At 42.1% G+C, this 115343-nt stretch carries 104 protein-coding genes and 1 pseudogene (2 of these 105 cut by a window edge); 59 read left to right on the forward strand and 46 right to left on the reverse strand.

From position 1 onward, the window contains the following. Positions 1–767, reverse strand: the start of a protein-coding gene (locus tag G5B43_RS05050; RefSeq protein WP_165293627.1) for a glutamine--tRNA ligase/YqeY domain fusion protein. Its footprint begins 904 nt before the window's first position; 767 of the gene's 1671 nt are visible here — the first part of the coding sequence; the start codon lies at positions 765–767; the stop codon falls past the left edge of the window. 402 nt (positions 768–1169) lie between these two features. On the opposite strand from G5B43_RS05050, the gene G5B43_RS05055 reads away from it, so the two are divergent. Then, complete coding sequence (locus G5B43_RS05055) at positions 1170–2447, forward strand: FAD-dependent oxidoreductase (protein ID WP_165293628.1); 1278 nt, start codon at positions 1170–1172, stop codon at positions 2445–2447. A 432-nt stretch (positions 2448–2879) separates the two neighbouring features. Here G5B43_RS05055 and G5B43_RS05060 read toward each other — a convergent pair whose 3' ends face one another. From G5B43_RS05060 to G5B43_RS05135, 16 genes are all read right to left on the reverse strand, one after another. Beyond that, positions 2880–3926, reverse strand: a complete 1047-nt coding sequence (locus tag G5B43_RS05060) for a TerC family protein (protein WP_165293629.1) — start codon at positions 3924–3926, stop codon at positions 2880–2882. Positions 3927–3935: 9 nt separating this feature from the next. After that, on the reverse strand, positions 3936–4907 hold the full coding sequence (locus G5B43_RS05065) for a polyprenyl synthetase family protein (RefSeq protein ID WP_165293630.1): 972 nt from the start codon (positions 4905–4907) through the stop codon (positions 3936–3938). Between the two features lie 151 nt (positions 4908–5058). Next, entirely contained in the window at positions 5059–5622 is a 564-nt protein-coding gene (locus G5B43_RS05070) for a DUF3109 family protein (protein WP_165293631.1), read from the reverse strand. 5 nt (positions 5623–5627) lie between these two features. After that, positions 5628–6416 (reverse strand): DUF3108 domain-containing protein, encoded by a 789-nt coding sequence (locus tag G5B43_RS05075; RefSeq protein ID WP_165293632.1) that lies wholly within the window; start codon positions 6414–6416, stop codon positions 5628–5630. A gap of 31 nt (positions 6417–6447) precedes the next feature. Beyond that, positions 6448–6963, reverse strand: a complete 516-nt coding sequence (locus tag G5B43_RS05080) for a DUF2480 family protein (RefSeq protein ID WP_165293633.1) — start codon at positions 6961–6963, stop codon at positions 6448–6450. A 61-nt stretch (positions 6964–7024) separates the two neighbouring features. Beyond that, positions 7025–9133 carry a SurA N-terminal domain-containing protein gene (locus G5B43_RS05085; protein WP_165293634.1) on the reverse strand — a complete coding sequence of 703 codons (2109 nt, stop codon included), beginning with the start codon at positions 9131–9133 and terminating at the stop codon, positions 7025–7027. 104 nt (positions 9134–9237) lie between these two features. Then, complete coding sequence (lptC, locus tag G5B43_RS05090; protein ID WP_165293635.1) at positions 9238–9843, reverse strand: LPS export ABC transporter periplasmic protein LptC; 606 nt, start codon at positions 9841–9843, stop codon at positions 9238–9240. A gap of 2 nt (positions 9844–9845) precedes the next feature. Beyond that, the gene (locus tag G5B43_RS05095) at positions 9846–11168 is read right to left on the reverse strand and encodes a hypothetical protein (protein WP_165293636.1); all 1323 of its coding nucleotides are present in this window, start codon (positions 11166–11168) and stop codon (positions 9846–9848) included. A 130-nt stretch (positions 11169–11298) separates the two neighbouring features. Further along, positions 11299–12282 carry a DUF6427 family protein gene (locus tag G5B43_RS05100; RefSeq protein ID WP_165293637.1) on the reverse strand — a complete coding sequence of 328 codons (984 nt, stop codon included), beginning with the start codon at positions 12280–12282 and terminating at the stop codon, positions 11299–11301. 7 nt (positions 12283–12289) lie between these two features. Then, the gene (locus G5B43_RS05105) at positions 12290–12487 is read right to left on the reverse strand and encodes a CcmD family protein (RefSeq protein ID WP_206367246.1); all 198 of its coding nucleotides are present in this window, start codon (positions 12485–12487) and stop codon (positions 12290–12292) included. A 23-nt stretch (positions 12488–12510) separates the two neighbouring features. Further along, a complete protein-coding gene (gene ccsA, locus G5B43_RS05110) occupies positions 12511–13176 on the reverse strand; it encodes a cytochrome c biogenesis protein (RefSeq protein WP_165293638.1) in 666 nt (221 codons plus the stop codon). A 12-nt stretch (positions 13177–13188) separates the two neighbouring features. Beyond that, the gene (locus G5B43_RS05115) at positions 13189–13848 is read right to left on the reverse strand and encodes a heme exporter protein CcmB (protein WP_165293639.1); all 660 of its coding nucleotides are present in this window, start codon (positions 13846–13848) and stop codon (positions 13189–13191) included. Between the two features lie 58 nt (positions 13849–13906). After that, positions 13907–14281, reverse strand: coding sequence for a YtxH domain-containing protein (locus G5B43_RS05120; protein WP_165293640.1), 375 nt, complete (start codon positions 14279–14281; stop codon positions 13907–13909). Between the two features lie 113 nt (positions 14282–14394). Then, on the reverse strand, positions 14395–16233 hold the full coding sequence (locus tag G5B43_RS05125; RefSeq protein WP_165293641.1) for an ABC transporter ATP-binding protein: 1839 nt from the start codon (positions 16231–16233) through the stop codon (positions 14395–14397). 54 nt (positions 16234–16287) lie between these two features. After that, a complete protein-coding gene (locus G5B43_RS05130; RefSeq protein WP_165293642.1) occupies positions 16288–16836 on the reverse strand; it encodes a hypothetical protein in 549 nt (182 codons plus the stop codon). A 1-nt stretch (position 16837) separates the two neighbouring features. Continuing rightward, a complete protein-coding gene (locus G5B43_RS05135; RefSeq protein ID WP_165293643.1) occupies positions 16838–17623 on the reverse strand; it encodes an S-adenosyl-l-methionine hydroxide adenosyltransferase family protein in 786 nt (261 codons plus the stop codon). A 223-nt stretch (positions 17624–17846) separates the two neighbouring features. Here G5B43_RS05135 and G5B43_RS05140 point away from each other — a divergent pair, with 223 nt between their 5' ends. The 11 genes from G5B43_RS05140 to G5B43_RS05190 all read left to right on the forward strand — a co-directional run bounded on the left by G5B43_RS05140 (position 17847) and on the right by G5B43_RS05190 (position 27074). Continuing rightward, positions 17847–18809, forward strand: coding sequence for a PhoH family protein (locus G5B43_RS05140; protein ID WP_165293644.1), 963 nt, complete (start codon positions 17847–17849; stop codon positions 18807–18809). Between the two features lie 11 nt (positions 18810–18820). Next, complete coding sequence (locus G5B43_RS05145; protein ID WP_165293645.1) at positions 18821–19768, forward strand: phosphoribosylaminoimidazolesuccinocarboxamide synthase; 948 nt, start codon at positions 18821–18823, stop codon at positions 19766–19768. 9 nt (positions 19769–19777) lie between these two features. Then, positions 19778–20164 (forward strand): STAS domain-containing protein, encoded by a 387-nt coding sequence (locus tag G5B43_RS05150; RefSeq protein WP_165293646.1) that lies wholly within the window; start codon positions 19778–19780, stop codon positions 20162–20164. After that, complete coding sequence (locus G5B43_RS05155) at positions 20151–21065, forward strand: ribonuclease Z (RefSeq protein ID WP_165293647.1); 915 nt, start codon at positions 20151–20153, stop codon at positions 21063–21065. Before G5B43_RS05150 ends, G5B43_RS05155 begins: the two co-directional genes overlap by 14 nt. A 47-nt stretch (positions 21066–21112) precedes the next feature. Further along, the gene (gene hisC / locus G5B43_RS05160; RefSeq protein WP_165293648.1) at positions 21113–22180 is read left to right on the forward strand and encodes a histidinol-phosphate transaminase; all 1068 of its coding nucleotides are present in this window, start codon (positions 21113–21115) and stop codon (positions 22178–22180) included. A 49-nt stretch (positions 22181–22229) separates the two neighbouring features. Continuing rightward, positions 22230–23357 carry a bifunctional histidinol-phosphatase/imidazoleglycerol-phosphate dehydratase HisB gene (gene hisB / locus G5B43_RS05165; protein WP_165294071.1) on the forward strand — a complete coding sequence of 376 codons (1128 nt, stop codon included), beginning with the start codon at positions 22230–22232 and terminating at the stop codon, positions 23355–23357. 10 nt (positions 23358–23367) lie between these two features. Next, positions 23368–23958, forward strand: coding sequence for an imidazole glycerol phosphate synthase subunit HisH (gene hisH, locus G5B43_RS05170; RefSeq protein WP_165293649.1), 591 nt, complete (start codon positions 23368–23370; stop codon positions 23956–23958). 74 nt (positions 23959–24032) lie between these two features. Beyond that, entirely contained in the window at positions 24033–24785 is a 753-nt protein-coding gene (locus G5B43_RS05175; RefSeq protein WP_165293650.1) for a HisA/HisF-related TIM barrel protein, read from the forward strand. A 1-nt stretch (position 24786) separates the two neighbouring features. After that, positions 24787–25539 carry an imidazole glycerol phosphate synthase subunit HisF gene (gene hisF / locus G5B43_RS05180; protein ID WP_165293651.1) on the forward strand — a complete coding sequence of 251 codons (753 nt, stop codon included), beginning with the start codon at positions 24787–24789 and terminating at the stop codon, positions 25537–25539. An 18-nt stretch (positions 25540–25557) separates the two neighbouring features. Next, positions 25558–26142, forward strand: a complete 585-nt coding sequence (hisIE, locus tag G5B43_RS05185) for a bifunctional phosphoribosyl-AMP cyclohydrolase/phosphoribosyl-ATP diphosphatase HisIE (RefSeq protein WP_165293652.1) — start codon at positions 25558–25560, stop codon at positions 26140–26142. A 14-nt stretch (positions 26143–26156) separates the two neighbouring features. Further along, a complete protein-coding gene (locus G5B43_RS05190; protein WP_165293653.1) occupies positions 26157–27074 on the forward strand; it encodes a WD40 repeat domain-containing protein in 918 nt (305 codons plus the stop codon). A 7-nt stretch (positions 27075–27081) separates the two neighbouring features. On the opposite strand, the gene G5B43_RS05195 is transcribed toward G5B43_RS05190, so the two are convergent. The 4 genes from G5B43_RS05195 to dacB form a co-directional block, all read right to left on the reverse strand. After that, on the reverse strand, positions 27082–27555 hold the full coding sequence (locus tag G5B43_RS05195) for a GAF domain-containing protein (protein WP_165293654.1): 474 nt from the start codon (positions 27553–27555) through the stop codon (positions 27082–27084). 12 nt (positions 27556–27567) lie between these two features. Beyond that, positions 27568–28152: a Holliday junction branch migration protein RuvA gene (gene ruvA, locus G5B43_RS05200; protein ID WP_165293655.1), complete on the reverse strand. Its 585-nt coding sequence runs from the start codon at positions 28150–28152 to the stop codon at positions 27568–27570. Positions 28153–28154: 2 nt separating this feature from the next. Continuing rightward, complete coding sequence (locus tag G5B43_RS05205; RefSeq protein WP_165293656.1) at positions 28155–30431, reverse strand: NADP-dependent malic enzyme; 2277 nt, start codon at positions 30429–30431, stop codon at positions 28155–28157. Positions 30432–30588: 157 nt separating this feature from the next. After that, a complete protein-coding gene (dacB, locus tag G5B43_RS05210; RefSeq protein ID WP_240904764.1) occupies positions 30589–32016 on the reverse strand; it encodes a D-alanyl-D-alanine carboxypeptidase/D-alanyl-D-alanine-endopeptidase in 1428 nt (475 codons plus the stop codon). A gap of 106 nt (positions 32017–32122) precedes the next feature. Between dacB and G5B43_RS05215 the strand changes: the two genes are divergently transcribed. Beyond that, positions 32123–33901 carry an aminopeptidase P family protein gene (locus tag G5B43_RS05215; RefSeq protein ID WP_165293657.1) on the forward strand — a complete coding sequence of 593 codons (1779 nt, stop codon included), beginning with the start codon at positions 32123–32125 and terminating at the stop codon, positions 33899–33901. Positions 33902–33964: 63 nt separating this feature from the next. Here G5B43_RS05215 and G5B43_RS05220 read toward each other — a convergent pair whose 3' ends face one another. Both G5B43_RS05220 and G5B43_RS05225 read right to left on the reverse strand, forming a co-directional pair. Further along, a complete protein-coding gene (locus G5B43_RS05220) occupies positions 33965–34231 on the reverse strand; it encodes a hypothetical protein (protein ID WP_165293658.1) in 267 nt (88 codons plus the stop codon). A 146-nt stretch (positions 34232–34377) separates the two neighbouring features. Next, positions 34378–34701: a hypothetical protein gene (locus G5B43_RS05225; protein ID WP_165293659.1), complete on the reverse strand. Its 324-nt coding sequence runs from the start codon at positions 34699–34701 to the stop codon at positions 34378–34380. Between the two features lie 568 nt (positions 34702–35269). On the opposite strand from G5B43_RS05225, the gene G5B43_RS05230 reads away from it, so the two are divergent. From G5B43_RS05230 to G5B43_RS05245, 4 genes are all read left to right on the forward strand, one after another. Continuing rightward, a complete protein-coding gene (locus G5B43_RS05230) occupies positions 35270–35515 on the forward strand; it encodes a hypothetical protein (protein WP_165293660.1) in 246 nt (81 codons plus the stop codon). Continuing rightward, a complete protein-coding gene (locus G5B43_RS05235) occupies positions 35493–36158 on the forward strand; it encodes a hypothetical protein (RefSeq protein WP_165293661.1) in 666 nt (221 codons plus the stop codon). Before G5B43_RS05230 ends, G5B43_RS05235 begins: the two co-directional genes overlap by 23 nt. Then, positions 36124–36843: a hypothetical protein gene (locus G5B43_RS05240; protein WP_165293662.1), complete on the forward strand. Its 720-nt coding sequence runs from the start codon at positions 36124–36126 to the stop codon at positions 36841–36843. Before G5B43_RS05235 ends, G5B43_RS05240 begins: the two co-directional genes overlap by 35 nt. A gap of 83 nt (positions 36844–36926) precedes the next feature. Then, positions 36927–37568, forward strand: coding sequence for a hypothetical protein (locus G5B43_RS05245; protein WP_165293663.1), 642 nt, complete (start codon positions 36927–36929; stop codon positions 37566–37568). Between the two features lie 194 nt (positions 37569–37762). Here the strand turns inward: G5B43_RS05245 and bla are convergent, their stop codons facing one another. Both bla and G5B43_RS19685 read right to left on the reverse strand, forming a co-directional pair. After that, on the reverse strand, positions 37763–38476 hold the full coding sequence (bla, locus tag G5B43_RS19680; RefSeq protein WP_410528479.1) for a BlaB/IND/MUS family subclass B1 metallo-beta-lactamase: 714 nt from the start codon (positions 38474–38476) through the stop codon (positions 37763–37765). Between the two features lie 723 nt (positions 38477–39199). Further along, positions 39200–40237, reverse strand: a pseudogene (locus G5B43_RS19685) (alpha-L-fucosidase); the annotation flags it as partial. A 183-nt stretch (positions 40238–40420) separates the two neighbouring features. Between G5B43_RS19685 and G5B43_RS05255 the strand changes: the two are divergent. Together G5B43_RS05255 and G5B43_RS05260 are read left to right on the forward strand one after the other, a co-directional pair. Continuing rightward, positions 40421–42709, forward strand: a complete 2289-nt coding sequence (locus G5B43_RS05255; protein WP_165293664.1) for a GH92 family glycosyl hydrolase — start codon at positions 40421–40423, stop codon at positions 42707–42709. Between the two features lie 22 nt (positions 42710–42731). Further along, positions 42732–45104, forward strand: coding sequence for a glycoside hydrolase family 3 N-terminal domain-containing protein (locus G5B43_RS05260; protein WP_165293665.1), 2373 nt, complete (start codon positions 42732–42734; stop codon positions 45102–45104). Positions 45105–45184: 80 nt separating this feature from the next. Here G5B43_RS05260 and G5B43_RS05265 read toward each other — a convergent pair whose 3' ends face one another. The 4 genes from G5B43_RS05265 to G5B43_RS05280 all read right to left on the reverse strand — a co-directional run bounded on the left by G5B43_RS05265 (position 45185) and on the right by G5B43_RS05280 (position 52771). Next, positions 45185–46618, reverse strand: coding sequence for an alpha-L-fucosidase (locus G5B43_RS05265; protein ID WP_165293666.1), 1434 nt, complete (start codon positions 46616–46618; stop codon positions 45185–45187). A gap of 65 nt (positions 46619–46683) precedes the next feature. Continuing rightward, positions 46684–48294 carry a SusD/RagB family nutrient-binding outer membrane lipoprotein gene (locus G5B43_RS05270; protein ID WP_165293667.1) on the reverse strand — a complete coding sequence of 537 codons (1611 nt, stop codon included), beginning with the start codon at positions 48292–48294 and terminating at the stop codon, positions 46684–46686. An 11-nt stretch (positions 48295–48305) separates the two neighbouring features. Then, the gene (locus G5B43_RS05275; protein WP_165293668.1) at positions 48306–51578 is read right to left on the reverse strand and encodes a SusC/RagA family TonB-linked outer membrane protein; all 3273 of its coding nucleotides are present in this window, start codon (positions 51576–51578) and stop codon (positions 48306–48308) included. Beyond that, complete coding sequence (locus tag G5B43_RS05280; RefSeq protein WP_165293669.1) at positions 51575–52771, reverse strand: ROK family transcriptional regulator; 1197 nt, start codon at positions 52769–52771, stop codon at positions 51575–51577. The genes G5B43_RS05275 and G5B43_RS05280 overlap by 4 nt, the downstream gene beginning before the upstream one ends. 224 nt (positions 52772–52995) lie before the next feature. Here G5B43_RS05280 and G5B43_RS05285 point away from each other — a divergent pair, with 224 nt between their 5' ends. The 3 genes from G5B43_RS05285 to pnp all read left to right on the forward strand — a co-directional run bounded on the left by G5B43_RS05285 (position 52996) and on the right by pnp (position 57112). After that, complete coding sequence (locus G5B43_RS05285) at positions 52996–54210, forward strand: acyltransferase family protein (RefSeq protein WP_165293670.1); 1215 nt, start codon at positions 52996–52998, stop codon at positions 54208–54210. Positions 54211–54291: 81 nt separating this feature from the next. Next, positions 54292–54573 carry a 30S ribosomal protein S15 gene (gene rpsO, locus G5B43_RS05290; protein ID WP_105714973.1) on the forward strand — a complete coding sequence of 94 codons (282 nt, stop codon included), beginning with the start codon at positions 54292–54294 and terminating at the stop codon, positions 54571–54573. Positions 54574–54937: 364 nt separating this feature from the next. Next, positions 54938–57112, forward strand: a complete 2175-nt coding sequence (pnp, locus tag G5B43_RS05295) for a polyribonucleotide nucleotidyltransferase (RefSeq protein ID WP_165293671.1) — start codon at positions 54938–54940, stop codon at positions 57110–57112. Between the two features lie 70 nt (positions 57113–57182). On the opposite strand, the gene G5B43_RS05300 is transcribed toward pnp, so the two are convergent. After that, positions 57183–57515 carry a DUF493 domain-containing protein gene (locus G5B43_RS05300; RefSeq protein WP_165293672.1) on the reverse strand — a complete coding sequence of 111 codons (333 nt, stop codon included), beginning with the start codon at positions 57513–57515 and terminating at the stop codon, positions 57183–57185. A 79-nt stretch (positions 57516–57594) separates the two neighbouring features. On the opposite strand from G5B43_RS05300, the gene G5B43_RS05305 reads away from it, so the two are divergent. Then, positions 57595–58593 carry a LacI family DNA-binding transcriptional regulator gene (locus tag G5B43_RS05305; protein WP_165293673.1) on the forward strand — a complete coding sequence of 333 codons (999 nt, stop codon included), beginning with the start codon at positions 57595–57597 and terminating at the stop codon, positions 58591–58593. Here the strand turns inward: G5B43_RS05305 and G5B43_RS05310 are convergent. Continuing rightward, positions 58583–59068, reverse strand: coding sequence for a methionine-R-sulfoxide reductase (locus tag G5B43_RS05310; RefSeq protein ID WP_165293674.1), 486 nt, complete (start codon positions 59066–59068; stop codon positions 58583–58585). The genes G5B43_RS05305 and G5B43_RS05310 overlap by 11 nt on opposite strands. Before the next feature lie 292 nt (positions 59069–59360). On the opposite strand from G5B43_RS05310, the gene G5B43_RS05315 reads away from it, so the two are divergent. The 16 genes from G5B43_RS05315 (at position 59361) to G5B43_RS05390 (ending at position 76646) form a co-directional block, all read left to right on the forward strand. Beyond that, positions 59361–60644, forward strand: coding sequence for a cytochrome c3 family protein (locus G5B43_RS05315; RefSeq protein ID WP_165293675.1), 1284 nt, complete (start codon positions 59361–59363; stop codon positions 60642–60644). Between the two features lie 39 nt (positions 60645–60683). Further along, positions 60684–63698, forward strand: coding sequence for a TAT-variant-translocated molybdopterin oxidoreductase (locus G5B43_RS05320; RefSeq protein WP_165293676.1), 3015 nt, complete (start codon positions 60684–60686; stop codon positions 63696–63698). Positions 63699–63726: 28 nt separating this feature from the next. Then, positions 63727–65211, forward strand: coding sequence for an NrfD/PsrC family molybdoenzyme membrane anchor subunit (nrfD, locus tag G5B43_RS05325; RefSeq protein WP_165293677.1), 1485 nt, complete (start codon positions 63727–63729; stop codon positions 65209–65211). Positions 65212–65217: 6 nt separating this feature from the next. Then, the gene (locus G5B43_RS05330) at positions 65218–65754 is read left to right on the forward strand and encodes a DUF3341 domain-containing protein (protein ID WP_165293678.1); all 537 of its coding nucleotides are present in this window, start codon (positions 65218–65220) and stop codon (positions 65752–65754) included. Continuing rightward, on the forward strand, positions 65747–66376 hold the full coding sequence (locus tag G5B43_RS05335; RefSeq protein WP_317167470.1) for a cytochrome c: 630 nt from the start codon (positions 65747–65749) through the stop codon (positions 66374–66376). The genes G5B43_RS05330 and G5B43_RS05335 overlap by 8 nt, the downstream gene beginning before the upstream one ends. Before the next feature lie 19 nt (positions 66377–66395). After that, complete coding sequence (locus G5B43_RS05340; RefSeq protein WP_165293680.1) at positions 66396–67631, forward strand: quinol:cytochrome C oxidoreductase; 1236 nt, start codon at positions 66396–66398, stop codon at positions 67629–67631. A gap of 45 nt (positions 67632–67676) precedes the next feature. Next, on the forward strand, positions 67677–69026 hold the full coding sequence (locus G5B43_RS05345) for a cytochrome c oxidase subunit II (RefSeq protein WP_240904766.1): 1350 nt from the start codon (positions 67677–67679) through the stop codon (positions 69024–69026). Between the two features lie 60 nt (positions 69027–69086). Beyond that, positions 69087–70964 (forward strand): cbb3-type cytochrome c oxidase subunit I, encoded by a 1878-nt coding sequence (locus G5B43_RS05350; protein WP_206367249.1) that lies wholly within the window; start codon positions 69087–69089, stop codon positions 70962–70964. Between the two features lie 31 nt (positions 70965–70995). Then, on the forward strand, positions 70996–72039 hold the full coding sequence (locus tag G5B43_RS05355; protein WP_165293681.1) for a COX15/CtaA family protein: 1044 nt from the start codon (positions 70996–70998) through the stop codon (positions 72037–72039). A 72-nt stretch (positions 72040–72111) separates the two neighbouring features. Continuing rightward, positions 72112–73020, forward strand: a complete 909-nt coding sequence (cyoE, locus tag G5B43_RS05360) for a heme o synthase (RefSeq protein WP_165293682.1) — start codon at positions 72112–72114, stop codon at positions 73018–73020. Then, a complete protein-coding gene (locus G5B43_RS05365; protein ID WP_165293683.1) occupies positions 73021–73608 on the forward strand; it encodes a heme-copper oxidase subunit III in 588 nt (195 codons plus the stop codon). Between the two features lie 9 nt (positions 73609–73617). After that, the gene (locus G5B43_RS05370) at positions 73618–74355 is read left to right on the forward strand and encodes a cytochrome c oxidase subunit 3 (protein ID WP_165293684.1); all 738 of its coding nucleotides are present in this window, start codon (positions 73618–73620) and stop codon (positions 74353–74355) included. A gap of 38 nt (positions 74356–74393) precedes the next feature. Next, on the forward strand, positions 74394–74774 hold the full coding sequence (locus G5B43_RS05375; protein WP_165293685.1) for a cytochrome C oxidase subunit IV family protein: 381 nt from the start codon (positions 74394–74396) through the stop codon (positions 74772–74774). 20 nt (positions 74775–74794) lie between these two features. Continuing rightward, positions 74795–75520: a photosynthetic protein synthase I gene (locus G5B43_RS05380; RefSeq protein ID WP_165293686.1), complete on the forward strand. Its 726-nt coding sequence runs from the start codon at positions 74795–74797 to the stop codon at positions 75518–75520. A 93-nt stretch (positions 75521–75613) separates the two neighbouring features. After that, entirely contained in the window at positions 75614–76150 is a 537-nt protein-coding gene (locus G5B43_RS05385) for a DUF420 domain-containing protein (RefSeq protein WP_240904768.1), read from the forward strand. 31 nt (positions 76151–76181) lie between these two features. After that, positions 76182–76646 (forward strand): ABC transporter ATPase, encoded by a 465-nt coding sequence (locus tag G5B43_RS05390; protein ID WP_165293687.1) that lies wholly within the window; start codon positions 76182–76184, stop codon positions 76644–76646. A gap of 11 nt (positions 76647–76657) precedes the next feature. On the opposite strand, the gene G5B43_RS05395 is transcribed toward G5B43_RS05390, so the two are convergent. After that, positions 76658–77560 (reverse strand): LD-carboxypeptidase, encoded by a 903-nt coding sequence (locus G5B43_RS05395; protein WP_165293688.1) that lies wholly within the window; start codon positions 77558–77560, stop codon positions 76658–76660. A gap of 104 nt (positions 77561–77664) precedes the next feature. Here G5B43_RS05395 and metG point away from each other — a divergent pair, with 104 nt between their 5' ends. After that, positions 77665–79734 (forward strand): methionine--tRNA ligase, encoded by a 2070-nt coding sequence (gene metG / locus G5B43_RS05400; protein WP_165293689.1) that lies wholly within the window; start codon positions 77665–77667, stop codon positions 79732–79734. On the opposite strand, the gene brnQ is transcribed toward metG, so the two are convergent. From brnQ to G5B43_RS05420, 4 genes are all read right to left on the reverse strand, one after another. Then, on the reverse strand, positions 79709–81022 hold the full coding sequence (gene brnQ, locus G5B43_RS05405; RefSeq protein ID WP_206367250.1) for a branched-chain amino acid transport system II carrier protein: 1314 nt from the start codon (positions 81020–81022) through the stop codon (positions 79709–79711). The two genes, metG and brnQ, sit on opposite strands and share 26 nt — an antisense overlap. Before the next feature lie 8 nt (positions 81023–81030). Then, the gene (gene folP / locus G5B43_RS05410; RefSeq protein ID WP_410528478.1) at positions 81031–81792 is read right to left on the reverse strand and encodes a dihydropteroate synthase; all 762 of its coding nucleotides are present in this window, start codon (positions 81790–81792) and stop codon (positions 81031–81033) included. A gap of 96 nt (positions 81793–81888) precedes the next feature. Beyond that, on the reverse strand, positions 81889–82470 hold the full coding sequence (locus G5B43_RS05415; RefSeq protein WP_165293691.1) for an L-threonylcarbamoyladenylate synthase: 582 nt from the start codon (positions 82468–82470) through the stop codon (positions 81889–81891). Then, a complete protein-coding gene (locus tag G5B43_RS05420; protein WP_165293692.1) occupies positions 82470–83291 on the reverse strand; it encodes a 2,3,4,5-tetrahydropyridine-2,6-dicarboxylate N-succinyltransferase in 822 nt (273 codons plus the stop codon). The genes G5B43_RS05415 and G5B43_RS05420 overlap by 1 nt, the downstream gene beginning before the upstream one ends. A 203-nt stretch (positions 83292–83494) precedes the next feature. Here G5B43_RS05420 and G5B43_RS05425 point away from each other — a divergent pair, with 203 nt between their 5' ends. Next, positions 83495–83890, forward strand: a complete 396-nt coding sequence (locus G5B43_RS05425) for an RNA-binding S4 domain-containing protein (protein WP_165293693.1) — start codon at positions 83495–83497, stop codon at positions 83888–83890. On the opposite strand, the gene mtgA is transcribed toward G5B43_RS05425, so the two are convergent. Then, a complete protein-coding gene (gene mtgA / locus G5B43_RS05430; protein WP_165293694.1) occupies positions 83887–84621 on the reverse strand; it encodes a monofunctional biosynthetic peptidoglycan transglycosylase in 735 nt (244 codons plus the stop codon). The two genes, G5B43_RS05425 and mtgA, sit on opposite strands and share 4 nt — an antisense overlap. A gap of 141 nt (positions 84622–84762) precedes the next feature. Here mtgA and mutS point away from each other — a divergent pair, with 141 nt between their 5' ends. Beyond that, on the forward strand, positions 84763–87339 hold the full coding sequence (mutS, locus tag G5B43_RS05435; RefSeq protein ID WP_240904769.1) for a DNA mismatch repair protein MutS: 2577 nt from the start codon (positions 84763–84765) through the stop codon (positions 87337–87339). Positions 87340–87566: 227 nt separating this feature from the next. Here mutS and G5B43_RS05440 read toward each other — a convergent pair whose 3' ends face one another. Then, complete coding sequence (locus G5B43_RS05440) at positions 87567–88733, reverse strand: hypothetical protein (RefSeq protein WP_165293696.1); 1167 nt, start codon at positions 88731–88733, stop codon at positions 87567–87569. Positions 88734–89110: 377 nt separating this feature from the next. Here G5B43_RS05440 and G5B43_RS05445 point away from each other — a divergent pair, with 377 nt between their 5' ends. Further along, the gene (locus G5B43_RS05445; RefSeq protein WP_165293697.1) at positions 89111–89818 is read left to right on the forward strand and encodes a tRNA1(Val) (adenine(37)-N6)-methyltransferase; all 708 of its coding nucleotides are present in this window, start codon (positions 89111–89113) and stop codon (positions 89816–89818) included. 1 nt (position 89819) lies between these two features. After that, positions 89820–90314: a metallophosphoesterase family protein gene (locus tag G5B43_RS05450; RefSeq protein ID WP_165293698.1), complete on the forward strand. Its 495-nt coding sequence runs from the start codon at positions 89820–89822 to the stop codon at positions 90312–90314. Between the two features lie 10 nt (positions 90315–90324). Here G5B43_RS05450 and G5B43_RS05455 read toward each other — a convergent pair whose 3' ends face one another. From G5B43_RS05455 to G5B43_RS05465, 3 genes are read right to left on the reverse strand one after another with little or no spacing between them, the layout of a single operon-like run. Next, a complete protein-coding gene (locus tag G5B43_RS05455; RefSeq protein WP_165293699.1) occupies positions 90325–90660 on the reverse strand; it encodes a MerR family transcriptional regulator in 336 nt (111 codons plus the stop codon). A 41-nt stretch (positions 90661–90701) separates the two neighbouring features. Next, positions 90702–91319, reverse strand: a complete 618-nt coding sequence (locus tag G5B43_RS05460; protein WP_165293700.1) for a hypothetical protein — start codon at positions 91317–91319, stop codon at positions 90702–90704. A gap of 23 nt (positions 91320–91342) precedes the next feature. Further along, entirely contained in the window at positions 91343–92221 is an 879-nt protein-coding gene (locus tag G5B43_RS05465; RefSeq protein WP_165293701.1) for a hypothetical protein, read from the reverse strand. A gap of 303 nt (positions 92222–92524) precedes the next feature. On the opposite strand from G5B43_RS05465, the gene G5B43_RS05470 reads away from it, so the two are divergent. The 6 genes from G5B43_RS05470 to G5B43_RS05495 all read left to right on the forward strand — a co-directional run bounded on the left by G5B43_RS05470 (position 92525) and on the right by G5B43_RS05495 (position 101875). Then, positions 92525–93496: a hypothetical protein gene (locus tag G5B43_RS05470; RefSeq protein ID WP_165293702.1), complete on the forward strand. Its 972-nt coding sequence runs from the start codon at positions 92525–92527 to the stop codon at positions 93494–93496. A 12-nt stretch (positions 93497–93508) separates the two neighbouring features. Beyond that, on the forward strand, positions 93509–95551 hold the full coding sequence (locus G5B43_RS05475) for a caspase family protein (RefSeq protein WP_165293703.1): 2043 nt from the start codon (positions 93509–93511) through the stop codon (positions 95549–95551). Further along, a complete protein-coding gene (locus G5B43_RS05480) occupies positions 95548–99420 on the forward strand; it encodes a caspase family protein (RefSeq protein WP_165293704.1) in 3873 nt (1290 codons plus the stop codon). The genes G5B43_RS05475 and G5B43_RS05480 overlap by 4 nt, the downstream gene beginning before the upstream one ends. Before the next feature lie 326 nt (positions 99421–99746). Next, the gene (locus G5B43_RS05485) at positions 99747–100727 is read left to right on the forward strand and encodes a deoxyhypusine synthase family protein (protein WP_165293705.1); all 981 of its coding nucleotides are present in this window, start codon (positions 99747–99749) and stop codon (positions 100725–100727) included. A 22-nt stretch (positions 100728–100749) separates the two neighbouring features. Then, on the forward strand, positions 100750–101280 hold the full coding sequence (locus tag G5B43_RS05490) for a hypothetical protein (protein WP_165293706.1): 531 nt from the start codon (positions 100750–100752) through the stop codon (positions 101278–101280). Positions 101281–101296: 16 nt separating this feature from the next. Further along, positions 101297–101875 (forward strand): non-canonical purine NTP diphosphatase, encoded by a 579-nt coding sequence (locus G5B43_RS05495; RefSeq protein WP_165293707.1) that lies wholly within the window; start codon positions 101297–101299, stop codon positions 101873–101875. 91 nt (positions 101876–101966) lie between these two features. Here G5B43_RS05495 and G5B43_RS05500 read toward each other — a convergent pair whose 3' ends face one another. Continuing rightward, positions 101967–104462: an OstA-like protein gene (locus G5B43_RS05500; RefSeq protein WP_317167471.1), complete on the reverse strand. Its 2496-nt coding sequence runs from the start codon at positions 104460–104462 to the stop codon at positions 101967–101969. Between the two features lie 357 nt (positions 104463–104819). On the opposite strand from G5B43_RS05500, the gene tilS reads away from it, so the two are divergent. The 5 genes from tilS (at position 104820) to G5B43_RS05525 (ending at position 108472) form a co-directional block, all read left to right on the forward strand. After that, entirely contained in the window at positions 104820–106154 is a 1335-nt protein-coding gene (gene tilS / locus G5B43_RS05505) for a tRNA lysidine(34) synthetase TilS (RefSeq protein ID WP_165293708.1), read from the forward strand. Between the two features lie 5 nt (positions 106155–106159). After that, positions 106160–106651, forward strand: a complete 492-nt coding sequence (locus G5B43_RS05510; protein WP_165293709.1) for a hypothetical protein — start codon at positions 106160–106162, stop codon at positions 106649–106651. Positions 106652–106735: 84 nt separating this feature from the next. Beyond that, entirely contained in the window at positions 106736–107056 is a 321-nt protein-coding gene (locus tag G5B43_RS05515) for a DUF4834 family protein (RefSeq protein ID WP_165293710.1), read from the forward strand. 5 nt (positions 107057–107061) lie between these two features. After that, a complete protein-coding gene (gene recF / locus G5B43_RS05520; RefSeq protein WP_165293711.1) occupies positions 107062–108165 on the forward strand; it encodes a DNA replication/repair protein RecF in 1104 nt (367 codons plus the stop codon). Beyond that, positions 108158–108472, forward strand: a complete 315-nt coding sequence (locus G5B43_RS05525) for a DUF721 domain-containing protein (protein ID WP_165293712.1) — start codon at positions 108158–108160, stop codon at positions 108470–108472. Before recF ends, G5B43_RS05525 begins: the two co-directional genes overlap by 8 nt. On the opposite strand, the gene G5B43_RS05530 is transcribed toward G5B43_RS05525, so the two are convergent. The 3 genes from G5B43_RS05530 to sucC form a co-directional block, all read right to left on the reverse strand. Then, a complete protein-coding gene (locus G5B43_RS05530) occupies positions 108467–109087 on the reverse strand; it encodes an L-threonylcarbamoyladenylate synthase (RefSeq protein WP_165293713.1) in 621 nt (206 codons plus the stop codon). The two genes, G5B43_RS05525 and G5B43_RS05530, sit on opposite strands and share 6 nt — an antisense overlap. 73 nt (positions 109088–109160) lie before the next feature. Continuing rightward, on the reverse strand, positions 109161–110606 hold the full coding sequence (gene asnS / locus G5B43_RS05535; protein WP_206367252.1) for an asparagine--tRNA ligase: 1446 nt from the start codon (positions 110604–110606) through the stop codon (positions 109161–109163). Between the two features lie 473 nt (positions 110607–111079). Continuing rightward, entirely contained in the window at positions 111080–112273 is a 1194-nt protein-coding gene (gene sucC / locus G5B43_RS05540; protein ID WP_165293714.1) for an ADP-forming succinate--CoA ligase subunit beta, read from the reverse strand. Between the two features lie 81 nt (positions 112274–112354). Here sucC and G5B43_RS05545 point away from each other — a divergent pair, with 81 nt between their 5' ends. Genes G5B43_RS05545 through G5B43_RS05560 form a run of 4 tightly spaced genes read left to right on the forward strand, consistent with a single transcriptional unit; the run spans position 112355 to position 115074 of the window. Next, complete coding sequence (locus G5B43_RS05545) at positions 112355–113005, forward strand: ABC transporter ATP-binding protein (protein WP_410528480.1); 651 nt, start codon at positions 112355–112357, stop codon at positions 113003–113005. A 5-nt stretch (positions 113006–113010) separates the two neighbouring features. Continuing rightward, positions 113011–113478 carry a hypothetical protein gene (locus G5B43_RS05550; protein WP_165293716.1) on the forward strand — a complete coding sequence of 156 codons (468 nt, stop codon included), beginning with the start codon at positions 113011–113013 and terminating at the stop codon, positions 113476–113478. Continuing rightward, complete coding sequence (locus tag G5B43_RS05555; protein ID WP_165293717.1) at positions 113475–114035, forward strand: HAD hydrolase-like protein; 561 nt, start codon at positions 113475–113477, stop codon at positions 114033–114035. The genes G5B43_RS05550 and G5B43_RS05555 overlap by 4 nt, the downstream gene beginning before the upstream one ends. Before the next feature lie 31 nt (positions 114036–114066). After that, positions 114067–115074 carry a LacI family DNA-binding transcriptional regulator gene (locus tag G5B43_RS05560; protein ID WP_165293718.1) on the forward strand — a complete coding sequence of 336 codons (1008 nt, stop codon included), beginning with the start codon at positions 114067–114069 and terminating at the stop codon, positions 115072–115074. A gap of 32 nt (positions 115075–115106) precedes the next feature. On the opposite strand, the gene lpdA is transcribed toward G5B43_RS05560, so the two are convergent. Then, positions 115107–115343 carry the 3' portion of a dihydrolipoyl dehydrogenase gene (lpdA, locus tag G5B43_RS05565; RefSeq protein WP_165293719.1) on the reverse strand. 1152 nt of this gene lie beyond the right edge of the window, so only the last 237 of its 1389 coding nucleotides appear in the window; its start codon lies off the right edge, out of view; the stop codon is at positions 115107–115109.

Below are 115343 nucleotides of genomic sequence, written 5' to 3' on the forward strand. Positions count from 1 at the left end.
TCATATTGTTTAGATGGGAATATTTCCAGTTTCTCAATAAGCCAATCGTATAACGGACGGTGTGGAATAAACTCTAATGTGCAAATAGAATGTGTGATTTTTTCAATAGAATCTGATTGACCATGTGCAAAATCATACATAGGGTAGATGCACCATTTATCCCCCGTACGGTGATGATGAACGTGCTTTATACGATATAGCAAGGGGTCGCGTAAATGCATGTTTGGACTTGCCAAATCTATCTTTGCACGGACTACCTTTTCACCGTCTTTATATTTACCATCACGCATTTCCTGGAAAAGCTGTAAGTTTTCTTCGACGCTACGGTCGCGATATGGTGTAGGTATACCTGGTTCGGTCGGGGTACCTTTTGAGGCAGCGATCTGTTCGGAAGTGCTATCGTCTACATAAGCAAGTCCTTTTTTTATCAGGTCAACAGCATATGTATACAATGTTTCAAAATAATCGGAAGTGTATAGCTCTTCAGCCCATTTAAAACCTAACCACTGTATATCCTGTTTGATACTGTCCACGTATTCCGTTTCTTCCGTTACGGGGTTGGTGTCATCAAAACGCAGATTGGTTTTTCCATTATATTTTTCCGCAATTCCAAAATTTAGACAGATAGACTTTGCATGGCCGATATGGAGATAACCATTTGGCTCGGGCGGAAAACGTGTAAGAACACGTCCGTCATGTTTGCCTTTGAAGAGATCCTCTTCGACAATCTCCTCTATGAAATTCAGTGGTTTTTCTTCGTTTAACATAACTACAAAGTTAACTTTTTTAAGTTCTTTTTTCCCTCAAAAAAGAACCAAAAAAATCTTCGCTTCGGATATTTGAGATAATGGATAGTACTAAGAATGAATTTCTACATACCTCAAACATCCGGATGCGACATTAAGAGTTAAGGAGGGGATAGGGCAATGCGTAAATAAAAGTGGAGAATTAATGAATAGCCGTAACGCGGATTAAAACGGCCTTATATTGTTTTGCGGTTATTTTTCTGAAGGTTATTCCGTTCAAAACAAAATAATGTTTGAGCGAAGCGAGTTTTATTTTGTTTAGGAATAAACAAAGGAAAATAGCAAAACAATATTAAGCCTTGACTTTTTTGTTTCTTTTTTTGTCAAGAAAAAAAGAAAGACAAAAATTCTTTATTTTCGAATATGAAATATCTCATAAGCACTATCTTTCTTTTACTATTTGTTATTGTACAGCCTTGTTTTGGACAAAAAGCAAAGAAACCTCAAGTTATTGTATATGGATCAGATCTTTTAGCATTCTCCGTGGCTGTACAGAGCGCCAAATCGGACGTTCCAACAATGTGGCTAATAGAAGGGGAACAACTGCTGCCCGGGTTTTCCACGGAGGAAGTACAAATAGAAACCATGCCGCACACAGATGGCGGGATCTGGATGGAACTATTGATGGAAATGGCGCTTGCAAAGTCTCCAGACGATTCGTTGGCGAAGGTTGTCAAACGGGAAATGAATCCTCGTCTATTTCAGAATGCTATAGAGAAAGTATTGCGAAAGCTGCCGCAATTAACAGTATTGAGAGGAGAAGACGTGTTATCTATTAAACGGAGGAAACGAGACTGGGAAGTTCAATTGTCCAGTAAACACAGATATGTTGTAAGATGTGTGGTCGATGCATCCCAAAATCAAAAGCTGTCAGGCTTAGTGGATATAACATGGCCAGACGATACCGAACCGATGCAGCCGCTTCGTGCATTGTCTTTGGCACAGGTGCGTACATTAGTGGCGGCGGGCCAAATCGGTGAAGCGTTGTATGGGGCGCGACTGGCGAATATTCTAGAGGGAGAAAAAGATGGCTTTTTTAATTTTCGAGGGATATCAGCATTACTGGATGAGAATATAGCATTAAGTCCTTTTCGGGCTGCGGTTGGACAAGCTGTCGGTGCAACGGCAGCTTATTTGGCATTTTTCAAGACTTCTGTTGATAAGGTGGACGTGCGAAAATTGCAGACAGAGTTAATGACATACGGCGCCCGTATTTTACCCTATCAAGATATTGCAATCGATGACGCTCACTTTTATGCTTTACAACGATTCGGGTTGGCTAGTGTCTTACCAAACCTACATAAAGATGATGGTTTTCGTTTCCAAAAAGATGAACGCGTAAGTTTTGATGAAGTGGAACCCATTTTTGACCGGTTGTATTCCAGAAGTCAATTGTGGTTTTTAGATAATAAGGGTGATGATTTCCAATGGAAAGATTTCCTGTCCCTAATTAAATTTGTAGGACTACGTGGGGATGAAGTGGATCAACAGATAGCGAAAGAGTGGTCGTCGAAGTTAAGATTTGAAGGTGGCTTTGACGAAGAAGCTTTTGTTAGCCGTTATCAATTTGCTGTCATTATGGATAGATACGCTAACCCTTACGTTAAAGCTGTGGACCAACAAGGAGATTTTATTAATTAAATTTCATTGTTCTTTTTCTCCGCGAAAAAGAACCAAAAAGCTCGTCGCTTCAAATCTTTGAGGAAAGGGATAGTACTAAGGATGGGTTTTCTGCAACCTCAAAAATTTGGATGCGACCTTTTGAGGTTAATGTGGGACATTACACTACCTGTATACTGTGTCAAAAACCTATATAGCAGCTTCTAAGTAAAATTTCAGATTAGCTAAGACCATGCGTAAATGAAAGCGATCGATAATAGGCAGCTTTTATGCGGACTAAATCGACCTAGCATTGTTCCGCGGGCAGCTTTACGCAGGCTATTCCGTTAAAAACAGAATGCTGTCTGAGCGACAGTGAGTTCCATTCTGTTTAGGAATAGACCAGTAAAGGTAGTGGAACAATGCAAGTCTTGACTTTTTTGTTTCTTTTTTTGTTAAGAAAAAAAGAAAAAGTTAAACCTCTTTTTCCTTCGGAAACACCAGTGATGCCACGATACTAATCGCCAAAATGGATATGATAATAATCAAGGAGTGAACCGTTTGGAAACCGAATTCTTCCAACCAACTATGCAGCAGCATTTTCGCCCCGATAAAAATCAATAGAAATGCCAAACCGACTTTCAGGTAGTGGAATTTGTCGATAATATTCACCAAAAGAAAGAACATAGAGCGCAATCCCAAAATGGCGAAGATATTGGAAAAGAAAACGATATAAGGATCCTTTGTTACCGAAAAGATAGCAGGAATAGAGTCTACGGCAAAAATCAAATCCGTAAATTCGATAACTAATAATACTAAAAACAAGGGTGTAACGTATCTTACGCCGTTTTCTACGTGAAAGAAACGACCACCGTCCAATCGAGGTGTAACCTTAAAATATTTGGATGCAAACTTTACTACGGGATGGTTTTGGGGGTCAACCTCTTCCTCTTTGTTGCGGTTAATGTACATGGTAATCCCTGTATATACCAAAAAGGCTCCAAAAACATAGAGTATCCACCCGAACTTTGCAATCAATGCTGCTCCAACGAAGATGAATATACAACGAAGGACGATGGCACCAATAATTCCCCATACCAACACTTTATGATAGTATTTCTCTGGAATACCAAAGGAAGAAAACAGAAGCACCATAACGAAGATGTTATCTACCGATAAGGCATATTCCACGACATAACCTGTGAGGTATTCTATAGTCAATGTCTTGTTATACAGCTGTATACTTGCTGCTAAGTCATTATCGTTGATGCGGATATTATGATAATGCTTTGCAATGACTTCTTTAAGCGTGGCAAAATCATGGACATTGTGGAGCTCATTCCCCCAGACGTACAATACCAAACCAAATGCCAACGCAAAGAAAACCCAGATTGCACTCATGATAGCCGCGGCTTTGAATGACACAGGCTTGTCACTCTTTGAAAACAACCCCAAGTCAATGGCGAGCATAAGGACAATGAATATAATAAATCCCCCAAAAAATAACAGTTCGTGGCTCATATGTAGATTCTATTTATTTCTTTCTGTTGTAAATCTGACTAATTGTTCTAATGCAACCTTATAGGTATTATCAGGAAAAGCTGTTAATATATCAAAGGCTTCCTGTTGGTACTGCAACATTTTATTTCTTGCGTAATCCATGCCTCCGCTGCTTCGTACAAAAGTAATAACTTCCGCAACCTTATCTTTGTTTTCACTATGGTTTTTTACCAAGTTAATAATGCGTCTCTTCTCGGTGCGGTCGGTATTTCTAAGGGCATAGATGAGCGGCAGTGTCATCTTTTTTTCTTTGATATCATTCCCTATAGGTTTTCCGATATCATCCAAGCCGAAGTCGAAAAGATCATCTTTTATTTGAAAAGCTATTCCCACTTTTTCTCCAAACAGGTGCAGACGATCGATGGTCTCTTGCGGAGCTTTGGCAGAAGAAGCACCACAAGCACAACAGGCGGCGATAAGGGAAGCTGTTTTCTTACGGATCACCTCAAAATACACATCTTCCTGAATGTCAAGTTTACGCGCTTTTTCTATTTGCAGTAATTCGCCCTCGCTCATTTCTTCTACTGCGTCAGACATGACTTTTAGAAGATCGAGTTCGTTATGCTTAACAGAAAGCGACATACCCTTTGAAAGCAGGAAATCACCTAATAACACCGCTATTTTATTCTTCCATAAAGCATTGACTGAGAAGAACCCACGGCGTTCATAAGCATTGTCCACTACATCGTCATGTATAAGGGATGCTGTATGTAGTAACTCGACCAATGAAGCTGCCCTATAACTAGAATTATTGATGTTTCCACACAATCCGGCGGAAAGAAAAACGAACATAGGGCGCATTTGTTTTCCTTTCTGTTTCAAGATATATTGTGTAATGCGGTTTAACAAAGGTACAGAGCTATGCATCGATTCTTTAAACCGACTTTCAAATTCTTTTAGCTCTTGTGCTATTGGGGTTTGTATATCTTTTAATTTCAGCATGTAAAATGGCTAAATCACCATGGCTTTTAAAGCAGTTAAAATTGCAATAAATATAATAAATATCCATGGAGCATAAGCACAAAAGCGGATGAAAATGATTTGGATATTCCATACGGCCATAAAAAAACAATTTAAGTACATATGAAATAGATTATAACGCGGCGACAGCTAATTCTAATTCGTTATACCATTCTTCACCATATTCACGAATAAGGGGTTCTTTGACAAATTTATATACCGGGATGCCCAATTCCTTGCCAAATGTACAGGCATCGTTACAAATATGCCAACGATCGTAATGTAGAACATCAAACGCAGGATAACGTGTCGTGCGGATAGGGTAGAGGTGGCACGATATAGGTTTTTTCCAATCGACTAATCCTAGTTCGTAGGCTTTTTCAATTGCACATTTCGTAATACCGTTATCCCAGGTTACATAAGCACATTCTTTATTGCCATCCACGCAAGTCGTTGTTAGATCGCCATCCATATCGACGACATGTGTTCCCTGCTCTTCAATGGCCTGAATGCCCTTTTCGGTCATATAAGGTTTGACTTTTGGGTAGATTTCTCGGAGAATATCGGTTTCTTTTTCATTTAGAGGTGCTCCTGAATCACCTTCTACACAGCAAATACCCTTACATTTGTTTAAATTACAAACAAAGTCATTCCTGATGATATCCTCATGCACTAATACGTTGCCTACTTCAATCATGTTGTTTATTTTGAATAACTAACGCGCTTTCCAAGCGTGTGCTTTAAACCTTTTGCATTGATCAACTCCATGGTTACGGTACCCACCAAAATGTCTACTTGGGCTTTTACGGGGATACGATTGCCGTCGTTGGTAACCCATAGGAAGAGTTGGCTATCTTTTCTGAATATCCTACCGGGTGTAATCTCTGGACTGAACTTAATGCACTCCAATTCTCCCAACGATGTTTTGATTTTTTCGATACCAATATATTTGATGCCCAGCTGAGCCACTTCATCATTCAAGAAATACGTAAGTTTAAACGAATCTCCTTTCTTTAAAGAAGATAGATCCAGATTACGAGAAAAATAATAGGCTGATAGTAGATCGAAAAATTGGGATGTAGGACTGGTAAATGTACCCTTCTTTCCCGAAACTTTTTTATTCCCATGGTCAAAAGTGGCATATTCCTCACGGGTATAGCTACCTTCATGTATATCTTCGATATAAAGATATGGAAGATACGTATTGCCATCAATATAGGAGTCATACTTGTTCCTTACTTTATAAACTGCGAATATCCCAGAAGTTTGGCCAAAAGCAGATAGATGGAAGGCATTGGGATTGCTAAAGCGAAGCTTCGACTTTTCTACTTTTAACGTACCTGTAGCAACGGACAAAATCCCGTACTTTAATTTATATGTTAAGTTTTCACCGGCCTGATACGTAGGCTGCGGTAAGTATGGTAAAGTCTGTCCGGTGGTAAACCCGATGCTACAAATGAAAAACGCGATAAACGTGTAAATTTTCTTCATATAGTAATGGACAAAGATAGTTGGCAATAGTTTAACTTTTACGCTTATATACCGGCACAGTAGAGCAAGGCTCTCCATACATGATGCTCTTGACAACTTTGCTTAATCCAAGGGTAAATTTAATAAACGCTGATTCCGGCACATAGATTTCTCCACATCCCTTTACCACAACTCGTTCATCTTGATAGGCGCTAAAGTCAATCTGGTCTAATGTCTGTGTAAACAAATTGTCTAATACGGTTTCTTCATTACCAAAATGTACCGAAATCGCATACGGTTCAAGTCTATTCGCAAGAAGCATATAGGCCCAGGTAGGAACGATCGCGTCTGTTGAGCAAATAATGCCGATGTGTTTATTCTGATATTGACTCCAATCGTGTTCCTTAATAAATGTTCGAAAATCTTTCTCCTTTAATATAAGCCCGTGAAATAAATTGTCTTTGATGTCATACACTACAATTTCTTCTTTTGGCGCATAATTCGCCAAATCAATGGTAATTAGACCACTTTGGGCTACTTTATTGACGATATTTTCCTGAATGTCCATACGATATTAAAACAAAAAGCCGGACACCAATATGTCCGGCTATAAAGTTACTTATTATATCCTAATAGAATCTAATGCGATTGTCATGAATATCAGCTTTGTGTTGAAGAGCTTGATAAATCGCCCCCCAAGAGCGCTGCGCTTTTGCTGTCTGCATTTGTTGCTTTTGATTATTGATATCGCTAGCCACAAGTTTAGTAGGATTGACAAAGCCGGTCACCTGCACGGCATATACGCCTTGCTCGCCTTTCACAGCTTTGGACAGTTTGTTGGGTTGCAAGCCAAATGCCGCTCCTACAACGGCAGGTTCCATCGCGACGCCCGGAAGTACTGGATTTGCCATAACAATATTCTCGATATCGACAGCTGCTTTATCTAATTTTTGTGCCACTTGATCTATCGATGACGCACCGCTCAACGCATTGTTGAGCTTTTCGGTAAGCATTTTTGCTTTTACTTCATTGCGTACACGAGCTTCGATTTGTGGTTTTACCGCTTCTAAGGAAAGCGTGCCTTTAGGTTGCACGTCCACGACGCGGGCAACAACAAAATGATCTTCGGTATCAAATATCCGTTCTGAAACTTCTCCTTTTTCAGCTTCAAACGCCCAACGAACAAGGTCTCTGGGTACTTCAACACCATTGAACGTATTATCCATTGGCACGACGCGTTCTGCTTTATGTACTGTAGTACTTTGTTTATTCGCAACTTCTGCAAAGTTTTTGCTATTTGCCTCACCAAAGAAGTTATTTGCTTGGGTATATGCAGCATCTGTCGTAGCTTTGCCGCTGTTGATAACCTTATCTATAATAGCCGCTTTAACAATTTTCGAATTACCAATCTGTTTCTCGATCCGAATAATGTGCGTTCCGAAACGGCTATTAACGATAGCCACCTCACCAACCTTGCCGGAAAATACAGCTTCGTCGAATTCTGGAACCATTTGGCCACGTGGGAAAGTACCTAAGTCACCACCATTTACTTTGCTGCCTTGATCCGTACTGAACTGGATAGCAAGAGCGGAGAAGCTCTCTCCTTGCTGGATCAACTGTTTGATGGAATCTGCTTTCGCCTGTGCTTTATCGATACCGCCTTCTGCTGTTGTGTTCAATAAAATATGCGAAGCTTTGACGGAGTCTGGACTAAATTTGGCATCTACGACCTTGGCTATTTCAAATCTGTCGTTAGATAAGAAAGGCCCCACTGTTGTGCCAACAGGTGCATTGAAGATCACAGAATCCAATGCTGGACTAACCTGTCCTTTGCGTAGATAAGTATATGGATATTTCGTGTCAGAGTTTACAGTCGAAAATAGCGAGTCTGTAGTCGAATTCACAAGTTCTGACTTCAATTGCTCAATGACAGACTTTGTGGCTGCTGTATCGTTAGCAGTAGGCCTGGCGTCAAACAATACATACTCTATCGTTCTGGTTTCCTCTTGATTTTCGAATGCATTTTGGTGTGCATCGTAGTATGCTTTGTAATCCGAATCGGTTAATTTGATTTCTGAATCTTTCACCGAGGAATAATCAAGCATTAAATATTTAAAGTTTGCCAATTTACTACGTTGGTTATACTCTTCCTCAGCTTCCAACGATGTAACATACACGCTGTTGGTCAATAGGTTCGAATACTTTTCGTTCAAACGTTCGTTGCGGATATTTTCTAGAAGCATCTCCCACTGCTGGCGCATTTCCGGTGTTCCTTGACTATTAATTTGTGAAAGGAATGTGTTCAACTGGTTTTTATCGAATACGCCCGTTTCAGGATTGGTAAATGCTTGAATAATTTGTGGGGAAGGATTAGCACCCGATACCAAGCTATTTAGCTCATCCCGTCCTACAGAAAGACCTATTTTCTCAATCTCCTGCTTCAAAAGCTCTTGCGAGATAAATTGATTCCAAACTTGCTGTACCGCATAATTACGCATCTGAGGGGATGTTGTTCCTCCCATTTGCTGTTGGTACATCGCCGTGGTTTGGTCAACCTGTGCGTTAAATACTTGGTAATCGATGGATTCTCCATTTACACTACCCACTTGATTTTGATTCTTCATCCAAAAAGGAGTTCCATAGCTGATGATATCTCCCAATAAAAACGCAATAATTGCTAAACCAATGACAGTTACTACCAACCCCGCTCGGTTCCGCAAATAGCTCATTAATCCCATAGTCTATATACTCTGTTTATTCAGTTACTTAATTGACCTTTATTAAAAACAAGGCGCAAGATACGACTTTTATGAAAAAAAAATAAAAAATTGTTTGCCACATCTTAATTACCGAAAGAAGGAAGCTGCTGGTCACCCGAAGGGATATAGAAACCAGTCATATTTTGCCCGTCAATTTTTTTGAAATCGGTGTCCGAAATGAAGGAAGTAGCTTGTAAACTCCCGCGTTGATCTTTGAAGTCGAAGGTGATAGGAACCGAATTATAATAGATGTTCTTTTTTTGGTCGAGGAAAAGCTCCTCGGTTTTAATTATTGATCCGTCTACCATATTGACCACCACATTTTTGCGAAATTCAATTAATTCCTCTTTTACTTTTTGAACAGCATAATCGGAGCGTATGCGCTGAGATTCTTCGCCATGTTCGTCGAAAAAGCGTATCAATACACCTTGTTGAAATTCGTACATTCCTATGCTGTCTGGGTATTCGCGCAGTTCGGGGGCTGTCAGCTCCGCTTTTACTTTTGCAGAATCACTGTAGGTCACTGTTACATCTTTGGAAACGTTTACGTTCTCTTCCTGTTGTATATTCGCAATCTTTTCGACATCCCTCAGATCATTCTCACAGGCCATAAATACAATTGTCCCTAACAACATGTATATCGCTAAGGACAGTTTTTTGTAAATATTATGGATAGGGAAAAGATGCATCGCTAGTCCAGACTTCGGCGAATAAACCAAGAGTCGTTAATCGTGAAACCAAAATTAATATTGATATACCGCTCTCGTACCAAATTGTGATGGAGTGAACCCTGTTGTCCGAACTCGGCTGAAATATTGATTTGAGAGAACGTACGACCGAAATTTGTTTCTGGTAGAGGTAAGCCAAGTCCTACGCTAACAGCCATGTCATTAATCCGTTGGTTCCTGTATACTATCGGCGTTTGGTTATAACGGAATCCTAAACGGTAATCTACCTGATTCCAATAACGTACCGAAGTGGGATCAGGTTTGATTTGTCCACCTATGGCAAAACCATAGCTTTTTTCCAGTTTACTTTGGCCTTCCAAAACTTCGAACTTCGACCAATCTGCGTAATTAAAATCAGCACCTATCAACCAATTGTATCCTTTTGACAAGGTGAAGCCAACATTATGCTTTAAAGGAAGCTGAAGCTTTTTGGTAGCAAAAGTTCCCGTACTAATGGTGTCTAGTGGAGGGGCAATATAATCTTCGTCAAAATTATTTTCGAAGATCGTAATAATCCGACTTGGTTTTGCATTGATCTTATTGTTTAAGGTTCCCGTATAACCTAATGTCAGATTATACTTCTTGCTGATGGATTTGCTGTACTGAATCCCGTAATCAACAGTTACCCCCCGGATGTTACGGGTCTCTTTTAGTTCTGCCGGATAGGCAGAAAGATCGCTTAGAAACTTGACTTGGGTAATATCGTAAAGATTTCCAAAAAGAAAACCCGCGTTGGCACCTATACTCAGTCCTTTAATCGGTGATACACCGTAACCTAAATAAGCTTTATTTATTCCTCCTTCTCCGAATATCTGCTTTTCGTAAACTAGATCACCTATAGATTCTACATTTCTTGACGAATAACCTACGTCCGAAAATGGGAGTAATCCGAAAGAAAATCCGCCGTACTTTTGTAGGGGTATGCCTATAGCAATATGCCCAAAAGCAAAATCGGCCGTGTTGTCGCTCATATTATCTCTTGATAATTGAGTGAAATTGCCATACATGCCTGCTTCTAAGACCGTACGGTTCAGACCCGAATAGGAGGCAGGGTTGGCAATGTTCAACGTAGGAAGTCCAGTGAGATACCTTACCCCGGTGGAGATACCGCCCATAGCACGTGTTTGTGGCAATAAGTCGTTTCGCATTTGTCCCAAACCAAATTGTGAATAAGGAGAATGGGAGGTAGATCTTTGCGCATATGCCTGTTGAATGCTAAATAAGCTTAATCCTAACAACAGCCGCATTGCTATTTTGGTAAAACTTCCTATTGAATTTCTGTGCATGGTCAAAATTTGCTACAAAACTATCTAATTTTTAACTATTCCGTTAGTTCTATTTGTTAAAAAAGGTTAATCGGTTGGCGCTTAGTGATTTGTGCGTCACGACTAGATGGTACCTACAAACTTTTCTACATTAAACAAACTGGAAATAGATAATGGCGGCTACGATAACAAGGTATAATGTTTCGTACACCCATTTTGACTTTGAATTAGTGAAGTAGAATGCAAGATAAATGGCAATTGGAGGGGCGCAAAGCAAAAAATGGTTGATGGTAATATGATTGTTAAGATAAAAAGAACCTAAGGTCAACAATACCATAAAAAATAGCAGTTGGAAAGATTTGCGTAAATGAACTACACTCCTGAAGAAATGCTCTTTCAGCACGACAAGAAAAAACAGCAAAGCGATGGCGATCGGAATAATAACGAGGTAGTCATACATGTTAAGGGATAACTCGGTGGGAAAAGCGTAACCAAGCGGTTTAAAAATGGCAAAGAATTCTTGTAGGCGTCCGATCCAATAGTAAATAACGCCCAAAAGAAAATATATAGTAGAAAAACCTAATAACGGCGTTGTCCACTCTCGCCAGCTAAACGGACGGAAGATCAGCAAACTTATCCATAAGAGCAACATCATCACCATAAATGGGAAATAAATCAAGCTTCCGATGGCAACAATCATCCCCAGTTCAAACATCAACCCTTTTATATCATGTTGCTTATAGATGTTAAACAGCTTGCCAAGCATCCATATCGTAATAAAATTACAAATAAGCGGGGGGGAGAGTACCAAAAATGGCGTAAACAAGCTGACCAGCGTCATATACATTAATGCTGGGGTGAAATTAGGTTTGCCCAGAAGGTTAAAGTTGTTGACTACCCTGTTTAGGAAAAATGCTTGGAGTAGTGTCAGGATTAAGGTAATCATTACATTCTCTCCAGGAGCCAGTCCAGAGCCTATGCGTATCCCGATGAGGTTGTTAATTGCAGGCTCAAATAATATAGGTGTGATGTGATCCGGAAGACTAAGGAAAATGCCTAAACATAGAACCAAACCGATAGCTGATACCAAAACAATATTGATTGGCGTAAATTTTCGATGTTGGTTTATGATCATTATCCGACTACTTCTCTAGTTTCTTGATACGTCTATCTAGCATAAATAGGAATATACCCAAAACGATAAAAATAGTTAGCAACACGAGCACTACAACGTATATCTTTCCGGAACTACGAAGGTCCGTCGCCATTTCTATTTGGTTTTGAGCAAATGTATAGCTACTTGTTAGGAAAAGCAGTAAAATTGTAATTATCTTTTTCATGATGATCAGGGGGGGCTATAAGATTAATCGATGAAGTTTCTTTTGTTTTCTAGAAGGCGCACACGGTACCGTAGGGTACATATCCAAACACCGATGAGTATCCAACCGATAATTGCCATATAAAATACAGGACGCATTTGATTGTCCATATCCAGGTCGCCAAATGTTCCGTTACCACCGCTTCCGGGATGCAAGGAGTCCGTCATTTTGGGCATGATGTACATCAATACAATCATGATAGGGAATGCAAAAATATTATATATTGCGGATATCTTGCCTCTTTTCTGTTCTTCTTCCAATGCATTCCGTAAAACAAGATAAGCTAGATACATCAGCGTCGCGATTGCCGAACCGTTCGTTTTAGCGTCGTTAGGCCATGCCATCCCCCACGTGATATTGGCCCATTGCATGCCCGTTAGTAGACCGATGATACAGAAAACAATACCCGTATTGACGGCCTCAACAGCAATTAAATCGTCGTTCATACGTCCACTGTTCAGATAACGTATACTATAAATAACAGATATAAGGTAAAGGGCGAACATAGCGAACCACATGGGTACATGGAAATACACATTGCGGATGGTCTCGTGCAAAAGGAACAAAGCGGGAACGGGGCCGAGGAAGCCTACGACAATACTAGCAGCCACCATAACTAGTCCCAAAATTTTCCACCAAGATTGTCTCATGATTCGAAAGAATTAATCACGCCAAAGATAAGGAAATAACAATAAAGAAATGGTAATCGTAATTACATTAATTGCCAGCAGGACGAGTATTTCATTGGTACTTTCGCCCCTTGGTATTCCTGTTAACGCATTTTGAGATAAAGTAATTAAGACGATAAGCAGCGGTATAATAACCGGGAAACTCAATACCGCCATGAGGGTGCTGTTATTGCCCGCCTTGGCACTGATGCCTGACACCATGGTAAATACCGACGCAAAGCTAATGCTGCCTAGTAAAACTGCTGCTATATACAAAAATGGATCGCCGACAGGATTACTAAACGTGATGCTATAAGCCGAGTAAGCAATCACCGACAATAAGACCATTACCAATGTATTGTATATTATTTTGGATAATATGATAGCGTGTGGGCTGATTAAGGTATAATAATAAAGCTGACGGTTTTGACTTTCTTGAACAAAGCTTCGGTTAATAGCGTTGACGCTCGCAAAGAGCATAATTATCCAGAACAAGGCATTCCAAACGAGTGTATCTACAGATTTGAATGCTTGATAACAAACAAATACTGTAGATACAACATATAATAAGATACCATTTATCGCGTATTTAGAACGCCACTCAAGAACGATATCTTTATAAACTAAAGTTTTTACCTGTTGGAGTGTATTCATGTGCGCAGCAAAGATACAAATACTTGTGCTCGAAACCGCGCCGACCCCAAATTAAGTATTAAGCTTTATCTAGTTCCGATTTCGCTTTCTCAATAACGTCTTCGGCGTTGCTTTCTGCTTCATTTACAGCTTTGGAAGCTTTGTCAGCCCATTTTCCAGCCTTCTCGGAAGCCATGTCTGCTACGTGTTTGCCTTTTTCGACAGCCTTGCCCTTTAAGTTCTCTAATTCGTCCTTAGCTGATTTTGCAAATTTAGCTGCACGTTTCGCCTCTTTTTTTGAGAGTTCCTTAATGGACTTTGTAAGGTCTTTAACGCCTTTATTCGCCCGCTCCAATTGTTCTTTACCATCATCTGTTGCTAAGAAATAATAGGCAGCCGCACCAGCAGCTAAACCAACAAGCGCAAATGTGATTAGTCCATTTTTATTTTTCATAATATCCTTTTTTTACTTACTTAATAATACTTTATCCGTAACTCTTTGCTATCTTAACAGATAAAGTTTGAAAATTGTTTTAGTAAGGATGGATTTTTTATAAAAGATTTTCGCTAATTCAATTTTACTTGCTGTATAGATTGTAAAGAGTAAAGATGGTGATAAAGGCCGACACCTTTTGACATGAGCTCCACGTGATTTCCGATATCCGATACTTTTCCGTTTTCGATGACCACAATTTGATCTGCATCCCTAATTGTGCTTAACCGATGTGCAATGATGACCGATGTGCGGTTGCGCATAAGTTCTTCCAAAGCTAATTGCACCAATCGCTCAGATTCAGAATCTAAGGAGGAGGTTGCTTCGTCCAGGATGAGGATGGCAGGGTCTTTCAGTAAAGCACGTGCGATGGCAATACGCTGGCGTTGCCCGCCGGACAGTTTTACACCGCGTTCTCCGACAAGGGTATCGTAGCCTTGAGGGAAAGCCATAATAAACTCGTGCGCATTTGCTCGTTTTGCAGCTTCTATGATATCCTCCGCGTTTGCGTCCAACCGACCATATCCAATGTTCTCACGGATCGTGCCGCCAAATAACAATACATCCTGTGGAACAATGGCCACTTGATTACGGATATCCGTCAAGGAATAGACTGAGCTATCTTTTCCATCGTAATCAATTGACCCTGACGTCGGCTTATAAAATTGTAAAATAAGCGAGGCAATAGTCGATTTTCCAGTACCGCTTGGCCCAACTAACGCCAATTTTTTTCCGGCATCCACATGAAACGAAATATCTTTTAGAATCGGGATATCCGGACGGGAGGGATAAGTGAAGCCCACATGGTTGAAGGTAAGCGCACCTTGCATGGGTATTTCGATATCATTGTTGCTTTCTGATATGTCTATCGACTCTGGTTTTTCGTCTAAAATATCGAGCACGCGTTCACTGGCTCCGATGGAGCGTTGTATATTGGCGTATAGCTCGGGAAAACTTCCCATCGATCCGGCGACAAACATCGAATATAGAATATAGGTTGTGAGATCACCTACAGAAATATCTCCCTGTGAAACGAGTGAGGCGCCGTACCAGATAACCACCACAATAGCGCCAAGAATACAGGAGATGATAAAGGAGGCGAAGATCCCGCGATAGGTTGCTCCTTTAACAGCCAGTTTCACGACAGCATCGAGTTTGTGGGCATAACGGTTGGTCTCATAATATTCATTTACAAACGCCTTGACATTGCTGATGCCTAACAATGTTTCTTGTACAATGGTATTGGAGTCAGCTAGTTGATCTTGTGCCTGTCGAGATAAATTGCGTATAAAGCGGCCAAAGACAATGGCGATGACAATAATAACCGGTAGAATGGAGAGGTTCATCAACGCCATCTTGGGAGAAACAAATACCAAAAGGCATACCCCCGAAGCCAGAATGATCGCCTGTCTCAGTATTTCTGCCAATGTCGTTGTCAGCGTATCTTGAATCTGGGCCAAATCGGTAGAAAGACGGCTGTTTAATTCTCCCACTCGTCTATTGGCAAAGAACTCAATTGGCAAGGTAATGAGCTTATGATAACTGTCTTTACGGATACTGGCTAACGCTTTTTCTGCTATTTCGACAAAAAGCCGTATCCTACCAAAAGATACGATCGATAAAAACAAGAGCAATACCATCGAAATCGCGCCAATACTGAATACGCTGGCGGGCAACCATGGGTAGGTCTGTCGACCTTGGGCTGCATCTACCATGGCGCCGAGAAGAGCGGGAAGAGTCAGCATGGTCAAACTAGACAGGATAAGAAAAAACATACCCAATATAAATTTACCTCTATACGGTTTTAAATAGGTGAAAATTTTTAATGCCTTCTTTAGTAATTCTTTACTAAGCTTGGGTTTGGGTAATTCTTCTGATTGTGTATTACCACTGTTCAAACGCGATCTCGCCATTCTTCAACTCGAATTATTAGAGAGCAAAAATACGGTATTATTTATGTGGCCTTATCACTCTTGCGTCAAATTTTGGGACTTGCGCCGTCTAAAGTTTAGATATAAGGTAAGACCTAACGCCAGAATGATAATAACTAATAAGAGGATGGTTGTGTGTCGGTTTCTTTGCTTAGCTTCCAAATCATTGATTTGGTTGCGTAGCTTCTCATTTTCTGTTTGAAGCTTGGTGATCGTATGCATGTAGCCGGAAACCTGCCTGTCATATTCCGCAGCTAGGTTTTCATTTTTATCACTTTCGTTACCTTTGATGTCTAGTAATTTCTTTGTTTCCAAAAAGATATCGTTGTCCGTCAAAACAATCTCCCGTAGGATATCGATAGACTTTTGCATATCCTTTTTTCTTTTGAAAATGCCAAATACGCCCGTCTTTTGGCGTAAACTATTGTCAAACTCGCCGAAACGCCTACCGCGTTTCTCTAATAAGCGGTTAACACGATCTCGCTGCTGTTCGAAGCTGATAGAATCTGCGTCTATGGTGGTTTGGGCCTTGCCCAAATGGAGCATGCCGACTAAAAGGACAAAAAATATAGAAAGCTGTTTCATCTTAACTGCCTAAAAATTCCACCATAACAACTTCATCTTGTTGCAATCCCAATAACCGGCTAGCGTGGCCTTTATTGATCGCAATTTCCAAGAAGTTGCTGATTCCGAATAAACAGAGTTTTTCCCCTTCTGGTACTTCATTGTAATGCCAGCTCAGTTTATTTATGGTTTCATTCCTTTTGAAATGTAATTTGAAACTTCGACCTTTTTGGACTTCGTTGAAAAGTTCTTTGCTAATATTGCTAATGACGTTTCCGAAAGCATCAATATACGAAACGTGACCTTTTATGGTGTTGGGGCCGACCAATGGCTGCACTAATACTTTTTTAAGGGGCTTGTCGATAGGCTGTCCAATTTCGGACAACGGTTCACCTTTAGCAATATGACAAGCTGCTTTAGATAAGATATCAGCCAAGGGAAAATGTAGGTAACGTAAATCCTGCATAATGTCGATTTCGTACAGCTCCTGTGGGGCACTCTCGCCCAGGATAATGCTAAAAATACCATTGTCGGCTCCGACGAAAAAGTGATCGTCAAATTTCATCATGGCATAATTGGAGTCTTCTTGAAAGACAGTGTCGATCCCGATAAGATGTACAGTGCCCTTCGGGAAGTAACGGAAAGCATTGCGAAGTACGACAGCAGCACGTTGTATATCAAAAGAAGGGATTTCATGCGTAATATCCACCAAACGGACATCAGGCAATTGCGATATGATGCTGCCTTTCAATGCCGCCTGATAAAAATCACGGTGCCCCAAATCTGTTGTAAGCGTTATTACTCCCATACACTATGTATCCTATAAAGATACTAAAAACGTTAAAATACGGTGATGCCCTCTTTGCAAAAGAACTACAAAAGTAATAAAAGAAAGTGCAATATGAATTGTTGCAACGCTAAATTTCCATTTTTTGTCATGTGTGCGAAAATAGATAATTATAGTTTGTATTTTTGGTTTATTAATGCTGTAAAACATCTATCTTTATTACGTAAAAATTAAAACAAACAATTTGAACGAAGTACTTATACCATTAGAGGACGTTAATTTAGTAACGTTATGGGGCCCTCAAAATGAACATTTTGAGTTAATAAGAAAAGGCTTTCCGAAGCTTCGATTAGTAGCGCGAGGGGATGAATTGAAAGTATTGGGGGAGGAGTCGGAACAAAAGCGGTTTAAACGCGTGTTCGAAGGCATATTGCAGCATATTGAACGTTTTCAAAATTTGGATTCCAATGCACTGGAAGACTTGGTCGGGATAAATGGTGCAGCTGAGAAAAGAACAGAAAAGAAAACAGGAGAATCTTCTGCTTTTAAAGGAGAGCCGATTGTATACGGGCCTAACGGCTTGATTGTCCGCGCCCGTACCCCGAACCAACTGAAAATGGTGGATAGTATAAGTAAAAACGATATTCTGTTTGCCATCGGGCCAGCGGGTACCGGTAAGACTTATACAGCGGTCGCGTTAGCGGTTCGAGCATTAAGGAACAAGGAGATAAAGCGTATTATCTTGACGCGTCCGGCCGTCGAAGCAGGAGAAAATCTAGGTTTCCTGCCAGGTGATCTCAAGGAGAAAGTAGATCCGTATTTACGTCCGCTATATGATGCATTGGACGATATGATCCCTTCTGATAAGCTGAAGGATTATTTGGAACGTCGGGTCATAGAGGTAGCGCCATTGGCATTTATGCGCGGGCGCACGTTGGACAATTGTTTCGTCATTTTAGACGAAGCTCAGAACGCTACCGATATGCAGTTAAAAATGTTTCTTACCCGGATGGGGCCAACAGCCAAGTTTATTGTTACTGGCGATCTTACGCAAATCGATTTGCCGAAGAAAACACAATCCGGGCTCGCGACGGCGGTAAAGCTGTTAGAAAATATTAATGGCATCGATATTATCCATTTAAGCGGATCAGATGTCGTTCGACATAAACTGGTAAGACGTATTTTGGAAGCTTACGGGGACATTTAGGATTGAATACAATGAATGCAATAAAAGAAACAACATTTAATTTTAGTAAGCAAACGGGTTTTTATAAGGGTAAAGTACGCGATGTATATTCCATAGCTGATGAATATCTAGTGATGGTGGCTTCGGATAGGATTTCTGCTTTTGACGTCGTGTTGCCACGTCCTATTCCTTATAAAGGACAAGTGTTAAACCAGATTGCGGAAAAATTTCTATCGTCTACGAAAGATATTATTCCAAACTGGGTTATCATGGTGCCCGACCCAAACGCAACGATAGGATATAAGTGCGAACCATTTAAGGTGGAAATGGTAATCAGAGGATATCTGGCAGGACATTTGTGGCGAACTTATCGCGATGGGAAGAGAGTCCTTTGTGGAGTGGCCTTACCGGAGGGTTTGAAAGAAAACGATAAGCTTCCCGAGCCTATTATAACGCCGACGACGAAAGCAGATGTTGGACATGACGAAGATATTTCGCGAGAAGACATTATCGCTAAAGGTATTGTGGGTAAAGAAGACTATATACAGTTGGAAAACTTCGCCCGTGCGTTGTACCGACGAGGCACCGAAATGGCACAAGAGCGCGGGTTAATACTGGTAGATACCAAATATGAATTTGGCAAGAAAAATGGTGAAATATATTTAATGGATGAAATCCATACCCCCGATTCGTCTCGTTATTTTTATGCTGAAGGCTACGAAGAACGACAAACGAATGGCGAACCACAACGGCAATTGTCTAAAGAATTTGTACGGGAGTGGTTAATGGATAATGGTTTCCAAGGAAAAGACGGGCAGACCGTGCCCGAAATGACGGATGATATTGTTCAATCTATATCAGAACGCTATATTGAACTTTACGAACATATTACGGGAGAGAAATTTCAATATCCGACAAACGAAGATAGCGTTCAGAGGGTAGAACAAAATGTGACAGAAGCTTTAAATAAATTGTTATAGATTAGGAATATGAAGTTTACGGTTGACAAGCATGAGCGCTATGTGGTTATTGAGCCACTTAAAGATTTTCTGGATGGAGAAGCGGCAGCGAAATTGAAAGGTGAGTTTATGTTGCGCCATACAGGTGGGCAACGTAATATTGTGTTAAATCTTTGCCACGTATCCGATGCGGATGAAGACGGGTTGCGTATGGGATTACTGGCGCGCCGGTTATGCAAAGCCTCAGGTGGTCTCTTTATCCTTACGGGATTAAATGATAAGCTCTTGAATTTACTTAAGGTGGCTGGTATGGAAGGGTATTTCAAAACTGCGCCGACAGTTTCTGATGCCGAAGACATGATTTTCGGCAACGAGTTACGATTGGATTTAAGGACAAACCAGCATGACAAGGTTTGAGGTTTTGATATTGGGAAATAGCTCGGCGACTCCAATGTATGGTCGCCATCCGACGTCCCAGGTTCTAAACTTTAACGAACAACTGTTCTTAATAGACTGTGGCGAGGGAACGCAGATGCAATTATTCCGTTACGGCATCAAAGGCAGCCGGATAGGCCATATTTTTATCAGCCATTTGCACGGAGATCACTACTTGGGGCTTGTGGGTCTGCTTTCTTCGCAACATCTCGTGGGACGTCAAGGGGAATTACATCTGTATGGGCCACCGGCGTTAAAAGAGATAATAGATTTGCAATTTACGCACTCGGACACACGGTTGCGCTATCCATTGATTTTTCATCCTACGAATGAAAACCGCCAAGAAGTGATATTCGAAAACACCCAGCTTAGCGTGAGCAGTTTCCCTTTGCACCATCGTATTGCCTGCACCGGGTTCCGGTTTGACGAAAAAGTACGTTCTGCTTCGCTGAAAAAAGAGGAGGTAGAACGACTAAATATACCCGTTCCCTACTTACGTTTATTAAAAAAAGGCATCGACTACGTAGCGGATGATGGCGCCGTGCACCGAGCAAAAGATTTAACTTATCCACCACCGAGCCCACGGAGTTATGGTTATTGTTCTGATACAGTGATGAATGAAGATTATTTTGAAGCCATTAACGGAGTAGATTTATTATACCACGAGGCGACATTCCTTCACGACCGTGTAGACCGTGCCAAAGAAACATTTCATACCACCAGTTTGGAAGCAGCACAGATTGCTCAGACTGTCAAAGCAAAGAAACTTCTGCTCGGACATTTCTCTGCCCGTTATAAAGATTTACAACCTCTTTTGCACGAATCTCGAACAGTTTTTCCCCATACAGAGCTGTCTGAAGAAGGTAAGTGGTTTTTAGTATAGGGTTTTTGTAGATTTTTCCCCATCTTTACACGCTCAATAAAAAAAATATGAACACGTCTTTTAGCCTGAACCTTTTGCTGAGGGATAATATAAAGAAATTAATACCTTATTCATCGGCAAGAGATGAATTTAAAGGGGAAGCCTCTGTCTTATTGGATGCCAATGAAAATGCGTTCGGTTCGCCCTATGCTAAAAATTATAATCGCTATCCAGACCCGTTGCAGTATCGTGTAAAAGAAAAATTGCATCGTATTAAAGGCGTTCCGGTAGATAATATCTTTCTAGGCAATGGTAGCGATGAAGCAATTGATATTCTTTTTCGTGCATTTTGTGAACCGGGAAGGGATAATGTTATTCTTGTGCCGCCCACCTATGGCATGTATGAAGTTTCGGCGAATATCAATAATGTAGCCTATAAAAAAGTAAATTTAACAACTGATTATCAGTTGGATTTAGATCGTATAGCGGAAGCGATTGATCCGTTTACGAAAATGATTTTCATCTGTTCGCCCAATAACCCTACTGGCAATAGTATCCATCGTCAAGATATTGAAACCATCTTGGTTAATTTTAATGGAATTGTGGTGGTGGACGAAGCTTATATCAATTTTTCGAGGCAACCATCCTTTACCCAAGATTTGGCCGAGTTTCCGAATTTGGTAATTTTACAGACGCTTTCGAAAGCTTGGGGATTAGCGGCTTTGCGACTAGGCATGGCTTTTGCCAGCAGCGAAATTATCCAGGTATTCAACAAAATCAAACCACCTTATAACATCAATCAAGCCACCCAAGATATTGTATTAGAGGCGCTGGAAGGAGTGGAGATTGTAAATGAATGGATAAAGGAAGTAGTTGAAGAACGGGAGAAGTTATCCGTGGCTTTACAAACGTTGCCTCAAATTGCGCACGTGACGCCATCGGACGCTAATTTTATATTAGTCAAGTTGGAAGAGCCTAGAGCGCTTTACAATTTTTTGGTAGGCAACGGAATTATTGTGCGCGACCGTTCCAAAGTGGAATTATGCGAAGGATGTTTGCGTTTAACTATCGGCACGCCTACAGAAAATATAACATTATTGGAGAATATTCGGAAATTTTACGATCAATCGGTATGACCGAACCATTAACTGACGGAGAGCTCATAGCAGATAATTATATTTAATGATGAAAAGAGTATTGTTTATAGACCGTGACGGCACATTGATATTAGAACCGGAAGACGAACAAATCGATTCTTTTGCCAAGCTCAAATTTTACCCTGGAGCGCTGCAATATCTACCTCGTATTGCAAAGGAACTGGATTTCGAGCTGGTTTTAGTATCCAATCAAGATGGATTGGGCACAGCGTCCCATCCCGAAGAGAACTTTTGGCCCGTGCACCATTTTATTGTCGATACATTTGCAGGGGAAGGCGTGTATTTCGTTAAAGAGCATATCGATCGTACGTTTCCTCATGAAAATGCGCCAACACGTAAGCCCGGTGTCGGTATGTTAAACGAATACTTTGATATCGCGCAATATAATTTAACCGAGTCCTTTGTCATAGGCGACCGTATCAATGACGTAAAGCTAGCCGAAAATTTAGGTGCTAAGGCCATTTGGTTGCGCAATAATGATGAATTGGGCAAAGCCGAAAACCTCCGATTACAAAGCGAATCCATCGCTCTAGAAACGACCGATTGGAAATCCATATATGAGTTTTTGAAACTCGGCACACGTACGGGGGAGCATCATCGTAAAACAAATGAAACGGATATCTTTATTCAGTTGAATCTCGATGGTTCAGGAAAATCGGATATAGATACCGGATTGCCATTCTTCGATCATATGTTAGATCAAATCGCCAGACATGGAGCGATTGACCTTACCGTTAAGGCTACAGGTGATTTACACATTGACGAGCATCACACCATCGAAGATACCGGTATCGCATTGGGCGAAATTTTTCTGAAAGTGTTAGGCGATAAGCGGGGTATCGAACGTTATGCGTATACATTGCCAATGGACGATTGTCTGGCACAAGTGGCTATAGATTTTGGTGGTAGAAATTGGATTGTATGGGATGCGGCCTTCAAACGGGAGAAAATAGGGGATATGCCGACGGAGATGTTTTTCCATTTCTTTAAATCATTCTCCGATGCATCAAAATCGAACTTGAATATTAAAGCCGAAGGCGATAACGAGCATCATAAAATTGAAGCTATCTTTAAAGCCTTTGCGAAATCAATAAAAAAGGCCGTGCGGCGAGATGCAGAGAATATGCAGTTGCCAAGCACGAAAGGGGTTTTGTAGATTGAAAAAAATGATTGGAATAGTAAACTACGGGGCAGGAAATATCTTTTCGTTGACAGCAGCGCTCGATCGGGTCGGGATACAGTATGGGATGGTCAACAATGTCGATGATTTTGACCAGTACGACCGTATTATCATTCCGGGTGTAGGACATGCCGGCGCTGCCATGCAAAAGCTTGAAGAAACAGGGCTGGTACAGTATATCATATCTCTTGAGAAACCTGTGTTGGGAATCTGCGTAGGTATGCAATTGTTAACCTCTTTTTCGGAAGAAGGCGAAGCGGAGCTTTTGGATATTGTACCGTTGAAGACGTTACATTTTGATAAACGTATTGGCGAAAAAGTCCCTCACATGGGGTGGAACAGTATATTGCCGAAAAAGCATTGCTCTCTTTTTGAGAATATTGCAGATAATAGCTATTTTTATTTTGTACATTCCTATTTTATTGAGGCGGACGAGCAATATACATCTGCATTTTGCACGTATGATGTTACATTTTCTGCGGCGATACAAAAAGGAAATTTTTATGGTGTACAATTTCATCCCGAGAAATCTGGAAAAGCTGGCGAACAGATATTGCTTAATTTTTCCCGATTATAAGGGATATTGCTTATAATTGTTGATCACGAACGGTCGACGTTACAATTTTTGACTTTTAACTTATTACTTTAAATATGTATATCATTCCTGCTATTGATGTTTTGGACAAAAAGGTTGTCCGTTTGAGAGAGGGCAATTATAATGACGTCACGACGTATGACATATCATTGGAAGAACAAATAAAAATGTATCACGCCAACGGTACTGAACTCGTACACATCATCGATTTGAATGGTGCAAAGGGTGATTTCAGCAATCAGGACTATCTGTTTGACATTATCCGTAAAACGGATATGAAGGTGCAGTACGGCGGAGGGGTGAGAAGTATTGAGAAAGTAAAGGAACTGGTTGATGCGGGTATCTATCGTGTCATCGTAGGAACACAGGCAATTACCAACCCTACTTTTTTGGAGGAATTGGCCAAGCTGAACGAAGGACGTGTAAAATATGCGAAGCATATTGTTATTGCGATTGACGTATTGGATGAGGTTATCAAATACTCCGGTTGGTTGGAAAGCTCGCCGATTAAACTTATCTCGTATATAGACAAATGTCTTTCTTTAGGTTTCTTCCGTTTTCTTTGTACCGATATTAGTAAAGACGGTAAGTTAGGGGGAGCAGGTGTTGAATTATATCAGAAGCTTTTAGATCATTCTCCGATCATCAAACTGATTGGTTCGGGCGGAATTAGTTCCATGGATGATATCCGTGCCTTAAATGCATTAGGCAGAATGGAATCCTGTGTAGTGGGTAAAGCCATCTACGAGAACAAAATTTCCATCGATGAGATTAAAGATTGGAACCTGAAGACACTCATCAGTATTTAATATGTTGGCGAAGCGTATTATCCCCTGTTTGGACGTAAAAGACGGTCGTACGGTAAAGGGGGTTAATTTTGTCGACCTTCGTGATGCTGGTGACCCCGTGGAACTCGCTTGGCAATATTCGGAGCAAGGAGCAGACGAATTGGTGTTTCTAGACATCACGGCTACACACGAAAAGCGGAAGACGACCATAGAATTGGTCAAAGCAGTCGCACGCCAGGTCAATATCCCTTTTACAATTGGCGGTGGGATCAATGAGTTGAAAGATGCCGAAGTGTTGCTTAACTCGGGTGCCGATAAAATTTCAATTAATTCTGCTGCAGTACGCAACCCGACGTTGATTGATGACCTTGCCCGTTCGTTTGGTCGACAATTTGTTGTTGTGGCGGTAGATACGCGTGTCGTTGATGGAAAGAATTTTGTCTACCTACGTGGCGGACGAGATAAGACGGATATACAAACAGAGGATTGGATTAAAGAAGCGGAGCAACGGGGGGCAGGAGAGATTTTGTTAACATCAATGGATCATGATGGGACAAAGAATGGCTTCGACAATACGTTCTTAAAGAAGATTAACGACACCATAAATATTCCATTGATCGCATCTGGTGGCGCAGGTAAACAACAGCATTTTGTGGATGTGTTTCAGCGGACGAATGTGGATGCGGCGTTGGCGGCTTCGGTATTTCACTATGGAGAAATTCTAATACCGGAACTAAAAGAAACATTGCGGACAGATGGAATCGTGGTGAGGTAAGTACTTAATGATAAAATAATGTTAGATTTCGCAAAAGGAGACGGATTAATCCCCGTTGTTATACAGGATAATCAAACGCTAGAAGTGTTGATGTTGGGGTATATGAATGAGGAAGCGTGGGCGAAAACCCAACAAGAGGGACGGGTAACCTTTTACTCGCGAAGCAAAAATCGATTGTGGACAAAAGGGGAGGAAAGCGGTAATTTTTTGGAAGTAATTTCTTCTCATATCGATTGTGATCAAGATACGTTATTAATAAAAGTTAAACCGGCAGGCCCTACTTGCCATACAGGTGCTCGCAGTTGCTTTCAGACGGAGTACAACCAGAACTTTCTGCTGCAATTGGAACGTATCGTACAACGGCGTTACGACATGCCTACCGAGGAATCTTATGTCAATAAGCTGCGCCAACGCGGGTTGAATAAAATAGCACAAAAGGTAGGCGAAGAAGCTGTAGAAACGGTCATTGCTGCATTGGCAGAAACCGAGTATGATTTTATCAATGAGTCTTCGGATTTGTTTTTCCACCTTCTGGTGTTGCTTAGGGAAAAAGGATTGGATTTACAAACCATTGCCAAGAATCTGGAAAGCCGACATCAATAAGAAGGGAGTGGGGCATGTATACAATCGATGTTACTTTATCTAATACATTATCTGGTCATCAGAACCCGATTTTTGTTGTATCCCCGGGGATAGATTCTAAGACGATTTTTACGGGAGGAAACGATAAAGGCGTGGTGGAGTGGGATTTGATAAATGGTAAGTTCAAGCGTATTTTGTGTGCTGTTCCGGCTTCGGTATATGCTTTGCATCTGCTTAAGGAAGAAGGAATTATAGTCGTCGGTTTGCGGAATGGGGAGGTCTGGTTTGTGGACATCGAAAAGCAGGCTCTTGTCAGCAAGACCCAAACGGAGAAGGGAGCGGTTTTTTCTATAAAAGTGCTTACGGAAAAACGAGAGCTCATCGCTACTGGAGAGGAAGGTGTTGCCTATGTATGGTCATTGGACACCTATGCGCTATTGTATAGATTTCATGTAGCGGACACCACGGTACGTGTCATCGAACCTCATCCGCAAGTGAACCAAGTAGCCTTCGGCGATAAAAACGGCTTTGTACATTTATATGATACAACTGACTTCAGGGAGATAACCAGACAACAGATCCATACGCTACCCGTTACGGCATTGGCCGCCACCGATACGAGTTTGCTTTCGGGCGGAAGGGATGCGAAACTCGTCCGGTTAGCACAAAAAGATTTATCGGTTCTCCAATCTATAACCCCACATATGTTTACGGTATATGGTATACTTCCACACCCTACATTACCCATTATCGCTACTATAAGTCGGGATAAGTCAATAAAAATATGGGATGGACTGACATTGTCGTTGCTTAAAAACATAAGCATAGAACGGGGCTATGACGCCCATCGTTTATCTATCAATACCGCAATCTGGATCGATAATCAACTCGTTACCGCCGGCGATGATAAGTTGGTGAAAGTGTGGGATGTATCCATACAGGAAGTACTATAAGGACGTCTTAAAACGTAATCAATCGGCAGATAATTTCTAAATATTTCTTATCCACATGATCAAAATGGTCGGGATGTTCGCTGTCTACATCCAGTACACCGATACATTGTCCTTCATGGAACAAGGGCACCACAATTTCCGATTTGGATAGGGAGCTACATGCAATATGTCCGGGGAAAGCCTCCACATCTGGAACAACTAAAGTTTCTCCAGCTTTCCAAGCCGAGCCGCAGACACCTTTTCCGTAACCAATACGTGTACACGCCACAGGTCCTTGGAAAGGCCCTAACACGAGCTCCTCATTTTTTACTAAATAGAAACCAACCCACCAAAAGTTAAACTGTTCTTTGAGGGCAGCAGCGATATTTGCGAGGTTAGCAATGATATCCTGCTCACCACTGATGAGCGCCTCTATTTGTTTGCTAAGCAGGCGGTACTGATCTTCTTTCGTTCCGGTTGCGATCTTCAAGTCTTCTGCCATGATGTGCATTTTTTATAAACGTTTCAATGCGGCTTTGATCAATTGTTCCACCGTTTGCTCGGGATCGCTCGCCGCTAAGCTGTTGAGCACTTTCTCTGCCTGGGGTTTTCCGAAACCCAACATAACCAATGCGGTAAGCGCTTCTTCGGGTACGGATTGTTTTGCGAGAGGAAGCGGGATGAGCGCATCTGGTCCTTGCTTTTTTAGCTTGTCTTGCAATTCCAAAATAACACGCTGCGCAGATTTGGGACCTATCCCTTTTATTTTTTGGATGATCTGTACTTGGCCATTGATGATGGCACGCTGGATTTCCTCTGGTGTAATCGAGGAAAGCATCATGCGCCCTGTATTGGGTCCGATACCCGACACCGAAATAAGGTGATTGAACAGTTGACGCTCGCCTTCCGTTGCAAAGCCATAAAGTGTCTGCGAATCTTCCCGAACCTGAAAAGAAATGTATAGCTTACACTGCTCTTGATCTTTGATCTGGCTATAGGTGGTCAGCGAAATATGGATGTGATAGCCAATCCCACCCACGTCAAGGACAACATGGGTGGGGGCTTTGAATACTAATTTCCCATTAAAATAATCGTACATGTCTAATTGTTTTTCTCGTGTTCCTGCACATCCACGACCGCAATAGTTATCATGTTGACAATTTCCCGCACGGAGCTATCCAATTGTAATACGTGTACCGGTTTGTTCATACCTAACAGAATAGGTCCTACAGCCTCAGCATCTCCTGCTTCCTGCAACAGCTTGTACGCAATGTTACCCGATTCTAGATTAGGGAATACTAACGTGTTTGCAGGTTCGCCGTTTAGTGTACTGAATGGGAAATTTGCTTTTAAAAGACTACTATTTAAAGCAAAGTTTGCTTGTATATCGCCATCCGCCGTGATGTGTGGGGCTTTTTCCCGCAGTGCTTTCGCAGCTTCTCGAACTTTATTCGCTGTCCGTCCGTCATTCGATCCGAAATTGGAATACGATAGCAACGCGACACGCGGTGTTATGTTAAAGCGTCTTACCGCTTCGTCCAACAATATAGCAATATCCGCAAGTTCTTCGGGTGTGGGATCAGCATTAACGGTCGTATCACCAAAGAAAAGAGGTCCTTTGGAGGTAAGCATAATATACATACCCGCCACGCGACTGTTCGGTTTCGCACCGATAACTTGTAACGCGGGGCGGATAGTTGTTGCATAGTTACGCGTCAATCCAGAGATCAAGGTATCCGCTTCGCCAAATTGGACCATACTCGCGGCAAAATAGTTCCGATTAGTGGCCATCAATTTGGTTGCTTCGTGCTCTGTCATACCGCGTCGCTGCCTTTTAGTATAAAGATGTTGAACAAATTTGTTAAAGCGCTCGGAACCTTTTTCTTCGGCAGGGTCGATGATCTCTACGTCACCGAAATCGAAGTCGTATTCCTGAATTAAGCCTTCGATTTTTTCCTTACTACCTAACAAGATAGGAAATGCAATTCCCTCTTCTTTGACGATCTGTGCAGCTCGAAGCGTTTTATAGTTGTCCGCTTCTGCAAAGACCACTCGTTTGGGATTTTTCTTGGCCCTGCTTGTCAAATTACGAATAATCCGATCATCCTTACCTAAACGTTTACGCAAGTCCTCTTTATACTGTTCCCAATCCTGAATTTCTATCCGGGAGACTCCCGAAGCCATTGCCGCCTTTGCTACCGCTACGGATACCTCGGTAATTAAACGAGGGTCCGTTGGTTTGGGAATAATATATTCTGCCCCAAACTTCAGATTATTGGTGTCATAAGCTTGATTGACTTCTTCCGGAACAGGTTGTTTTGCTAACGCTGCTATGGCATGAACCGCAGCAATTTTCATGTCCTCGTTAATGGCGGTTGCACGAACGTCTAAAGCTCCTCTAAAAATATACGGAAATCCCAAGACGTTATTAACTTGATTTGGATAATCCGACCGTCCGGTACCCATAATGACATCGGTACGTGTAGCTAGCGCCAAATCGTAGGCAATCTCAGGGTTCGGATTCGCCATAGCCAACACGATCGGTCTAGGCGCCATAGAAAGCAGCATTTCCGGTGTTAATACATCTGCTGCGGATAGTCCGATAAAAACGTCAGCATCTTTTACAGCTTCGGCCAAGGTATTAATATCACGGTCGGTTGCCCACTCTGCCTTTGTGGCATCTAGCGTTTCGCGGTCTTTGCGGATCACTCCTTTACTATCCAACATGACGATGTTCTCCTTCGAAGCCCCTACAGCAACATACATGGCCGTGCAAGAAATGGCGGCCGCACCAGCCCCATTTACGACGATTTTGACTTGACTGATATCTTTGTCTATCAATTCGCAGGCGTTAATTAACGCCGCGCCCGAAATAATGGCCGTACCGTGTTGGTCATCATGCATGACAGGGATGTTCATCTCTGCTTTCAGACGACGCTCTATTTCAAAACACTCGGGCGCTTTAATATCTTCTAAATTCACACCGCCAAAAGTCGGTTCAAGCGCTTTTACGATATTGACAAAGTCATCAACGTTTTTGGTGTCAAGTTCGATGTCAAATACATCAATGTCCGCAAATATCTTGAATAACAAGCCTTTCCCTTCCATTACAGGTTTGCCTGCTTGTGCCCCGATATCACCCAGACCCAATACGGCGGTACCGTTACTGATAACGGCAACCAGATTTCCTTTAGAAGTATATTTATATGCATCTTCACTGTTTTCGGCGATAGCCAAGCAAGGTTCGGCTACACCAGGTGAATAAGCTAATGATAAATCTCGCTGTGAATTGTGAGGCTTTGTCGGAACGACTTCGATTTTGCCGGGTCTTCCCTTGGAATGATAGTCCAAAGCGTCTTTTTTTCTGTTGATACTCATTTGTTTAAGTAAAAGTGAATCACCTAAGTTGAACTAAAACGGAACTAATGGAAGAGTGTCGATCTTCCTAGAAGCCGCGTCTTAATCCGACTACGAATAATAAAGTTTTATGGATACAAAGCTAAAATTTCAAAAGAAGATTAGCGAATTTTTAATGTTATTTAAGACTATTCAATAATTGAAACATTTCTTGCCGCATGGCGGACGTGCTTCCTGTGTAGTTATTAACCAGAAGCGAAAATGTAACCGGAGTACCTGTTTTGCCTGTATGGAAACCGGTATATCCCAGCGTGCCGCCGATAGTGCCGCTTTTCATTGTTAAACCATTGATAGTGGGCAGACTTTTTTGAAAATCGGTAAACCACGGTCTACTTTTCGCATAATGCATGATTTTTGCCATAGCTAGTGTAGTAACACGGTTTTGCGGAGAAAGACCGGAACCATCTTGAATGTTGAGTTCGCTATTCGGTATACGTAGCTTTTGTTCCCAATACTTGCTTAGCAACGACGCTGCTTTCTGGGTAGTAGCTTCGTTGTGGCTGATGATGCCAAAACTTTTGAGCATGGCTTCGCCATACAGATTGATACTTTTTTGATTGAACCAATATACGATGTCTTTCAACGCAGGAGATCGGTGTGTATCAAGCGCCTGTCTTTGATCGCTCAGCTTTATCCCGTGATTTAATAACTGCTTGCCTGTGGTCGGTATGCTATCTACCCTAATACCTGCATCCGATAATGAGGTCGTTAACTGCTGCGCTAATGCCCATGCTGGATCTGGCACGGCTATTTCGATAACCTTTTTTAGATCCCTGCCATAGGTTCCGCGTAAATATATGATATTGGAGTAAGGTGCAGAATAGGCGTAGACATTGTCACCAGAACCATTTGATCCCGTTATCACCTCATTGATTAAGGTCGTTCCGGTCAATGGTGTAGTTGTGGAGGAAATGGTGGCAGGTTGCCCAATAGAATTTGCGGAAAACCGGATGCCAATTTTATTTTCGCGCCAGTTCAATCCCGAAATACCGGCACCGTAGTAGTTGCCCATATCAACCCAGTTCCACGTGGACGGTACATCGTTTCCATTCAGATACAAATCGTCACCTATCACACGCCCGTTAATATGTTGGATGCCGGCATGCTGAATCTTATATACCCATTTGTTCAGTATAGTTTCGGTCTTGGTGTTGTTGAAGCGATCACTGCCTAGCGTAGGATCACCCGATCCGATGACGATGATGTCGCCGTGTAGCACACCCAAGCTGTCGATTTCACCTATATAAGCCAACTTCGTTTGATAGGTATAATCCGGGCCTAAGATATCCAGCGCCGTGATGGAGGTGATCACTTTCATCGTCGAGGCAGTGGGTAACCCGATGGTGGCATTCTGCGTAAATACCGGCTGTCCTGTGTTGCCGTCCAGTACCGTCAGAGACGCAATACCATTTGGGAATTTACCGCTCTTCACAAACTGTTGATAAGCATGATCTATATTATTCTTCAATGACTGCGCATAGCTTGTGTGCATTGATAGCAGCAGTATTGTCGCTATCCAAGTGGGATATATTGTTCTTTTTACCATATTTTTAATATGTAGTAGTACAAACTTAAAAAACCTTCTTTTTCCATTATCTTTTTGCAAAGAAAAAAGAATCAATTAACTTGCCAAACACCAGAAATGAATGAATATGACATATAGAGAACGCTTAGATGCTATCAGGAAAGAGATGAAGTCGCAAGGGATTGATGCTTATATCATTCCGTCTTCAGACCCGCATATCAGCGAGTATTTACCCGATCGCTATAAATGTATCGCTTGGGCTTCCGGTTTCACAGGTTCGGCAGGAACGTTAGCTATTACCGCTGATTTTGCAGGTTTATGGACAGATGCACGATATTTCGTACAGGCGGTTGAACAATTAGAAGGAACAGGTTTCGAACTTGTGAAATTGAAGACACAGGGTGCGGCGGAATATGCGCATTGGTTGGCGGAACAACTCCCTGCCGGTAGCAAAGTCGCGTTCGACGGTAATTTAGCCTCTGTTGCGGTAGCGCAAGCCGTGAAGGATGCTCTTTTACCGTTGGATATCCAAGTAAATGGACATGTAGATATTTTGGAAACCATCTGGGACAACCGACCAGCACTACCGACGTCTCCGGCTTTTCTGTTGGATGAATCCATTACGGGAGAGGGCACGGTAAGTAAATTAAATCGTGTCCGTGAAAAAATGAAATCTAAACGCGTTTCTGTCCATCTCGTTTCTTCTTTAGATGATTTGGCCTGGTTGTTAAATATCCGGGGGAATGACGTGCCATGTAATCCCGTGGTGTTGGGATTCGTGCTGTTAAAGGAGAATGAAACGACCCTGTTTATCGATCCCAATAAATTGGGCGCGGAGGATAAAGCAACATTAGAGCATGCTGGTATACATATAAAACCTTACGCTGAAGCGTTCCAGGCAGTTTCGTCGTTAGACGCTGACGCCATTTTGCTGGATCCCAAACGGACTTGCTTCGCGATGTACGATGCGGTTCCGAAATCAACTAAAATAGTAGAAGACCTTAATCCATCTACGTTAATGAAAGCGGTGAAGAACGAGGTGGAGGTCGCACATACCCGAAATGTCATGGTTAAAGACGGTATAGCCATGACACGTTTTTTCAAATGGGTGGAAGAAGAAGTCCGGCAGGGAGAATTAACGGAGATTTCGATTGCCGATAAGTTGCAGCATATACGTGCCGAGGGAAAAGATTTCGTGGATATTTCGTTTGATACGATTGCCGGTTACCGCGCGCATGGTGCATTACCACATTACAAAGCAACCGAAGAAAGTAACGCAACGTTAAAAGCCGAGGGCTTATTGCTGGTGGATTCGGGTGGACAATACCGGGATGGTACAACAGACATTACGCGGGTTGTATCGTTGGGGAATATCACCGAAGAGGAGAAAAAAGATTATACGTTGGTGTTAAAGGCTCTTATCGAGGGATCGACGGCCGTATTTCCGAAAGGTACTCGCGGGTATCAGATAGACGCGCTTACTCGACGTCCACTCTGGGATGAATTGCGTAACTATGGGCACGGCACCGGACACGGTGTAGGTTTCTTCCTAAATGTACATGAGGGGCCGCATGTGTTGAACCCTACGAATGTCGATATTGCAATAGAAGAGGGGATGATTTCTTCTATTGAACCTGGTTTATACAGAGAAGGGAAGTATGGTATTCGTATTGAGAATTTAGTGCTCAGTAAAGAAATTGCTTCCAATCAGTTTGGTGACTTTATGGATTTTGAGACCATGACCATCTGCTATATTGCGACAGACCTGGTGGATAAATCATTATTAGACGATGTACATGTAACATGGCTCAACGAATATAATGCGTGGGTGTTCGAACAGCTAGCCCCTCATTTAAGCAACGAAGAGACGGCGTGGCTGAAGGATAAGACGAAACGTATTTCGTAACGGGGTATGATAAAATAATAATCAATTAAATACGAGCGAGATTGGCGGAAAGCATGTCTCGCTCTATTGATAATTAAAACCACCTATGATAGCTGCAGGATGGAGATTCTTATTGTTGTAAAGAAAGCTTCGGGATCCGTTTCCATCCAAATACAATATCGTTAAAGCCACTAAAAGGGTGTCGTATGGCTCCAAGGGGGCATCGAAAACCACTGTTTGTTCTTCTACTGTTTTACCTTCCCGGGGTATATCAATTTCGATCTCATGTACACCTTGTCTAAAATAGCTTCGTCTCCTGAATAGAAAGCCAAAGACCTCGATTTGTATCACTATATGTCTGCAATTTTTCGGTAAAAGCAAATGTTCAGTTGGATAAAATTCCGGGAAATGGACATAGAGTTCTTTGTCGTTTAGGTTTACGATCGGGTCAAGATGGAAGTAATCGTGCAAATGACAGTTTTCATTGAACTGAAAGCCTACCAACCGGCTGATATTCCCTTCTCTATGTTATTGTAACCTAATGTTGGTCGAGCTGTGGCGCGCATAACACGCTGTATGTGTTTTATTAAGCGATTATGCATTTTATCGTCGCACAATTGCCGATGGGTTGACACGAAGGCGTTACGGATTAACGCTCCGGCAGCGCTCGCATAGCCGAAGTCAGCGGCTGCGGATTTACTAGATTCCGTTTGTCGGATTTTACGACCTGGTTTGGTCTGCACTATGTTTTTCGTACCTACTTTGCGAGAGACCAAGTTTCCCACCTGTCCTCTCAGATATCCATTTTCATTTACTGCCATACCTCAAAGTTAATTGTTATATGTTGTTGATTAATAACTTTTTTTGATTTTTAGGAGAATCGAAACCAACCTTCGATGGGTATTTTAGAATTTCATAATGTGGCTTCGAGAGGTAATATGAAAATAGCAACAAGGGCTTGTTTAGGTTTTCCTTTGTAGGGCTTTGATATAACAAGGGTCTTACTGGGGCCGACGTTTGGGATGTTCGGATGATGCAAGAAAGATGCAAGCATCGTGTTTTCGAGTTAGACATGGACTCAACACGGACTCACTACGGAGAGGTATCGGATTCATGCAAACGCTAGGGCGAAGGATTGCCGAATAGCTCTCGAAGAGCATTCAAAGTATTCTTCGACGGTTTATTTTTATGTTCAAGCCTATTCTTTTGGCTACCATATTCCCCGATCGCTTTGCTAAAAAAATATCCTAACGCTGTCATATTTTCTGTTCAATAATACAATTAAAGACAACGGACGTATAGAAAAGATATATAAATAGTTTGTGTGTTGTTATTTTATCTGTATATTTGTATGGAAAATCTATATAGTTAACTTTTTGTAAATCGATTATGGCAAACAAACAACTGTTAGTGGAACGGTTGGTACAACGGATGGACCTGGACCGTATCTTTCTTTTCTCCTATTCTTTTTTAAGTAAGGAGCAGCAGCACTTAATTTTAGTGATGAAACCGGCAGGTGGAGGGCTTGCAGCGCCCACTTTTGAGAACAAACGATATGATTGTGTTAGAGAAGCTGCGGGGATTAGGTATAAAAATTTAAAATTAGAGCACTATGGATATAGAATCGAAGAATAACGTCTCGTATTCTGGCATGATGTATACACATGATTTTAAAGCATGGTATACCTGTCTGAAAATGCGATTGGATAATGAGTGGACTGTGGAGGATTTATCTTTCCTTCTCGGAAAACCTCCTTATTACTATGCTGATTTCGAAAAAATGTTTAAAGTGGACCATTTTTTAGTAAAAGAAAATGCATTAATAAGAAGAATATACGGCGAGTTTTGTGCCGACAAAATGGAGTTTCATAAGAATGACTATGAAATAAATGAAGAAAGAATGGTCCGTTTAGTTATTGAAGACATGGGACAGTGGAAAAATTATAACATATCGATTCCTTGGGAGTTTGCAGTTGGTAAAAAGAAACCTCCTAAACCTTCGCTGGTTTTTGAAGAATGGAAAAAAGACGAGGATATTCAAATAGAATCAGACACATTGTTACATGTGCGCATAGAATTGGAGAAATTGCTGAAACTTAACTTTTTTAAAGTCAGGCAGGCAGCCGTCGATATTTTTGAACGTATTAAAAAGACGGAATTATACTATCACCGGATTCGCCCTCAACATGTTAAACAAGGTATCTATCTTTTGATCCAACAAGGTAAAATAGTGGTAAGAAGTGATGGAGATAGGTATTGTTTTTACGAAGATTACTAATTTTTTCGATTATATTAATATGCCATTTGCAAACCCTACCCCTTATGACTATTTCCCGCGCAGGTTACACCCGCAGGAAATAGGAAACCCTTACAACGTAATTAATCTATTTTTTGGCTGGGAGAATTTTCCGACTTGGAGAGAGCATCTGAATCAGTGGAAACAAGCTGCTCTGTTATCGGGATATCAGATGAATAGCGAACAGACGTTGCAAACATTTATTCGATATGAATTTATAGAGACTCTTATCGAAGGTCTTTTTATGATTTGTAGATTGGATAAAAGCTATTGGATGCCGGATACCGTGCTTCGTCATAGTTATGAGACTCACGGTAGTTTCTTTATGCCGGACACAACAGGTTTTAATAAAGCGATTGGTTATTTCAACAACTGCCATATGCCGCAGGAATTTGAACTTGAAGCGTATAAGTTAGTTTATCTCGATGATGAAGAACAAAAGAACCCGATGAAAGTGATTTTTCAGCTGTGGAAAACATACAACCTGCCGCATGTGCGAGATGCGCTCTATTGGTGGCTCGTGGTCAGTATGGATTATACCTGTGCTGATGATAGTCGGGGTGATGATTACTTGATAGAGTTTCATTCGCATCTACAACGAGTAATCGAAGCAGCACACCTCATCTATATCTGGAATATAGATAAGTGGCCGAGGTTGTATCCTTAACCGGGTTTGCGCAAACGTTTTTATTGAAACAGAATAAACCAATTCTCAAGTAGCTAGTCTATCCTTGTAAAGATTTCGTTGATATGAAGCAGCTTTTCATTTGTGTGGCATTGGTATTGTCGTTTTCTGTTCTGTTTGCACAACGAGGTGCTATAGACACGGACATTTTTGGAACACTCCAGTATAAATCGGCTGACGGAGGATATAGGGCCAGTCTCGAAAAAAATATCTTTGATGATTTGATATTTACAGATAGCCGTAATAACAAGCTGCAGTACGAAAAGAAATATCTAGACAAAATAGAACCTGGTTTGAGAGGAAATAAGGATGCTCAGGTTAGACTGCTAAGGAGATTGGTAAGGGAGAATAGTAGACACGCCGACTATAGGGCTACTTTCAAGGTGGATATCTTTGATAAGACTATAATTGAGGATAATAAAGGCTATAAACTGGAGGAAGGAAAGGATATCTTCGGGCATATCAATGTGGAAGAGCGGGTGAATGGCTCCAAAATTCGGCTCAAAAGAAATCTGAGGGGAGGCCTAGAGTACACTCGGGATAGCAATAAGGCTTCTTTCGATAAAGATATATTCGATAGGTGGATTTATAAAGATAGTTTTGGGAATGAGATTCAGTTTGGTAAGGAAACCCGGAAGCGCATCCTGGAGCAATACGGCACGGACGAAGAGTTTTTCTGGGAGCTCCTAGATCGATACTTTTATTGAGTTATAACCTAATAATGATTCGTCTCTATTAACTTTGTAGGTATTCTAAGCGAGGGATTTCTTTTGATCTGCACATTTTAATCCCAAAGTTGCAAAAAATAAGATTGCTCTCAGATTTAAAGCTGTTTAATAATAATGCAAGATAACAAATTTAAGACTGACAGACAAAGGAGCACTAGTCCGTAAAGCCTATTTTAGCGCTCCTCGTCCAAAAGCTTAAAAGTGTTGTCAATATGCTTTTGGGAAACTTTCCAGTCGTCGTGGCCGGGTATCACCAAGTTGATTTCAGGATAGTGGGCTAGTAGTCTTGCCATAGCAGGTTTCCATGCTTTGACATCGCCGTCGCCTGTAAAACCGAGGTTTCTGGCGTCGGCACTCTTGATAAAACAGCCACCATCCAAGATCTTGTATTTGGGAAACCAGACGACAACGTTATCCATGGAATGTCCCGGTCCGAAGAAATCGAATACAAAAGACTCTCCACCTATTGAATAGGTCTTCCCTTCTTCGATCTTACGAGTAGCCAGTGGTTTACCATTGGCACGCAATAATGCATTGGTACGCGATGTGGCATAAGTCGGGATGCCGAGTTTGTTGTAATAACCGAAACCTCCTGCACGATCTTCGTGCCAGTGAGTTGCGTATACCCCGATGACGGGTAGATCATGTTTTTCTTGAATACTGTCTAAAAGTAGTTGGTACTTTGTGGGGTCCCAAGGCGTGTCAAAAAGCAATACACCTTTTTTCGTAATCAGATATAGGGCATTCGCAGACACCCTTGTGCCTTCGTACTCCTGATAAGTGGTGTAGAGATAAAGCTTGTCGTTAATTTTTTCAATGACAAGTGGTTTTGCTTGTGCGACTGCATTCGTTTGATCAGTGTGTTGTTCGACCTTGTCAATCCATATCCGGTTTAGCCATAATTCTTGATTTTCTTTTACTTGAAATTCGACCTTGTATCGACCTGCTTGCTCGACGGTAATTTCGCCAATAGGGGTGTCCACGAATTCATCCGTGTAATTGTCTTCATTGGGCTCTGCAACGACCTTTCCGTTTGGAGTAATAGCGGCCTGCAAATTGTTACCCGCTATGCTTATTGATATCGCAATATTTTTCTTGGTTGGATTGTGCGCCGATAGATCGATGTGGTAAACGCCTGCTTCTGGAAGATACAGTTCCCAGGTTATTTTCCCGCCAGTTGTCTGTACATAAGCCGGACGCGTATCATCTTCCTCAATTAATTGGAGCTTTTCCTTATGCTGCGCATTACGACCGGTTAATGCAAAACCGCCAAAAGTAGACTCTGCAACAATGGATGGAACCGTTTCTATGGAATCATACGTCAGGCGCACGACCGATACGAACGGATCGCTCTGTTGCTGCGGTAGCTGTATATGCGTAAGGGGGCCATATTGTTTGAACGATAAGGGTCGGGTTCCATCGGAGGATAACAATGCTGCTTTTCGAGGTCTGCTGTTTATTCCCGATAGACGAAGCTTTCCGTCCAGCGGCCAATTGAATACATGGAGATAAACCGTATTACTTTTTCTACTTTTTGTGATTTTGCCCCAATCGTGTTGATTGACTTGCAGGTTAAGCCCCGTGTTGTTATAAAGCGCTTCACCGTATTTGTTCAGCCATTTACCGACATCGCGTAGCCGGCTGATACTTTCATAGGGCACCGTCCCATCGGCTCTTGGTCCGATATTTAAGGTAAAGCCGCCATTAAATGCGACGTTGCTGATAAGGGATTCAAAAAGTTGCCCTGTTGATTTCCAGTTTTTTTCTTGCCCGTTGTAGCCCCACGAATGGGCTATCGTGCCTGGTGTTTCCCAGGGGTGGTCGATGTAGCTTGTGCCGAACTGGTTGTCTCCTAAAGTCTCAAAGTCTACATAGTTGGCATCCGTTGGCAATCCCAATCGGGAATTTATCAAACAATTGGGCTGCAATTCGCGGATCAGCGCTACCGCTTGTTCCAGTTGTTCTCTTTTAAATATCGTTTTCTCGTAAGGAATCCACATGTCGAACCACATGATGGCGATATCGCCGTAATTAGTCAGCAGTTCCCGCATCTGCGGAATCGCCTTTTCCTGCCAATACTGGTTGAATTGTTCGTCCGTGACGTGCCCAGTCAGTTCTTGGTTGTGATCCCAGGCATAAGGGTGTTCCCAATCGATCCAATGCGAATAATAGAAACCAAGTTTCATATCATGCTTACGGCAGGCGTCGGCAATTTCCTTGATGACGTCCCTATTTGCACCAGATAATTTGGATAGGGAATAGTTCCCTACTTTCGTGTCCCATAAGGCGACACCGTCGTGATGTTTTGCGGTAATGATGATATATTTCATGCCCGATTCCTTAGCCAGCAAGACCCAGTCTTCAGGGTCAATCTTATCCCAAACAAAGCGTTTGGCCAGCTCGCCGTATTCTTCTTTGGAAATACGGTTACGGTATCGGATCCATTCTGCGTAATTGTTGGCATACCGCAGCGGTTCTCCTTTCCACATTCCCTCGGCAGCGCTATACAGTCCCCAATGGATAAACATGCCGTAACGTGCGTCTTCGAACCATTCAGTGCGGGAAGACTGCGCCTGTGTAGCGGAAATACTTAAAAAATACAATATAATGATAGCGAAATAGCTTTTAAGCTTCCTTTGTTGAAACATATTTAGAAATTTAATACCTCTAAAATAGCAAATATGGGACGATACAATTGCATAAACCCTCCCTTAACTTGTAAAAAAGTGCGTATAGTTGCTTTTGTTGTCTGCTAAAACCTTATTTTAGGGAACCAAACAGTGATGTATGATGTAATTCGCAGAATGCTTCGGGCTGTGGCAAAATTAAAGATGATGAATTTTAACAATATTGTAGCGAAACTAGCTTTTCTTGGAGGGATACTCCAGACTTTGGGATCATGTGGTACAGGTTCGGAATATCAAAAATCGGGTTCACTAACAGCGCACGTCGATCCTTATATCGGTACCGGTGGACATGGACATGTCTTCCTGGGTGCAAATGTTCCTTATGGAGCGGTTCAGCTCGGACCGTCTAACCTTTCGACTGGTTGGGACTGGGTCTCGGGCTATCATATTTCTGATTCGACGATTATTGGATTTGCGCATCAACATTTGAGTGGTACGGGGATTGGTGATTTGGGTGATATTGTGTTATTGCCGTTTACCGGTGATATCCGGTTTGACCGCGGAGAGCATGGTGATGAGCAGACCGGAGCTTATTCACTATTTAATCGAGATACCGAACGCGTCAGAACGGGTTATTATGCTGTGCATCTGGATCGGTTCGATGTCGATGTAGAACTGACGGCCACCTCGCGTGTAGGCTTTCACAAATACAGCTATAAAAAGAATGAAACACCAAAAGTATTGATGAATCTCGATGCGGGTATAGGTTGGGAAGGCGAGAAAGAAGGCCGGATAACCATAGAGAATGATACCGTCGTTTCCGGCTATCGATATTCAAAGGGCTGGGCTAAAAACCAAAAGATTTACTTTACGGCGACCTTTTCGCAACCGATTGTTAGTACGCGATTGGGTGACAGTACGGCTATCCAGGAAGGAAATAGCATTACGGCTTCCCGTGCATATGCGGAGCTTGGTTTTGGGGAAGTAGAAGAATTTCAAGAGGTGATGGTGAAAGTAGCGTTGTCGCCAGTGAGTATAGCGAACGCCAAACTGAATTTGCAAGAAGAACTTCCTGGTTGGGACTTCGCTGCAACGAGAGAAGCGGCAGATGCGGCTTGGAATGAACAGCTGCAGAAAGTAAAAATTGAAACGAAAGACACCGTTGCGCGCAAAATCTTTTATACGGCGCTTTATCATACGATGATCGCGCCTTCGGTATTTAGTGATGTGAATGGCGAATATATGGGAAGCGATTTTAAACCACATAAATTGGCGACAGGCGAAAATTATACGACCTTCTCCCTTTGGGATACCTATAGAGCAGCACATCCATTAATGAGCATTATCCATCGGGACCGTGCACCGGACATGGTGAATTCCATGCTTCGTATCTACCAGGAGCAGGGCAAGCTTCCTGTTTGGCATTTGGTAGGAAATGAGACGGATTGTATGGTTGGTAATCCGGGAATTATTGTCGTAGCGGATGCTTACCTGAAAGGGGTAGAAGGATTTGACAAGGATCTCGCATACGAGGCAATGAAAGTTTCAGCCATGAAGGACGATCGAGGACTTAACTGGCATAAGCAATATGGATATGTCCCTTACGATAAAGAAGAAGTGGAATCGGTGGCTAAGGGATTGGAATTTGCTATTGCAGACTGGAGTTTGGCTCAAGTGGCTAAATTACGGGGGGAGCAGGAGGATTATGATTATTTTATAAAGCGCAGCGACGCCTTTCACCATTACTTTGACCCAGATTTGCAGTTCTTGCGTGGTGTAGACTCGGAGGGGAATTTTAGGCCAGGCACGTTTGACCCCTTTCATTCTGCACATTTGGCCAACGATTACACCGAGGGCAATGCTTGGCAGTATACTTGGCTGGTACCACATAATGTCAATGGATTTATGGATCTTTTCGGCGGAGAGGATAGGTTCATCGCGAAGTTGGACTCCTTGTTTGTAGTGGAAGGGGATTTGGGGGAAGACGCCTCGCCGGACATCAGCGGATTGATCGGTCAATATGCCCATGGAAATGAACCAAGCCACCATGTGATTTATATGTATCCATATGCAGGCCAACCTTGGAAGGCTGCGGAGCGTGTTCGGGAAACCTTAGCAACGATGTATACAGATCAAGTAGACGGCCTTTCCGGTAATGAAGACGTAGGGCAGATGTCAGCCTGGTATGTGCTATCGTCGCTAGGATTTTATCAGGTATCGCCGGCTGGAGGCCCTTTTATTTTTGGAAGCCCGTTGTTTGATAAAGCAACGGTTGCCTTGGGTGAAGGAAAAACCTTGGAACTTGTAGCGCATAGCAATAGTAAAGAAAATAAATATATCCAGGAGGTTCGGCTTAATGGGGAACCATATACAAAATCCTACATATCATACGAAGACTTAATGAAAGGTGGCAAGCTTGAGTTCGATATGGGAAATGCGCCTTCGACCACTTTTGGTGTGACAGCAGAAAGCAGGCCGAAGTCTGCTCGTTAGGGGGAAGTTTTAAATTAGACGGATGAAATTAAAATACATAATATTAGGTGGATTATTGTGCGTTGGAGGCGGGCTTCAAGCGCAGGTTTTACCCTACAAAAATAGTCAATTGCCTATCGAAGACCGGGTTCAGGATCTAATAGGACGGATGACGGTGGAAGAAAAAGTAGGACAGCTTTCGAAGCTACTGGGCTGGGAGATGTATGAGAAAGATGAGGCAGGCATACGTGTTAGCGATAAATTAAAAGACGCAGTTAAAAAACAGCACATCGGACTCCTTTGGGCTACTTTGCGCGCCGACCCGTGGACACAAAAAACGCTGGAAAATGGATTAAATCCAGAGGAGGCCGCGAAAGCGACGAATGCGATACAGCGCTATATGGTAGATAGTACGCGCCTGGGAATTCCGTTACTTTTATCGGAAGAAGCCCCGCACGGTCACATGGCCATCGGTGCTACGGTGTTTCCTACGGCGATCGGACAAGCAAGCACGTGGAACCCGCGGCTAATTGAACGAATGGCATCGGTTATTGCACGGGAGACTTATGCAGTTGGAGGAAAGAATGGTTATGGGCCTGTGCTGGATTTGGCGCAAGACCCGCGTTGGTCGCGAACGGAAGAGTCTTATGGTGAGGATCCTTATCTGGTTGGGCAGATGGGGAAAGCTATGGTAAAGGGATTCCAAGGCGAGATCGCAGGAGACGAGGATAAAATAATAGCTACGCTGAAACACTTTGTCGCTTATGGTGTTCCGGAGGGTGGTCATAATGGAGGTAGTGTAAGTGTCGGCGAAAGGGCTTTGCTTCAGAGCTTTTTACCTCCATTTGAACAGGCGGTAAAAGCCGGTGCGGGATCCGTAATGACAGCTTATAATTCGATTGACGGAGTCCCTTGTTCTTCGAATCCTTGGTTGTTAGATGAAATTCTGAGGAAGCAATGGGGCTTTAAAGGATTCGTGGTATCGGATCTGCTGAGTATTTCCGGTCTGACCGGTAGCCATGCCACCGCAGGGGATGCGGTTGACGCGGCAAAACAAAGCATAGAAGCCGGGTTGGACGTGGATTTGAGTGGTTCGGGTTTCGGAATGAACTTATTGGAAGCGGTGAAATCAGGACAGGTCGATATACAGGACGTGGATAAAGCTGTCTCGCGTTTGTTATACCAGAAATTTGCTTTGGGTCTTTTTGAAAAGCCTTATGTAGATGAAAATCTAGTGAAACAGAAGGTGGGCACTTCGGAACACATCGCTATGGCGAGACAGGTTGCCCGGGAGGCTATTGTCTTGTTAAAGAATGAATCTAATCTTTTACCACTGAGCAAGTCCTTGGATCGGGTCGCGGTAATCGGACCCAATGCGGATAATATATATAACCAACTAGGCGACTACACGGCGCCGCAGGCAACGGAAAAGATAAAAACGGTATTGGAAGGCGTGCGTGCTGCGGTGTCTAAAAATACCTATGTAGATTACGTTAAAGGCTGCGCTATTCGCGATACGAGTGCTACGGATATCGCTTCTGCTGTAAAGGCTGTAAATTCGGCTGATGTTGCGGTTGTGGTATTGGGTGGTTCGAGCGCGCGGGATTTTAAAACTTCTTATCAGGCCACGGGAGCCGCTCACGTCGAAAGTGCGGCACCGTCTGTCAGTGATATGGAAAGTGGGGAGGGGTTTGACCGGGCGACACTGGATTTACTTGGAGATCAGTTACCTTTGCTGCAGGCCATCGTGGCTACGGGTAAACCAGTTGTTTTAGTGACTATCATGGGAAGGCCTTTGAACCTGAATTGGGCGGCAGAACATGTTCCTGCGATTATCAACGCTTGGTATCCGGGACAGGAGGGGGGAATGGCCATTGCAGATGTGCTGTTTGGCGACTATAATCCGGCAGGCAGGTTGCCGATTTCGGTCGCACGTTCTGTTGGGCAGCTGCCCGTATATTACAATCAGCTGAAACCAAAGCACCACGATTATGTGGAGATCGATGCAAAACCGTTATATCCTTTTGGATACGGTTTAAGCTACACTGAGTTTGCCTACGATAACCTACAGGTGGAGATCAAAGAAGGGGATGATGACTTTACATGTTCTATCCGATTCGATGTGAAGAATGTCGGGGATCGCGACGGAGAGGAAGTGGCGCAACTCTATATAGTCGATGAGGTAAGCAGTGTGGTTACGCCCGTCAAACAACTGAAAGGTTTTTCTCGTCAGTCGATAAAAAGGGGAGAAACCCAGCCATTTATTTTTGAACTGACGAAGGCGGATCTGAAGTTGTGGGGAGCTGACCGGAAATGGAAAACGGAGAAGGGAAGGTTTAAGGTACTTGTGGGACCATCCTCGGATAATATGCTGTTGATGGAGAGGTTCGAGTTGGAAAGGGATTATACGTTTTAATGGGGCGCTTGCATTATTTATGAGCAGCAGATAATTGTAGTTGCCCCGAGCGAGACGATGTACGCTTGGGGCAACTTTGCTTATTTTGCGATCAATTGGATCACGCTGGCATAAGTTAACGGAGTTTCAGAAGTTTCAACGACTAGTATACTCCTGTTTTTAGCCCATTTTACTTTTCCTTTATAGCCTAAGATTTTTACATTTTTTACCTCAAAATTGTCTGGTATGGTGAACTGGAATGTTTTCGGTTGCTGATAATCTTTGTCTTCAGAAAGGTGAAATACATTTACCGTTTTATAATCTTTACTGCGCGTGTAATAATAATCTCCTTCATGGTAAGGAGCAACTGCACGGGTAGCATAAATAGCGGATTCATTAATAGTGACCCAAGAAGATAGCTCTTGTAAACGGTCATATGCCGCTTGATCAAAGTCGCCATTAGGTCCCGGAGCAATATTCAACAGATAGTTTCCGCCACGGGATATAATTTTGACCAATGTTTCTATGATTTTCTGGGTGGGTTTGTACTGGTCGTTCGGGACATAGGAAAATGAATTACCCATGGTGATGCAGCTTTCCCACGGGATATCGAGCGGATGTTCTGGTATCGCCTGCTCTGGAGTGACGTAGTTTTCCCATTCGCCAGGCACCGTACGGTCGACAACGATGATTCCCGGCTGGTTATTACGCGCCATATTTCCGATCTTATCCATGTCAATGTCTTGTTCCACTTTAATGGTGCGTTGCCATTCAACACTTTGATCTATTGTCTTGAATGGTCTTACCCATCCGCCATCTAACCAGAGTATATCAACTTTGCCATAATTAGACGTTAACTCGCTTATCTGGTTATAGGTGAATGTTTTGTATTTCTCCCAGCGTTCGGGATACTTTAACGGGTCGTAGTTGACGTTACGGTCTTTTGGTGGGAAATAGGGCCACCAGTAAAATTCGGTGTGCCAGTCGGGCTTAGAAAAATAAGCGCCAATCTTAAAACCTTCATTTCTAAATGTGGAGAAGATTTCCTTGGTGACATCTGCTTTTGGGCTTGTGGAGAACGGTGTATTCGGCGACGTGATTTTGTAATCAGACTCTTTCGTGTCAAACATGGCAAAACCATCGTGATGTTTCGTCGTAAAGACGACGTATTTCATTCCAGCCGCTTTAGCCGCATCCGCCCATTTTCGAGGATTGAAATCAACTGGATTGAACGTTTTTTGTAAATTCTCATAATTCTTCACATATTCAAAATAGGTTTCCCCATGTTCGGGTTTACGCTGGGTCCAGCCCTCGTCTTCTGGACAAAGGCTCCAGCTTTCCACAATACCCCATTGGCTATAGGTCCCCCAATGCATAAAGAGACCAAATTTCAAATCTTGCCAAGTTTTCAAGTTTTCAAGAACAGCGGGGTCGGTAGGCTTTTGGTAGCCTGCGGATACGTTGTGTTCCTGGGCTTGAGAAATAAAGATTGCTCCAGAAAGTAAGATAGTATTGAAAAATATTTTCTTCATCATTATTGTGTATATAGGTATAAAAGAAAAGCCACAAGGCAGTGGCTTTTCTAAAAGTCTATACAAAGTTATTTTACATCCCAGAATATCTTCGTATCGCGGGTATCTTTAGCTCGCACTTCCGAATAATGTGGATTGTACGCTGTTTCTACACTTGGATATACCAAGCGATTGGCAGGCGTTGAAAATCCTTGCAATTTACCTGTAGTAGGGAACGTCAATTGAGGGTATTTTGTCCGACGGTATTCCGACCATGCCTGTGGCGATTGAAGGAAACCAAAATGTGCCCATTTCTGCGTCCAGATTTTCGCTAATTTATCGGTAGCCGATCCCTCATAACGGACATGGGAATCTGCAATAAATGCGTTTACAGCTGTTGCAGATGGATTCGGTTCTTTGGGATACTCCCGGGAGGTATTGGTATTATGTAAATAGTAGTAAAAGGTAACCGACTGTCTCAGTCCAGTTTCGTATGCCGTTTTCGCTTTATCTTCACTTCCCCAACGCTGCTCTGCTTCAGCTTTGAGATAGTTAACCTCTGAGGCTGTCATCAAAATACCAGGTAATTGTGCATTTAATAGAAAAGTAGTTGTATCCCAGGTAGAATACAGTCGCCAATCCCGGTCCTGTACGGCTTGTGTAGTCGTTACAGGCATAGCTTTATACTCTTTGTTGGGAATAAACTTGTTATCCACTAAGTCTCCAAATTTATCAAACAAAATTGGAATCCGCGGATCATTTGCTGGCAGCATGACCGTGTTCAAAAGATAGTCAGGAGCTGAATACTCTCTCCCTTCTGTTAATGCATTGTTCAATGTAAGCACGTTGTCGGTCAACTGATGAATCAAAACATCTGTACTTGCAGGGCTATAGGTTGATGAATTATCTCCGTCGATAAGCGGATAATCTGTTGGATTATTCAACATCTCCATCACCTTTTGTTGTGCTGATGGCTCATCGTAAAAGGACATACGCATCAAAAGGCGCATCTTCAACGAGTTTGCGAATCGTCGCCACCGATCAGTATCGCCTGTCAACATAATATCATAACTGCTAAATGCTTGGGTAGCTTCAGCAGTTGAAAAGTACGCGGCTGCATCGGTCAAATCAGTAATAAAACTTTCGTATAGTTCAACCTGATTATCAAACTTCGCGTTGTTTATAACGTCATTTGTTTGCAAACTTCCCGCCTCTGAATAAGGGATATCTCCCCACATGTCCACCATTTGTGCAGCATGCCATATCAGCACAGTTTTTCCTGCCTGCATAAAACTATCATATTGCTCCATAGACGAGGCATCGTTTTCACGGTATGCTTTTTCCATGAGACGATAAAGGGCCATCGCGCCGTTAAGCGTAATATCTCTATCGTTGTCTCGGTTTGTATGGTAAAACTCTTTCCAGAAGGATCCCAAATATCCGTCGTTGTGTTGGTATGACGTATTGGAATTACTGAAGGTATTTGTTTGACTGAAAATCCCGGGCTGTTGTATCAAAAATGTCCGTACATTATAGTATTGTGGTTTCACTTTTTCATTATTCAACATTGATGCGAAAAATGCAGGAATGCTCGCCTGGTCTGTACGTTCCGGATCATTAAATTTTTCTTCAAGTTGTTTCTGGCAAGAAGAAAAAGCGATGCCTGTTATTAAGGCGATTATTATATAATACTTCTTCATAATCTTCAATATTAAAAACTTGCGTGTAATGATAATCCAAAGCTTCTGGTAGCGGCTACGGAACCTTCATCGATTCCTTGTCTGTACCACATTCCTCCCACAGGAGCTTCCGGATCTAGATTTTCCAATGTCCTCCAGAAGTAGAATAAATTTCTTCCCACTACATTAATACGGAGATTGCTTATTTTCATTCTTTCAGTAACGTTGTTTGGTACTCGATATCCCAAAGACAATTCCCGTAATTTGATATAACTATTATCAAAGATTGCGGCGTCCTTACCGTTCAAGGCGTTTGCACCCCATTGATAGCTGTTGTTATAATATGCGCCGGCGGAGATAATCTTATCATTCGGCTCGCCGGTATTCTGATTAACACCTTCCAGCAAAACCCCATCGTCATACGTTTTCCCATTTTCTTCATAAGTTAATCCGCCATTTGCTGCATCGCGGTATTTCATGGTACTTTCAAACTGCCCAGTCCCTATGCCGTACTTCAATGGTGTCGAAATCATCTGTCCGCCAAAGCGGAAGTCGGTCATGACATCAAGCGAGAAATTTTTATAGCTAAAACTATTCGAGAAACCTCCCACTACCTTCGGAAGTATATTCCCAGCTTTGACATATTGTGAATTATCTATCACATAATAGCCATCATCACTAATGACAAAATTGCCGTTAGCGTCTTTCATGCGATCATAGATGTAAACATTGCCCAATGTCTCGCCTGCTTGTGCAACGAGCTTTATACCGTTCGCTTCTGCATTATAGAAGTTCAACTCATCTAATCCTTCTGTCAACGACTCCAACCGTGATCTATTGAACGCAAAGTTGACGCGGGTATTCCATCGAAAGTTTCCATCTATCGGCGTCCCATCCAAAGCTAATTCGAAACCATAATTACGTAATTCTCCAACGTTCATAATCTGTCTGGCAGCCCCATTGGAAGCAGCGACATCTAACTGCAAAATAACGTCTTTAATCAAGTTGTTATAATAACTTGCGTCGACACCCAATCTTCCATTAAAGAATCGCGATTCCAAACCAAACTCCGCTTCATGCTTCATTTCGGGCTTCAACTCCAAATTGCCATAACTTTCTCCAATGGAAAGCGCAGGTAGCGAACCATTAATTGATTGTAATGATTTTTGCGTATAAAGAACATTTGCCTCATAAAACGGAGGAGCGTTCCCCACAACACCATAAGATGCGCGGAGTTTACCGAAATCCCAAAATGCAGGTTTATTATCCCATAGTTCCGTAAATATAAAACTCGTGTTTACCGACGGGTAAAAATAGTTGTTATTCTTAGGAGGCAAGGACGAAGCATATTCTTGGCGTGCTGTACCTTCTAAATACAAGAGGTTTTTATAACTTAGATTTAAAATTCCTAGAAAACCATATTTCAACAATTCTTTACGTGAGGCGTTGGTGGTTAATGGGCTAAACGAGTTATTTAAGGAAAACCAGTTTTCACTCACCAGGCCTTGGTATGTACTGGACCATTGATCACGGAACATTTCTTGACGGCCTGTAAACCCCCCGCTCACACTAAAATCGAAATCGTTGCCTAATTTATCTTCATAACTTACAAGGGCATCGCCATAAAGAATGTTGTAAACGCCTTTATCCACGCGAAATCCACCCGTACTCACGGCCTCGTTAAATTCAACGGGATACTCGCTGTGTTCTCTATTCTCTATATTTATCACAGATAAGTCGTTTCCCAAGCGCCCTTTAAACTTCAGGTTACCAACGATATCCCAATTTAACGCTGCACTGGTGATAAACCGATTCTCTGTTTCTATATTTCGATTTTTTAATGTACTCCAGAAAAAGTTCAATAAATCTGGGCGCATATTGTATACGAATGCTTCATCTGGATTTCTCTCCGTCCGATCGTAAGGTACCCATTTGAAGCCTTCACTTGTCTGATATTTATTCAACATGGCTGATACGTCTTCAGCACGACTAAAGAAACCGTCATAACCTGCTAGTACCCTATTCATCATAAATGGCCGATTAATTGTTTTGGTATTGACGTAGTTAACGATAATATCCGTATTTAACTTTTCATGAAGTTTCACATTGCTGTTGAGATTAAAGGTGTTTTTTTGCAAATTGGAACCACGTTGAATACCATTATAGTCCAGTCGCGTATAGGACAATCGGTAGTTAATATTGTCTGTTTGATTGGAAATGGACAAGTTTGCATTGGAACTATGTCCGCTTCTAAAGATATCTTTGTAATTGTCCGGGTAGGCGACGAAAGGACGAATGGAGCCATCCCACCAGATTACTTCCTGTCCTTCCATTTTTGGCCCAAAGTTGGAGTATGCTCTGAAGTTTGGACGATATCCCGAAGGTGAATTGCTATCTGGTATCCAACCATCCTCTGTTGCTCCGACAGCAAGGTTAGTCTCTCTGTCGTATCCGGGACCGTAAATGTTCTGGAATTTTGGTGTAAACGCTGCGTTTTCAATTGTTCCTGTATAGTTAAAGTCGATGCCTAAGCCTCTGTCCCGGTTCCCTTTCTTTGTAGTTATCACAATCGCTCCGTTAGCGGCATCCGATCCATATAGGGCTGTCGCGCTAGCTCCTTTTAGTACCGTTAGGTTTTCAATATCTGACGGATTAATATCCAATACACCATTTCCACGAATACGTTGGTCACTCCAGTACCCGTCATTATTCGAGCCTTGAGTACCGTTTTGATTATCATTTCTAATAATGACGCCATCCACGACATATAAAGGTTGGGAACCATAGCTGATCGAGTTGATGCCCCGTATCTGTACATTTACGGCGCTAGACGCACCACCAGGGGCTGTTGTAATTTTAACCCCCGCTGCTTTACCATACATCGCCGACGCAAAGTTGGTCGCTCCAGCTTGTGTAATTTCTTCCGCAGAGATTGTACTTGCGGCATATCCCAAAGCGCGTTGTTCTCTTTTTATGCCGAAAGAAGTAACAACCACTTCATCTATAGCCGTAGCGTCTTTCTCTAGCGTAATGTCGTGCTTAGGGCCTGAAATCGTTACTTCTTTGGTGATGTAGCCGATCGCCGAGAATCTTAATTTGGAACCATTGGCCGCCCGGACAGTATAACTGCCTTCCGTATCGGTTTGTGCCCCTTCCGTAGTCCCCACGACCGCCACCGTAACACCGGCGAGTGCCCCGTTTGCATCCGTTACTCTCCCCGTAACGGTCTGCTGTGCAAATAACGTCGTTACGCTAAGTAGCGTAATCAGCGCTAAACTGCAGCATTGTCTGTAAAGTTTGCTCATAGTTTTGCTTTAGTTAATTGTTTATGTTGTGTGTTGTCCCACCGCATGCGCTGCACTGCTATGCAGGCCGATGCAAGCAATTGGACGTCGTTAATTTCCGATATCTGTATGGTCGTGCATTTTGCCAAGCGCGGTATGCAGTATTCTTGTATGGAAGACTGGATTTGTGGCAATAATACATCGCCAAACATGGCGCCCTTTCCGCTGATCACGATGGTTTCTGGGTTTAGAATATGAATAAGCGTTGCTATCCCTTTCCCCAGCATGTATGCTATTCTTCTGATAGCAATAATAGTTACTTGGTCCCCCTTTATGTAAGCTTCACGAACATCTTCTAAGGTAAGGTTACGGCGCTCGTTATATATTTTTTCAAGTGAAGAACGCTGTCCGTCTTCTATGGCCTCTATGATGTATTCAATGGCACATAATAAAGAGGCTGCTACCTCCAGACAACCCTTTTTACCGCACGAACAAAGCTTGTCTTCATCAGCTAAAGGTATATGACTGAATTCACCAGCGAACCCGCTGTGTCCCTTAAAGAGCTTGCCATCGACGATCATACCCAGCCCAACGCCCCAATTTAAATTCACAACCAGGGCATTTTCAGCTTCTTTTATTAAGCCAAAATTCTTTTCGGCAATCGCAATGCTGGCCGAATCGTTTTCAAGATAAGTAGGGATTCCAAAGTGTGACTGAATATTTTCCCTGAGGTTATACAGTGGAGACTTTGATGGAAAAGAACTGTTAATACCTTTTTTTGAATCCACGAAACCCGGCATGGTAATGCCAATGCTTAAGACTTTATTTTTGGGGAATTCAGAAACGGCGGTGGTTAAGGAATCAACTATTTTGGTATACGTATCTGGATCATCCCATAGATGGCTCGTTACTTTCTTAATGGGCAGAAGTTGCTGGTTAGCGAGATTAACGACAGTGATGTTCGTGGCGTACTGATCCATCGCTACAACAACAATACACCCCTGTTTATCGGCGTTCAAAATAAAATGCATCGCACGTCGTCCGCCGGTGGAGGCTCGAAGTCCGCAACTTACTATCAACTCATCTTCAATAAGTTCATTGATTGCTTTTGTAATAAGTGGAATACTCTTTCCGGTCCAATCGCTCAATTCTGCAATGGACTGATTCGGAGAAAAATATAATGCCCGTAAAATCGCAAGTTTTAGGCTATTCATGGTCTCATAACTATTATGTCGGCTTTTTAACTTAATTATTTATTAATCGTAAATATATAGGTATTTAATATTAAAATCAAAATACTTTTTAAATATTTTTTTAAGTATGTGTTTTAAGCTTGTTTTTTACATAAACATTTGCTGTATTGTAACAAAGTTGTGGTCAGATAAGAGGATATTTGGCTTATTTCATAGCTTAGCTTTCATATAAAATCTAAATGTTGATGACAAAACAACGTTATTATTCCCTTGATGTATTCAGAGGAGCGACCGTGGCCCTCATGATTTTGGTCAATAACCCTGGAACTTGGGCTCACATGTTCGCACCTTTAAAGCATGCGGCTTGGCATGGTTGTACGCCCACGGATTTGGTGTTTCCATTCTTTTTATTTGCTGTTGGAAATGCGATGGCGTTTGTGATTCCCAGATTACAAGATGCGGGACAGACCGTATTTTGGCGGAAAGTGATAAAAAGAACGTTATTGATTTTTGCCATAGGCCTATTTTTAAACTGGTGGCCATTTGTGCAATGGGTAGGGGATGATCTGCGGTTCCGGGAGTGGGTAGATTCAGGTAATGAGCAGCGTGGTGTCCGTATATTCGGTGTTTTGCAACGTATCGCCGTGTCTTATTTTTTTGCGTCTATGTTGGTTTATTTTTTTAAACCAAAAAGTTTAGTTTACCTATCCGCTTTGATATTGTTGGGTTATTGGGGGCTTTGTGCATTTCTAGGAGAGGGAGATCCATATTCGCTGGAAGGATGGTTTGGGACGGCTATCGACAAGCAAGTATTGGGTGTTGCCCATATGTACAAGGGGGAAGGAGTGCCGTTTGATCCCGAGGGCCTAGTAAGCACTATTCCTGCTATCGTGCAAGTGGTTTTTGGTTATTTGGCGGGAGCGTTTATTCGAAAACAGGGGCAAGTCGATTGGCTGTGGGCGAAAGTACCTAAGACAACAGAGGCTCATTTCAAGTTGTTGGCTGGATTTATGGTGACGGGATTTATTCTTTTGGTATTGGGTTGGTGTTGGTCCCTAGGCTTCCCTATTAATAAGAAGATATGGACGAGTCCTTATGTACTTTATACGACGGGGTTGGGCATCCTTTCCTTAGGTGTCATGATTTGGTTTATTGAAGTACAGAACATTAAGAATGCTTTGACTAGATTTTTTGATGTATTTGGAAAAAACCCGCTCTTTATTTTTGTGCTTAGCGGCTTGTTGCCGCGGTTTTTAGGGTTGTTTCGGATTTCTGACGGTGTTTCTGCAGAAGGCGTACCACAGTATTTAACGGCTTTGTCCTGGTTTTACAAATATGTTTGTGCGGAAATTCCAGGGCCGCCAGAATTAGGATCATTTGTTTATTCTCTTTGTTTTTTGGGAGTCATGTGGGGAATCTGCTACATCTTAGATAAGAAAAAAATATACATTAAGGTGTAATGGGTTTTGAGTTTTCCCTTTTTAATTTCTATCTTTGCAGCCGTTTAATAGTTTTTTTAACGCTTTAATATTATTCAAGAAATGTATTTAAGTAAAGAGTACAAAGCTGATATCTTCGCAGAATTTGCGGGCTCAGCAACAAACACTGGTTCTACAGAAGGCCAAGTAGCTTTATTCACTAAAAGAATTGCTCATTTAACGGAGCATTTGAAAAAAAACAGAAAAGATTTTAACACACAACGTTCCCTACAGTTATTAGTAGGTAAGCGTCGTTCATTATTAGCTTATCTGCACAAAAAAGATATCGAACGCTACCGTGCTATTATCAAAGCATTGAGCTTGCGTGATATCATCAAAAAGTAAGCTTTTAGGAAATTAAAGAAAAGCCGTTTGCGATTGCGAACGGCTTTTTTTATTAAAATTATAAAAAGTTTTTTTCTGCACCTTTTTTAGAAAAAAGAGTGCGCAAAAAATCGTCGCTTCATTGTATAGCCCCACCCTTAACCACTAATGCCACATATAAAATTTTGAATTTGTAGAAATATTATTGTCGTACTACCCCGCTATTCAAAATTTTAAAGTGGGCGTTTTTTTGCTTCCTTTTTTTGCGGAAAAAAAAGGAAGAACGAAATTATTATTACCTTTGTAATGATTTTAAAGGTCTATAAATAAGATGACATACGAAGAATAGTAAAAAGATGAACCCGTATGTCGAATTAAATTACAAATGAGTTATAACGAAAAGAAAGTTACGATCGACTTGGGCAATGGATTAGCCCCGATCGAATTGTCTACTGGCAAATTAGCAAAGCAAGCTGATGGTTCAGTAGTGTTGAAGCAAGGAAATACGATGTTGTTGGCAACGGTAGTGTCGGCAAAAGAACCGAAAGAAGGTGTGGATTTTCTTCCACTTTCGGTTGATTACCAAGAAAAATATGCAGCTACAGGTCGTATCCCTGGCGGTTTCTTACGTCGCGAGGCAAAACTATCGGACTATGAAGTCTTGATTTCACGTTTGGTGGATAGAGCGCTACGTCCTTTATTTCCCGAAACATATCATGCAGACACACAAGTCATGATTTCCTTGATTTCCGCTGATAAAGATATTATGCCGGATGCGTTAGCTGGTTTGGCAGCATCGGCTGCCCTAGCAGTTTCCGATATCCCTTTCAATGGCCCTATCTCGGAAGTACGCGTTGCAAAGGTTAATGGCGAATTGATTATTAACCCTGGTTTATCTGCGTTGGAAAATGCCACATTAGAATATATCGTGGCGGGTTCTGCACAAGACATCGTCATGGTGGAAGGAGAATCAAAAGAAATTTCCGAAGCGGAGATGGTGCAAGCTATTGCTTTTGCTCATGAGGCTATAAAAAAGCAAGTCGCTGCGCAAATAGAATTGGCTAATTTGGTTGGCGTTAGTGTAAAACGTGATGGTAACCATGAACCTTCGAACCTTGATTTGCGTGATGCTGTTTTTGCGGCAACTTATGATAAGGTTTATGCGATAGCGAAATCTGGGTCTTCAAAACATGAGCGTTCAGACAGGTTTGCGGAAATAGGTGAAGAGTTTTTTACCACATTGGGCGAGGAGATTGACGAAGAAACAAAATTTTTAGCGAAGAAATACTATCACGATGTCCAGTACGAGGCTGTCCGGAATTTAATATTGGACGAAGGAATCCGTTTGGATGGCCGTGACGCACGTACCGTCCGTCCGATATGGTCTGAAGTAGATTATCTGCCGGCGGCGCACGGATCGGCTGTTTTTACTCGTGGAGAGACACAATCATTGACATCTGTTACACTCGGTGCGAAAGATGATGAACAGATGATCGATGGTGCGTTCATTCATGGATATAACAAGTTTATTTTGCATTATAATTTCCCCGCATTTTCTACGGGCGAGGTACGTCCAAATCGTGGGCCGGGTCGCCGTGAAGTAGGACATGGTAACTTAGCTATGCGTTCGCTGAAACAGGTACTTCCTGCAGATAGTGATAATCCATATACGATTCGGGTGGTTTCTGATATTTTGGAGTCGAACGGTTCGTCTTCTATGGCTACCGTATGTGCAGGCACTTTAGCGCTAATGGATGCGGGTGTGAAATTAAAAGCACCAGTCTCAGGTATCGCTATGGGGCTTATTACCGACGAAAAAACAGGTAAATATGCTATCCTTTCGGATATTTTGGGGGATGAGGATCACTTGGGCGATATGGACTTCAAAGTAACGGGTACGGAGAACGGTATTGTCGCTTGTCAAATGGACTTGAAGATTAACGGATTGAAGTGGGAAGTGTTGACGCAAGCTTTAGACCAGGCGAAAGAGGCTCGTTTACATATCTTGAGTGAGATGAAAAAAACGCTTGCCACGCCTCGTGAAGATTATAAACCACACGCTCCGCGTATTGTATCTTTTACAATCGACAAAGAGTTTATCGGTGCTATTATCGGGCCGGGTGGAAAGATTATTCAGGAAATGCAGCGTGAAACAGGTTCGACTATCTCTATTGAGGAAGTTGACGGTAAAGGTATCGTGCAGGTATTTGCAGATGACAAAGCGTCTATTGATGCAGCTGTTTCGCGTATCAAAGCCATTGTTGCTAAACCAGAAGTTGGAGAGGTATATGAGGGTAAAGTAAAATCGATTATGCCTTTTGGTGCATTTGTGGAAATTATGCCGGGTAAAGATGGCTTGTTGCATATCTCTGAAATTGAGTGGAGGCGGTTAGAAACTATGGAGGGTGTGTTGAAAGAGGGGGATATAGTAAAAGTTAAATTGTTAGATATTGATAAGCAAGGGAAACTAAAATTATCCCGTAAGGCATTGTTACCTCGTCCGCCGAGAGAAGATAAGCCTAAATCAGAAACAGAGATGAAGGATGCGCCGAAAGCATAAAATTGTTGTCTTTTATTAACAAAAGGAAAGGGCTGTCAATTTGACAGCCCTTTCCTTTTGTTAAACTTCGTTAAAGCATAATGACTGATTCTATCTTCGATACCTTTTTATAATAATCGATCACATCTTCCGCATTGTTTACAAACGTTTCTACGGTAATAGATTTATACTTTCCGCCGGACGACTCTTTTTCTGAAAACTTTGTGCTATCGTGTGTAAATAGCTGTTTTACATTATCCTCCGCATTGTTTTTAGCATTTACTATAAATTTGAAAGTATATATAGAGGGAAACTGTTCGACGGAATTTAACTTTGCACGGAAGTTGTCATAGAATTCTGTTGAGTTATTGCCTCCATTATCAGGAAGGTCTTGAAGATGAATATCATTATTAAATTTACTCATTATTTTTTTCTCCTTTGTTATACTTTATCAATAAGTGTACCACGGCGTATGGAAAATTTTTAGTAGATTGGAATCCGTTATGGCAACTAAAAAACGGATTTCGATTAGCGATATAGCAAAAGCAATGGGGACATCCATTACCACGGTGTCTTTTATCTTGAATGGCAAAGCTAAAGAAAGAAGAATCAGCGATGCGTTGAATAAACGGGTGTTGGATTATGTTAAAAAAATAGGCTATAAGCCAAGCCAGTTGATAAGAAAACCTGCAGGACGAACTAAAGTGCTCGCGTTATTATTGGAAAATATTACCGATCCGCTGTTTTCAGAAGTAGGTAGGCACATCGAGAAAATGGGTGCTGCATCGGGATATCACGTTCTCTATTTTGATACATCAAACGATGCAAATAAAACGATGCAACATATTCAATTATGTATAGAGAAGGAGTTTGATGGACTGATCCTTGTTCCGCCGGAAGATTTCGAAGAAGCAGCCGATAAGACGAAACAACATATTCCCATGGTACTGTTCGACCGATTCCTACCAACAGTCAAAACGAGTTATGTGGTTTCAGATAACAGACGAGGAGCCTATGATGCAACTAAACACCTATTGGAACAGGAAAACAAACGGGTAGGTCTAGTCTCTTTGTATTCTAATCAAACACATATACGGAGCCGGCTGGACGGTTATATGGATGCTATGGACGAATTTCGGATGCAACCTTTTATTCGAAAACTGAGCGCTGAAAGTCCGATGCGTGAGATGGAGGAACAGATGGTAGAGTTTATTGGGGATAATAAACTAGATGCTGTATTATTTGCCAACCATCATCTAGCCATTAACGGAATGAAAGCTATCGACGGACAGGTTGCTGTTTTGCCGCGAATAGTAGCTTTTGACGACCACGCACTTTTTACGCTCCACTCGCCAGCCGTTTCTGTGGTAGCACAAAATGCGGAACAAATAGCCGAGGAACTGATGCGAACATTGACCTTGGAAATCGAAGGAAAGCTGAAAGAAGCGCGTGGCGTGCTTGTTCCTTCCATGTTAGTTATACGTGAATCGTCTATTTCTTAGCAGGTATAAATTTCATGGATAATGAATTCACACAATGTCGCGTGTTTTTGGACGTAAATCGTTCTCCTTCGAATACATGGCCAAGATGAGCGTCGCATTTAGCACATAGAATTTCTATACGTCGGCCATCGGCGTCGAGAATACGCTTTACTGCGCCTGGAATCTCATCGTCAAAACTTGGCCAGCCACAATGTGACTCAAATTTGTCGTGCGAACGATATAAAGGCGCGTCGCACCGTTTGCATATATATGTTCCCTCTTCCTTATTATTAAGCAGTTCGCCAGTAAACGGTCTTTCTGTGCCTTTATGTACAATGACGTATTCTTCTTCAGGTGTAAGCTTATTATATTTTATACTGTCTGCCATAGTTTTAAAAGTTGATATTTGTTCGCTGTTTGTCTGATATACGGATGCCTGGCTACAAGCATATATCGTAGCAGCTAGTAACAATAAAAATATCCGACCATCAAACATGGAATCTAAGTTCGCGAACTTTCCTTATAATTTTGTTTTATATATGTCAAGAATTTTCCTTTTTAGGTTATCTTAACCGGAAAACTTACCGACGTTGGAATGGGGGAATTGCCCATTTTTATGGGGTTTTTTCCATTTGTTTAGAATGGTTTTAAATTATTAATTTGCGTCATTAAATTGTCACTGATTGCTTAAATAGTTATACTTTTGTGCATTGTTTGGAGGGTTTAAACCACTTAGACGAGTATTTTAAAAGTTTTATATCATAAATAAATAGTATAAAGTGCTAAATATGAGAAATATCTCATCCGTTTTGGGAAGACTTGCAAAGACCGTATCAGTTGGAATGATGTTGTTCTTTGCCGTTACAATGGCGCATGCGCAGGATGTTAAGGAAGGGGAGACCCTTTTCAAATCGAAATGTACAACTTGTCACAGTGTGACGAGAAACATGGTAGGTCCAGCGTTGGCGGGAATGTCAGAAAGGCATTCGGAAGAGTGGTTGATATCCTGGATTCATAATTCGCAGGCTTTGATTGCATCGGGTGATGAAACAGCGGTGCAGCTTTTTAATGATTGGAACAAATTGGTAATGACCTCTTTTACTGATTTGTCTGACGATCAAATCAGAAGTATTATTGCTTACGTGGAAGCTGAGGAAGCAAAAGCTGCAGAAGGTGGCGGTGATGCTGGTGCCGGTGGTGCTGGCGCTGCACAATCAGATGACGCAAATACATTGATGATTCTTGGTTTGGTTGCTATTGTTGTTTTAGCAGTTGTTGTAATCGTCGTTTTAAATCGCGTTATCCGTACATTGGAAAAGGTGATTGCTAATAACCAGGCTGCAATAGATGCTGCACAAGCGGAGAATGAGGAATTTGAGGAGAATCGTTTCGGTAAGTTTGCAAGGGCTTTTGTCCGTAATAAAAAGCTTGTAGGTTTTGCTGTTTTGATGTTGGTCGCATTTTTAGGTGTGTGGGGATGGAATACGATGTGGAATGTAGGTGTTCATACGGGATATCAACCAGTACAACCTATTAAATTCTCTCATCAAATTCATGCGGGCGTTAATCAGATTGAATGTCAATATTGCCATGGGGGAGCATATAAATCGAAGAATGCTTCTATTCCTTCGGCTAATGTATGTATGAACTGTCATAATACGGTTACTGCAGCAGATCATTATGATGGCGAGACTTCTCCAGAAATTGCAAAAATATATAGAGCATTGGATTATGATCCGGCTACACGGGAGTATGGCGATAATCCAAAACCTATTGAGTGGGTACGGATTCACAATTTGCCTGACTTTGCTTACTTCAACCACTCGCAACACGTATCCGTTGCCGGTGTAGAATGTCAAACATGTCACGGGCCGATAGAGACAATGGAAGAGGTTTATCAGTACTCTCCTTTAACCATGAAATGGTGTGTGGATTGTCATAAGACAACAGAAGTAGATGCTAACAATGAATACTACGACCAGTTGATCGAAGCACACGAGAAATTGAAGAAGGGTGAGAAGATGACTGCTGCAATGATTGGTGGTTTGGAGTGTGGTAAGTGTCACTATTAATAATTAATTTAGAAATACGCAATCTTATATACAGCTTAAATGGATAGCAATAAAAAATATTGGAAAGGTTTGGAAGAATTGCAACAAACACCTGCGTTCGTAGAGAACAATAAGGGGGAGTTTGCTGAACCTATTCCTGTAGAAGATGTATTAAATGAAGCAGGTTTAAGCACGAGAACACCTCGTCGTGACTTTTTGAAAGCTTTAGGATTCGGTTTAGGGGCTGTAACGTTGGCAGCGTGTAATCGTACACCTGTCCATAAAGCGGTGCCGTATGTAATCAAACCAGAGGAAGTAACACCGGGTATCCCGAACTATTATGCTTCTTCTTTTAATGGTCAGAGTGTATTGGTAAGAACTCGTGAAGGGCGTCCGATCTCTCTTACTGCAAATCCAAATTCTATCGGCTTAAACCAAGGTACAGACGCAACTACCGCAGCTGTAGTCTTGGATTTGTACGATATGTCCAAATTGCAAAACCCGCAATTGGATGGTAAGGATGTAGATTGGTCTACCTTAGATGCAACGGTAATAGATGCGTTGAATAAGGCTGCAGCAGCAGGAAAGCAAATTGCGATTGTATCGAATACCGTAAATAGTCCATCGGCATTGGCTGCCATTGCCGCATTTGTAGCCAAATATCCTACCGCCGCACACGTACAAGTTGATGCGGTATCTTACAGCGGTATTATAGAAGCTAATAGAGCAAGTTTCGGAAAAGCTGTTATACCTTCTTACCACTTCGCACATGCTAATGTCGTGGTCTCGGTAGCGGCTGACTTTTTAGGTTCTTGGTTAGCGGGTGAAGAACATACACAAGATTACATTCAGAATCGTGATTACAAATCATTGAAAAATGGTAAAATGTCACGTCATATTCAGTTTGAATCGGGACTGAGCATGACCGGTTCTAATGCAGATGTGCGTATCGCTATCAAACCTTCTGAAGAAGGTGCGGTATTGGTTTCGCTATATAATGCAATTACCGGACAGTCTTTAGCTGGCGGTGTTTCCAATAAAAAGGCGCAGACGGCAATTGCTCTTGCGGCGAAAGAGTTGACCAACAACAGAGGAAATGCTGTTGTGGTTGCGGGATCTAACGATGTCAATAACCAACTTTTGGCGAATGCTATCAACAGTGCTTTGGGTGCTTACGGAGCCATTATCGATTTAGATAATTACTCAAAGCAATACCAAGGTTCTGATGCAGCATTCCAGCAGTTCTTGTCAACGGCCGCTGCGGGGCAGATAGGTGCAGCTTTATTTTTAAACAGTAATCCTGTTTATGATTACTTTAAAGCGGAAGATGTAACCAATGCACTTTCCAAAATAGATTTCACACTTTCTTTTGCTGATCGTGCTGATGAAACAGCATCCACATTGAAAGCAATCGCTCCGGCTTCTAGCTTTTTAGAATCATGGGGTGACGCTTCTGCTAAAGAAGGATACTTTACGATTATACAGCCAACTATCAATCCTGTTTTCAATACGCGTCAGGCGGAGCAAAGCTTGTTGGTTTGGGCAGGTGACAATACCAATATCTATGATTTCGTAAGAAAGAATTGGGAAGAAAACATTCTTGCCGGTACAGGTAAGTCATGGAATGATGTTTTACAAACGGGCTTTATCTATAAAGGTTCGTCGGTAGGATCTTCTTATACGGCTAATGTTGATATTAGCGCAGTAGTAAATGCTATAGGCGCCACTGCGAAAGCTATCGCGGGCGATTTCGAATTAAAGTTATACGAATCTACCGTCATGCGTGATGGTCGTTATGCGAACAACGCATTTTTGCAAGAGCTACCTGATCCTGTTTCTAAAGTGACTTGGGACAACTATGCAGCATTGAATCCACGTGATGCAGAGAAGCTAGGCCTAAGCGAAAATGGTAAGGTAACTGTAGAGGCAAATGGCTATACGGTAGAGCTACCTGTTGTATGGCAACCGGGGCAGGCTTTAGGTACGGTTTCGATCGCTGTTGGTTATGGTCGTACAAAGGTAGGTAAAGCAGGTAATAACGTAGGACAGAACGCCTATCCATTCGCACGTTTGGTGAATGGTACTGTTCAATTTGAAGTGAAAGCTACTGTTGTAAAAGCAGGTGGCACCTACGAATTGGCGCAAACCCAAACACATCATACTATTGAAGGTCGTAACATTATTCGTGAAACGACATTTGCCAAATATTTGAAAGATCCGAATTCGGAATCTGGTCGTTTTGCCGATTCTCATAAAACGTATGACTTGTGGAACAAATTTGAATCTCCGGGTCATAAATGGGTCATGGCAATCGACTTGAATGCTTGTACAGGATGTGGTTCTTGTATCGTGGCTTGTAGTGTAGAAAACAACGTACCTGTTGTTGGTAGAGACGAGGTTCGCCGTCGTCGTGAGATGCACTGGTTGCGTATCGATCGCTACTATACATTAGAGCAAGAAGATGGTTCGAAGTTAACGAAAGAGAAAGAAATAGCGAAAGCTACGGATTACGATTACGAGAACGTTACGGTTGTTCACCAGCCGATGTTATGTCAGCACTGTGATCACGCACCTTGTGAAACTGTATGTCCTGTCCTAGCTACGGTTCACTCGTCAGAAGGTCTTAACCACATGGCTTACAACCGCTGTTTCGGTACACGTTATTGTGCGAACAACTGTCCATATAAAGTGCGCCGCTTCAACTGGTTCAACTACTGGAATGATTCCCGTTTCGATAATTATCTGAACAATGAATTTACCCAATTGGTGTTGAATCCGGATGTTACTACACGCTCACGTGGGGTTATGGAAAAATGTTCGATGTGTATCCAACGTATCCAAGGTGGTAAATTACAAGCGAAGATGGAAAACCGCAAGTTGAGAGATGGCGACGTGAAAATGGCTTGTCAGGAAGCTTGTTCGGCGAATGCTATCATCTTCGGTGATGTTAACGATCCGGAATCAGAGGTTTCAAAAGCTTTACGTAACGAACGTGTATACTATGTGTTAGAAGAAATCAACGTTCAGCCTAACATTGGTTATATGACGAAAGTTAGAAACACATTTGAAGCGTAATTTTATTCTAATCTGAAATAAAAAAACTATGTCATCGCATAACGAATCAATATTAAGAGAACCATTAGTAACCGGCAAGAATATCACTTATGCTAAAGTGACAGATGATATCTTGCTTCCGGTTGAAAATAAACCAAACAAAGCGTGGTGGATCGGTTTTATTGTAGCCGCTCTAGGAGCAATGTTGTGGGTAGTGAGTGTAGGGTATACGTTTTGGACAGGGATCGGCGCTTGGGGTCTGAATAAGACGGTAGGTTGGGCATGGGATATCACCGACTTCGTATGGTGGGTAGGTATCGGTCACGCCGGAACGTTGATTTCTGCCGTATTGTTACTTTTCCGTCAGAACTGGCGTAACTCCATTAACCGTTCCGCAGAGGCGATGACCATTTTCGCCGTTATCTGTGCCGCTACGTATGTTGTCGCGCACATGGGACGACCTTGGTTGGCATACTGGATCTTCCCATTGCCGAACCAGTTTGGATCCCTTTGGGTAAACTTTAACTCTCCGTTGGTATGGGATGCGTTTGCAATCTCTACTTATTTCACGGTGTCATTAGTGTTCTGGTATTGCGGTCTTTTACCCGATATTGCATCTGTACGTGACCGTGCTACAGGCCTTAAACAAAAAGTTTATAAAGTCTTATCATTCGGATGGAATGGTTCGGTTAAAACATGGCAACGTTTTGAAATCGTTTCCTTGATTTTAGCAGGTATTTCTACTCCACTTGTACTTTCGGTACACACGATTGTATCCATGGACTTTGCTACTTCGGTGATTCCGGGATGGCATACGACTATCTTTCCGCCGTATTTCGTTGCGGGTGCGATTTTCTCCGGCTTTGCGATGGTACAGACGCTCTTGCTGATTCTCCGTAAGGTGATGAACTTTGAGGATTATATTACCATGTTCCACATCGAATCGATGAATAAGATTATCATGGTGACGGGTTCCATTGTAGGTATCGCTTACTTGACCGAGTTGTTTATCGCATGGTATTCGGGTTCGGAATACGAGATGTATGCTTTTGCAAACCGTATTGCCGGTCCTTACGCTTGGGCGTATTGGGCGATGATGACGTGTAACGTAATCTCACCGCAGTTGTTCTGGTTTAAGAAAATCCGTACCAGTATTCCTATTTCTTGGATATTATCTATCGTAGTGAACATAGGGATGTGGTTTGAGCGTTTTGTCATTATCGTGACCTCCTTACATCGTGATTATCTACCGTCTTCATGGGCGATGTTTTATCCAACATGGGTTGACGTGGGGATTTTCGTCGGATCCATTGGTTTGTTCTTCACGCTATTCTTGTTATTCCTGCGTTTCTTACCGGGTATCGCTATCGCAGAGGTGAAGTTGTTATTGAAATCCGCAAGTTTGCAGCAGAAAACGAAGTTAGTGCAAGAGGGAGCATTCCCAGAGGAACAGGTGAAATTCTTCCAAAACTCATTAGATAAGTACGATACCGTTTCAGAAGAAGACATTAAGGCATTAGACGTTAGAAAATAATAAGCAATGAGCAATACAAAATATATATTAGGTAGTTTTGCCGATCCCGATGAAATGATGCACGGTATCGACAAGTTGCAGGCAAACAATATCAGCATATATGATTGTTTCACGCCGATGCCTATCCATGGGATAGAGGCTAAATTGGGTGTTAAGCCCTCTCGTTTACCTATTGCCGCATTTTGTTTTGGCGCTTTGGGTACTTGTTTAGGTTTTAGCTTGTTGTATTATACAATGGCACATGATTGGCCAATGAATATCGGCGGTAAACCATCACTGCCGTTGCCTAACTTTGTGCCGGTTACATTCGAGGTGACGATTTTACTTTGTGCCTTGGGAATGGTGGCAACTTTCTTTTTCCGTAACCATCTGTTTCCAGGACGTTCACCTCGTGTGATGGACCTGAGAGCTTCGGATGATCGTTTTATTATCGCAATAGATGCTCATGAAAATGCAGACCATGCGCTAATCGAGTCTTTATTGAAAGATGCCGGTGCAGTCGAAGTTAAATACAATGAAAGAAAATATGTTAGCTATGAATAAGAAGAATTTTCTTGGATCTGTATGCGCCGCATTTGCTTTGGCGGCGGTAGTTTCCAGCTGTGGCGATGGAAAGACGCGTAGTACAGGATGGGAATTCTCCAGAAATATGTATGATCCGATTGCCTATAATCCGGATCAACCCAATAATAATTTTAAAAATAAAATGACGGCACAGATACCGCCGGAAAATACGACGCCGATTGGTTTTGAACGTTTTGAATTTGATAATTCGTTAGAGGAGTACGAACGTGCAGGCAGAGAATTGACCAATCCGTTAGCAATTACGGAAGCGAACTTAGCCAAAGGAGACGCTTTGTATCACACCTATTGCGCTGTATGTCATGGTAAAGATGGGAAAGGCGACGGTCCGATAACGCAAGACCGTTCGGTAGAGGACTCACGTGGTTCTCGTCAGTTGGAGAACTTTCCGCCTCCGCCATCATATCAAAAGTCAGACGGTGCGAATTCTTCTCGCGGTGGGGCGATGAGTGAATTGACAGCTGGTAAAATTTACCATACGATTTATTATGGTCACAACTCCATGGGATCTCATGCGTCGCAGTTGTCGCCGGAGGAACGTTGGCAGGTTGTCATGTATGTACAGGAATTACAAAAAAAATAATCTAACATCAATATAGTAAATGGGAACTCACAATCATCATCACGATTATAATTTCGGCGAAAAATTTCAATTCGCTGGTATCGGTAAGATACTCAGCTTAGTTGGAATTGCTGTAGGGGTTGTAGCTGTCGCTATGGGCCTTATGTCAAGTGACCATATTATGGTTGAACGTACATACGCTAACCTATTATTGATGGGTTATTATTTCACTTGTGTATGTGCCGCGGGAGCGTTTTTCTTAGCGTTGCAATTTGTTACGCAGTCGGGTTGGTCAGCTGGTTTAATCCGTATTCCGCAGGCAATGGCTAGTGTACTGCCAATAGCAGCAATTATTTTGTTTGTTATTGTAGGTTTAGGATTGTTTACACATAATTTATATCACCATTGGCATGCTGATGGATTAATGGATGAAAATAGTCCAAACTATGACGCATTGGTGGCGGGTAAACAAGCATTTTTGAATGTCCCTGGATTTCTGATCCGCCAGATTTTGTTCATGGGGTCATATAGTATCTTTGCTTTTATTTTGGCTAAGTTGTCTTACAAGGAGGATTTAGAAGGTGGATTGAACTCGTATAAGAAAAGCTTTAAATTGTCCGCAATTTTCTTGGTTATTTTCGGCTTTACAACACCTATCTGGTCTTTCGATACGGTGATGTCCTTAGAAGCACACTGGTTTTCTACTATGTTTGGCTGGTATAACTTCGCTGCCATGTGGGTTAGTGGATTGGCTGCGATTATTATTATCTTAGTATTGGTAAGAAAGGCCGGCTACTTAGCTTGGGTAAATGAAAACCACTTGCATGATTTGGGCAAATTGTTGTTTGGTTTCTCCATCTTTTGGACGTATGTTTGGTTTGCTCAGTTTATGTTGATATGGTATTCTAACATTCCAGAGGAGACCGTATATTTTTACAAGAGATGGGAACCGGAGTACAAGCCTTGGTTCTGGTTGAATGTTATTATTAACTTTTTAGCACCGTTGTTGCTTTTGATGGATCGTGATGTGAAGCGTAAGGAGGGAATGATGTTATTTGTGGCCATCTTGTTATTGTGCGGACACTGGTTAGATTATTATATCATGATTATGCCAGGAACCGTTGAGAATCACCGTGGATTTGGATTTATTGAGATCGGAACAGCTATCGGTTTTGTTGGTTTGTTTACGTTTCTCGTGATGAGCAAGTTAAGTAAACATGCGTTAGCGCCAAAGAATCATCCATTCTTGGAGGAAAGTTTACATCATCAGATATAGTTTCTAGTCATTGCATAATAATACGTTTAAACGTTTTAATAAGAAATGAAATTTAAAATTAATAACAGATTCAGAGCCGTGTTGGGATGCTTACTAACTGTAGGATTGTTGTTCTCTGCACCAAGTTTTGCATTTCAGCAAGATTCATTAGCCCAGGATACTACTGTGTCAGCTGCTAGTGATACAGTTGAAGAAGGACAGGCTGATACAGCCGCGACAGCGACGACAGCAGACACAACGGCTACGGCAGAAGGAGGAGAGGCCGCGGCCGCGACAACAACATCGAAATCATCATCGTCGTCCTCAGCTACGGTAGTTGATGAAGGACCTCAGATAGATCCACAGGTTTATAAAAACATGACGTACTACATTCTTTTATTCTTAATTGTATGTACGGTTGTAGCAGTTGTTGGTAAGGTATTATCCATTTACGAGCTTACTCGTAAGATGAATGGAAGATACAATCCGTTTGCGAACAACACTTTTCAATCGGTCCTGATGGTTATATTCCTAGTAGCTTTTCTAGGGTTTGTATACTATGGATATGCGGTTTGGGGCGACTGGGCTTGGCGTTCAGCAGTCACGGAACACGGCGAGCGTATAGACACGATGTTTATCATAACCACTGTGATTATCACGATTGTACTCGTGTTGGTACATATTTTATTGTTGACGTTTCCGTATATCTATCGTATGCGTAAGGGAACGAAAGCTTATTATTATCCACATAACGACACGATAGAAAAGATCTGGACGATTGTGCCCGCTATTGTATTGACGGTCTTGGTATTGTTCGGTTTCTTTACTTGGCGATCGATCACCAACGTTCCGGAAGATTTGCAAAAATCTGCTATCCAAGTCGAAGTTTTAGGTGAGCAGTTCCAATGGCAAGTTCGTTATCCAGGTGCTGATGGAGTTATAGGCAAACGCAATTATAAATTGACGACACCTATCAACTCTTATGGTATCGATTTTAACGACAAGCATGCGTGGGATGATATACAAGCGTCTGACATTGTTATTCCTGTAAATAAATCAGTTCGTTTTCATATTATTTCAAAAGATATCATTCACTCGTTTTACATCCCTGATTTTCGTGTGCAGATAAACGCGGTTCCGGGAATGACCAACTACTTCCAGTTTACTCCGACAATGACGACGGAAGATATGCGTGAAAAAATGAACGATCCGAAGTATGATTTTATTATGCTTTGTAACAAGATCTGTGGATCTGGACACTACAACATGCAGAAGAAAGTTATAGTGGTTACGGAGGAAGAATATAAAGAATGGTTGAGTACGCAGAATAAGTATTTTACTGAAGATTTGCAGAAAGAGTTTGCTGCAGCAAATTCGGAGGAGTCAAAAGAGTTCACTACAGCTTCATTAAACTAATACATCACATATTCTTCAACCATTGAAGAAAAAGTAATAGAAGAAATTTATTAAACGAATATGTCAAGTACAGTTATATCGCACGGCGCAGCGCATCATGACGCACATGATCACCATCAAGAGACCTTCTTGACGAAGTATATCTTCAGTCAGGATCACAAGATGATTGCGAAGCAATTTTTGATCACAGGTATTGTGATGGCAGTCTTCGCTATGTTGCTTTCTATCTTATTCCGTATCCAATTAGCTTGGCCGGATACAGATTTTCCCATTTTAGAAGTCTTCCTAGGTAAATGGGCCGAAGGAGGACGGATGAAACCCGAGTTCTTCCTATCATTGGTAACCATTCACGGTACCATGATGGTATTCTTTGTTTTGACAGCGGGTTTGTCAGGTACATTCAGTAATCTATTGATTCCATATCAGTTGGGTGCGCGTGATATGGCGTCGCCGCTAATGAATATGTTGTCGTATTGGTTTTTCTTTACGGCGTGTGTTATTATGGTAGCGTCTTTCTTCGTTGAAAGCGGACCTGCATCAGCGGGATGGACCATTTATCCTCCATTATCTTCCGTGCCGACTTCCATTCCAGGTTCTGGTTTGGGAATGACATTGTGGTTAATTAGTATGACCTTGTTTATCGCTTCTCAGGTATTGGGTGGTGTAAACTATATCAGTACAGTATTGAACATGCGTACAAAAGGGATGGATCTTTGGAAAATGCCGTTAACGATATGGGCGTTCTTCTTGACAGCCATCGTTGGTTTGTTGTCGTTCCCTGTACTAGTATCGGCCGTTGTTCTTCTATTCTTTGACCGTTCCGTTGGTACATCTTTCTACTTGTCTGATTTGGTTGTTCAGGGAGAGATTCTACCAAACGAAGGTGGTTCGCCTATTCTATTCCAGCACTTGTTCTGGTTCTTAGGTCACCCAGAGGTATATATCGTGGTAATGCCTGCATTGGGTTTAACCTCTGAAATTATATCTACAAATTCTCGTAAACCAATCTTCGGATACCATGCAATGGTGTATTCTTTGGTTGGTATTACCGTGTTATCGTTTATTGTTTGGGGTCACCACATGTTCGTAACGGGTATGAATCCTTTCTTAGGAGGAGTATTCATGATCACAACGTTGATTATTGCTGTGCCTTCGGCAGTGAAGGCATTTAACTATATAGCTACGCTATGGAGAGGTAATATACGATTCACACCTGCGATGATGTTTGCTATCGGTATGGTTTCATTCTTTGTATCTGGTGGTCTTACCGGTCTATATTTGGGTAATGCTGCATTGGATATCAACCTACATGATACGTATTTCGTAGTAGCCCACTTCCACTTGGTGATGGGATCAGCCTCTATTTTTGGTATGTTGGCGGGTGTTTATCATTGGTACCCAAAAATGTTTGGTCGTATGATGGATACAAAGTTGGGATATCTCCATTTTTGGTTGACATTTATCGGTGCTTACTTGGTTTTCTTCCCAATGCACTTTATGGGTATAGATGGTGTACCTCGTCGTTACTATACCTTTACAGCATTCCCTTTCATGGATAAATGGATTTCTGTTAACTTGCTTATCACGTGGGCTGCTATTGTCGCTGGACTAGCACAAGTAGCTTTCTTATGGAACTTCTTTGCTTCTATTTGGAAAGGCAAGAAAGCGACGCAAAACCCATGGAACTCTAATACCTTGGAATGGACTACACCAGTGGAACATATACATGGAAACTGGCCGGGAGAAATTCCTACCGTTTATCGTTGGCCTTATGATTATAGTAAGCCTGGACATGATACGGATTTCATTCCTCAGACGGTGCCGTTCTCTGAAACAATGAGTTCAAATTTACCACATGATTTTGAAGGAAATGAAGAAGCCATACGCATTCAGGAAGAATGGAATAAAGCTAATAATAGAGAAGTAATAGAAGGATAAGTTAACGTAGAAGTAGAGAGAAAGGTGTGTTATGTATCCTGCTACCGAGAAACGATTCATAAAAACAAACAGAATTACAATTTTCGTTTTGTTCCTTGTTATTACAGCAGGGGGGATCGTTAGAAGTACAGGATCGGGAATGGGTTGTCCGGATTGGCCGAAATGTTTTAATCGCATAATTCCGCCTACAGATGTTTCGCAGCTTCCTGAGGGATATGAAGAACATTATATCGAAGGAAGGGCTAAGAAGAATCAACGTTTTGCGAAAATTGTAGCCTTCTTTGGTTATCCGGAGATGGCAGATAGGATACGTCACGATGAATCCATCCTGCACCACGAAGAATTCAACGCAGCGAAAACTTGGACTGAATATATTAACCGGCTGGTCGGAGTTATCGTAGGCTTTTGTTTGTTGTTTTCTGCGATATTCTCTTTTACATATTGGAAAAGCAAGCCATCTATAGTATGGTGGAGCGTTCTGAATCTTGTTGTAGTAATTATCCAGGCTTGGCTGGGTTCAATCGTTGTTTCTACGAATCTAATGCCTTGGATTATTACAGTACACATGCTGTTGGCGTTGGTTATTGTGGCAATTAGTATATATACATTTTACTTAGCTACGACCATGCGAAATAAAAGCATACTGATTAATCATCGTTTTGATTTGTTAAAGGGGATAGCATTATTTCTATTAACGCTGACGGTGATCCAGGTAGTGTATGGAACAGGAGTTAGGGAAGCTATCGATCATTTGAATGATGAAGGCGTTTCGCGTCAGGAATGGGTTTCCCGATTGGGCTCGTCTTATGAAATACATCGTGTTTTAGCTTATGTTTCACTGGGTACGACAGTAGTATTGTTTTTCCTGGTAAAAAATAAGTTTAGTTCATTGACATTACAAAGTAAATACGCTTGGACGGTACTAATCTTAGTTGGTATTCAGATGATGTCCGGAATTATTCTAGCTCGTTTTAATGTGCCGGCGGTCGCGCAAACTATGCATTTGGTTGTCGCTAGCTTGTTTTTTGGCGCCCTATATTATTTAATGCTATTAATGACAAAATTGAAACGATAGTATGGACAAAGTTGTAGACATTTGTGGTCTTAACGCATATTTGTTCATTTTTAGAAGAGGATTAAGATTTTCATGAAGCAGTTCATCTCTGATTTCAATAAATTAGTCAAGCTTAGGTTGACGTTGACCGTTGTGTTTTCGGCTTCAATTTCGTTTTTGATCGGAGCCAAGCAGCAGGGCGATATTATTTGGATAAATTGGCTGATTTTGACAATCGGTGGATTTCTGATAACGGGTTCGGCGAACGGGTTCAACGAAATTATCGAACGTGACCTAGATAAGTTGATGAAGCGTACCGAAGACAGACCATTACCGGCTGGTAGGATGACTACAGGACAGGCCTTGGTGTTAAGTTTATTTATGGGGATTTTTGGAACCCTATTACTAGTCCGACTTAATTTCTTAGCAGGCTTACTTTCGGTTTTTGCCATTATTCTGTATGCTTTCGTGTATACACCGTTAAAGCAAAAGTCTCCTATAGCTGTGTTTGTAGGCGCATTTCCAGGTGCGTTACCGCCGTTAATCGGGTACTACGCTGCCTTTAAATCTGCCGGATTTGGTTTTGAATACGCAGCCGTTAGTGAAGCGGCTATTGTCATCACACCTTGGGTACTGTTTTTGATACAATTCTTTTGGCAATTTCCACATTTTTGGGCGATTGCCTGGGTTGCGGACGAGGATTATAAACGCGCGGGATTTAGACTGTTACCGACGACAAAGAAAGACACGATTTCGGCTTGGATGATTTCTGTCTCAGCGATATTGATGATTCCCGTGGGCGTATTGCCCATGTACTATGGTTTTGGTGGTTGGGTATTTACAGTGGTGTCGCTATTGGGTGGCCTGTTGTTTGCTTATTATGGTTTTAAGCACATACAGGAAAGAACCGATGCTACGGCGAGGAAGGTAATGTTCACATCATTCATTTATTTGCCGTTGACGCAGTTGGTTTTATTATTTGATTTTATTCCTTTGAGTTAGATGGAGCATACAGACGATTATACAACGGAAGAATTGATTCAATCAAGGAAAGCTAAGAAGTTTAACCTCTGGCTGGGTATGATAGGGATGTTTATGATGTTCGCCGCGTTGTCCAGTGGATTCATCGTGTATACGGCTAGTGGGGTAGACAAAGGGATAAAGACAATTCTGCCCGACACGTTTATCTATAGTACTATCGTTATTTTAGTAAGTAGCTTAACATTACATTTCGCTTATCGCGCAGCGAAACGTGAACAGATAGGTAAGCAAAAATTGTATCTGTCGTTAACTATTGCATTGGGTGTAGCGTTTTTTGTATTGCAGACGGATGCTTGGTCGGTATTGGCAGACAGGGGTATTTATTTTGTGAATAATAATGCATCGCAGTCGTTTATTTACGTATTTACGGGGATGCATTTGGCACATATTATAGCGGGTTTGATCGTATTGGTAAGGTGTTTATGGGGTGCTATGAAACCCATCCCATTTCCGGATAACCAATTCCGCATGAATTTAGCCACTATTTTTTGGCATTTTCTCGATCTTTTGTGGATTTATATTTATGTTTTCTTACTTTTGAATCAATAATAGTAAAAAATGAGTACAACAACTGTATCGCAATTGGATAAGGTAAAAGACGGCCCTTGGAGTGGTGGCAAGTCACCTTGGAACTTGGAGTATGGAAAGATCATGATGTGGTTTTTCTTGGTGTCGGACGCCTTTACATTCTCTGCATTTCTAATCTACTATGGTGCACAGAAATTTGCACAACCCACGTGGATTGATGCGGATAAGATTTTCCAATCTATTCCGGGTATTGCCGAATCTGGGCAGCCTTTGGTGTTCGTGGGTATCATGACTTTTATTTTGATTATGTCTTCCGTAACCATGGTATTGGCTGTTGATGCAGGTCATCGGAATAGGAAAGACGAGGTCGTGAAATGGATGCTATGGACAATTTTAGGCGGTTTGGCATTTGTCGGTTGTCAGGCTATCGAGTGGACACACTTACATCATCAAGGCTTTTGGTTTGGCAGAAATCCAGCAACAGGTTTGGAGGGTGACGCTGTAGCAGAGGCGTTGGCACCTTATTTTACAAAGGATATATCCTATACAGCTGCGTTACAGTTCTCTAATTTGTTCTTCACGATAACAGGTTTTCACGGCTTTCACGTGTCCATCGGGATTCTATTGAATGTTATTGTTTTGAGTATGACACTAAATAATACATTCGAACGAAGAGGTACATATTTAATGGTAGAGAAAGTGGGATTATACTGGCACTTTGTAGATTTAGTCTGGGTGTTTGTATTTACGTTCTTCTACTTGATTTAATCGATTTCAAAAATTCTTAACATTCTATAAAAAAGGAAATGTCTAATCATCACGAAAATATAGCAACAGCACACGACCACCACGACCATGGTGGTATGGATAAAAAAGGAATTTGGAGAGTTTTCTTTATTCTTTTGGCGTTGACCGCCTTAGAGTTTTTGATTGCCCTAGGTTTTGTACACCATTGGGGAATACTTCAAAAAGGCATATTGGTCAATGTCATTTATATCGCATTAACGTTGGTTAAAGCATTTTATATCGTCGCCTATTTCATGCACCTGAAGTTTGAAAAATCCGGCTTTATCGTATGTGTGAGTATTGGGTTCATCTTTATTGTGTACTTTATTGTATTGATGTTAATTGAGGGTGATTATCTATTGTATCATTTACAGGAACACCCATTATTTCCCAATAACTAGTTAAATGAGGAGAGGGCTGAATGAGTAAGCGCGCTCACAGAAATAAATCGACATTAATTATCCTGGCATTAATCTTACTTGTGCCAGGATTTTTATATATAGCGGTTAATAGATTAGGCTTTAATGAATATGCCTCTTTACCAGTTTTTGGGGAAAAGACGTTGAGTGGCGAAATGAAGCGAAATTGGGGTAGAGCGTATCCGGATACCATTTTTCATATGGTCCCTCATGTTCATTTTGAAGAAGTATCGAACACAAAAGTGATGTTCCCTGCTCCAGATACCTGTATTAGTGTCGCACATCTCTTTTACACTCGAGACGTTGCCTTTTCAAGGTTGATGCTAGACCACGTTGATATGTTAGCCACACGTTTCCAGGAAAATCCCATAGTGAATTTTTTCTCTATTTCGGTAGACAGTATGGATACGCAGGCTGATGTGAGCGCATTTATCGAACCATATAAGAATATGGCGCAGAAACATTGGAATGTGGTATATAGTCCCTCTGTAGATATTTTTACATATGCTCGAGAGGAATTACTCATTGATGCCATGCCGGATCCAACTGATTCAACTCGCTTTCTAATCAGTAACCAGTTGGTATTGTTGGATTCCAAGGGTCGTATTCGAGGCTTTTATGATATAAGCCTAAAAGGAGAGGTGGATCGTTTAGAAGATGAGATAAAGCTACTTGCGGTCGAGGAAATCCGAAATAAACCATTGAAAGTGGAAAAAAAACCTTCATGATTGAAAGATGGTTGTTAAGTAGAAATGAAAGTTCATAAAGGTTCTTGATAGCCTTTGAAAACAAACATTTGCAGAAAAAATAAGTCAAGCAATATGATGACAGCAGAAGAGAAGAAGTATAAAAAGTGGATTGTTGCGCTTTCCATCATCATTCCGTTGGCGGTAGCCATACTATTCGGAGTGAATTTGCGGAAATTGGGTTATGACGTAAAACCGTTAAGCTTTTTACCTCCAATTTATGCGACTATCAACGGTTTTACCGCGGTATTGTTAGTAGTAGCGATATCAGCTATCAAAAGAGGTCGGGCGAGATTACACGAAAATCTCATCAAGGTGTGTATGGGATGTTCCGTAACATTCCTACTGATGTATGTCGCTTATCACATGACATCGGAATCGACTTCTTATGGTGGAGAGGGAGTGATAAGATATGTTTACTTCTTTATATTGGTAACCCATATTCTTTTATCTATTGTTATCATACCGTTTGTGCTGTTTACATTTGTACGTGGTATCGCGGGTGCTTATGAGCGACATAAAAAACTGGCGCGTATTACCTATCCTATGTGGCTATATGTAGCCGTTACAGGAGTTGTCGTTTATTTGATGATTTCGCCTTATTACAATTAGCTCATATCAACTCTATTAACTTTATAAAAAAATGAAAAGAGTTTGGATCTATCAAAGCAATCGTTTTTTACAGCAGGATGAGATTTGCAAAATAGAGCAAGTCTTGGAGGAATTTGTAGCACAGTGGACAGCTCACGGCAGTCAGTTGGCAGGATCATTCGAAATTCGTTACGATCTATTTATTGTTCTTATAGTAGATGAAGAGAAAGCGATGGTGACGGGATGTTCTATTGATAAATCAGTTCATCTCTTAAAGAAAATAGAGCAGGCATTAGGTATATCATTATTTGATCGCTTACAAATAGCGTTTCGGCCGTATATAAGCCAGCCGATCCAGGTAGTTCCACAGGACCACTTCCGGCACTTGTTAGTGACGGGAGAAGTTAATCCGGATACGGCTATCGTTTTCAATAATATGGTGACTTCTGCAGAAGAATTGGAAACAAAATGGGAAGTGCCGATGAAGGCAAGTTGGCATGCCCGAGTGTTTTTATAGCTTTCTTTCGCCTATTCTAGATATTTAATTGAAGTCTCTTTATCTTTCACGCTTAGCCTTATATTTTTTCCAAAAATAAGACTATGATTATTGTCAATGTGCCCAGCGGGGAAACCAAAACAGACAGGGAAATCATATTCATCGACCTTGTCCATGATAATCTCTTCAAAACTTTGCCCAAATGAAGGGTCGCTATCTTTTAGCGAAGTGAAGCCACCTACAATCAATCCTTGTAATTTAGCAAGTTTGTCAGCCCTTTTAAGTGTCCATAACATGCGGTCAATATTATAATGTTGTTCGCCTACATCTTCGATAAAAAGAATTTTGTTATCATACTTTCCGTCAGAGGTGGAGGACAAAATACTGTGGAGGATGGCCAGATTACCACCCGTTAAGCGACCATAACCCTCACCTGAACGGTTGGGAAACGTATGTTGTCTGTATTTAAAGTCCATGTCTTTGCCAAAGAGAGCATGTTTTAGGGAAGTCAATGCAGTCTTTGTGCTTTCATCAAAAGATTTTGGCATTTGGCCGTGTATGCTGCATACCCCAACGTTGTTGTGGAGATGGCTATGAAGAACCGTGATGTCGCTAAATCCGACAATCCATTTAGGACGCTTTTTAAACTTACTAAATTCTAATTGATCTATAATCCTTACCGTACCGTACCCGCCACGTGCGGCGAAAATAGCTTTAATTTCCGGATTATCAAGTGCAGCTTGTAAATCCTGTCTACGTACGTCATCCCTCCCCGCAAATTGATGGAACTGAGAGGTAACACTTTTGCCCACTTCTACATGGAGTCCCCAGCTGTTCAAGACCGCTAGGGCAACCTCTATATCGCCCTTTATGTAGCTTGCTGGACATACAATGGCAACTTTATCGCCTTTCTTGAGAAATTCAGGAGTTTTCATGCCAAACACTTATTATTATACGCGCAATTTGAGTTATCTTTGCCAAAGAAACGAGAATTTTGTTTCTTTTTCAATGTTATTGTCAACTTAAAAATCGTTATACGTTGAGTATCTTATCTAAAAATCGTTTTACTATTACATCGGCTTTGCCTTATGCGAATGGCCCTTTACATATTGGGCACCTAGCTGGAGCGTATGTTCCCGCTGATATTTTTACGCGATTCCTCCGTTTGAACCATAAAGATGTCGTATTTGTTTGTGGTTCTGATGAACATGGAGCAGCTATTACTATTAAAGCAAAGAAAGAAGGGGTAACGCCGCGAGAGATTATCGATAAGTACAATAAACAGATTAAGGAGAGCTTTGAAGAGTTTGGTATTGGTTTCGATATTTACCATCGTACATCCGAACAAGTGCACCACGAGCTGTCGCAGGAGTTTTTTATGAATCTCTATGAAAAAGGGGAGTTTATCGAGAAGTTTTCCGAACAGTATTATGATGAAGAATATCATCAATTTTTAGCTGATCGCTATATTGTAGGAACATGTCCGCATTGTCATAATGAAGGCGCTTATGGCGATCAATGTGAAAAATGTGGTACTTCGTTGAATCCAACGGATTTAATTCATCCTAAATCAACGTTGAGTGGGAAAACACCTGTGTTAAAAGAGACCAAACATTGGTATCTTCCATTGGATAAATACCAACCTTGGTTGGAAAAATGGCTGATCGAGGGGAAAAAAGGGGTATTAAAATCGAATGTTTTTGGACAGTGCCAGTCTTGGTTGAAGTTCGGTCTCCAACCACGTTCCATGACACGTGATTTAGACTGGGGAGTCGATGTGCCACTCGAGGAAGCGAAAGGCAAGAAATTGTACGTTTGGCTGGACGCGCCTATAGGGTATATTTCGGCTACGAAACAATGGGCTCTCGATAACGACCAAGATTGGGAAAAGTATTGGAAGAAACAAACTGATACAGAAAATGACTCCACCTTGATTCACTTTATAGGGAAAGATAATATTGTCTTTCACTGTATTACTTTCCCGGCTATTCTCCATGCACATGGCGAATATATACTGCCCGAAAATGTTCCTGCGAATGAGTTTTTAAACCTAGAGGGAGATAAATTGTCTACTTCCCGAAATCATGCAGTATGGCTGCATGAATACCTGCAAGAATTTCCTGGAAAGCAGGATGAATTACGTTATGTCTTGACGTCGATTCTACCAGAAACATCCGATAGTGAATTTACATGGAAAGATTTTCAAGCACGTGTAAATAATGAGCTGGTTGCTATTTTAGGTAACTTTGTGAACCGTGTGATGGTGCTTTCTCAAAAATATTTTGACGGACGGGTTTCGATAGGAAGCACACTGACGGATACGGACCAAGCTACTTTGGACGACCTAGCAAGCTATCCACAACTGATTAGTCAGGCTATTGCCCAATATCGTTTCCGGGAAGCTTTGAGTCATTTCATGAATGCGGCACGCTTGGGTAATAAATATCTTGCGGATGAAGAACCTTGGAAAGTATATAAGGAAAATCCGGAACGAGTAAAAACCGTGATGTATGTAGCTACACAGATTGTTGCCAATCTAGCAGTATTTTCGCAACCGTTTTTACCAAAAACGGCTAGTAAGTTGTTTGCCATGCTAAATCTGTTATCACAGGATTGGGCGCAAGCAGGGCAACATAACCTTATCTCGGAAGGGCATGTGCTGGGCGAAGCGCAACTGCTATTCGAAAAGATTACAGATGAACAGGTGGATTTCCAATTGCAGAAACTGGAAGAGGCTAAAGCGAAGAATGCGGCAGTAGCTGCACAAGCCGAGCCAGCAAAAGCGAATATTAGCTATGATGACTTTTTAAAGATGGACATTCGTGTCGGTACGATATTGGAAGCCGAAAAAGTTGCCAAGACAAAGAAATTGTTAAAGCTTAAAATCGATACAGGTATCGATCAACGTACAGTGGTTTCTGGCATCGCCGAGTTTTTCAGTCCGGAAGATATTGTGGGCAAGCAAGTATCCATCCTAGTAAATCTGGAGCCCCGCGTTATCAAGGGCATTACATCACAAGGGATGATTCTGATGGCAGAAGATGCGGACGGCAGATTGGATTTCGTTAATCCAACGTCTTCTATTAACCCCGGGAGTTCGGTGAGGTAGCTTTCCGGTTTCCGGATCTGTCGATAGCAAATCCAACAACAAAAAACACAAACGAAGGCACTACCCATCCTAGCTCATAAGCAAAGAACGGGATGTAGTTGAACCAAGCTGAAATATCAATATGTAAGATACCCAGTATCTTCATCACATTTAATGCAGCTATGACCGTTGAGGCAATTAACGCCAAGACATACGGTAGTTTGGTTTTGACGAACCGGCCGAATATAACGATATATAAAACCAGTGTAATGACAATAGGATAGACAAAAGCTAATGGCGGATAAGCAAACTGGATGATATTGTCCACACCCGTGACAGAAAGAACCCCAGCGACGAGACAAGATGCTGTTACCAGAAATTTATAACCAAGTTTGCCATTAGTCAGCTTGCAAAAAAACGTACCCACCGCCGTTGTCAGTGCAATGGCGGTCGTCAGGCAAGCTAATGCGATACCGATAGCGATAGCCAATGTACCGTATTGGCCAAGGATACTAGTTGAGATATGGAGCAGAAGCGCGGATCGGCTGATATCCGTGTTTTCCACATCAGAAGTAGCACCAAGATAAATTAATCCACCATAAATAAAGAATAGGCAAGCGGTGGCAAGTGCTCCCGATGCAATGACGACTTTGTTCTTTTCAGTAATGCTCTCATACCCTTTAGCTTTGGTGGCCGAGATAATGATGCCTGCAAATATCACGGATGCTAATACGTCGAGCGTTTGGTACCCTTCGATAAACCCAATGGTAAACGCCTCCGGTAGGGAAAGCATATCCGTTTGTGGTTTGGCAATCGGATTCGCGATGCCCATACCAATCAAAATAACAAGGACAACGAGTAAAAAAGGGGTTAAGATGTTGCCGACAAGATCTACCACCTTGGACGGTGCAATGGAAAAAAGCCAAGTGATGGAAAAAAAGAGAATAGATGTCCATACCGGATGGCTATTCGGAAAAGAGGGAAGTACCCCTACTTCAAATGTTGTCGCTGCGGTTCGTGGAAGAGCAATCAGTGGACCTATACAGATCATGATAACCGACCCCAGAATAGCAGCGAGATTCTTATTGATACGGTGCCCCAGATCGTTGAAGTCATCTCCAGAGTCAGCGACGGATAAGATTCCAAGAAAGGGAAGTAGTATGCCTGTAAGTCCAAATGCTAAGATGGTGATCCAAACATGATCGCCTATTTGTAGACCGATAAACGGAGGGAGCAGCAAATTCCCAGCCCCAAAGAACATAGCAAATAAGGCAAAACCAATGGTAATAATATCTCGTAACTTTCTCAAAATAATAACTAAAATAACAGCTCAACCAATTGCTTCGCTTCTTTTACATCGTGAACGCGGAGTAATTGTACACCTTTTGAAAGCAATAGGGTGTTTAGTGCAATCGTGCCTGTCAATGCTTCTTCTGCAGTAACACCCAGTTTTTTGTAAACCATTGATTTACGGGAAACCCCTCCTAATATAGGCAAACCAAAATAGTGCAACTCATCTACCCGATGTAAAAGTTCATGGTTTTGTTCCACAGTCTTGGCGAACCCGAAACCCGGATCAATGATAATATCCTTAACACCTAAAGCACGTAACACAGAAATCTTTTCTCCCAATGCGGTCGCGACATCGATGACGACATCGTCGTAAACCGTTAAGGTCTGCATTGTTTCCGGTGTGCCACGCATGTGCATTAAGATGTATGGAACCTGTAACCGCGCTACTGTATCAAACATATTTTTATCAAGTGTACCTCCAGAAATGTCGTTGACAATATGCACACCCGCTTCTACGCAAGCCACGGCAACATCAGCACGAAAAGTATCAATAGATAAGATATGATCGGGATGCCTCCTCACCAACTCTCGGATAACAGGGATGGCTCTATTTATTTCCTCTTTGGGAGAGACTGGAGACGCACCCGGACGAGAAGAGTAGGCACCGATATCGATTATATCAGCTCCTTCCATAATAAGCTGTTCTGCTTGTACCAAAGCCTGTTCAGTACTATTATGTTTTCCGCCATCGTAAAAGGAATCTGGTGTTACATTCAAAATTCCCATAATTAGGGGTTTTTCGAATGTGATCAAACACCCTCCTGCGTTGATAGTTTGTGTAGATGTTGTTTGTAAATGCTTCATGGATGGATCTACTCAACTTTACTTTCGTAAAAACTCAAATTTGCCGCTTGGGTCTAGCTTCATTACAGTGGAAGACTTGCCGTCTCCTTTTTCATGCTGTCCGTACTCCACGATATAATCTACGCCAGCTTTAATCTGTTCGGAAATTTCGTCGAAACAAGCGGGAGAAGCGTCTCCGCTGATGTTTGCAGACGTAGATACGATCGGCTTACGAAAACGTTGCAATAATTGTTCGCAAAAAGGGTGGCGTACGATACGGATGCCGATACTGCCATCAGAGGCTATAACATTCGATGCTAAATTTTTGGCATTCGAATATACTATGGTTAAAGGTGTCTCTGTGTATTCAATCAAGTCGTAGGCAACCTCAGGGATATCATTGACATAACCAGCGAGTTGATTGTCGTTGTGTAGCAAGACAATCAAACTTTTATGTTGCTCACGTCCTTTCAAAGCAAAGACTTTTTCTACAGCTTCTGCATTAGTGGCATCGCATCCGATGCCCCAAATAGTATCCGTAGGATAAAGAATAAGCCCTCCGTTTTTCAACGTTTCGAGGGCTTTGTTTAAATCTTCTCTATGTACAGTAGCATCTTCCATTAAACAGCTACATTATGGTCGCGTAGTGCGTCATTCAAAGAGGTCTTCTTGTCTGTCGACTCTTTACGCTGACCGATGATCAACGCACAAGGTACTTGGTATTCGCCAGCGGCAAACTTCTTGGTATAAGAACCTGGAATAACAACCGAGCGTGCCGGAACGCGACCTTTGTATTCGACTGGTTCTGGTCCAGATACATCAATAATTTTTGTTGATGCCGTCAATACCACGTTTGCTCCTAAAACAGCTTCCGTTTCCACATGTACACCCTCTACAACAATCGCCCGAGATCCTACAAACACATTGTCCTCGATGATAACAGGTGCTGCTTGTACAGGTTCCAAGACACCACCGATACCCACACCACCACTTAGATGGACATTTTTTCCAATCTGCGCACACGAACCTACAGTAGCCCAAGTATCCACCATTGTTCCTTCATCTACATACGCACCAATGTTTACATAAGAAGGCATCATGATGACACCTTTCGACAGATAAGCGCCGTAACGTGCACTTGCTCCAGGAACAACACGTACTCCTAGTGTTTTGTAATTGGTCTTTAGCTCCATTTTATCATGATAAACGAAGGGTTTGTTGTTTATTTCTTTCATTTCTTGGATAGGGAAATAAAGGATAACAGCTTTTTTGACCCAATCGTTTACATGCCAACGGCTACCAATAGGTTCAGCCACGCGTATTTCGCCCTTATCGAGTTTGTCAATCACGACTTTGACAGCCTCGTAATGCTCTTTATATTCTAATAATTGCCTGTTTTCCCAAGCATCTTCTATTAATTTTTGCAATTTGTGTAAGTCCATTTTTAATTATAATGTTATAAAATGAAAAGGTTGACTACAAACTTAAAAAAATTCCTTAAGTTAAAGAAGGAACAATGCAATGTCGAAAATCCGAAGGACGAGCTTTATGGATTCGTGTTTATTTTGGCATCCATGAACTCGCTTCGCTCGGTTTTGCTTCTTTTTCGCGGGGAAAAAGAAGATAAAAACCTTATTTTTGCTGTATGGCAGAAACGGAAAAACTACGAATAGATAAATACTTGTGGGCAATTCGGATATTCAAGACAAGAAGCTTGGCCACTGAAGCTTGTAAAGCGGGACGGGTGAAGCTGAACGGACAGAATATAAAGCCCTCCTATATGGTGAAAATAGGAGAAACATATTCGATTCAAAAGGGCATCGAGCGTAAGGTAATCCACGTGACGGGATTATTGGAACGCAGGGTAGATGCCAAAACAGCTGTTCAGTCTTATGAAGACCAAACACCGGTAGAGGATACCTATGCGTTTAAATCTACATTCCACGCTCCCGTATTAAAACGTGACCGTGGTACGGGAAGGCCCACTAAAAAAGACCGTCGCGAGATTGATGATTTGCAATCGGATTGGCTAGAAGATTAAGGAATATTATAGTGACTCATATACCTTACAATGCTATTTGCCCGTCGGTTGACATAAGTTGACGGGCGCTTGGCATCCCATTTTTGAGGACTGGGTAGAATGGCAATAATCAATGCGGCTTCTTTTCTTGTCAAACTTTTAGCAGATTTATGAAAATAATAGTGTGCCGCTGCTTCTGCTCCATATACGCCTTGTCCCATTTCAATGACATTCAGGTATACCTCTAAAATGCGCTTTTTGCTCCAGAAAGCTTCTATCAGCACCGTGAAATAAGCTTCCAAACCTTTCCTTAACCAGGAACGCTGCGGCCATAGAAACACATTTTTGGCAACTTGCTGGCTGATGGTACTGCCTCCTCGTAATGATTTGCCGGTTTGATTTCTTTCCATCGCTTTCTGAATGGCTTTTGTGTCGAAGCCGCTGTGCGTTAGGAAATAGGCGTCCTCGCCTGCAATAGCAGCGCGCTTGAGGTTGTCCGATATATCTTCGTAATCGAGCCATTGCTTGTCTATTTTCCATTCTTTTCCGATGGCTTTTCGCTCAAAAGCCCGTTTGAGCTGGAGATAGGTGAGGGGAGGATTGATAAAAGTAAGTAATAATACCCAAGTGATAGTCAGCCCAAAAAAAACAATGATAAGACGGATCGACCATTTTTTGATCGTTGTGCGCCACGTCTTACTGGGTGTTTTTTTCTTGATGTTTTTTTTCTTGGAAGCCCGTTTGATTGCCATTTTTTTCTGGTTCGATAAGCAAAACTAGAAGATTTTTTCCAAAAAATCATTCACCTTGCCAAATCACATCATTTCCCTTATTTTTACGGTTCATTAAAAATCATAAAACCATTGGCAAAGGCGAAGAAGCAAACACCTTTAATGCAGCAATATAACACGATCAAGGCGAAATATCCTGGTGCATTATTGCTGTTTCGAGTAGGCGATTTTTACGAAACTTTCGGTGAAGACGCTGTCAAAGCAGCGGGAATCTTGGGTATTGTATTGACCAAGAGAGGAAATGGAACGGAATCGGAAACAGCATTAGCTGGCTTTCCTCACCATTCTCTGGAAACCTATTTGCCGAAGTTGGTACGCGCGGGACAGCGCGTTGCAATTTGTGACCAACTAGAAGATCCCAAACAAACCAAGACCATTGTCAAACGTGGCGTTACGGAACTTGTAACACCGGGAGTTTCTTATAATGACAACATTGTCCAGCAGAAAGCCAACAATTATCTGGCGTCGATTTTTAATGAAAGGGGGCAATATGGCGTGGCTTTTCTCGATATATCTACCGGAGAGTTTTTGGTAACACAAGGAAATGCCAATTATGTAGATAAATTGTTGCAGGGTTTTAAGCCAACAGAAATTATCCTACCCAAAAAACAATACAAAGACTTTTTGGAACAGTTTGGTAGCCAATACTACACGTATACATTAGATGAATGGCCCTACACGGGGGATTACGCGACGGAGACTTTATTGAAGCATTTTGAGGTTAAATCTATGAAAGGTTTCGGTATTGAGCGGATGCCGTTGAGTATCTTGTCCGCCGGTGTTGCTCTACATTATCTCAACGAAACAGAACACCGCAATCTGCAACACATATCGAATATTTCCCGTATAGAGGAAGATCACTATATGTGGCTGGATCGTTTTACGATACGTAATTTAGAACTTATCGGTTCTGCGAATGAAAATGCCGCAACACTCGTTGACATACTCGACGAAACGGCTTCACCCATGGGGGCTCGTCTGTTGAAACGTTGGATGGTCATGCCGTTGAAAGACTTGAAATCTATAAACGAACGACTGAACGTCGTGGAGTATTTTTATCGCAACCGCGAACTACGGGACGTACTGATAAAGGAAATCAAACAGGTCGGTGATCTGGAACGTTTGATTTCCAAAATTGGTTTACAAAAAGCGAATCCTCGCGAAATTACACAGTTGAAGCGGGCCTTATACGTTGTAGAGAAATTGAAAGCCTTGACGGATCAGGAGACATCGGAAGCTTTACGTGTTATTTCGGAGCAGTTGAACATCTGCCAGATTATCCGTGATAAAATGGAACAAACCCTGCAAGTGGAACCTCCAGTGGCGCTTAACAAAGGAAATGTGATTGCCGACGGTGTGGATGAGGAACTGGACAAGTTACGTAAGGTAGCTTTTGGTGGAAAAGATTATCTACTAGAAATTCAACGTCGGGAGTCGGAAGCGACTGGTATACCGTCTTTGAAAATAGCGTTCAATAATGTGTTTGGTTACTATTTGGAGGTGACGAATACACACAAAGATAAGGTGCCAACATCTTGGGTTCGTAAACAAACGTTGGTAAATGCCGAACGTTATATCACGGAAGAGTTAAAAGAATATGAAGAGCAGATATTAGGAGCGGAGGAAAAAATACAGACTATTGAAAACAGTATTTACGCAGAACTCCTGCTTGATATTGCTGCCTATATCAAACCTATTCAGCTGAATGCACAATTGATAGCGAAGTTGGACGTGTTGCTGAACTTTGCATTGATCGCCGAGAAGAATTATTATGTGAAGCCTCAACTCAGTGAAGGAAAAGTGCTTGACATTAAGGGAGGTAGGCATCCCGTTATTGAAAAATATCTGCCAATAGGCGAAGATTATATTACGAACGATACGTTATTGGATCCAGAAACCCAACAAATCATTATCATTACCGGACCCAATATGGCAGGTAAATCGGCTTTGTTGCGTCAGACGGGACTCATTGTGCTAATGGCACAGATTGGTTGTTTTGTACCTGCGAAGGAAGCGTCCATCGGTTTGGTGGATAAAATCTTTACACGGGTCGGTGCTTCGGACAATCTTTCCTCCGGAGAATCTACGTTCATGGTAGAAATGAATGAAACCGCCAGCATTATGAATAACCTGTCCGACAGATCGTTGATATTGTTGGATGAAATTGGACGGGGAACAAGCACCTATGATGGTATATCTATCGCATGGGCCATTGCGGAGTTTCTTCATAATCATTCTTTTGCACGCGCCAAGACACTTTTTGCAACGCATTACCACGAACTCAATGAACTCACTAATTCGATGTCGCGTATCAAAAATTTCAATGTGACGGTCAAGGAGATGAATAATAAGGTGATTTTCTTGCGGAAACTTGTTCCGGGAGGATCAGAACATAGCTTTGGTATCCACGTAGCTAAATTAGCGGGAATGCCGCCGAAATTAATCGGACGGGCTAACGAAATTTTGAAACGGTTGGAGCAAGAACGTACGGGAGGTGAGCAGATTAAAGATAGCATGCGTAAAATGCAAAAACAAGCCTATCAACTTCAGATGTTTGCTATTGACGATCCTATTTTGGAAAAAATAAGGGATATGCTGAATAATCTGGATGTAAATACGCTGACACCGGTAGAAGCACTTATGAAGCTGGATGAGATACAGCGGTTATTAAAGAATTAATCTTCAACTTTTTTCCCGTAAAAAAGTTGGCAAAAACCTCGCCGCTTCGAATGTTTTACATTTGGAATAGTACTAAGAATGAGTTTGTACAGTTGTAAAACATTCGAATGCGGCATTTTAATGTTAAGGAAGGGGTGGTGCAATCTCGTATAGCGCGTTATTTTCTTTGTGCAATAAGCATAGGATGGAGAAGGGGGGAGTGCGACCGTAGAATATTGAAGTTTTGTCTAGAATCTGAAAAACAATTGCAAACTGCCGTAGTTGGGCTGTATCGATGTAATAAGATTATTATCCCAATTATAGGGGACGAAATGATAAGCTGCTTCCAATCCAATATAGGTTTTTCCAGCAAAATGGCGCATAGCGGCTAGCGCCAAGGTACTGCGCATCGTATTGATATAGAAATGACGCACAGATCGTGTTTCGTAATAGTCATAACCATCATCGTAGTAGCCTTCATTGACTTCTGAAAGCCCTGTCGTTGCCATTTCCCAGAATAGACCCGCTTTTGGGGCTACAATAAATTTATCGTTGTCGAAAACCTTATAAGCCACTGTACCGCCGATGCCAAGACTTGCCATTGATCGAATGACTTCTACCTCATCGTATAACCTATATTCTACCTCCCTGTCGTTGCTGTTGATGCGTACCTTTACTCCTGCCTCAAACAGGAAAGGGTCGGAGAGCCTGGAAGAAAAGAATACCCCTAACGTTGTACTTGTTTTAAATACAGGGTCGGAGCCAGTTAACGGAAATTCAGCACCCGCATAAACATTCACACCATGTCGATATTTACCGTAATAGCCGTCAGATGTCGACCTTGATTTATTCTTACTTGATGTTTGAGGTGTCGTTCCACTGTGTACCTGATAAAATTCATCAATATGATCAGCAAATAACAGTGTGATTTTTTCTTCCTGTTCGGTCAGGTTATAAGATGGTGAGTTCAGTAGTGCTATTGCTTTTATTTTAATGAGCGAATCAATCGAATGTCTTAGAGGAACAAAATCAAAATCAGCCTTGTTGTTTTGATAAATTTGTGCATACTTTTCTTCGACAGAATAGTCCCAGCGCATCACCAATACCTCTTGATAATTTTTTGCTAAATAATCAGCAATAATGTCTCCGGTCGTTTTTTTCTCGATCAATAAACGGAGAATACGGACACGCTGTATAAACTCATTTTCACCGCAGCCGCTCTGAATCGTATTTAAAACAGGATCTAGGTTTTCAAAATCATTTTTGCGGAAAATGTCAACCAATTTGTCCAAGGCTACTTTTGTTACTTGTTCGCAATTCTGCCATCTTCTAGATATATGGTGTTCTTCCCCATAACTATAAATGGGAAAGGAAGCAAGCTGCATAAACAGAAGAAATGTTAAAAATTTAGCCATGGTGTAACAAATCGCAAACCAAAGTAAGGAAATTTTACTTTTTTCCCTCAAAAAAGTAACAAAAAAATCGTCGCTTTGGATATTTGAGAGGATTTGTAGTGCAAAGAGGATAGTTCTACAAACCTCAAATATCCATATGCGACCTTAAAGGTTAAAGGAAAGATTGTGCAATTGTACTGTCTCTCCCTTAACATTAGAACGGCCGCATCCGAATGTTTTACAACTGTACAAACTAATTCTTAGTACTATCCCAAATGTAAAATATTCGAAGCGGCGATTTTATGAACAAGTGTTTGTTTTGGTGTTCATGAGCTCCTTTCAGTCGGTTTGCGCTCCTTTTTCTAAAAAAGGAGCAGAAGAAAAGGTACTTTTGCAGTATGCGTTCAGTTTTTCGTTTTAAACAGTTTGAGGTAGATCAAGGCAATTGTGCGATGAAAATTAATACGGATGGTGTACTGTTGGGTAGCTCAACGTATTTTCCCGACGCGAGACGTATATTGGATATCGGAACGGGTACGGGTGTTATTGCATTGATGCTCGCGCAAAGTCATCCCCATGCCTTTATCGATGCTGTCGAAATTGAAGAGGATGCTTATCAGCAAGCCAATATTAATTTTCAAAAATCAGATTTTGCGGAACGTCTGCAGGTGTTTCTAGGCTCATTTGTGGATCTTCAACCGGAATTAGCTTATGATTTGATCGTATCGAATCCACCATTTTATACCAATTCACTTCATAATCCCGATACACGAAAACGTCTAGCAAAACATACGGACATGTTATTTTTTGAAAAACTGTTGTCTTTTGTATCGCGCTACTTAACAGATAACGGGCAATTTAAGCTGATCATTCCGTCTGCGTTGGCAGACGAAGCGATTGCTCCGATTCTTTCCGATTACAAGCTGTATATACAACATGAAACGACTATATCTTCTTTTTCGGGGGAAATCCCGATTAGGAAAGTATGGGGGATTGGAAAGAAGGCACGACCTCTAGAAACGCAGGATTTTCATATTTATGCAGATAGAGGAATTTATTCCGACCACTATAAAACGTTATTGAAACCTTATTTTTTAGCGTTCTGACATGAGAAAAATTGGACTTATATCGGATACCCATGGTTTTCTTGATGATGCTGTTTTCAAATATTTCGATCAGTGTGACGAGATATGGCATGCGGGTGATTTCGGGTCTGTCGCTATAGCAGATACGTTAGCGGCTTTTAAGCCTTTTAAGGGCGTATGGGGTAATATCGATGGAAAAGATGTACGTGTAGCATGTCCCGAGCATCAACGTTTTTATTGTGAAGAGGTAGATGTATGGATGACGCATATTGGAGGCTATCCAGGGCGTTACTCGGCGCAAGTGAAACCTGAGATCGTTCTTAATCCACCAAAGCTTTTTATCTGTGGACATTCCCATATCTTAAAAGTACAGTTTGATCCGAAACTGGGGTTACTGCATCTCAATCCGGGTGCCGCAGGTAAGCAAGGATGGCATAAGGTGCGTACGTTAATGCGTTTCGATATCAATGGTGATAAGATAGAAAACTTGGAAGTGATCGAATTGGGAATACGATAGGTCGCGAGTCCTACAGGCTATCTCGAACCTCGAGTAAGAACTTTTTTAACCGTTCCAACGAATCAATAACCCGCTGATTCTCTTTTACTTCATTTTTGTTGGATCGGATATAATCTCTTGCGCCTTGTAGGGTGTAGCCTTTATCTTTTACCAGATTGAAGATAATTTTGAGGTTGGCGATGTCCTCTTGTGTGAAAAGACGGTTCCCCTTTTTGTTCTTTTTCGGTTGTATAATATCGAACTCCCGTTCATAAAAACGTATCTGTGATGCATTTACACCGAACATAGCGGTTACCTCACCCATGGTATAGTATAACTTGTTTATTTCACGTTCTTTGTACGGCATATCTTCCGAGAATTTGTAACCTTAACAAACAAATATACAATCTAAGTTTGGATTTTAAAAAAGTTTCCCCCCAACCATTCTTCTTCTAAGGTAAATGAGATCAACCAATCTGCGTGGTCAGCGAAAATCATAACGTCGCCATGCCAGGGGTTGAATAGATCCTCGTGTTCGTGGTTGGAAAGTTCGGTAAGAGATAGTTGCAGTACAACCCCATAGTTTAGGTAATATACGTAGACTTGTTGATCCATTAGACCGAGTTCCTGTATTACTCGGTGTAATCCATTGCGGGCACCATCCGACGAGACGCCATGGTAATTTGCATACTCCGGTAAATCTGGTACATAGCGCAAAGGGTTAATAGACGGGAACCGATCGAATATGGTATTGATCAAATGTGCCAAATGGAACTTTTGCAGGTGATCCGGCTGGAATCCGTAAGCATCGTAGGGAGTTTGAGTTATAGTTTGTTCTACATGGACATGATATTCCGCAGGTACGTATGCGAGTCCGGCGATTTGGTAAGCGACCCCCTGCTGGCGTATACAATCGAATATCTCCTGCATAGGTTTTATATACTGGTCTATATACGCTTCTGCTTTTATCTTTACCTGTAGCTGTTGGCGTTTTTGCTCGAGTTGTATACGTTTGTCGTTGTTCATCGTTGTTCTTTTGTGTCGCTGGTTTATTTTATCTCCAATAACTCGGTATTGTTGATCCATAGCACGAGGTAGGGAGAAAGGTTATCATCCTTTTTTTTGACGATGATATAAAAAGGTTTATCTAGCATCATAGTTTTCGGTGTGAATGCAGCTCGAGGCAAACCATTCCTATCCACCTCCTTGTTCATTTCAGCCGCCAGTTTAGTACCTGTTTCGTTCAATAAAAAGGCTACTGACTGGTGTACACTTGCCAATGTCAACTGCTCCTCTCCATTTTGTAATATACTGCCAGATAGTTGTGGATACGCTCCTTGAACACCGAGTACTATCCGAGGGATGGCGACCCGGTCGTATGGAGTCCAGCTATAACGCCATAGACGATCCGGGACGGTCATGTCCGCACGGCCGTGCTGGATTTCGTCTTGTAGACCCGTATACATCGCCGCCAACGTAGTGTACTTTTTATCGGTTTTGTAGATTAAGACCTGTTGCTGCCGGTCTGTCGGTAACAGTCCGATAATAAAATGATTATCGTCGCGGTAGCGGTGGATTTCGATTTGCTTATGTAGATGGTCAAAGGAGTTTTCGCTCATACCAAATGCCTCCACTGGAATGCCACTAAATGTCGTGCCGGATGCCATGTGTTCAAAATACGGTTCAAAAAGGATGGTGGCATCCAATGTTGCGGTTATGGAGATCGTGTTTTCTTGGCGATGGACGGTTGCTTGAAATTGCTCAACATCTACGCCGTTTTTATCAACCGCGGCGTAGGCGAGCTGTTGTAGCGTGGGTGATTGCTCATCGGCACGGATGGTATTTCCAAGTTGTTCCTGTAAAGAGGACCACAGCAGAGGTAAGCTGGCATACACCGCATTTTTATCACAAGCCAGTGGTTGTTCCATTGTAGGGAGCCATATTGTCTTGGGATAACTTGCCGGAGGCAAGGTGGCGGGAAGTTGTTGAAGTTGGCCTTTTGTTGCGACACCGCAAGATATAATTAGAAAGCATAAGTAAAGAAAGAGAATAGGGCGTAAAATATACTGCAACATCATTTTTAAATTAACCTATACGGATTTCCAATCTCTCGAGACCAAGCTAAGCTACGCAAACATTTTTAACAAAAGAATACCCAATAATGGGTATTTTTTATGCTGATTATTCTATTTATTTTGGTGCCTATATACATTTTAAAGATAATATAACCGATGAGCAATATTAACCCTTTTCTGCGCACAGCACTTATTATGGCCTGCTGTACGACCTTGTGCTATCTATATACCGGCTGTATCGGATCCAAATACGGATCAAAAAAGAAGGCAGAACGTCATACCGCGGCACTCACCCCAGAAAAAGAAGTGATCACCTACGCGATGGTGATGGACTACGGTCCACAAGCCGCCTATTGGGCTGCGTTGGGCCGAGGTGAACCGGCGAGGGGATTGCTGCCGGGCACTGATAAATTAATTTCACTAGCTACCGATGGAATCCATAAACTCATCGAGAATGACAAGAAGAAGTACCAGGCTGACTACAGCTTTGCGCTCAACGATATGTATTTCTACGATAAGAATTCTACCAATGCGGTGTTTGATCCGATCGGTATGCAGTTCACCGGTTTTGAAGTAACCCGTACGTTTGCCAACGCCGAAGGCCAAACAGATACGGCTATGCATGCAGTGTTTGAACCCATTTTGGACAATCCTGAAGAAATTTATCAGAACGCGATTTTCCGCCTCAAGCTAAAGGAAATTAAGCTCAACTATGCCAAAGCAAAGGTTCCGTTCAATAACGGAAAGAAGCTGAATCTAGATTTTGAAATTAGTCTCTATACATCGTATGTGTCGCAGCAAGGTACGTTAAATGAACGAGTGAAACTGGGAACTTTTATCTATAGCCTCCGCGACGCACCGCTCGATAAATCAGATGATGGTTATGCTATATACTATGCTCGACATGCGGATAAGCCTTGTAAAGGACAAAGTTTTATCGTGCCACGCTCCTATAGTTATTACCTAGACGAAGCGGGCGAACCGGCGCACTTGTACAGCCGTGGTCTATATTCCATTGTCGTCAAAGTAAAGGAATCCTCCAAAGACGTTTTTGTGAATAAAATATTGATGGAAAATAGTGGTGTGCTCATTGATGCCGCAGGCAAGGGCATCAAATCGCTTCAATAACCCAGGTACGCTATGAAACAATTGTTTTTCTACTTAAGCTTGTTACTTGGAGTTGGGCTGCTATCGTTTAGTCAGGGAACGGCTCAAACTAAACGGGCATTGGTCATCGCCATTGGTGAGTATAAAGATCATGGTCCAGGCAAATCTTGGTCATCTATTTCCAGCGTTAACGATACGGCATATATCCTGCCTGCATTGCGCCGTCAGGGTTTCACCGGAGACGATACGCGGCTTCTACTAAACGAACAGGCTACAATGACGGGCATCCGATCGGCTTTTGACCACTTGGTTCGCGACGCCGGACCGGGCGATGTCGTAACCATCCATATTAGTGCCCATGGAGCCCAGATTGAAGATGACAACGGGGATGAAATCGATGGACTCGACGAGACCATTGTGAGCTATGGTGCACAACTGCCCCCGCGAACGGCTACTACTGATTTTGAAACGCTACAGCTGGATTATTTCCGTGATGATGAGTTTGGGGGATATATGCAGCAGCTGCGCGAGCGGCTTGACAGCGAGGGAGATATTGTGGTCTTCATGGACAATTGTCATTCGGGCAGCGGCACGCGTGGAACGGCCATTGTACGAGGCGGCGCGCCACCATTGCTGTCACCCAAATTTGATGCCGGTAGATATCGCTTGCAGGATGAAGGTGTGTTTCAGGAACCCGGTTCGAGGGGTGGCGGTGATAATCTCGCAAGCTATGTTGTTATTAGCGCCTCACGAGCGGAAGAGCTCAATTACGAGACCCGCGATGAGCAAGGCCGAGGTGTGGGGACACTTACCTTGGCTGTTAGTAAGGCCTTGGAGAACTTGGTTCCCGGAACGACCTACCGCAATTTCTACGCTCAGGTGCAGGCAACCGTCAATCAGCGGGCTGCCCGGCAGAATCCAGTGATTGAAGGTACCGGGTTGGATCGCGAACTGTTTGGGGGCGATCTTGTACAGCAGACATCCTATTTCGAGGTGAGCCGTATTGCACCCTCGGGTACCGATATCGAGATTCGTGCCGGACTGCTAAACGGGCTTGCCGATAGTGCGGTGGTAGCCATTTACCCTAGCGGTACGACCTCTATGGAGGCCGGTAAACCTATTGCCGAGGGATTGGTGACGCGTGCCAGTAATTTCTCGGCGACCGTAAAGCTAGACGCACCTTTGGGACTTAGACATTCCGAGCGAGCGAAAGCGTGGGTTTTCCTTAAAAGTAAAACCAGTAAATTGTCGCCCGTTGTACTGGCTTTTGCAGATCCGAATCCTACGCGAGGGGGGATATCGAACCACCTTTCCGCGGCTGAAATCGAAACCTACCGCGCTGCGCTAGCAGATATGCCGATTGTTTCTTTTGAAGGTCCGCCGGATCTGGCTTTAGTGCGCGGCCAATATGGACCTGTATTGAAGATGGCTGGCGATGGACAGGATTTTGTGGAAGTAGCGGATGAATACGATCTTCAGGAACGGATCCGGGATTTTACACGTTATCAATTTTTGCGATCCCTGTATGATGGCGATAATGGCATGTTAGACATACAGCTGATCCCAGTAGTCAATGGTCGTCCGGATACCACGGCTATTCCAGCCTATATGGATCTTGGACAATATGCATTTGCCCCAGGGGATGAGTTTGTGCTGCGGATTAAAAATAAGACCCGCTGGCCCGTATACGTCAATGTGTTGGATCTCCAACCTAATGGGGTGATTAATGCTATTTTTCCAAATACGCAGGTTCACCCACCTATTACACCGGAAGAACTCCGCATTGAAGGCTACGGTGAACGGTTATTCGATCAGTTTCCTATTGCAATCGGTCCACCATATGGCATCGAAACATTCTTGTTTTTTGCTTCACGTGAATTGATTAATCTGGAGCAGGTAGCGACACCAAAATCGGTACGAAACGGCGCAAGGGGCGTACTTACCGATTTGGAATCGTTAGTTTCGACTGCCTTCGATGAGGAGATGACCAGCCGAGGAGGCACCAGTAGCAGCAAAGCCGCTACATCAGATGGTAGCATCTCCTCCGTGGTGTTCAAGATCGTGGAAAAAAGATGATGAACAAATTCCTGTTATTCCGGTTAATCGCCGTACTGACCTTTGTAGGTCTTCTCTTCGATGGTCACGCGCAAGTGCGACAGTCCCGCTTCGCGCCGGCGTTGGGCAATACACAGCAAATAACAGCATCCTATTTCGACCGGGATTCGGCGATGCTTTTTGCTTATGATGCCTCGGGTACCGTGGTCGTATGGGATACGGATAATATGCGTCCTATACGTAGTTTCCCGACAGTTCCTATGGATATCTGGAATCCAATCGTCCAGCCAACGGCGACTTCGTTCTACCAGTCCAATATCGATATCCACGTCAACCGGAACAAATTCTGGGTTATGCGGACGGATTCTTTTGATAACGGCAAAAATGGCGTATATGATGTTTACGGTCGCGTGTCGGGTACGCATTTCTACCAGTCGGACACGACCGTGACCACAGAGCGTATACATTTATTGCGAAAGGACAATGGCTTAGCGCTAATACGTAGCGGCAAAAAGCCATTCTATGAAAATGGAGGTGTATTTTGGGGCGCTTTAGCTGTCTATATCGACGATAGCGCCCGCACGGTCAATCTAAAACAGCCGGGAGCGGTCTGCCTCCGGCTCTCCCCCGATGAAAGCAAGATTGCTATTGGATATGAGTGGGGCGGGGTAGAGGTGTTTGATATGCAAAACCTCAAATGTATATTCCGCTCGGAACGACCCGCGGAGTATGTAGCGCGGGAGGTCAACGATATCTTGTTTCTACCCAACGATCGGGGTATCGTCTATACATATAAATACAGTTCACCATATGCGGTATTTGTGCACAAATTCATAGATACGTCCCCATATTCGCAAGCTGTACAGCTGAGTGGTGAATTCGCTGCAGGGAAACTTGCCGCGGCCTTGTCGCCTTCCGGCCGTTATTTGGCAATAGCTGGTCGTTCTACGCTTGATATTTATGATTTGGAAACCGAGACAAAAGTCTTTACACAATCTACCAGCTACGGAAACCTCGGGCTCGATATCGCGAATGGTCTGCACTTTCTCAACGACGACATTCTATTATTGGCAGGAAAGGCTCAGGAAGAAAATATCTACCAGTGGTATATGCAAAACACCGGAGCCGGACTGTATAAATTCGATTGGAAAGCAGGGATCAGATCAGCGAATTATGCTAGGGACAATGCGCGAATGGGCGCGCTGCTTGGAGGTACCCTTAGTGCCGTGGGCGACTATAGTTTCCGTATCCACGATTTTTCTGGCGGATACATCAGTAGTTGGTCACATGTGATGACACCGAGTAGGTTGGAAAACCGATTCCTGCATTATGGTACAGGGCTATCTATGGAGGTAAGCGATTTTTTGAATCGTAACCAGTTGCCCCAAAGATCGTTCAACGATACGTTGCAGGCAGGACAGCAAAGATACGGACTGCTTATTGACGATGCTTTGCCCGAAACAAGTTGGTTGGCGACCGCGTTGGTTGGCGATAGTGCCGCACTGCTTCGGATTGACAGTACCCAAACGGGTTTTGAGGGCTTTATTTCCTTTAAACATCTGCATGGATATGAACTTAAACGAATCCACTCGGGGCGACAGTTCCTGATTTGGCAGAAAACGACTCACGTACGGAGCAATATGTTTACCCAGCAACTTGCGGTGAGTAACATGGACGGTAGGGTCTTGCTGGCCGATTCAATACAGTTTTTTGCGGAATCGCCTTATCTGTTTTCGAAAGATGGTGCGTGGTTGGCCTATAGACGCAGCAACGCTGAAATAGTATATGTGTCTACCGACCGCTTTGACGATAAGCATGTTCTGCAAACCGGACTGGACGCGTCGTATTATATGCCCAATCGGCTTCAGTTTGACAGCGCTTCCGCCCGATTTGCGTTTCAGCAGTACAATCCCGATGGACTGCAGACGTTTACGCTGGCTCAAGTGGTATTAAACAGCCATGCTACAGATACCTTGGCGACAATCCCTATACGGCCTCTTGTCTTTGCATTAACAACAGACTTTAAGCATTTGGCGTTGTCTTACTCCTTCAATGTGGTGAATGAGGAGTTAGTGGGCGACAGTACACGTTTAGCGCGCGCAGTGTCATTCGGCATGCGCAATGAATATCAACCTACTATCCTGCTTATGGATGTAGGGACGGATAATTATCGCGCTATCCCTACGCGTGGTGGCTATCCGGCAACACAGCTGCTGGTCGACGACCGACGGATTACTGCGTTACAGCAAGACGGATTGCTTTATTATTATGATCTGGGCGATACCAATAAAGTAGTGTCTCATCAATTGGAAGGTGTTTCACAAAGTTTCTTTACCGATTCCTGCTATTTCGCCACGGAAGAGTTGGTGCCGCAGATTAACTTCCTATCAGCCTTCGACTACCATCCCGTAGGTCGGCAGGATGTATATTACAATAGACCGCATACCTTTTTACGGCTATTTGGCGACGATCGTAGTGTGACCGCTGCGCTTTATGAAAAAGCTTACGAGAAGCGGTTACGGCAATATGACTACGACTTCAGCGACGCTGCTGTCAATAGCGTTCCACCGCGTATTCGGATAGAACCAGCTATTGGTATTGGATTCCACACGCACGCCGACCAGTTGGAGATTCCGGTGTATTTGGACGGAGGATCGCCGATTGAACACCTTTTTGTTACCGTCAATGGGTATGCTATTCACGGTAAAGCAGGTCTGACAGTTGCGCACCGTACACGTGAGCTCAGGGTAAAGGTTCCGCTGGATTCGGGGCATAACCACATTCAACTGCAGGCAGTCAGTGCAGATCATCGCTACGCCCCGCCTGTCAATTTGCAATATCGTGCGGATTTTACGCAAGTTAAGAAACCCAGAACATTGTGGTTACTCGCTGCGGGTGTATCCGACTATCAGGACACTACTCAACGACTCCAATTTGCCGCGAAGGATGCCCAAGATATGACGCGCGTGTTCACCTATAAAGAAAACTACGACACGGTGGTTGTCCGCACACTTCTCAACGAGCAGGTACAGCGTGATGCACTGCTTAAAGAAATACAGATGGCGTCCACTCTTGGTAAAGACGACGTCTTCATTCTATATCTTGCTGGTCATGGCTTGTTGGATGATGACGCTAACTTCCACTATGCCACGTACAATATGGATTTTGACAGGCCTGCCGCATATGGTCTAGCTTACGAAACGCTTATGTCGACACTGGAACAATTATCCGTGCGTAACAAGCTGTTGCTGTTGGATGCCTGCCATAGTGGACTGGTGGATCGTAGTACGGTCAGCATCGGCCGTGCCGACGCTGTTACCTCTGAGGGGACAGTCAGTGTTCAGGGAGCCCGAGGTGGGGGTGTCAGAAACACGAATACAACGGTTCGTCTACGGGAGCAGGATGTGTTCTTATTTATGCAACAAACGTTTTCGTCTTTGGCGTATGATAACCATGTGAGTGTACTTTCGGCCGCTTTGGGCAACAACTTGGCATTGGAAAACAACCGTCTACAGAACGGACTTTTTACTTATGCGCTCATCAAAGGGCTCGGTTTGGCGAAGGCGACTGATCGCTATAATGTTCAGGGCGATTTGATGACCATAGCGATGGATGACAGTACGGCCAAACGGGAGTACGGTGAATCTTCTACCGTAACGGTGCCCCAGCTTCAGCATTATATACAGCGGGAAGTGCAACGCCTGAGCCGTGGATATCAGGTGCCGAGTTTCACACTTAGTCGTAATGCCGAAAATATCTGGTTTTCTGAGAGTTCCTTTCCACGATACCTATATACCTTCAGTTATCAACCATTGGAAGGTGAGTCAAAATTAAGCGACGAAGAGAAATATAAATTGTTTTTAGACCGGTATAAAGAATTCAGAAAGTAACAACTTAGGAATAACTACGTCAGAGGCATCGAAGAGATAGCCTTAGATAGCTATCGAAAAAATTAATACATTTCCTCTATAAAATAAGCCTTGAATGGCAGAGGAGCGAAATAGATTCATTTTATATACTGCGCAATTAAGTTGCATATAAAAATGAATTTATTTAGGTTTGAGTATGCATATACTTACATGGACAATAGGAAGGGAGGAGATTGTTATCCTATCCATTTTGGTTATCATATTGGTTTTTTTCGGGATTGTTTTTAGTCGTTTGTTGAAGAGGAAGTAATGCGTACCTTTGCTAATAGAATAGAAAACTTGAAACTATGAGTACACAAAAAGGTCCTATTTCTCAATTTATAGAGAAAAACTACTTACATTTCAACGCAGCTGCTTTGGTAGATGCGGCTAAAGGATATGAGACCCACCTATTGGAAGGAGGAAAGATGTTAATCTCTTTGGGCGGTGCTATGAGTACAGCCGAATTAGGAATTTCACTGGCGGAAATGATCCGTCAAGATAAAGTCCATATTATTTCTTGTACTGGTGCGAATTTGGAAGAAGATGTAATGAATTTAGTCGCGCATTCCCATTATAAGCGTGTACCCAATTATCGTGATCTGACGCCGGAGCAAGAGCGTGAATTGTTAGACCAGCATTATAACCGCGTAACGGATACCTGTATTCCGGAAGAGGAAGCTTTTCGCCGTTTACAGAAGCATTTAGAAGATGTTTGGCATGCTGCTGAGGAAAAAGGCGAACGCTATCTGCCTCATGAGTTTCTATATCAAGTGGTGAATTCGGGTGTATTGGAACAATACTACGAAATTGATCCGAAGAACTCTTGGATTGTCGCCGCGGCGGAGAAAAACCTTCCTATCGTATGTCCGGGATGGGAGGATTCTACAACGGGAAATATCTTTGCTTCCAATGTAATTAAAGGTAATCTGAAAGCCAGCACAGTGAAGTCAGGTATTGAATATATGATCTATTTAACCGAATGGTATCGTGCTAATTCCGGTGGTAAAGGCGTAGGATTCTTCCAGATTGCTGGTGGTATATCCGGAGATTTTCCTATCTGTGTTGTACCGATGATGTACCAGGATCTAGAATGGGAAGATGTACCTTTTTGGGCTTACTTCTGTCAGATATCGGATTCAACGACTTCTTATGGTTCGTATTCAGGTGCGGTTCCCAATGAGAAAATTACTTGGGGTAAATTGGATATAGATACACCGAAGTTTGTAGTGGAGTCTGATGCTACTATTGTGGCGCCGTTGATTTTCTCTTATATTTTAGGACATTAATCTTTCTTCCCTCCCTCTCCCTATGAGTCATTTGAAAACAGACAACCCTGTTGCACTTCAAGCGTTAATGTCAGAAACTCTTTTCGTTTCCAAAAAGGAAGAAGTAGCTGTAGCTTCACGGTCAGGAAATGTCGTGGATGAGACCAAAGGAGGAGAGGGAGCAGAATTTATTTACCAAGGCGATAAATCTACGGGTATATTATTTATCTTACGTTATCCTGATTATCCTTATTTTTCACCACAAGCGGAAGAGGCTTTTGTGAAAACCTTAGGTGCGCTCCATCTGTCGTTTAAAAATGTAGCGGTCGTTAATTTGGCAAATCCGCACAATCCCAACGATTTTAAGCGGATTATGCAGTTTTTTGAACCGACCAAGATTACCTTGCTTGGTGTCGAACCCGTCTCGCTCAAGCTTCCCGACATTGCACACAACGCGTATATGAAAGGACGGGTGGCGACAGTCTTCAATACCTTCAGCTTTGAGGAGATGTTTGCTGATGTACAAAAGAAAAAAATGTTCTGGAACGAATTTAAGACGTTTATTAATTCGTAGGAACGAATTACGAAAAATGGAATTAGTTTTTGCAACAAACAACGCCCATAAGCTTGAAGAGGTTCAAGCGATTGTTGGGAATAGGTTTACTATAAAATCTTTAGCTGATATCGGTTGTTCGGATGATATTCCGGAAACCGGCGTGACCTTTGAAGAGAATGCCAAACAGAAAACAGACTATCTTTTCCATAAATACGGACTGGATTGTTTCGGCGATGATTCCGGATTGGAAATTGATGCGCTGAACGGAGAGCCTGGTGTTTATTCTGCCCGTTATTCCGGGTCGCGTGATATGGAAAGGAATATCGACTTGGTATTATCCAGATTGGGTGATAATCCGGGACGGACGGCATGTTTTCGAACGGTAATTTCGCTTTTTCTGAATAAACAACAATATTTCTTTGAGGGTGTTATTGAAGGACATATCATTCATGAGCGTAGGGGGGCGGGAGGTTTTGGTTACGATCCTATTTTTATTCCTGCAGGCTATGATAAAACATTTGCGGAAATGACCCCCGAAGAGAAAAATAAAATCAGCCATCGGGCTATTGCGGTAGGGAAATTAGCGGCGTTTTTGAAAGATAATGCTGATTAGGTATTTAGTTATTGCGTTATAAACCATAGATATACTTCCTCAAAGTATAATGTGAAGATGGGACATAAAGATAGCTTATTCGAAATTTCCGTTATTTTGCTGTACCTCTTGAACCTGTTGCTGCCTCTTTTTCCGGTTGCGCTGCTTCTGGTGCCGGTTTCTTCGGCTCGATTTCTGTTTCACTCGTCTCTACAGGAGACGCCGCTTCCTTTTCTTCTTCGGTTTGCTGAGGTGCTCCGTTTTCCGATTCGGTTTCTTCTTCCTTTCCTGAAGTTGATGAAGTTTCCTCGTCTGGATTTTCCACTATGTCATCCGGAATGCTAGGCGAGTTTCCGTCCGGAGCACCTCCTGGGGGTGCTTCTGGTTTCTCTATCTCCCGTTTCCGGTTCATCATGTCTTCTTTTGATTTCGGTCGATCTTGCGGTCGCCAAATGAATCCCGGTAACACCTCGTTTTCCTGCGTCACTTGTTTAAAGGGGTAAAGCTTTTGGTCTACTTTCCGTATCGTGATGTAGTCAATGATTTTTTTGCCCTCCATTTTGATTTTGATCCGCGCGCCACGATCGTGGAACATCTCCGTTATCCGATGGGTCTTATCATTGGTCGCAAACGTTAGGTTCTCCGCATTTCCATCTACGTAGAGCCGGTCAATAGAATTGTTGGCGAAGAAAGCGGTAATCTTACGTCCTTTGAGCTGATTAAATTTCACCGTATCTAACACTGCATTGACCATAAAGGCATTGTTGATCAGTAAAGCGTTGTCCATTCGCTGGTTTTGAATCTGCATATAGATCGTGTCGGACGAAATCTGCGATCCTTCTGCCCATATCATCGGGCGTCCCATAAAGCGGAACATGGAATCTGCCATGCCATAGTATACCGAATCGGCAACCGCCTGTAAATCGGATTTGAACAAGCGGACATTATAATACGCTTTAACAATCCGCGTTCGAGCGGTGTCTAGATAAGCGTCATCAGTGGTATCTTTGAAGGTGGTGTCTGGGGTTTGAGCGCTAGCTATCGCCTGATTGATGAGGCTGTCTGCCGTAGCTTCTTCCGGAATGACAGCTTGCTGTCGTAATACGGAGTCTTGTGCCATGCTTCGCGGAATATCTGCCCGGGCAGCCTCCTTGACAACTGCTGCTGGTTTAGTGGAGTTTATTGGAGTGACTTTTTTGATTCCTGTAGCCTTATCTATCGTTGATTTTTCTTCGATTCTTTTTGCCGCTGAAGCCTCTATACTATCTATTACCCCGTTAACAAAAATGCTATCTCTGGAGACGCTATCGATAGTGGTTTTAACAGAGTCGGACAGTTGCGTTAGACTATCCGTTTCTACGCCGTTGTCATTCGAGCCATAGTCATCCTCGTCGCCGTAATCGATATCCTCATCGGTCTCAATTTCTCCGCCACTCCGGTCTAGCTTGAAATCTAGTGCTTTATAATCCCGTAGCATAATCACGCGCGAATAGAGCGTGTCGGCCGTCATATACACGGAATCTACTTTGGCAGTATCTCGCGGAAGCTGCATCTGCGTAGAGTCTATATCCGTTATAATTTCTTGACCTGTCGGTATATCGTCTTCTTCTACCTGAATGATCTCTTCCTGCGATGTTTCACCTTCTCTCGCTTTTGCCTTTTCAGAATAGTCGGTTTTGACGGAATCTATGGGCGTGATAGCTGTGCTATCTGGGGGTGTAGAACTGGTAGAGTCATTTTCAACTACCATCGTGATCAGAGGTTTGTCGGTCATCGTAATAGATTCATCCGCCTGGTCGTATAAACCGTAACCGCCGTAGGCGTAGAATTTGTCCAAGGTATCGACAAATACAACATTTCGATAGGCTTTTCCTACACCTGTAGCCCTATCGTAGTAAAGACTGTCGCCCTTTAAGAAACGTGTTCCTTCTGTATATAAATTGTTTTTGGAGAAATTGGCTATGCCTGTCTCTGTATTATAATTGCCTTTTTCGGTATACAGATTTTCACCACTATTTCCTTTGATGTTTGTTGGTCCAAAGAAATACGTCATGCGCTGGTTTGAATTGTAACGCATGGTATCGGTATAAATTTTTACATCGGGCGTACGCACAACGACTTTATTTCGAAAATAGGCATCTTGTGTGTTTTCGAAATAATAAGCATTTCGCGAGGTAATGGTATCACCTTTGGAGACAATCCGTCCTCCTCCGGTATAATTACCTATTTTGTCACGCATCTTATAGATGAGATGATTTGTAGTTAAAACCGAATTGGCATCTACCATGCGGACGTTATTCGTTAACGTGGCAATCTGTGGAGCGGCATCATAATGCAAGCGGTCGGAGTAGATGATTGTTCCCGATGGTTGGGTGATAACGACGTTGCCGAAAGCCTCAAAGAACTGTCGACCAATTTCATCTTCGTAGATGATACCACTGTCTGCAGACAAGGTATTTCCTTTGTGTGCATAAACAGGTTGAATACTGCTGAATCCCTGTTGATCGATAATCGTGCTGTACCTCGAAGAGATAAGACGTAGCTCTTCCTGGGCAAATAGCGATGTGAGCCACACGAGGTTTAAAATAAGAGCAAAACAGTATTTCACGGAGGCAAAAATAGTTAATTAAATAGCAAAAATTTGTTAAAGCAAAATTTTTTCATCTTCTTTTTCCCCGCGAAAAAGAAGCAAAAAGCTCCCGCTTCGAATGTTTTACATTTTGGATCGTGCTAAGGATGAATTTGTACAGTTGTAAAACATTCGGATGCGACATTAGCGTTTAAGAATGGGATAATACAATTGCATGAACCCTCCTTTAACTTTTTAGGTCGCATCCAGATATTTGAGGTCTGTAGACGCCCATCCTTAGCACGGTCCCTTTTTCTCAAATATCTGAAGCGACGAGCTTTTTTGCATACTTTTTTTGCGGGAAAAAAAGTATAAAGAAAAACTTAACTTTGAACTATGGATTTGGTTCATCGTTTTCAACAATATATGCAAGAAACATTGGATGTTAGTGTGGACGATAAAGTCCTGCTGACAGTTAGTGGTGGACGAGATTCCATGTTAATGGCGCATCTTTTCATAGCATCTGGCTATTCTTGTGTCATAGCACATTGTAATTTCCATTTACGCGAAGTGGACGCTGACTTAGATGAGCAGCTGGTAAGCGTGTTTGCGGAACGAAATAAAGTTCCTTTCTTTGCTCGGCATTTCCAAACGAATGCCTACGCAAAGCAGTATGGTGTGTCCACCCAAATGGCGGCACGTGAACTGCGCTATGCTTGGTTTGAAGAACTGCGTATACAACAAGGTGTCGATTGGATTGCTGTCGCACAGCATCAAGATGACCATATCGAAACGGTGTTGCTTAATCTGACGAGAGGAACAGGTCTGCAGGGGCTACAGGGGATTCTTCCGAAAAGAGGAAATATAATTAGACCTTTACTCTTTTTGTCATCGGAAGAAATTACAACCCACGTAAAGGAATTGCAGATTCCATTTCGGGACGACCAATCTAATTTTTCTACAAAGTACGCACGAAATAAAGTGCGCTTGGAAATTATACCTAAGTTTCGGGAAATTAGTGCGGAATTTGACGATATCATGCGGGAGAATATTGTTCATTTTCAAGAAGCGTATGATTTGCTTCAATCGTTTGTTTTACCTATTCGAGAGGAACTGTTTATGTCAGAAGACAGTTTAATCCGCATTAAGAAATCAAAATTGCAACCCTATCTTCATCGGCTTCCTTTATTGTTTGAGCTGTTTAAACCTTATGATTTCTCTAAAAATGTTTTGGCAGATATGCGGGAACATTGGAATGGTGAATCGGGTAAAATATTCCACTCGCCGGAATATGAGTTATTGTTGGATAGGGACGATATTTGGCTGAAAGCAAAGGCAGAAAAACACTTCTCCGGTTCGGCTATAGAAATACAAACGAGTACTTCTTTTTTTTCTTTTGCAGATAAGCTATTCGAAATATCGATAGGAGGGAACACATCTATCTGCCCATCAGAAAATGTGCTACAGTTGGATTATGAAAAGCTGCAGTTTCCGCTGAAATTGCGGTTCTGGGAAGAGGGTGATTATTTTTATCCGCTCGGCATGGAAGGCAAAAGTAAAAAGGTAAGTGACTACTTCATCCAGAAGAAAATAGGACGGTATGCGAAGGTGACAATTCCTATATTAATCAATGGAAACGGCGATATCGTATGGATTGTTAACTATCGTGCAGATAATCGGTATAGGATAACGAAAAGTACAAAAAAAGTCTTTACTTTAGTTTGTAAATAAAAGCTATGAGCGGACATTATTTTTTTCAGGAAAAACAATATTTAGGACGGGATGCTACGTGGATTAGTGTACGGATGATATTGGCTCTATTTTGTTTTGTAGCGTATTATTTAAATATAGAAAATATGCCTTCGAGACAATTGTTTTTCATTGTCGGGACAGGTGTTATTGTCGTCTCCATCATAATGATTTACATGGTGCATTATAAAACGACAGTGGAGGGAAAGTTTTTGATCCTAAGTGGGCTGTGGTCGTCTAAATTAGTTAAAATAGACTTGTATAATATTGCTAAGGTAGAATTAAAACCATATAGTTCTTTTATTTTCAATAATCCGGTTTATAATTTGCATAAAGGGGGAAAAATCCGTTTTTATTCGGGAGGAAAAGATGCCGTATGGCTGACGGATAAAGAGGGATTGATATATATTATCGGTTCGCACAAAGCAGAAGAGTTAGCACGCGCTATTATGGAGGCTAAGCGAAAGCTAAATACTTAAATTTTGTTAACGGTTCTGATGCTGACATTCTGTTGACGGTAAAAAAAGAATTAATTTGCTAAATTTGATAAAAACGTAAAACGCATGGAACTACTTAAAATACTCGCTATATTTTTGCTTGTCTTTTATGGATTAAAATACTTATTTCGTCTCTTAATGCCTTTTGCATTGCGTAAAATGACGGAGCGTCTCATGAATAAAGCGCAACAGCAACAATCTACAGGGGGGGGACGCGGTACATATTATTATACGACCGGAGGAAATCCTTTTGATCAATTTAAGCAACAAACTCCACCAAAAAAAGAGGGGGAGGTACGTGTGGATTATGTACCACAGGATGATGCTAAATCAAAAAAAGGAACGCAAACTGCAGGGGAGTTTATTGATTTCGAGGAGGTTAAGTAGGCCGGATGTGGTTAAGGCAACTTTCAGTTTTCAATTTTAAGAACTATACCGAATCCTCTTTGGAGTTTTTGCCCCAGATAAATGCTTTTGCTGGAGCAAATGGTGCCGGGAAGACCAATTTACTTGATGCTATACACTATCTTGCCTTATGCAAGTCTTATTTTAATCCGATCGACTCACAGCATATCAAAAAGGGCTTCGACTGGTTTATCGTGCAAGGTGAATTTGAACGCGACGAAGTACCGGATGTTATTTCTTGTAGCTTAAAAAAAAATCAGAAAAAGCAATTTAAACGTAATAAAAAGGATTACCAACGTCTGGCGGATCATATTGGGTTATTTCCGTTGGTCATGATCTCTCCTAATGATACGATTATCGTGACGGAAGGAAGCGAAGAACGACGTAAATTCATGGATAATGTTATCTCCCAAACAGATAATCATTATTTAGATATACTTATCCAGTATAATAAGATTCTTTTGCAGCGCAATACGCTGCTTAAACAGGTGAAGGAAAAAGGCGTATTGGATCTGGGAGTATTGGAGATTTTGAACTTGCAGTTGAGCGAAGTAGGGGAGCGGATATTTGAAAGAAGAAAGCAGTTTATGAATGAATTTCTTCCCGAATTTGAACGATACTATGCATTCTTAACAGAAGGAGCAGAGGAGGTTTCGTTGGTTTACGAATCACCGTTAATGGGAACGGATTTCGAAACGTTGCTACGGAATAGCTTGGAAAAAGATCGCGTATTGGAGCGGACCTCGCAAGGGATTCATAAAGATGATTTGTTGTTTACGATCCATGATGATATGGCATTAAAAAAATTCGGTTCGCAAGGCCAGCAGAAATCTTTTTTGATTGCCTTAAAATTGGCACAATACAGTTTCCTTCGAAGCAAGAAAAAATATAAGCCGCTGTTATTATTAGATGATATTTTTGACAAGTTGGATGATAAGAGAACAAAAAAGCTTATGCAGCTTGTTTCAGAGGACGAGTTTGGACAGATTTTCATTACAGATACGGATGCGGAAAGAATAAAAGATATTTTTGTTGAAATAGCGCAACCAATTCGTATTTTTGAAGTGAAAGGGGGCACTATTGATGTATAAGAAGAAACAGGATGAAATCCCAACTAAAGATGATGTCGGCATCAAGGAGGCTATCGAGAAATGGATTGAAACTTATCGTCTACGCTCCAAATATGATGAATCATCGATAGTGAATGCTTGGCCCGATATTATCGGGAAAGCTATTGCTAACCGTACCCAGAAAATTTACATCCACGATAAAAAATTGTTTGTTAAGGTCGAGTCAGCGGTGATTAAGAATGAATTGGCATTGATGCGCCGTCAGATTATCGGCCGTGTGAACGAATATGTTGGACACGTTGTGGTAGAAGAGTTTGTAATCCTATAAATATTCTTCGAGATCACCTTTTCCTTCTCTTATTACGGCAAATTCTCCTGATGTAACATCGACAATCGTCGACGCGACATTGCCTCCATAACCACCGTCGATAACCAAATCAACAAGGTCTTGATATTTTTCATATATCAGTTCAGGATCAGTAGAATATTCGATGATATCATCTTCATCACGGATGGACGAAGTAACAATCGGATTGCCTAGTTCTTTGACAATTTCGCGGACGATATTGTTATCCGGAACGCGGATACCCACGGTTTTCTTTTTCGTGCTTAAGAGTTTGGGAACTTGACTGCTGGCATTGAAGATGAAAGTGAAAGGACCCGGTAGCGTTTTCTTTAATACACGAAATACAGCTGTGTCAAAGGGTTTGGTGTATTGCGAAATGTCGGTCAAATCATAACATATAAACGATAGATTGGACTTTTCTGGTTTAAGGCCTCTGATCTTGCATACGCGTTCAATGGCTTTCTGATTTGTAATATCACAGCCGATACCGTATACGGTGTCCGTAGGATATATAATGACACCACCTTTTTTGAGAACATCTACCGCCTGTTCGATAAATTTCGGATTCGGATTCTCTTCGTATATTCTTAAAAGCATGTGATATAATGATAAGAAGCTATAAAAATAAAACCGCTGAAAGTTAAAAAAGTTCAGCGGTTTTACCCTTTTATTAAAATTCCGCGTTTTTGGGAGTTCTTGGAAACGGAATAACGTCTCGTATATTGGTCATCCCGGTTACAAATAACACCAAGCGTTCAAAACCTACACCAAAACCTGAATGTGGAGCAGATCCGAAACGACGCGTGTCTAGGAACCAATCCATCTCTTCCTCGGGGATGCCGACTTCGGCCATACGGGTGAGCAGCTTGCCAAGATTTTCTTCCCGCTGTGAGCCACCTACCATTTCACCGATTCCTGGAAATAGGATATCCATTGCGCGTACCGTATGGCGACCTTGCGCATCAGGTTCATTCTGTTTCATGTAGAACGATTTGATTTCGCGCGGATAGTCCGTCAGAATTACCGGTTTCTTATAGTGTTTTTCTACCAAGTAGCGCTCGTGTTCCGATTGTAAATCCGCACCCCATTCATCGATAAGGTATTTGAATTGCTTCTTCTGATTGGGCTTGCTTCTTTTGAGGATTTCAATAGCCTCTGTATAAGTGACACGTTCAAAATCGTTTTCGATTACGAAGTTCAATTTTTCAATCAGCCCCATTTCAGAACGTTGGTTCTGAGGTTTTGATTTCTCTTCTTCCAATAGACGGCTGTTCAGTAGCTCAATTTCTTCCGGACAGGTATTTAGCGCATATTGAATGACGTATTTCAGCAAGTCCTCCGCTAAGTCCATATTATCTTCTAGCTCATAGAAAGCCATTTCGGGTTCAATCATCCAGAACTCGGCTAGATGGCGCGTTGTATTCGAGTTCTCTGCCCGGAAGGTAGGACCGAAAGTATAGATATTGCCCAATGCCATTGCCGCCAGCTCACCCTCTAATTGTCCGGATACCGTCAGGTTCGTCGGTTTACCGAAAAAATCTTCTTTAAAGTCTATTTCGCCCGATTCGGTACGAGGAGGATTATTTAAATCCAAGGTTGTTACCTGGAACATCTCGCCAGCACCCTCCGCGTCAGAACCAGTAATAATGGGCGTATGCATATACACGAAATCCCGTTCGTTGAAGAATTTATGCACGGCAAATGCTAGCGCGTTGCGCACTTTAAATATGGCGTTAAATGTACCCGTTCGAAAACGTAGGTGCGCTATTTCCCGTAAAAATTCCAAACTGTGCTTTTTCGGTTGTAATGGATATTTCTCTGGATCTGAATCGCCTAGGATAGTCAGTTCATTAACTTTAATCTCTACACGTTGCCCTTTCCCCAGAGATTCTACAAGTTGCCCTTTTACCCGTATTGCTGCACCCGTTGTTATCCGTTTCAATAAGGCTTCATTCGTATGCTCAAAATCTACAACAGCCTGTATATTGTTGATAGACGAACCGTCGTTGATCGCTATAAATTGATTGTTACGGAAAGTCCGTACCCAACCTTTGACAATGACTTCTTTACCGAATTCTTCTGTTTTTAATAACTCTTTTATACGTGTGTGTTCCATTTTAATAATAGTATTATTATACTCTCCTTTTTTCTTGATAAAAAAGGAGACAAAAAATCAAGACTGAATATGGTTCTGCTATTTTTCTTTGTCTATTCCTAAACAAAATAAAACTCGCTTCGCTCAAACATTATTTTGTTTTTAACGGAATAGCCGGCAGAAAAAATGGCCGCAGAACAATATAAGGTCATTTTAGTCCGCGTCATCACTTACCTTACTGATCGCATTTATTTACGCAGTACACACGGCCAGTTTGTCTTTCAGCACGCCATGCACCATCCCCATCTTAACCTCTAATGTCGCATCCGGATGTTTTACAACTGCACAAATTCATTCTTCGTACTATCCCAGATGTAAAACATCCGAAGCGACGATTTTTTCGTTCTTTTTTCTAAAAAAAGAACATAAAAAAATATTTTAATAAAAAAAACCGGTTTTCGAAAGGAAACCGGTTTTTTATAACATTGTCTTTATTATCCTTTCAGTACTTTCGTTACTAATTCTGCCGCTTCTTTCAACAAGATAGCAGAGTAAACTTGCAAGCCGGATTCATCAATTAATTTTTTGGCTTCTGCAGCGTTTGTACCTTGAAGACGAACGATGATAGGCACAGGGATGTTTCCAATTTCCTGGTATGCATCGATTACGCCTTGTGCAACGCGGTCACAACGAACGATACCACCAAAGATGTTGATCAAAATAGCTTTTACGTTAGGGTCTTTCAAAATAATATTAAAACCAGCTTTTACGGTTTCCGCATTTGCTGTACCACCTACGTCCAAGAAATTTGCTGGTTCACCGCCAGCAAGTTTAATGATGTCCATAGTCGCCATAGCCAATCCGGCACCGTTTACCATACAGCCTACATTACCATCCAGTTTTACATAATTCAAATTAGACTTTCCTGCTTCTACTTCCGTAGGATCTTCTTCTGCTAAGTCGCGCAAAGCAGCATAGTCTGTGTGACGGTATAGTGCGTTTTCGTCAAAATTGACTTTTGCGTCTACGGCGAGGATTTTATCATCTGATGTTTTCAATACAGGATTGATTTCGAACAATGATGCGTCAATAGAATCGTACGCTTTGTACAAAGCAGCGATGAATTTCACCATTTCTTTATGTGCAGCGCCTGAAAGACCTAGATTGAAAGCAATTTTACGTGCTTGGAAACCTTGTAAACCTGCCTTAGGGTCGATTTCTTCTTTGAAAATTAAGTGAGGAGTTTTTTCAGCAACTTCTTCAATGTCCATGCCGCCTTCGGTAGAGTACATGATGATGTTACGTCCTGTTGCCCGGTCTAATAAAACGGAAACATAAAATTCTTTGACTTCACTCTCTCCAGGGTAATATACATCCTGTGCAACCAAAACTTTACTTACTTTTTTCCCTTCGGGACCTGTTTGTGGAGTAACCAGCTGCATGCCGATGATATCTGTTGCACGTTGCAACACCTCATCGTGGTTTTTTGCCAATTTCACACCACCACCTTTACCGCGGCCGCCGGCATGGATTTGTGCTTTTACGACCACCCAGTCCGAGTTAAAATCTTGTTTTAATGTCTGTGCAGCCTCAACAGCCTGCTCAGGAGTTTCTGCAAGGATTCCTTCTTGAACTCTTACGCCAAAACTTTTAAGTATTTCTTTTGCTTGATATTCGTGAATGTTCATCTTAAAAAATTTGTCGTAAAATTATGGTTTTTAAATGGAAAGGGCAAGTAATTATTTTTTGTTTATTACCTTCGTATCATGATATTGGAAGCAAACCAGCTATATAAGTCTTTCGGTCAACTGCCGATTTTACGCGGTGTAGATCTTTTTGTGGAAAAAGGAGAGATTGTTTCTATTGTTGGCGCATCGGGTGCAGGCAAAAGTACATTGCTACATATTATCGGTACGCTCGACAGACCAGATAGTGGACAGATTGTCATTAACGGTACGGACGTAAGTGAACTGAGTGAAAAGAAAATGAGTTTATTTCGCAATAAACATATAGGTTTTGTATTCCAATTTCATCATCTACTACCGGAATTTACAGCGCTCGAAAATGTTTGTATTCCGGCATTTATCAGCCAGGTTGGGAAAAAAGAGGCAGAAAAACGCGGTATGGAACTTTTGGAAAGATTGGGAGTCCAGCATCGTGCCCAACATAAGCCATCGGAAATGTCCGGCGGTGAGCAGCAAAGAGTTTCGGTGGCGCGGGCATTAATCAATCAACCAGCACTAATCCTGGCCGATGAACCTTCCGGCAACCTCGACTCGGAGAATGCCGCTTCTTTGCACCAGTTGTTTTTTGAACTACGTGCCTCGCTTGGCCAGACCTTTATCATTGTTACGCACAATGAGGAGCTGGCGAATATCTCAGACCGTACGGTTCACATGCGCGATGGACAGATTCTTTGAAATAAATGATAGATAGTATTTTAATAACTTACGGTACACGGCCTTTTGCTCAGCGTGTCGGTAGACTATTGTCTTCACGTTACGAAGTGGCTTACGCTAGTTCGGAACCGTTTCCGGATATATTGCTAAAACAGCGTTATAATCGGATTCCGACAGGAGCAAACCCCACGTTCGCGCATGAAATATTAAAATTGTGTTTGGATAGTGGGTATCAGATGGTGCTTCCTTTGGGAAAAATGGAATGGCGACCACTAAATGAAGCTAGGGTATTACTGGAAGAGTATGGGATAGTCGTTCTATTGCCTTACGATCTGGAAGACCGTTTCATTCTCGAAAACCCATCTGGTAGCGTTCATGTGCTGAAATCAGGAAAAGATTTGCTGACAGATGAACAGTTATGTGATAGCCATTTTTCGGGCGTAGGCATGTTGTCTGACTCAGGTGAAGAACCTGTATGGTGTGTTATTGAATGATGGATAAAAATTTTGATAAGTCGGTTTATGTTTTTGAAATCGACGATGTACTATATCCTAAACGGGATTATTTGTTGCAGGTATATTATTTGTTTTCCAATTTTGTGGAATATACAGAAGGACGCCCTCTCGCAACGGAGATTGTACATTTTATGAAGCGAACTTTAGAAATAGCAGACGAAAGCGTCGTGTTGCCGAAAACGGTAGCGCACTTTGAATTAAGTGAGAAGTACCATGAAAATTTTGAAAGGCTGAAGGCCAATGCCCATTTGCCACTGAAGCTTATTTTAAAAGACAATATCAAAACATTATTGCTATCTTTATTCGAGAGGGGTAAGAAAGTTGGGATACTGACCGACGGAAACCCCGTAGAGCAACTGAATAAACTGAAACACATAGATTGGCAAGAATTAACCGAATTTTTACCGTCGTTAAAGGTGTTTTTTATACGCGAATTGGAGTTTCGTAGTATGGAGCCTATTGATTATCTTGTAGAGGAGTATAATGTACCGGCGGATGAAATACAAGTCATCGCGGGAAATGAATCAGGATTTTGATAGTTTGTTTTACTAATAAATACACATTGGCATGAAGAAAAAGCCTACAACGATAAAGGAAATTGCGCGTAAATTGAAAATATCACCCTCCACCGTTTCACGGGCGTTAAATGATCATCCGAGTATAGGCTTGGTCACGACTATGCGAGTAAAAAAGATTGCTGAAGAATTGAATTATGAACCTAACCAGACCGCTATTTTTTTTAAGCAACGGCGGACATTTACAATTGGTGTTGTTCTTCCCAGTCTTTCCGAGCCCTTCTTTTCCTCCGCGATAAGCGAAATCGAAAAGGTGGCAGGAGAACGCGACTATACGGTGCTCATGGGGCAATCACATGACGATGCGGAGCGCGAATTGAAGATTCTCCAAACGTTCAAGAAGCATCGGGTGGACGGAATCTTAATGTCCTTGGGGAAAAACACGGAAGATTTGAGTTTTGTCGAGATGTTGAACGACGCTGAAGTTCCTATTGTTTTTTTCGATTGTGTCCCAAAAATTGAAGGAGTGAATAAAGTATATAGTGATCTTTCTACGGGTATGCGTGAAGCAATCCAGGCATTTGCTTCGATAGGACATCAAAATATTGCACTGATCAATGGACCGGAAAATTTATTGGCGTCACAGGAGCGGGTAGAAGCCTATAAGGCAGCGTTGGAAAGTGAAGAACTAGAATACAATGAACGTTATGTCGTCCATACCGATTTGACGGAACAAGGAAATACCGAGGCAATAGACAAATTATTGGCTTTACCCCAGCGTCCATCGGCGATCGTGTCTTTTAATGATTTTGTCACATTGGATGTGATGAAATATGTGCGACAGAGGGGATTGGTACAAAAGAAAGATATTTTCTTTATCAGCTACGCAAACTATCCGCTCTGGAAATATATGGAAAATCCGCCGATGGGAAGTATAGAACAATACCCCGACCAACAAGCACGTAAAGCGGCTGAAATTCTATTTAAACATATTGGTGCCAATGACACTGAAGTAGCATTGGAAACAGTGGTTTTTGAATCAAAACTGGTACTAAAATAATAAGAGCGAGACACATGCCTCGCTCTTTATAATTATAAATGAATTACTTCATCGTAAGCGGCAGCCGCAGCTTCCATAATGGCTTCACTCATGGTTGGATGTGGATGAACGGCTTTGATCATTTCGTGCCCTGTGGTTTCCAGTTTTCTGGCAACAACGATTTCGGCAATCATCTCCGTCACATTGGCTCCAATCATGTGGGCTCCGAGAAGCTCGCCATATTTAGCATCAAAAATTAACTTGATAAATCCGTCTTTCGCTCCCGCTGC

Source organism: Sphingobacterium sp. SGR-19, from assembly GCF_011043555.1.
Classification (GTDB): domain Bacteria; phylum Bacteroidota; class Bacteroidia; order Sphingobacteriales; family Sphingobacteriaceae; genus Sphingobacterium.

Excerpts from the sequence above, each read along its gene's own strand:
- mtgA (WP_165293694.1), bottom strand. The coding sequence starts at position 84,621 with ATGGCAATCAAACGGGCTTCCAAGAAAAAAAACATCAAGAAAAAAACA.
- G5B43_RS05275 (WP_165293668.1), bottom strand. The coding sequence starts at position 51,578 with ATGAGCAAACTTTACAGACAATGCTGCAGTTTAGCGCTGATTACGCTA.
- G5B43_RS05455 (WP_165293699.1), bottom strand. The coding sequence starts at position 90,660 with ATGCCGTACAAAGAACGTGAAATAAACAAGTTATACTATACCATGGGT.
- G5B43_RS05525 (WP_165293712.1), top strand. The coding sequence starts at position 108,158 with ATGTATAAGAAGAAACAGGATGAAATCCCAACTAAAGATGATGTCGGC.
- G5B43_RS05340 (WP_165293680.1), top strand. The coding sequence starts at position 66,396 with ATGGGAACTCACAATCATCATCACGATTATAATTTCGGCGAAAAATTT.
- G5B43_RS05490 (WP_165293706.1), top strand. The coding sequence starts at position 100,750 with ATGAGTCATTTGAAAACAGACAACCCTGTTGCACTTCAAGCGTTAATG.
- G5B43_RS05415 (WP_165293691.1), bottom strand. The coding sequence starts at position 82,470 with ATGGAAGATGCTACTGTACATAGAGAAGATTTAAACAAAGCCCTCGAA.
- G5B43_RS05060 (WP_165293629.1), bottom strand. The coding sequence starts at position 3,926 with ATGAGCCACGAACTGTTATTTTTTGGGGGATTTATTATATTCATTGTC.
- dacB (WP_240904764.1), bottom strand. The coding sequence starts at position 32,016 with ATGGTAAAAAGAACAATATATCCCACTTGGATAGCGACAATACTGCTG.
- G5B43_RS05375 (WP_165293685.1), top strand. The coding sequence starts at position 74,394 with ATGTCTAATCATCACGAAAATATAGCAACAGCACACGACCACCACGAC.
- G5B43_RS05390 (WP_165293687.1), top strand. The coding sequence starts at position 76,182 with ATGAAAAGAGTTTGGATCTATCAAAGCAATCGTTTTTTACAGCAGGAT.
- G5B43_RS05480 (WP_165293704.1), top strand. The coding sequence starts at position 95,548 with ATGATGAACAAATTCCTGTTATTCCGGTTAATCGCCGTACTGACCTTT.
- hisC (WP_165293648.1), top strand. The coding sequence starts at position 21,113 with ATGAACACGTCTTTTAGCCTGAACCTTTTGCTGAGGGATAATATAAAG.
- G5B43_RS05285 (WP_165293670.1), top strand. The coding sequence starts at position 52,996 with ATGACAAAACAACGTTATTATTCCCTTGATGTATTCAGAGGAGCGACC.
- G5B43_RS05075 (WP_165293632.1), bottom strand. The coding sequence starts at position 6,416 with ATGAAGAAAATTTACACGTTTATCGCGTTTTTCATTTGTAGCATCGGG.
- mutS (WP_240904769.1), top strand. The coding sequence starts at position 84,763 with ATGCAGCAATATAACACGATCAAGGCGAAATATCCTGGTGCATTATTG.
- G5B43_RS05550 (WP_165293716.1), top strand. The coding sequence starts at position 113,011 with ATGATAGATAGTATTTTAATAACTTACGGTACACGGCCTTTTGCTCAG.
- G5B43_RS05205 (WP_165293656.1), bottom strand. The coding sequence starts at position 30,431 with ATGAGTATCAACAGAAAAAAAGACGCTTTGGACTATCATTCCAAGGGA.
- G5B43_RS05115 (WP_165293639.1), bottom strand. The coding sequence starts at position 13,848 with ATGAATACACTCCAACAGGTAAAAACTTTAGTTTATAAAGATATCGTT.
- G5B43_RS05265 (WP_165293666.1), bottom strand. The coding sequence starts at position 46,618 with ATGATGAAGAAAATATTTTTCAATACTATCTTACTTTCTGGAGCAATC.
- G5B43_RS05270 (WP_165293667.1), bottom strand. The coding sequence starts at position 48,294 with ATGAAGAAGTATTATATAATAATCGCCTTAATAACAGGCATCGCTTTT.
- G5B43_RS05515 (WP_165293710.1), top strand. The coding sequence starts at position 106,736 with ATGGAACTACTTAAAATACTCGCTATATTTTTGCTTGTCTTTTATGGA.
- G5B43_RS05150 (WP_165293646.1), top strand. The coding sequence starts at position 19,778 with ATGAAGTTTACGGTTGACAAGCATGAGCGCTATGTGGTTATTGAGCCA.
- G5B43_RS05195 (WP_165293654.1), bottom strand. The coding sequence starts at position 27,555 with ATGGCAGAAGACTTGAAGATCGCAACCGGAACGAAAGAAGATCAGTAC.
- G5B43_RS05470 (WP_165293702.1), top strand. The coding sequence starts at position 92,525 with ATGAGCAATATTAACCCTTTTCTGCGCACAGCACTTATTATGGCCTGC.
- hisIE (WP_165293652.1), top strand. The coding sequence starts at position 25,558 with ATGTTAGATTTCGCAAAAGGAGACGGATTAATCCCCGTTGTTATACAG.
- G5B43_RS05225 (WP_165293659.1), bottom strand. The coding sequence starts at position 34,701 with ATGGCAGTAAATGAAAATGGATATCTGAGAGGACAGGTGGGAAACTTG.
- G5B43_RS05190 (WP_165293653.1), top strand. The coding sequence starts at position 26,157 with ATGTATACAATCGATGTTACTTTATCTAATACATTATCTGGTCATCAG.
- G5B43_RS05245 (WP_165293663.1), top strand. The coding sequence starts at position 36,927 with ATGAAGCAGCTTTTCATTTGTGTGGCATTGGTATTGTCGTTTTCTGTT.
- G5B43_RS05380 (WP_165293686.1), top strand. The coding sequence starts at position 74,795 with ATGAGTAAGCGCGCTCACAGAAATAAATCGACATTAATTATCCTGGCA.
- folP (WP_410528478.1), bottom strand. The coding sequence starts at position 81,792 with ATGGGAATTTTGAATGTAACACCAGATTCCTTTTACGATGGCGGAAAA.
- G5B43_RS05235 (WP_165293661.1), top strand. The coding sequence starts at position 35,493 with ATGGATATAGAATCGAAGAATAACGTCTCGTATTCTGGCATGATGTAT.
- G5B43_RS05530 (WP_165293713.1), bottom strand. The coding sequence starts at position 109,087 with ATGCTTTTAAGAATATACGAAGAGAATCCGAATCCGAAATTTATCGAA.
- G5B43_RS05365 (WP_165293683.1), top strand. The coding sequence starts at position 73,021 with ATGGAGCATACAGACGATTATACAACGGAAGAATTGATTCAATCAAGG.
- G5B43_RS05450 (WP_165293698.1), top strand. The coding sequence starts at position 89,820 with ATGAGAAAAATTGGACTTATATCGGATACCCATGGTTTTCTTGATGAT.
- ruvA (WP_165293655.1), bottom strand. The coding sequence starts at position 28,152 with ATGTACGATTATTTTAATGGGAAATTAGTATTCAAAGCCCCCACCCAT.
- asnS (WP_206367252.1), bottom strand. The coding sequence starts at position 110,606 with ATGGAACACACACGTATAAAAGAGTTATTAAAAACAGAAGAATTCGGT.
- G5B43_RS05310 (WP_165293674.1), bottom strand. The coding sequence starts at position 59,068 with ATGTTTGATGGTCGGATATTTTTATTGTTACTAGCTGCTACGATATAT.
- G5B43_RS05355 (WP_165293681.1), top strand. The coding sequence starts at position 70,996 with ATGTATCCTGCTACCGAGAAACGATTCATAAAAACAAACAGAATTACA.
- G5B43_RS05300 (WP_165293672.1), bottom strand. The coding sequence starts at position 57,515 with ATGAGTAAATTTAATAATGATATTCATCTTCAAGACCTTCCTGATAAT.
- nrfD (WP_165293677.1), top strand. The coding sequence starts at position 63,727 with ATGTCATCGCATAACGAATCAATATTAAGAGAACCATTAGTAACCGGC.
- G5B43_RS05055 (WP_165293628.1), top strand. The coding sequence starts at position 1,170 with ATGAAATATCTCATAAGCACTATCTTTCTTTTACTATTTGTTATTGTA.
- recF (WP_165293711.1), top strand. The coding sequence starts at position 107,062 with ATGTGGTTAAGGCAACTTTCAGTTTTCAATTTTAAGAACTATACCGAA.
- G5B43_RS05465 (WP_165293701.1), bottom strand. The coding sequence starts at position 92,221 with ATGGAACAACCACTGGCTTGTGATAAAAATGCGGTGTATGCCAGCTTA.
- G5B43_RS05125 (WP_165293641.1), bottom strand. The coding sequence starts at position 16,233 with ATGGCGAGATCGCGTTTGAACAGTGGTAATACACAATCAGAAGAATTA.
- G5B43_RS05230 (WP_165293660.1), top strand. The coding sequence starts at position 35,270 with ATGGCAAACAAACAACTGTTAGTGGAACGGTTGGTACAACGGATGGAC.
- G5B43_RS05135 (WP_165293643.1), bottom strand. The coding sequence starts at position 17,623 with ATGGGAGTAATAACGCTTACAACAGATTTGGGGCACCGTGATTTTTAT.
- G5B43_RS05370 (WP_165293684.1), top strand. The coding sequence starts at position 73,618 with ATGAGTACAACAACTGTATCGCAATTGGATAAGGTAAAAGACGGCCCT.
- G5B43_RS05255 (WP_165293664.1), top strand. The coding sequence starts at position 40,421 with ATGATGAATTTTAACAATATTGTAGCGAAACTAGCTTTTCTTGGAGGG.
- G5B43_RS05065 (WP_165293630.1), bottom strand. The coding sequence starts at position 4,907 with ATGCTGAAATTAAAAGATATACAAACCCCAATAGCACAAGAGCTAAAA.
- cyoE (WP_165293682.1), top strand. The coding sequence starts at position 72,112 with ATGAAGCAGTTCATCTCTGATTTCAATAAATTAGTCAAGCTTAGGTTG.
- G5B43_RS05085 (WP_165293634.1), bottom strand. The coding sequence starts at position 9,133 with ATGGGATTAATGAGCTATTTGCGGAACCGAGCGGGGTTGGTAGTAACT.
- G5B43_RS05350 (WP_206367249.1), top strand. The coding sequence starts at position 69,087 with ATGTCAAGTACAGTTATATCGCACGGCGCAGCGCATCATGACGCACAT.
- G5B43_RS05095 (WP_165293636.1), bottom strand. The coding sequence starts at position 11,168 with ATGCACAGAAATTCAATAGGAAGTTTTACCAAAATAGCAATGCGGCTG.
- sucC (WP_165293714.1), bottom strand. The coding sequence starts at position 112,273 with ATGAACATTCACGAATATCAAGCAAAAGAAATACTTAAAAGTTTTGGC.
- G5B43_RS05130 (WP_165293642.1), bottom strand. The coding sequence starts at position 16,836 with ATGAAACAGCTTTCTATATTTTTTGTCCTTTTAGTCGGCATGCTCCAT.
- pnp (WP_165293671.1), top strand. The coding sequence starts at position 54,938 with ATGAGTTATAACGAAAAGAAAGTTACGATCGACTTGGGCAATGGATTA.
- ccsA (WP_165293638.1), bottom strand. The coding sequence starts at position 13,176 with ATGAGACAATCTTGGTGGAAAATTTTGGGACTAGTTATGGTGGCTGCT.
- G5B43_RS05320 (WP_165293676.1), top strand. The coding sequence starts at position 60,684 with ATGGATAGCAATAAAAAATATTGGAAAGGTTTGGAAGAATTGCAACAA.
- hisF (WP_165293651.1), top strand. The coding sequence starts at position 24,787 with ATGTTGGCGAAGCGTATTATCCCCTGTTTGGACGTAAAAGACGGTCGT.
- G5B43_RS05260 (WP_165293665.1), top strand. The coding sequence starts at position 42,732 with ATGAAATTAAAATACATAATATTAGGTGGATTATTGTGCGTTGGAGGC.
- G5B43_RS05345 (WP_240904766.1), top strand. The coding sequence starts at position 67,677 with ATGAAATTTAAAATTAATAACAGATTCAGAGCCGTGTTGGGATGCTTA.
- G5B43_RS05485 (WP_165293705.1), top strand. The coding sequence starts at position 99,747 with ATGAGTACACAAAAAGGTCCTATTTCTCAATTTATAGAGAAAAACTAC.
- G5B43_RS05120 (WP_165293640.1), bottom strand. The coding sequence starts at position 14,281 with ATGAAAAATAAAAATGGACTAATCACATTTGCGCTTGTTGGTTTAGCT.
- G5B43_RS05215 (WP_165293657.1), top strand. The coding sequence starts at position 32,123 with ATGACATATAGAGAACGCTTAGATGCTATCAGGAAAGAGATGAAGTCG.
- lptC (WP_165293635.1), bottom strand. The coding sequence starts at position 9,843 with ATGCATCTTTTCCCTATCCATAATATTTACAAAAAACTGTCCTTAGCG.
- G5B43_RS05175 (WP_165293650.1), top strand. The coding sequence starts at position 24,033 with ATGTATATCATTCCTGCTATTGATGTTTTGGACAAAAAGGTTGTCCGT.
- G5B43_RS05335 (WP_317167470.1), top strand. The coding sequence starts at position 65,747 with ATGAATAAGAAGAATTTTCTTGGATCTGTATGCGCCGCATTTGCTTTG.
- G5B43_RS05395 (WP_165293688.1), bottom strand. The coding sequence starts at position 77,560 with ATGAAAACTCCTGAATTTCTCAAGAAAGGCGATAAAGTTGCCATTGTA.
- G5B43_RS05155 (WP_165293647.1), top strand. The coding sequence starts at position 20,151 with ATGACAAGGTTTGAGGTTTTGATATTGGGAAATAGCTCGGCGACTCCA.
- G5B43_RS05385 (WP_240904768.1), top strand. The coding sequence starts at position 75,614 with ATGATGACAGCAGAAGAGAAGAAGTATAAAAAGTGGATTGTTGCGCTT.
- rpsO (WP_105714973.1), top strand. The coding sequence starts at position 54,292 with ATGTATTTAAGTAAAGAGTACAAAGCTGATATCTTCGCAGAATTTGCG.
- G5B43_RS05080 (WP_165293633.1), bottom strand. The coding sequence starts at position 6,963 with ATGGACATTCAGGAAAATATCGTCAATAAAGTAGCCCAAAGTGGTCTA.
- G5B43_RS05240 (WP_165293662.1), top strand. The coding sequence starts at position 36,124 with ATGGAGATAGGTATTGTTTTTACGAAGATTACTAATTTTTTCGATTAT.
- G5B43_RS05330 (WP_165293678.1), top strand. The coding sequence starts at position 65,218 with ATGAGCAATACAAAATATATATTAGGTAGTTTTGCCGATCCCGATGAA.
- G5B43_RS05475 (WP_165293703.1), top strand. The coding sequence starts at position 93,509 with ATGAAACAATTGTTTTTCTACTTAAGCTTGTTACTTGGAGTTGGGCTG.
- G5B43_RS05555 (WP_165293717.1), top strand. The coding sequence starts at position 113,475 with ATGATGGATAAAAATTTTGATAAGTCGGTTTATGTTTTTGAAATCGAC.
- G5B43_RS05280 (WP_165293669.1), bottom strand. The coding sequence starts at position 52,771 with ATGAATAGCCTAAAACTTGCGATTTTACGGGCATTATATTTTTCTCCG.
- G5B43_RS05145 (WP_165293645.1), top strand. The coding sequence starts at position 18,821 with ATGAATGCAATAAAAGAAACAACATTTAATTTTAGTAAGCAAACGGGT.
- G5B43_RS05070 (WP_165293631.1), bottom strand. The coding sequence starts at position 5,622 with ATGATTGAAGTAGGCAACGTATTAGTGCATGAGGATATCATCAGGAAT.
- G5B43_RS05105 (WP_206367246.1), bottom strand. The coding sequence starts at position 12,487 with ATGAAAAAGATAATTACAATTTTACTGCTTTTCCTAACAAGTAGCTAT.
- G5B43_RS05560 (WP_165293718.1), top strand. The coding sequence starts at position 114,067 with ATGAAGAAAAAGCCTACAACGATAAAGGAAATTGCGCGTAAATTGAAA.
- hisH (WP_165293649.1), top strand. The coding sequence starts at position 23,368 with ATGATTGGAATAGTAAACTACGGGGCAGGAAATATCTTTTCGTTGACA.
- tilS (WP_165293708.1), top strand. The coding sequence starts at position 104,820 with ATGGATTTGGTTCATCGTTTTCAACAATATATGCAAGAAACATTGGAT.
- G5B43_RS05440 (WP_165293696.1), bottom strand. The coding sequence starts at position 88,733 with ATGGCTAAATTTTTAACATTTCTTCTGTTTATGCAGCTTGCTTCCTTT.
- G5B43_RS05420 (WP_165293692.1), bottom strand. The coding sequence starts at position 83,291 with ATGGACTTACACAAATTGCAAAAATTAATAGAAGATGCTTGGGAAAAC.
- G5B43_RS05460 (WP_165293700.1), bottom strand. The coding sequence starts at position 91,319 with ATGAACAACGACAAACGTATACAACTCGAGCAAAAACGCCAACAGCTA.
- G5B43_RS05495 (WP_165293707.1), top strand. The coding sequence starts at position 101,297 with ATGGAATTAGTTTTTGCAACAAACAACGCCCATAAGCTTGAAGAGGTT.
- G5B43_RS05425 (WP_165293693.1), top strand. The coding sequence starts at position 83,495 with ATGGCAGAAACGGAAAAACTACGAATAGATAAATACTTGTGGGCAATT.
- G5B43_RS05315 (WP_165293675.1), top strand. The coding sequence starts at position 59,361 with ATGAGAAATATCTCATCCGTTTTGGGAAGACTTGCAAAGACCGTATCA.
- G5B43_RS05510 (WP_165293709.1), top strand. The coding sequence starts at position 106,160 with ATGAGCGGACATTATTTTTTTCAGGAAAAACAATATTTAGGACGGGAT.
- hisB (WP_165294071.1), top strand. The coding sequence starts at position 22,230 with ATGAAAAGAGTATTGTTTATAGACCGTGACGGCACATTGATATTAGAA.
- G5B43_RS05445 (WP_165293697.1), top strand. The coding sequence starts at position 89,111 with ATGCGTTCAGTTTTTCGTTTTAAACAGTTTGAGGTAGATCAAGGCAAT.
- G5B43_RS05100 (WP_165293637.1), bottom strand. The coding sequence starts at position 12,282 with ATGATCATAAACCAACATCGAAAATTTACGCCAATCAATATTGTTTTG.
- G5B43_RS05305 (WP_165293673.1), top strand. The coding sequence starts at position 57,595 with ATGGCAACTAAAAAACGGATTTCGATTAGCGATATAGCAAAAGCAATG.